109 protein-coding genes and 2 pseudogenes are annotated in these 100,615 nt (G+C 67.2%); 54 read left to right on the plus strand and 57 right to left on the minus strand.

Annotation, left to right across the window (positions count from 1 at the left end):
- Positions 1 to 168 precede the first annotated feature (168 nt).
- Both IRT45_RS19405 and IRT45_RS37035 read right to left on the minus strand, forming a co-directional pair.
- On the minus strand, positions 169 to 969 hold the full coding sequence (locus IRT45_RS19405) for a hypothetical protein (RefSeq protein WP_228534623.1): 801 nt from the start codon (positions 967 to 969) through the stop codon (positions 169 to 171).
- A complete protein-coding gene (locus IRT45_RS37035) occupies positions 954 to 1,346 on the minus strand; it encodes a helix-turn-helix domain-containing protein (RefSeq protein ID WP_228534624.1) in 393 nt (130 codons plus the stop codon). The genes IRT45_RS19405 and IRT45_RS37035 overlap by 16 nt, the downstream gene beginning before the upstream one ends.
- A gap of 106 nt (positions 1,347 to 1,452) precedes the next feature.
- Between IRT45_RS37035 and IRT45_RS19410 the strand changes: the two genes are divergently transcribed.
- The 5 genes from IRT45_RS19410 to IRT45_RS19430 all read left to right on the plus strand — a co-directional run bounded on the left by IRT45_RS19410 (position 1,453) and on the right by IRT45_RS19430 (position 5,862).
- The gene (locus tag IRT45_RS19410; protein WP_194807271.1) at positions 1,453 to 1,758 is read left to right on the plus strand and encodes a hypothetical protein; all 306 of its coding nucleotides are present in this window, start codon (positions 1,453 to 1,455) and stop codon (positions 1,756 to 1,758) included.
- Complete coding sequence (locus IRT45_RS19415; protein ID WP_194807272.1) at positions 1,755 to 1,967, plus strand: helix-turn-helix domain-containing protein; 213 nt, start codon at positions 1,755 to 1,757, stop codon at positions 1,965 to 1,967. Before IRT45_RS19410 ends, IRT45_RS19415 begins: the two co-directional genes overlap by 4 nt.
- Positions 1,968 to 3,099: 1,132 nt before the next feature.
- The gene (locus IRT45_RS19420) at positions 3,100 to 3,972 is read left to right on the plus strand and encodes a DNA-processing protein DprA (protein ID WP_228534625.1); all 873 of its coding nucleotides are present in this window, start codon (positions 3,100 to 3,102) and stop codon (positions 3,970 to 3,972) included.
- 191 nt (positions 3,973 to 4,163) lie between these two features.
- Entirely contained in the window at positions 4,164 to 4,793 is a 630-nt protein-coding gene (locus IRT45_RS19425; RefSeq protein WP_228534626.1) for a phosphoribosyltransferase, read from the plus strand.
- A gap of 589 nt (positions 4,794 to 5,382) precedes the next feature.
- Complete coding sequence (locus IRT45_RS19430; protein WP_194807275.1) at positions 5,383 to 5,862, plus strand: hypothetical protein; 480 nt, start codon at positions 5,383 to 5,385, stop codon at positions 5,860 to 5,862.
- A 229-nt stretch (positions 5,863 to 6,091) separates the two neighbouring features.
- On the opposite strand, the gene IRT45_RS19435 is transcribed toward IRT45_RS19430, so the two are convergent.
- Positions 6,092 to 6,265, minus strand: coding sequence for a hypothetical protein (locus IRT45_RS19435; protein ID WP_194807276.1), 174 nt, complete (start codon positions 6,263 to 6,265; stop codon positions 6,092 to 6,094).
- 577 nt (positions 6,266 to 6,842) lie between these two features.
- On the opposite strand from IRT45_RS19435, the gene IRT45_RS19440 reads away from it, so the two are divergent.
- The 3 genes from IRT45_RS19440 to IRT45_RS19450 all read left to right on the plus strand — a co-directional run bounded on the left by IRT45_RS19440 (position 6,843) and on the right by IRT45_RS19450 (position 10,364).
- Positions 6,843 to 7,595 (plus strand): hypothetical protein, encoded by a 753-nt coding sequence (locus IRT45_RS19440; RefSeq protein WP_194807277.1) that lies wholly within the window; start codon positions 6,843 to 6,845, stop codon positions 7,593 to 7,595.
- Positions 7,592 to 9,028 carry a hypothetical protein gene (locus IRT45_RS19445; protein WP_194807278.1) on the plus strand — a complete coding sequence of 479 codons (1,437 nt, stop codon included), beginning with the start codon at positions 7,592 to 7,594 and terminating at the stop codon, positions 9,026 to 9,028. The genes IRT45_RS19440 and IRT45_RS19445 overlap by 4 nt, the downstream gene beginning before the upstream one ends.
- Positions 9,029 to 9,527: 499 nt before the next feature.
- Positions 9,528 to 10,364 carry a hypothetical protein gene (locus IRT45_RS19450; RefSeq protein WP_194807279.1) on the plus strand — a complete coding sequence of 279 codons (837 nt, stop codon included), beginning with the start codon at positions 9,528 to 9,530 and terminating at the stop codon, positions 10,362 to 10,364.
- A 52-nt stretch (positions 10,365 to 10,416) separates the two neighbouring features.
- On the opposite strand, the gene IRT45_RS19455 is transcribed toward IRT45_RS19450, so the two are convergent.
- Together IRT45_RS19455 and IRT45_RS19460 are read right to left on the minus strand one after the other, a co-directional pair.
- The gene (locus tag IRT45_RS19455; RefSeq protein ID WP_194807280.1) at positions 10,417 to 11,109 is read right to left on the minus strand and encodes a GntR family transcriptional regulator; all 693 of its coding nucleotides are present in this window, start codon (positions 11,107 to 11,109) and stop codon (positions 10,417 to 10,419) included.
- A 269-nt stretch (positions 11,110 to 11,378) separates the two neighbouring features.
- Positions 11,379 to 11,690 (minus strand): hypothetical protein, encoded by a 312-nt coding sequence (locus IRT45_RS19460; RefSeq protein ID WP_194807281.1) that lies wholly within the window; start codon positions 11,688 to 11,690, stop codon positions 11,379 to 11,381.
- 271 nt (positions 11,691 to 11,961) lie between these two features.
- Between IRT45_RS19460 and IRT45_RS19465 the strand changes: the two genes are divergently transcribed.
- The 12 genes from IRT45_RS19465 (at position 11,962) to IRT45_RS19520 (ending at position 19,761) form a co-directional block, all read left to right on the plus strand.
- A complete protein-coding gene (locus tag IRT45_RS19465; RefSeq protein WP_104393816.1) occupies positions 11,962 to 12,417 on the plus strand; it encodes a hypothetical protein in 456 nt (151 codons plus the stop codon).
- Positions 12,414 to 12,674 carry a hypothetical protein gene (locus tag IRT45_RS19470; RefSeq protein ID WP_194807282.1) on the plus strand — a complete coding sequence of 87 codons (261 nt, stop codon included), beginning with the start codon at positions 12,414 to 12,416 and terminating at the stop codon, positions 12,672 to 12,674. The genes IRT45_RS19465 and IRT45_RS19470 overlap by 4 nt, the downstream gene beginning before the upstream one ends.
- Positions 12,674 to 13,288, plus strand: coding sequence for a DUF2637 domain-containing protein (locus IRT45_RS19475; RefSeq protein WP_228534627.1), 615 nt, complete (start codon positions 12,674 to 12,676; stop codon positions 13,286 to 13,288). The genes IRT45_RS19470 and IRT45_RS19475 overlap by 1 nt, the downstream gene beginning before the upstream one ends.
- 304 nt (positions 13,289 to 13,592) lie before the next feature.
- Positions 13,593 to 13,982 carry a hypothetical protein gene (locus tag IRT45_RS19480; RefSeq protein ID WP_194807283.1) on the plus strand — a complete coding sequence of 130 codons (390 nt, stop codon included), beginning with the start codon at positions 13,593 to 13,595 and terminating at the stop codon, positions 13,980 to 13,982.
- Complete coding sequence (locus IRT45_RS19485; protein ID WP_194807284.1) at positions 13,979 to 15,328, plus strand: FtsK/SpoIIIE domain-containing protein; 1,350 nt, start codon at positions 13,979 to 13,981, stop codon at positions 15,326 to 15,328. Before IRT45_RS19480 ends, IRT45_RS19485 begins: the two co-directional genes overlap by 4 nt.
- Positions 15,325 to 15,609 (plus strand): hypothetical protein, encoded by a 285-nt coding sequence (locus tag IRT45_RS19490; RefSeq protein WP_194807285.1) that lies wholly within the window; start codon positions 15,325 to 15,327, stop codon positions 15,607 to 15,609. The genes IRT45_RS19485 and IRT45_RS19490 overlap by 4 nt, the downstream gene beginning before the upstream one ends.
- Before the next feature lie 12 nt (positions 15,610 to 15,621).
- Positions 15,622 to 15,795, plus strand: a complete 174-nt coding sequence (locus tag IRT45_RS19495) for a hypothetical protein (protein WP_194807286.1) — start codon at positions 15,622 to 15,624, stop codon at positions 15,793 to 15,795.
- Positions 15,792 to 15,950 (plus strand): hypothetical protein, encoded by a 159-nt coding sequence (locus IRT45_RS19500; protein WP_194807356.1) that lies wholly within the window; start codon positions 15,792 to 15,794, stop codon positions 15,948 to 15,950. Before IRT45_RS19495 ends, IRT45_RS19500 begins: the two co-directional genes overlap by 4 nt.
- The gene (locus IRT45_RS19505; RefSeq protein ID WP_194807287.1) at positions 15,947 to 16,624 is read left to right on the plus strand and encodes a hypothetical protein; all 678 of its coding nucleotides are present in this window, start codon (positions 15,947 to 15,949) and stop codon (positions 16,622 to 16,624) included. Before IRT45_RS19500 ends, IRT45_RS19505 begins: the two co-directional genes overlap by 4 nt.
- 32 nt (positions 16,625 to 16,656) lie before the next feature.
- Positions 16,657 to 18,324, plus strand: a complete 1,668-nt coding sequence (locus tag IRT45_RS19510) for a replication initiator (RefSeq protein WP_194807288.1) — start codon at positions 16,657 to 16,659, stop codon at positions 18,322 to 18,324.
- 10 nt (positions 18,325 to 18,334) lie between these two features.
- Entirely contained in the window at positions 18,335 to 18,544 is a 210-nt protein-coding gene (locus IRT45_RS19515) for an AlpA family transcriptional regulator (protein ID WP_194807289.1), read from the plus strand.
- Complete coding sequence (locus IRT45_RS19520) at positions 18,541 to 19,761, plus strand: site-specific integrase (RefSeq protein WP_194807290.1); 1,221 nt, start codon at positions 18,541 to 18,543, stop codon at positions 19,759 to 19,761. The genes IRT45_RS19515 and IRT45_RS19520 overlap by 4 nt, the downstream gene beginning before the upstream one ends.
- Here IRT45_RS19520 and ccsB read toward each other — a convergent pair.
- From ccsB to hemL, 6 genes are all read right to left on the minus strand, one after another.
- Positions 19,758 to 20,750 carry a c-type cytochrome biogenesis protein CcsB gene (gene ccsB, locus IRT45_RS19525; RefSeq protein ID WP_194807291.1) on the minus strand — a complete coding sequence of 331 codons (993 nt, stop codon included), beginning with the start codon at positions 20,748 to 20,750 and terminating at the stop codon, positions 19,758 to 19,760. The genes IRT45_RS19520 and ccsB overlap by 4 nt on opposite strands.
- 2 nt (positions 20,751 to 20,752) lie before the next feature.
- Positions 20,753 to 22,456, minus strand: coding sequence for a cytochrome c biogenesis protein ResB (locus tag IRT45_RS19530; RefSeq protein ID WP_194807292.1), 1,704 nt, complete (start codon positions 22,454 to 22,456; stop codon positions 20,753 to 20,755).
- A 5-nt stretch (positions 22,457 to 22,461) separates the two neighbouring features.
- Positions 22,462 to 23,283 carry a cytochrome c biogenesis CcdA family protein gene (locus IRT45_RS19535; RefSeq protein ID WP_194807349.1) on the minus strand — a complete coding sequence of 274 codons (822 nt, stop codon included), beginning with the start codon at positions 23,281 to 23,283 and terminating at the stop codon, positions 22,462 to 22,464.
- A gap of 20 nt (positions 23,284 to 23,303) precedes the next feature.
- Entirely contained in the window at positions 23,304 to 23,882 is a 579-nt protein-coding gene (locus tag IRT45_RS19540; RefSeq protein ID WP_039781250.1) for a TlpA disulfide reductase family protein, read from the minus strand.
- A gap of 26 nt (positions 23,883 to 23,908) precedes the next feature.
- Positions 23,909 to 24,514 carry a histidine phosphatase family protein gene (locus IRT45_RS19545; RefSeq protein WP_051025203.1) on the minus strand — a complete coding sequence of 202 codons (606 nt, stop codon included), beginning with the start codon at positions 24,512 to 24,514 and terminating at the stop codon, positions 23,909 to 23,911.
- 200 nt (positions 24,515 to 24,714) lie between these two features.
- Positions 24,715 to 26,052, minus strand: a complete 1,338-nt coding sequence (gene hemL / locus IRT45_RS19550; RefSeq protein ID WP_194807293.1) for a glutamate-1-semialdehyde 2,1-aminomutase — start codon at positions 26,050 to 26,052, stop codon at positions 24,715 to 24,717.
- A 248-nt stretch (positions 26,053 to 26,300) separates the two neighbouring features.
- On the opposite strand from hemL, the gene IRT45_RS19555 reads away from it, so the two are divergent.
- The gene (locus IRT45_RS19555; protein ID WP_194807294.1) at positions 26,301 to 26,684 is read left to right on the plus strand and encodes a hypothetical protein; all 384 of its coding nucleotides are present in this window, start codon (positions 26,301 to 26,303) and stop codon (positions 26,682 to 26,684) included.
- A gap of 32 nt (positions 26,685 to 26,716) precedes the next feature.
- Here the strand turns inward: IRT45_RS19555 and IRT45_RS19560 are convergent, their stop codons facing one another.
- The 5 genes and pseudogenes from IRT45_RS19560 to hemB all read right to left on the minus strand — a co-directional run bounded on the left by IRT45_RS19560 (position 26,717) and on the right by hemB (position 29,877).
- Positions 26,717 to 27,052 carry a hypothetical protein gene (locus IRT45_RS19560; RefSeq protein WP_194807295.1) on the minus strand — a complete coding sequence of 112 codons (336 nt, stop codon included), beginning with the start codon at positions 27,050 to 27,052 and terminating at the stop codon, positions 26,717 to 26,719.
- A gap of 81 nt (positions 27,053 to 27,133) precedes the next feature.
- Complete coding sequence (locus IRT45_RS19565) at positions 27,134 to 27,373, minus strand: hypothetical protein (RefSeq protein ID WP_143860068.1); 240 nt, start codon at positions 27,371 to 27,373, stop codon at positions 27,134 to 27,136.
- 143 nt (positions 27,374 to 27,516) lie between these two features.
- Positions 27,517 to 27,999 (minus strand): annotated as a pseudogene (locus tag IRT45_RS19570) (hypothetical protein); the annotation flags it as partial.
- A gap of 385 nt (positions 28,000 to 28,384) precedes the next feature.
- The gene (locus IRT45_RS19575) at positions 28,385 to 28,903 is read right to left on the minus strand and encodes a hypothetical protein (RefSeq protein WP_194807296.1); all 519 of its coding nucleotides are present in this window, start codon (positions 28,901 to 28,903) and stop codon (positions 28,385 to 28,387) included.
- Entirely contained in the window at positions 28,900 to 29,877 is a 978-nt protein-coding gene (gene hemB / locus IRT45_RS19580) for a porphobilinogen synthase (RefSeq protein ID WP_194807297.1), read from the minus strand. Before hemB ends, IRT45_RS19575 begins: the two co-directional genes overlap by 4 nt.
- Before the next feature lie 328 nt (positions 29,878 to 30,205).
- Here hemB and IRT45_RS19585 point away from each other — a divergent pair, with 328 nt between their 5' ends.
- Positions 30,206 to 30,475 (plus strand): hypothetical protein, encoded by a 270-nt coding sequence (locus tag IRT45_RS19585; protein WP_039781183.1) that lies wholly within the window; start codon positions 30,206 to 30,208, stop codon positions 30,473 to 30,475.
- Positions 30,476 to 30,483: 8 nt separating this feature from the next.
- Here the strand turns inward: IRT45_RS19585 and IRT45_RS19590 are convergent, their stop codons facing one another.
- The 4 genes from IRT45_RS19590 to IRT45_RS19605 form a co-directional block, all read right to left on the minus strand.
- Positions 30,484 to 32,046 (minus strand): bifunctional uroporphyrinogen-III C-methyltransferase/uroporphyrinogen-III synthase, encoded by a 1,563-nt coding sequence (locus IRT45_RS19590; RefSeq protein ID WP_036505992.1) that lies wholly within the window; start codon positions 32,044 to 32,046, stop codon positions 30,484 to 30,486.
- Positions 32,043 to 33,047, minus strand: a complete 1,005-nt coding sequence (gene hemC / locus IRT45_RS19595; protein ID WP_194807298.1) for a hydroxymethylbilane synthase — start codon at positions 33,045 to 33,047, stop codon at positions 32,043 to 32,045. Before hemC ends, IRT45_RS19590 begins: the two co-directional genes overlap by 4 nt.
- 62 nt (positions 33,048 to 33,109) lie before the next feature.
- Positions 33,110 to 34,498 carry a glutamyl-tRNA reductase gene (locus IRT45_RS19600; protein WP_194807299.1) on the minus strand — a complete coding sequence of 463 codons (1,389 nt, stop codon included), beginning with the start codon at positions 34,496 to 34,498 and terminating at the stop codon, positions 33,110 to 33,112.
- Complete coding sequence (locus IRT45_RS19605) at positions 34,495 to 35,370, minus strand: redox-sensing transcriptional repressor Rex (RefSeq protein WP_194807300.1); 876 nt, start codon at positions 35,368 to 35,370, stop codon at positions 34,495 to 34,497. The genes IRT45_RS19600 and IRT45_RS19605 overlap by 4 nt, the downstream gene beginning before the upstream one ends.
- Before the next feature lie 353 nt (positions 35,371 to 35,723).
- Here IRT45_RS19605 and IRT45_RS19610 point away from each other — a divergent pair, with 353 nt between their 5' ends.
- Together IRT45_RS19610 and IRT45_RS19615 are read left to right on the plus strand one after the other, a co-directional pair.
- On the plus strand, positions 35,724 to 35,984 hold the full coding sequence (locus IRT45_RS19610; RefSeq protein WP_194807301.1) for a glutaredoxin family protein: 261 nt from the start codon (positions 35,724 to 35,726) through the stop codon (positions 35,982 to 35,984).
- Positions 35,985 to 36,065: 81 nt separating this feature from the next.
- Positions 36,066 to 37,103 (plus strand): HAD family hydrolase, encoded by a 1,038-nt coding sequence (locus IRT45_RS19615; protein WP_375540126.1) that lies wholly within the window; start codon positions 36,066 to 36,068, stop codon positions 37,101 to 37,103.
- Between the two features lie 65 nt (positions 37,104 to 37,168).
- Here the strand turns inward: IRT45_RS19615 and IRT45_RS19620 are convergent, their stop codons facing one another.
- The 9 genes from IRT45_RS19620 to IRT45_RS19660 form a co-directional block, all read right to left on the minus strand.
- Positions 37,169 to 38,179 carry a lysophospholipid acyltransferase family protein gene (locus tag IRT45_RS19620; RefSeq protein WP_063012611.1) on the minus strand — a complete coding sequence of 337 codons (1,011 nt, stop codon included), beginning with the start codon at positions 38,177 to 38,179 and terminating at the stop codon, positions 37,169 to 37,171.
- Entirely contained in the window at positions 38,176 to 39,258 is a 1,083-nt protein-coding gene (locus IRT45_RS19625) for an NAD-dependent epimerase/dehydratase family protein (RefSeq protein WP_194807350.1), read from the minus strand. Before IRT45_RS19625 ends, IRT45_RS19620 begins: the two co-directional genes overlap by 4 nt.
- A 192-nt stretch (positions 39,259 to 39,450) precedes the next feature.
- Positions 39,451 to 39,552 carry a 30S ribosomal protein bS22 gene (locus tag IRT45_RS19630; RefSeq protein ID WP_003402602.1) on the minus strand — a complete coding sequence of 34 codons (102 nt, stop codon included), beginning with the start codon at positions 39,550 to 39,552 and terminating at the stop codon, positions 39,451 to 39,453.
- Between the two features lie 230 nt (positions 39,553 to 39,782).
- Positions 39,783 to 40,010 (minus strand): helix-turn-helix domain-containing protein, encoded by a 228-nt coding sequence (locus IRT45_RS19635; protein ID WP_030516190.1) that lies wholly within the window; start codon positions 40,008 to 40,010, stop codon positions 39,783 to 39,785.
- 167 nt (positions 40,011 to 40,177) lie between these two features.
- On the minus strand, positions 40,178 to 40,996 hold the full coding sequence (gene proC, locus IRT45_RS19640; RefSeq protein WP_194807303.1) for a pyrroline-5-carboxylate reductase: 819 nt from the start codon (positions 40,994 to 40,996) through the stop codon (positions 40,178 to 40,180).
- 72 nt (positions 40,997 to 41,068) lie between these two features.
- A complete protein-coding gene (locus tag IRT45_RS19645; protein ID WP_375540127.1) occupies positions 41,069 to 41,899 on the minus strand; it encodes a thioesterase family protein in 831 nt (276 codons plus the stop codon).
- Between the two features lie 178 nt (positions 41,900 to 42,077).
- Positions 42,078 to 42,941, minus strand: a complete 864-nt coding sequence (locus tag IRT45_RS19650; RefSeq protein ID WP_194807352.1) for a sugar phosphate isomerase/epimerase — start codon at positions 42,939 to 42,941, stop codon at positions 42,078 to 42,080.
- A 50-nt stretch (positions 42,942 to 42,991) separates the two neighbouring features.
- Positions 42,992 to 44,638, minus strand: a complete 1,647-nt coding sequence (locus IRT45_RS37040; RefSeq protein ID WP_228534628.1) for a hypothetical protein — start codon at positions 44,636 to 44,638, stop codon at positions 42,992 to 42,994.
- A gap of 36 nt (positions 44,639 to 44,674) precedes the next feature.
- Positions 44,675 to 45,670: a Ppx/GppA phosphatase family protein gene (locus tag IRT45_RS19660; protein WP_194807304.1), complete on the minus strand. Its 996-nt coding sequence runs from the start codon at positions 45,668 to 45,670 to the stop codon at positions 44,675 to 44,677.
- Between the two features lie 167 nt (positions 45,671 to 45,837).
- Between IRT45_RS19660 and IRT45_RS19665 the strand changes: the two genes are divergently transcribed.
- The 3 genes from IRT45_RS19665 (at position 45,838) to IRT45_RS19675 (ending at position 47,730) form a co-directional block, all read left to right on the plus strand.
- Positions 45,838 to 46,677, plus strand: a complete 840-nt coding sequence (locus IRT45_RS19665) for a hypothetical protein (RefSeq protein ID WP_063014327.1) — start codon at positions 45,838 to 45,840, stop codon at positions 46,675 to 46,677.
- 126 nt (positions 46,678 to 46,803) lie between these two features.
- Positions 46,804 to 47,337, plus strand: coding sequence for an NADPH-dependent FMN reductase (locus IRT45_RS19670; protein WP_228534629.1), 534 nt, complete (start codon positions 46,804 to 46,806; stop codon positions 47,335 to 47,337).
- A 78-nt stretch (positions 47,338 to 47,415) separates the two neighbouring features.
- Positions 47,416 to 47,730 (plus strand): hypothetical protein, encoded by a 315-nt coding sequence (locus tag IRT45_RS19675; RefSeq protein ID WP_143860062.1) that lies wholly within the window; start codon positions 47,416 to 47,418, stop codon positions 47,728 to 47,730.
- 76 nt (positions 47,731 to 47,806) lie between these two features.
- On the opposite strand, the gene IRT45_RS19680 is transcribed toward IRT45_RS19675, so the two are convergent.
- The 6 genes from IRT45_RS19680 to IRT45_RS19705 form a co-directional block, all read right to left on the minus strand.
- Positions 47,807 to 48,496, minus strand: a complete 690-nt coding sequence (locus IRT45_RS19680) for a response regulator transcription factor (protein ID WP_030516181.1) — start codon at positions 48,494 to 48,496, stop codon at positions 47,807 to 47,809.
- Entirely contained in the window at positions 48,493 to 49,743 is a 1,251-nt protein-coding gene (locus IRT45_RS19685) for a cell wall metabolism sensor histidine kinase WalK (RefSeq protein ID WP_194807306.1), read from the minus strand. The genes IRT45_RS19680 and IRT45_RS19685 overlap by 4 nt, the downstream gene beginning before the upstream one ends.
- Positions 49,744 to 50,125: 382 nt before the next feature.
- Complete coding sequence (locus IRT45_RS19690) at positions 50,126 to 52,177, minus strand: CocE/NonD family hydrolase (protein WP_194807307.1); 2,052 nt, start codon at positions 52,175 to 52,177, stop codon at positions 50,126 to 50,128.
- Between the two features lie 422 nt (positions 52,178 to 52,599).
- The gene (locus IRT45_RS19695; protein ID WP_194807308.1) at positions 52,600 to 53,337 is read right to left on the minus strand and encodes a phosphoglyceromutase; all 738 of its coding nucleotides are present in this window, start codon (positions 53,335 to 53,337) and stop codon (positions 52,600 to 52,602) included.
- A 78-nt stretch (positions 53,338 to 53,415) separates the two neighbouring features.
- Positions 53,416 to 54,210, minus strand: coding sequence for a hypothetical protein (locus IRT45_RS19700; RefSeq protein ID WP_194807309.1), 795 nt, complete (start codon positions 54,208 to 54,210; stop codon positions 53,416 to 53,418).
- A gap of 85 nt (positions 54,211 to 54,295) precedes the next feature.
- Positions 54,296 to 54,679, minus strand: a complete 384-nt coding sequence (locus tag IRT45_RS19705; protein WP_194807310.1) for a hypothetical protein — start codon at positions 54,677 to 54,679, stop codon at positions 54,296 to 54,298.
- 149 nt (positions 54,680 to 54,828) lie between these two features.
- On the opposite strand from IRT45_RS19705, the gene IRT45_RS19710 reads away from it, so the two are divergent.
- The 6 genes from IRT45_RS19710 (at position 54,829) to IRT45_RS19735 (ending at position 59,290) form a co-directional block, all read left to right on the plus strand.
- A complete protein-coding gene (locus IRT45_RS19710) occupies positions 54,829 to 55,365 on the plus strand; it encodes an SLATT domain-containing protein (RefSeq protein ID WP_194807311.1) in 537 nt (178 codons plus the stop codon).
- 114 nt (positions 55,366 to 55,479) lie between these two features.
- The gene (locus tag IRT45_RS19715) at positions 55,480 to 55,641 is read left to right on the plus strand and encodes a hypothetical protein (protein ID WP_167669965.1); all 162 of its coding nucleotides are present in this window, start codon (positions 55,480 to 55,482) and stop codon (positions 55,639 to 55,641) included.
- A gap of 5 nt (positions 55,642 to 55,646) precedes the next feature.
- Positions 55,647 to 56,753, plus strand: a complete 1,107-nt coding sequence (locus tag IRT45_RS19720; protein WP_194807312.1) for a YeiH family protein — start codon at positions 55,647 to 55,649, stop codon at positions 56,751 to 56,753.
- A gap of 92 nt (positions 56,754 to 56,845) precedes the next feature.
- Complete coding sequence (locus IRT45_RS19725; protein WP_228534630.1) at positions 56,846 to 57,766, plus strand: alpha/beta fold hydrolase; 921 nt, start codon at positions 56,846 to 56,848, stop codon at positions 57,764 to 57,766.
- 22 nt (positions 57,767 to 57,788) lie between these two features.
- Complete coding sequence (locus tag IRT45_RS19730; protein ID WP_194807313.1) at positions 57,789 to 59,072, plus strand: FAD-dependent monooxygenase; 1,284 nt, start codon at positions 57,789 to 57,791, stop codon at positions 59,070 to 59,072.
- A complete protein-coding gene (locus IRT45_RS19735; protein WP_194807314.1) occupies positions 59,069 to 59,290 on the plus strand; it encodes a DUF4287 domain-containing protein in 222 nt (73 codons plus the stop codon). The genes IRT45_RS19730 and IRT45_RS19735 overlap by 4 nt, the downstream gene beginning before the upstream one ends.
- Positions 59,291 to 59,356: 66 nt before the next feature.
- Here IRT45_RS19735 and IRT45_RS19740 read toward each other — a convergent pair.
- From IRT45_RS19740 to IRT45_RS19760, 4 genes and pseudogenes are all read right to left on the minus strand, one after another.
- Positions 59,357 to 60,312 (minus strand): annotated as a pseudogene (locus IRT45_RS19740) (ROK family protein).
- Between the two features lie 79 nt (positions 60,313 to 60,391).
- On the minus strand, positions 60,392 to 60,895 hold the full coding sequence (locus tag IRT45_RS19750; protein ID WP_369974801.1) for a YbjN domain-containing protein: 504 nt from the start codon (positions 60,893 to 60,895) through the stop codon (positions 60,392 to 60,394).
- On the minus strand, positions 60,892 to 62,244 hold the full coding sequence (gene mshA, locus IRT45_RS19755; protein WP_194807316.1) for a D-inositol-3-phosphate glycosyltransferase: 1,353 nt from the start codon (positions 62,242 to 62,244) through the stop codon (positions 60,892 to 60,894). The genes IRT45_RS19750 and mshA overlap by 4 nt, the downstream gene beginning before the upstream one ends.
- Before the next feature lie 98 nt (positions 62,245 to 62,342).
- Positions 62,343 to 63,167, minus strand: a complete 825-nt coding sequence (locus IRT45_RS19760; protein WP_194807317.1) for an alpha/beta fold hydrolase — start codon at positions 63,165 to 63,167, stop codon at positions 62,343 to 62,345.
- Positions 63,168 to 63,224: 57 nt separating this feature from the next.
- On the opposite strand from IRT45_RS19760, the gene IRT45_RS19765 reads away from it, so the two are divergent.
- Positions 63,225 to 63,959 carry an SDR family NAD(P)-dependent oxidoreductase gene (locus IRT45_RS19765; RefSeq protein WP_194807318.1) on the plus strand — a complete coding sequence of 245 codons (735 nt, stop codon included), beginning with the start codon at positions 63,225 to 63,227 and terminating at the stop codon, positions 63,957 to 63,959.
- A 22-nt stretch (positions 63,960 to 63,981) separates the two neighbouring features.
- Here the strand turns inward: IRT45_RS19765 and IRT45_RS19770 are convergent, their stop codons facing one another.
- Both IRT45_RS19770 and IRT45_RS19775 read right to left on the minus strand, forming a co-directional pair.
- Positions 63,982 to 65,223, minus strand: a complete 1,242-nt coding sequence (locus tag IRT45_RS19770) for an Ig-like domain-containing protein (RefSeq protein ID WP_375540128.1) — start codon at positions 65,221 to 65,223, stop codon at positions 63,982 to 63,984.
- 69 nt (positions 65,224 to 65,292) lie between these two features.
- On the minus strand, positions 65,293 to 66,384 hold the full coding sequence (locus IRT45_RS19775) for a UDP-N-acetylmuramate dehydrogenase (protein WP_194807354.1): 1,092 nt from the start codon (positions 66,382 to 66,384) through the stop codon (positions 65,293 to 65,295).
- Between the two features lie 41 nt (positions 66,385 to 66,425).
- Between IRT45_RS19775 and IRT45_RS19780 the strand changes: the two genes are divergently transcribed.
- From IRT45_RS19780 to IRT45_RS19790, 3 genes are read left to right on the plus strand one after another with little or no spacing between them, the layout of a single operon-like run.
- Positions 66,426 to 66,911: a DUF2505 domain-containing protein gene (locus IRT45_RS19780; protein ID WP_194807320.1), complete on the plus strand. Its 486-nt coding sequence runs from the start codon at positions 66,426 to 66,428 to the stop codon at positions 66,909 to 66,911.
- A 37-nt stretch (positions 66,912 to 66,948) separates the two neighbouring features.
- Entirely contained in the window at positions 66,949 to 67,464 is a 516-nt protein-coding gene (locus IRT45_RS19785) for a DUF2505 domain-containing protein (protein ID WP_194807321.1), read from the plus strand.
- 34 nt (positions 67,465 to 67,498) lie between these two features.
- Positions 67,499 to 68,284 carry a class I SAM-dependent methyltransferase gene (locus IRT45_RS19790; RefSeq protein WP_194807322.1) on the plus strand — a complete coding sequence of 262 codons (786 nt, stop codon included), beginning with the start codon at positions 67,499 to 67,501 and terminating at the stop codon, positions 68,282 to 68,284.
- A gap of 29 nt (positions 68,285 to 68,313) precedes the next feature.
- Here IRT45_RS19790 and IRT45_RS19795 read toward each other — a convergent pair whose 3' ends face one another.
- Positions 68,314 to 68,955 carry a hypothetical protein gene (locus IRT45_RS19795; RefSeq protein ID WP_228534631.1) on the minus strand — a complete coding sequence of 214 codons (642 nt, stop codon included), beginning with the start codon at positions 68,953 to 68,955 and terminating at the stop codon, positions 68,314 to 68,316.
- Positions 68,956 to 69,070: 115 nt separating this feature from the next.
- Here IRT45_RS19795 and IRT45_RS19800 point away from each other — a divergent pair, with 115 nt between their 5' ends.
- Complete coding sequence (locus tag IRT45_RS19800; protein ID WP_084513395.1) at positions 69,071 to 69,826, plus strand: DUF2993 domain-containing protein; 756 nt, start codon at positions 69,071 to 69,073, stop codon at positions 69,824 to 69,826.
- A 61-nt stretch (positions 69,827 to 69,887) separates the two neighbouring features.
- On the opposite strand, the gene deoC is transcribed toward IRT45_RS19800, so the two are convergent.
- Positions 69,888 to 70,562 (minus strand): deoxyribose-phosphate aldolase, encoded by a 675-nt coding sequence (deoC, locus tag IRT45_RS19805; protein ID WP_194807323.1) that lies wholly within the window; start codon positions 70,560 to 70,562, stop codon positions 69,888 to 69,890.
- A gap of 109 nt (positions 70,563 to 70,671) precedes the next feature.
- On the opposite strand from deoC, the gene purU reads away from it, so the two are divergent.
- Positions 70,672 to 71,559, plus strand: a complete 888-nt coding sequence (gene purU / locus IRT45_RS19810; RefSeq protein ID WP_194807324.1) for a formyltetrahydrofolate deformylase — start codon at positions 70,672 to 70,674, stop codon at positions 71,557 to 71,559.
- 234 nt (positions 71,560 to 71,793) lie between these two features.
- Here purU and IRT45_RS19815 read toward each other — a convergent pair whose 3' ends face one another.
- From IRT45_RS19815 to IRT45_RS19840, 6 genes are all read right to left on the minus strand, one after another.
- Positions 71,794 to 72,810, minus strand: coding sequence for an alpha/beta fold hydrolase (locus tag IRT45_RS19815; protein WP_194807325.1), 1,017 nt, complete (start codon positions 72,808 to 72,810; stop codon positions 71,794 to 71,796).
- Positions 72,811 to 73,065: 255 nt separating this feature from the next.
- The gene (locus IRT45_RS19820; RefSeq protein ID WP_194807326.1) at positions 73,066 to 74,094 is read right to left on the minus strand and encodes an alpha/beta fold hydrolase; all 1,029 of its coding nucleotides are present in this window, start codon (positions 74,092 to 74,094) and stop codon (positions 73,066 to 73,068) included.
- Positions 74,095 to 74,178: 84 nt separating this feature from the next.
- The gene (locus tag IRT45_RS19825) at positions 74,179 to 74,475 is read right to left on the minus strand and encodes a DUF2516 family protein (protein WP_030516156.1); all 297 of its coding nucleotides are present in this window, start codon (positions 74,473 to 74,475) and stop codon (positions 74,179 to 74,181) included.
- A 120-nt stretch (positions 74,476 to 74,595) separates the two neighbouring features.
- Positions 74,596 to 75,270: a heparin-binding hemagglutinin gene (locus IRT45_RS19830; RefSeq protein WP_194807327.1), complete on the minus strand. Its 675-nt coding sequence runs from the start codon at positions 75,268 to 75,270 to the stop codon at positions 74,596 to 74,598.
- Positions 75,267 to 75,884 (minus strand): helix-turn-helix domain-containing protein, encoded by a 618-nt coding sequence (locus IRT45_RS37045; protein ID WP_051025211.1) that lies wholly within the window; start codon positions 75,882 to 75,884, stop codon positions 75,267 to 75,269. The genes IRT45_RS19830 and IRT45_RS37045 overlap by 4 nt, the downstream gene beginning before the upstream one ends.
- A gap of 118 nt (positions 75,885 to 76,002) precedes the next feature.
- Positions 76,003 to 77,259: a DUF445 domain-containing protein gene (locus tag IRT45_RS19840; protein WP_228534645.1), complete on the minus strand. Its 1,257-nt coding sequence runs from the start codon at positions 77,257 to 77,259 to the stop codon at positions 76,003 to 76,005.
- Between the two features lie 317 nt (positions 77,260 to 77,576).
- Between IRT45_RS19840 and IRT45_RS19845 the strand changes: the two genes are divergently transcribed.
- The 3 genes from IRT45_RS19845 (at position 77,577) to IRT45_RS19855 (ending at position 81,109) form a co-directional block, all read left to right on the plus strand.
- Positions 77,577 to 78,299: a TetR/AcrR family transcriptional regulator gene (locus IRT45_RS19845; protein ID WP_063002172.1), complete on the plus strand. Its 723-nt coding sequence runs from the start codon at positions 77,577 to 77,579 to the stop codon at positions 78,297 to 78,299.
- 99 nt (positions 78,300 to 78,398) lie between these two features.
- Positions 78,399 to 79,841, plus strand: a complete 1,443-nt coding sequence (locus tag IRT45_RS19850; RefSeq protein ID WP_194807329.1) for an AarF/ABC1/UbiB kinase family protein — start codon at positions 78,399 to 78,401, stop codon at positions 79,839 to 79,841.
- A 20-nt stretch (positions 79,842 to 79,861) separates the two neighbouring features.
- A complete protein-coding gene (locus IRT45_RS19855; protein ID WP_194807330.1) occupies positions 79,862 to 81,109 on the plus strand; it encodes a trans-acting enoyl reductase family protein in 1,248 nt (415 codons plus the stop codon).
- A gap of 30 nt (positions 81,110 to 81,139) precedes the next feature.
- Here IRT45_RS19855 and IRT45_RS19860 read toward each other — a convergent pair whose 3' ends face one another.
- Complete coding sequence (locus tag IRT45_RS19860) at positions 81,140 to 82,066, minus strand: diiron oxygenase (RefSeq protein ID WP_194807331.1); 927 nt, start codon at positions 82,064 to 82,066, stop codon at positions 81,140 to 81,142.
- 160 nt (positions 82,067 to 82,226) lie between these two features.
- Between IRT45_RS19860 and IRT45_RS19865 the strand changes: the two genes are divergently transcribed.
- The 8 genes from IRT45_RS19865 to IRT45_RS19900 all read left to right on the plus strand — a co-directional run bounded on the left by IRT45_RS19865 (position 82,227) and on the right by IRT45_RS19900 (position 87,473).
- On the plus strand, positions 82,227 to 82,550 hold the full coding sequence (locus IRT45_RS19865; protein WP_194807332.1) for a DUF4873 domain-containing protein: 324 nt from the start codon (positions 82,227 to 82,229) through the stop codon (positions 82,548 to 82,550).
- Positions 82,547 to 83,182 (plus strand): methyltransferase domain-containing protein, encoded by a 636-nt coding sequence (locus IRT45_RS19870; RefSeq protein WP_194807333.1) that lies wholly within the window; start codon positions 82,547 to 82,549, stop codon positions 83,180 to 83,182. The genes IRT45_RS19865 and IRT45_RS19870 overlap by 4 nt, the downstream gene beginning before the upstream one ends.
- Positions 83,183 to 83,321: 139 nt before the next feature.
- Complete coding sequence (locus IRT45_RS19875; RefSeq protein ID WP_194807334.1) at positions 83,322 to 83,708, plus strand: hypothetical protein; 387 nt, start codon at positions 83,322 to 83,324, stop codon at positions 83,706 to 83,708.
- A 1-nt stretch (position 83,709) separates the two neighbouring features.
- Positions 83,710 to 84,282, plus strand: coding sequence for a hypothetical protein (locus IRT45_RS19880; RefSeq protein WP_194807335.1), 573 nt, complete (start codon positions 83,710 to 83,712; stop codon positions 84,280 to 84,282).
- On the plus strand, positions 84,282 to 85,007 hold the full coding sequence (locus IRT45_RS19885) for an ESX secretion-associated protein EspG (RefSeq protein WP_194807336.1): 726 nt from the start codon (positions 84,282 to 84,284) through the stop codon (positions 85,005 to 85,007). The genes IRT45_RS19880 and IRT45_RS19885 overlap by 1 nt, the downstream gene beginning before the upstream one ends.
- A gap of 54 nt (positions 85,008 to 85,061) precedes the next feature.
- Positions 85,062 to 85,910: a PPK2 family polyphosphate kinase gene (locus tag IRT45_RS19890; RefSeq protein WP_194807337.1), complete on the plus strand. Its 849-nt coding sequence runs from the start codon at positions 85,062 to 85,064 to the stop codon at positions 85,908 to 85,910.
- Positions 85,911 to 86,124: 214 nt separating this feature from the next.
- Positions 86,125 to 86,910, plus strand: a complete 786-nt coding sequence (locus IRT45_RS19895; protein WP_309241061.1) for a thioredoxin domain-containing protein — start codon at positions 86,125 to 86,127, stop codon at positions 86,908 to 86,910.
- Complete coding sequence (locus IRT45_RS19900) at positions 86,907 to 87,473, plus strand: vitamin K epoxide reductase family protein (RefSeq protein WP_063002162.1); 567 nt, start codon at positions 86,907 to 86,909, stop codon at positions 87,471 to 87,473. The genes IRT45_RS19895 and IRT45_RS19900 overlap by 4 nt, the downstream gene beginning before the upstream one ends.
- Here IRT45_RS19900 and IRT45_RS19905 read toward each other — a convergent pair whose 3' ends face one another.
- Positions 87,474 to 88,586 (minus strand): S1C family serine protease, encoded by a 1,113-nt coding sequence (locus IRT45_RS19905; RefSeq protein WP_194807339.1) that lies wholly within the window; start codon positions 88,584 to 88,586, stop codon positions 87,474 to 87,476. It abuts the gene before it with no gap.
- A gap of 82 nt (positions 88,587 to 88,668) precedes the next feature.
- A complete protein-coding gene (locus IRT45_RS19910) occupies positions 88,669 to 89,400 on the minus strand; it encodes a ZIP family metal transporter (protein ID WP_194807340.1) in 732 nt (243 codons plus the stop codon).
- A 139-nt stretch (positions 89,401 to 89,539) separates the two neighbouring features.
- Here IRT45_RS19910 and IRT45_RS19915 point away from each other — a divergent pair, with 139 nt between their 5' ends.
- On the plus strand, positions 89,540 to 90,592 hold the full coding sequence (locus IRT45_RS19915; protein WP_194807341.1) for an NAD(P)-dependent alcohol dehydrogenase: 1,053 nt from the start codon (positions 89,540 to 89,542) through the stop codon (positions 90,590 to 90,592).
- On the opposite strand, the gene IRT45_RS19920 is transcribed toward IRT45_RS19915, so the two are convergent.
- Positions 90,570 to 92,063, minus strand: a complete 1,494-nt coding sequence (locus tag IRT45_RS19920; RefSeq protein ID WP_194807342.1) for a hypothetical protein — start codon at positions 92,061 to 92,063, stop codon at positions 90,570 to 90,572. The two genes, IRT45_RS19915 and IRT45_RS19920, sit on opposite strands and share 23 nt — an antisense overlap.
- Positions 92,064 to 92,148: 85 nt before the next feature.
- On the opposite strand from IRT45_RS19920, the gene IRT45_RS19925 reads away from it, so the two are divergent.
- Positions 92,149 to 92,712 (plus strand): TetR/AcrR family transcriptional regulator, encoded by a 564-nt coding sequence (locus IRT45_RS19925; RefSeq protein ID WP_194807343.1) that lies wholly within the window; start codon positions 92,149 to 92,151, stop codon positions 92,710 to 92,712.
- Positions 92,713 to 92,797: 85 nt separating this feature from the next.
- On the opposite strand, the gene IRT45_RS19930 is transcribed toward IRT45_RS19925, so the two are convergent.
- The gene (locus IRT45_RS19930) at positions 92,798 to 93,799 is read right to left on the minus strand and encodes an SMP-30/gluconolactonase/LRE family protein (protein ID WP_194807344.1); all 1,002 of its coding nucleotides are present in this window, start codon (positions 93,797 to 93,799) and stop codon (positions 92,798 to 92,800) included.
- Positions 93,800 to 94,253: 454 nt separating this feature from the next.
- Between IRT45_RS19930 and IRT45_RS19935 the strand changes: the two genes are divergently transcribed.
- Both IRT45_RS19935 and IRT45_RS19940 read left to right on the plus strand, forming a co-directional pair.
- Entirely contained in the window at positions 94,254 to 95,885 is a 1,632-nt protein-coding gene (locus IRT45_RS19935) for a GMC family oxidoreductase (RefSeq protein WP_194807345.1), read from the plus strand.
- Positions 95,882 to 97,381, plus strand: coding sequence for an aldehyde dehydrogenase family protein (locus tag IRT45_RS19940; protein ID WP_194807346.1), 1,500 nt, complete (start codon positions 95,882 to 95,884; stop codon positions 97,379 to 97,381). Before IRT45_RS19935 ends, IRT45_RS19940 begins: the two co-directional genes overlap by 4 nt.
- A 72-nt stretch (positions 97,382 to 97,453) precedes the next feature.
- Here IRT45_RS19940 and IRT45_RS19945 read toward each other — a convergent pair whose 3' ends face one another.
- From IRT45_RS19945 to IRT45_RS19955, 3 genes are all read right to left on the minus strand, one after another.
- Positions 97,454 to 97,651, minus strand: coding sequence for an Rv0909 family putative TA system antitoxin (locus IRT45_RS19945; RefSeq protein WP_036506129.1), 198 nt, complete (start codon positions 97,649 to 97,651; stop codon positions 97,454 to 97,456).
- A gap of 43 nt (positions 97,652 to 97,694) precedes the next feature.
- On the minus strand, positions 97,695 to 99,998 hold the full coding sequence (gene metE, locus IRT45_RS19950) for a 5-methyltetrahydropteroyltriglutamate--homocysteine S-methyltransferase (RefSeq protein WP_194807347.1): 2,304 nt from the start codon (positions 99,996 to 99,998) through the stop codon (positions 97,695 to 97,697).
- Positions 99,999 to 100,422: 424 nt separating this feature from the next.
- Positions 100,423 to 100,615 (minus strand): 3-hydroxyacyl-CoA dehydrogenase family protein (locus IRT45_RS19955; RefSeq protein ID WP_228534632.1); only part of this gene is annotated, 193 nt, incomplete at its 5' end.

Consider the following 100,615-nt stretch of genomic DNA (forward strand, 5'->3'; position numbering starts at 1 on the left):
TCACCAACCCCACACCCGTCAGCACAACCAACCAACATTTCAGGGTGAGCGGCGCTACGCGCCACCCACCCCAAAACGCAACAGCCCGTTTTCGGCGATTTTCGCGGAGGTTTGCACGAATAGTTCACCCACCACCGCACCACGAGGCACGAAAACGCCACGGTTTCGCTAGAGCCCCGCCCCGATCCACGCCGCGAACCCCAGTAACCCCTCGGATTGACGGCGCTGCGCCGCAGCGATGCCGTACACGGTTTCGCGCACCGAAGGATGCAGCCGCGTCTGCTGCGGTGCGGCGGCACGAGCCTTGTTCAGCGCCGCCAGAGCTCGATCCGGCTTACCCGACATCAACCACGCCCGCGCATTGTCCTGCCAGTGATGGCCGACGCGCGGCGCGGCGACGTCGGACGGGATGCGCAGTTCCGCTCCCTCACGGGCCGCTCTGCCCGGATCACCGGCTTCCAACTCCACGGCACAGGCATGGATTTCGACATTGCCCGGGCCGAAATCCGTTGTGTACAAGTGGCTCTCATGGCTCATCGGCCGCGCGATGTCACGCGCGGCGGCAATGTGGTCCTGCGCGAGTTCCAGACGACGCCCGCGCGCGGCCACGATCGCCGCCCGCAGGTGCCCGTAGCCGCGCAGAATCCGTTCTCCCTCGGCGGCACCGGGGACCAATGCCATCCCTCGTTCCACCAAATTCATTGCCACATCGGTTGAATCGTGCGCCATGAGAAGCCGTGAGCGCTTCATCACACTGCGAACCGCATAGCCGGGGTCGTCGACGCGCGACGCGACGGTATCGAGCCGATCGAGCACCAGCGCGGTCAGCGACGAGTATCCGAGGCGGCAGCATGCCCCCTCCGCTGCGATGTAGGCTCCGCACAGCATGCCGTAAACAGCGGCGCGGTCGGCGTCGTTTGAAGCCGCCTCGGCCGCACCGTGCAGTCGTCGAATCAGATTCGGCAACAACGCAAGAGCGCGGCGCGTCCGATCGTTGTGCAACGCAGCTTCGACAGAATCGAGTTCGCGCGCAACTCCACGGCGGTCGTCGGTTCCAGTGCCTGCACATACGAACCTTCTGCGAGCACGGCCCGCAGCTCGGGCAGGCCTTCGAGGGGACCGTCCTCTTCGAGCGTCTCGAGATAGGGCGTGCCCTGCAACCTGTCCGGGTCCAACCCCAACGCCCTGGACACCGCCGCGATGAATCCAGGTGAGGCAACCTCTCGCCCCTGCTCGACCGCCTTCACCATCGACAGCGAATAGTTCGCGCGCGCCGCCAACTGACGCTGCCCCAGTCCCGCGATCTTGCGCTCGGATGCGATCCGCCGCCCCACGTGTTCGCCCATGCTCCGAGAGTAGATCGATACCGCCGCCCTGTCCCCCTGTCCCTTCACTGGTCTTCGACGCGCCTACCTGCGCCGAATCTGACATACACAGACAGGAGGGGTAGGGATGAGAACACGTCCGACAGCGCTGGCCTGGATCGACCAGGAGGTCAGCACTGCGCCGAAGTGGGATGCGGCACAGGTGAAACGGCTCGCCCGCCACCTCGGTTACACGCTGCTCTGGCTGGCGCCGCATCGGACCATTCCGCTACTCGACCAGATCCGCACTGCCGACGTAGACGCGATCGTCATGCCCACACCCGCCCATCTCGACGCCCGCACTCTCGACCTGATCATGCACCTCGCTGATGTCGAAACCGCTTGCCCTCGACTGTCTTTCGCACGATGGCACGCCTCCGGAGCCCGCGCATGAATGCCAGCGAGCGCGCCGTCCTGCGCACACTCGCGCCGGGCGGTCTCCTCACCGCCGCCCAACTGCAACGAGCCACGGCGCACACCACGCGAAGCATCCGCAATGCCCTGGCCCGCCTGCACGCGCGCGGCCTGATCGTCCCGAGCCGGGACCGCTGCCGATGGCAACTGAGCCCGCGCGGTCGCGCCGCCGCGGCAACGATCCGGTGATCGGCCTGCTGATCGCCGCGGGAATTCCGACGACCGTATTGCTCTGGGCCGCATGCTGTCCGACTCGTACGGGCGAAACCTTGTTCCGGCCGAGGCGCCCGGCCCCCGGCAGACGATCTCCACACACCGGATCGTCATCGACGGTGACGCCATCGGGCGTCCCGCAGGCCGGTATGAACCCTGCCCCACCGCGCGGGGGCGGGGCCTCACCGAACACCCAGCGAGGCGACCATCACGTCCAGGACGATTCCACGATGCACTGACCCGCCCGCGCCCACCGGCGAATGTCGTCGGCGCGGCGCGACAGGAGGCCGCGGCGCGAGAGGAGGCAGTGCCCCACCCGCTGGGCGGCTCAGACCCACAGAAGTGGGGCACCGGTTCATCCCCTAGCAACGAAGGCCGACGTATCCGCTCCAGATGAAGGGCAACCTTCGCGCGATCACAGTAACCGGTTCCACCCCTCCGGTTGAATCGCATTAATGCGATTGCAATGTAACTTGCCGCATCCTTAACCAGGCATACCCGTCGGCGCAGGCAGTGCCGGTGCCGCGCGTTTACGCAGGTTGACGCGCTACCGACAAGCAGCGATACCTAACCGAGAACATCGCTGCACCACCACGCGCATCCAGGTCGCAATATTGCGCATCAGGCTCGCTACCGACCCACGCTGCCGGTGATCCCGCATGCGGAGTGGACACCCGAGAACCCGAGGGAGGCACTCGAGCCGCGGCCGAACAGCCGCCGAATCTCAGTTGAGTCCCGCGTAGCTGTGCAGACCGCTCACCACGATGTTGATGATGAACACCGGTCCTGGCGTTTGTGCTGGTGGACTGGTTATGGCTCGGTGGCCCTGATCTGGGTTTTCCGGATTGCAGCGTTGGGTGTATCGGGCGCTGGTGGGAACCGCTGCGTACTCACTGCGTACCGAAGCGATGTTCTACCCGCCTTGTCGCGAAACCACGTTTGCCCAGTGTAGATGGCGTGTTCCCGCTAGTCGCGACCTGCGACGTCACCGACGGGTCGTATGCTTGGCCCACCACCGGATAGGCCCGAGTCGAATGTTCGCCCGCCGGCCCCACAGCGACCGGAGAAAATTGTGGATAATTCAACTACCGCGACCGTTGTCGCACTCATGCGCGACCTACCCAACGGCCTCACGCAGAACACGCTCGGCGAGGTGCTGCTCGACTGCGGTTCGGCCGACGCCGTGTGGGATTCTTACATCGAGGCAACCTTGCTGCCAGTTCCAGGCAAGGGCCCTGACCGCGACACCGCAGGCGCCGACATCGAGCAGTGGAAGAGCCGCGGCTGGAAAATCCTCACGGTCCTCGATCCCGAATACCCTGACCGGGTCCGGGCCGCTCGACGCCCCCCAGCCCTGCTTATGGCAGCGGGGACGATTGCCGACGACACCCCAGCGGTTGCGATCGTTGGGTCCCGTAAGGCCTCGGCTCCGGCGCTTGACTTTGCGCGTACCGTCGCCCGCGGTCTTGTCAGCCTTGACGTCACTGTCGTCTCCGGTCTCGCGGAGGGCATCGACACCGCAGCGATGACCGCAGCCCTTGAGAACGATGGCCGCGTGGTTGGTGTGATCGGCACCGGTTTGGACGTTGCCTACCCAGCCCCCAACCGAGCACTGCAGGCCGCCGTCGCCGAACACGGCCTGGTACTGACCCAGTTCCTGCCGGGGTTCCGCGGCGCGAGGTGGGCATTCCCGGCGCGCAACCGGACAATGAGTGCATTCGCGCAGGTCACCGTGATCGCCGAGGCCACTGAGAAGTCGGGCACCAAGCATCAGGCCTCTGAGGCCGTGGCACATGGCCGTCGGTTGGTGCTGCACCGCAGCGTTGCTACGACGACGACCTGGGGCCGCGAGCTCGTTGACCGTCCGGATGTTTTCGTGGTCGACACCGCTCATGAGGCGATTGAACAGTTGGAGAGGATCGCTGCCGCAGACCAGTCACTGCGTGCGCGGCTGTCGGCACTGGCTGGCGGTGGATGGTGACGGACCAAAGCGAGGAGAGCCGCGACTCGATTCGCATCGGTCTCAGTCGGATTTCCTACTTCCACAACGTCGCGCCCGCGGGGCCGGGGATATGCACCGTATGCAGGCAACCATCGCGGTCCGAGATGTGCGATAGATGTACGTCCACAAGGGACGCACTGGATGGGTTGACCTGTGATTACACCTTCTTCATGTCGTATACCGACGGGTGGAACCCATCAGGGCGGTCACAAAGCGCGCAGACGATGCGCCTCTACAAGAGCAGCCAGCCGCCCGCCCGCAGCGTCACTGACGTTCACTTGCTGACGAACATCGTCACGTGGATTCACGACGGGTGCATCCGCGATACGGAACTCGGTAAAGAGTGGGATACTGCGACCTATGTTCCGTCACGGACACAGCGAGCGGGACATCATCCGGTTTCCAAAGTGACGACCAACGTGGCGCGGCTCGTCGGTGATGAGCCCAGTGAGAATAGTGCCCGTCGTATTAGTCGCAAGCGAATCCAGGTCGGCGGGTGTGACGCTCCGAGAATCGCCGCCGCTGATCGGTTCGCAGTACCCGACCGTGTGCGTCCGAGCATTGAGGGGAAGCGGGTTCTCCTGGTCGATGACATGTGGACCACGGGCACATCGATGCAGTCGGCAGCGGCCGCGTTGAAGCTCGCGGGTGCCACATCTGTCACCGGGCTCTGTGTTTCGCGATGGCTGGCGTGGAACTGGGAGCCGCACGTACCGCTACTCGAAAAGGTAACCAAGCAGGCCTACGACCCGTTCTCATGCATCGCGTTCGACCGATGCTGCGACGTACCGCGCGGCTGACCAATAGCGCAGGTTCTTTCTGCCCATGGGCGGACAGACCGGACTAAACCTCTCGGTTGCCTTCTGCTCCGGAGGCAGCCCCGGCCGATTTTTCGGGGTCTGACCTGGGGTGCTGGAGTACCGCGAGCATCCGGTTTTGTATCCCTCGGTCCGCTGGAATCGGCTCGACTTGTGACACTGTGGTGACACCGGCAGAGTGCCGCCGAAGCTTCCGACAGCGGTATATAGTCTCCTCGGACTTCGGCCGTGAGGAGGTGGTGCCGATGCTGAAGCTCCATTTGCGCACTGCACCGAGGGGCCACCACTTACTCGCCTTTTGAGGCGGGTCGAAGCCCTTCGGTTACTTCCTCTGAGCGCCCAGCGGGGTGATCGCGCCGCCGGCCACCGACTGCTCTTCTCCGCCTTTCTCATACTGGCCGCCCTCGGCGGAAGTCGGGCGTGTCAAGGATGCGCAGCACCGCGTAGCGGACGCCGTAGGTGGTTCTTGACTCGTTCGGCTGGAGCGAGACGATTGGGCTATGAGGAAGGTGCCTCCGCAATATCGCTGGGGGCCAGTGCCGTTAGTGGATAGATTCGAGCAGTGAGAGCAGTGAGCGTGCTGATCGATGACATCGATGCGGCGATCGAACGTGTACGGCGAGCCGCCACCCCTGAGGAGATGCGCCGAGCGGTGAAGAACGCGCTCGACGAGTTGTACTCGCTTCGGACCCACCGTGAAGGATCCACAAAGCCGCTGAACAAGGCGTACTACCGTCGTGCGGAGGTTGTGCGCGCGGGACAGGTCGCAGAGGGCCTCAGCCTGGTTCGAGGCACCAAGGCACACGACGCGTTGAAGGACGTCGATCCGTGCGTTCAGCTGCTGTATCCCGGAGGGAATTTGTTTCCGGGCGAGAACACCTTTCCCGGCCCGCAGCTAGTTTGGCTGAAGCCGGAAGACATGGTCGACCCGCTATCTGATTCGCAGCCGAGACGCGCGTTCTACGAGGACGTTGTGGCCGGACAGCCGGTGATGGAGACGCTGCTGGAGGCGCGCGACTTCTTGGCATCGGACCCAGGGCCGAGTATCTGACAGTTCGCCTCCTATCTACTAGATATAAGGCGAATTCGGCAGCTACCCAACACAAGTTGTGGCGGCGACCCGATGCGGACGGAAGGACCGTCGTCCGCACCGGGTGACCGGTGTCCCGATGTGACCAGCACCGGGGGATCGGCCGGAGTCGACGTCGGTGGCGACTCACTCACCGGCGGCGCTGCCGGTGGCCGAAGTAGTGGGGAAGGGGGCTGTAGCCCCCTCCGGGTCAGTCGTAGGCGGCTGCGGAGTCGTAGCTGTCGGCGGCTGCCTGGTTGGCGAGGTCCTGCGCGTGGTGCGGGTGGCAGCGGTAGGTGGTGCGTCCGAATCGGGGCATCGGGTGGATTTCGGTGGCGGGGGCGTCGCAACCGCGGATTCCGCAGACGGAAGTGGTGGTGCTCATCGGGAGGTCCTTCCTCGTTGCTGTGGTCGATCTGGGCTTGTCCAGACCACCGGTGTGGGGTGCGGAAAAGGGTGGGCGAATGCCCATCACGAAGTGACGCGTAGCGCCCTTTGCAGTGCCCTGCGCCGGTGGTATGCCTTCGGCAGATCGTCCATAGCAAATGGGAAAGGATCGGTGAGCGCCGAAACCTGCTGGTGCGGAACCGAACTGCGCCGACCCCGGCACCGAGATCCTGGTGAGCTTCCTCGGATATCCGGCTACCGAGGGCGACCACAGCCGGTCGACTGGGCTGGTGGCCGGCCGATTCGGTCCTCGGCTGCGGGAGGCCCGGCCGGGTACGGCAGGCGTCGCGCCCAGCACTGCCACGTCGTTGCATGAAGTGGTCAGAGAGGGAAAGTCGGCGTTCTACCACGTCGCCAGAGCGGCGCCGACGCGCCCGACGCGCCCGCTTGCCGCAGCTTGCGTAGGCGGGCGGTTGCGCGGCGCCGCGTGGCGGCGCCGCTCGGCGGCGCGAAGCGCCGCCCTTGATCCTCTATGGCCAAATTCGGCAACCAACGCGAGAGGTCTTCAGGGTGCTATGGCGCTGTCTTCGCACGAGGCGGCTGCATCGTGGCAGAGGCCGTCGGGCGAGGTGTCAGGCATCGTCCGGCGGCGGCTCAAGGAATCCCGTTGTGACGCTTGGATGTTCATGGGTGCGGTCTTGGATGTTCTGCGCGACCTGGGGCGGCAATGTGTGTACTTTGTTTGTATGCCGAGGGAAGCGTCGCAGGAGAAGGGTCGGGTCGGGGCCCGAACAGCCCAACGTTGGCTTGAGGCAACGACGTTCGTTGAACTGCCGTGGAACTCGTACCATCATGAGGCCTTATGCGAAATCGAGTGTCTTGACGACTCGACGAAGATGTTTGATCTAGCGGGATACTTCCTCACTGACGAACGCACTCCGATATCGGTCGAGGTGAAGAATGTCGATACTGATGCGCATCTCCGGGATAAGTTTCACGAGTTCCTAGCCGTAGCGTACAGCTCGACAGCGAAGAGAAAATTAAAGTCTAGACCCGATGATAAGCGGGAATTCATGTGGGTTTCATGGCACCCATTCGGGCCAATGAATCGATGGACGAAGTTGGCCTCGGTTGAGGAAATTGAAATCTCTCTGGGTGAGTACTCAGGTCTTCTGAATGGCCACGAAGTAGATCGGGAATTGCTTCAGGTCGTGTCAGAAAGAATTTGGGTGCTTACCTTCAATCCGAAACAAGAGATGCTTAGTCTCGATGCGGATGATCTGAGTAAGGTAATGGCGGCTCTGCCAAGAAAGAGGACGACGCTGTGACGTTCACTTCATCACTCCGCGAGGCGATGGACACCACAGATGGCCTCGCCTATATCGAACGCGTGAAGACTGTCGTACGAAACCAGATTCAACGACTCGACAATACCGCCAGGATTGAAGACACTCAATATTATAATCATAGTGCTATACCGGATTTCGTCGTCACTTGGCCCGGTGAGCGCGGCGAGCGGCGAATCTATTTGCGAGATTCCTATAGCTCAATTGCTGCGGGTGATGATGAGCGATACCTAGGAAAGTTCGAACCAGTTCTACTGGCTCTCGATAATGACGACTCCCGGCGCGGGATTGGCGATCCGGTAGGAAGTTCTGCGCGAACCGTGTCGCCCCGCACATTGGTAACTGATGCGGAAGCGGTGGAGATTATTTCCGGGGAGGATAACACTGCCTCGGCGGAGTCTCCCATTAATAGTCTTGTACGCGCCAATTTCGTCCGGGGAGGAAAGGGGCACATCGACCACGACCGTGCGGAGCTATTGGTAGACGGCCGCGCGGATAATTCCGCTGGGATCGACGCGATCGCGGATATAATTGCCGATAGCTTCGTTGAAGATGCGGCGTTACGCATAACTCGCACTGCACAGTTGATCGATTTCGCGATGAACGGCCCGGGGGCTGGCCGGGAGATCCAGTCCGTAGCGGCAGGAAAGTTGTCGTTGGCGGAAATTAGGCATCTGTTGCCGTGGCTATTGTCCCAACCTGCTGCGTCGGAGAACTATGTATTCTGGCGCTTCATCGGTAATCTAATGACCTTCGATGAACTCGAACTTATCCGTGAGGACATCGCCGGCATGGACATCTCACCGTTAATTTGGGCGAACTCTGACGTGTGGGAAGCGAAATGGGCGTACCTAGGCGTATCCCGTATCGTCGATGAGCAGTCAGGACCCAATCCGTCTTTATTCCGTTGGTCGTTCGACTCCGGCAGGCTGAGTGTTGATATCGGCGGCGATCAGCGAGTTCTGATAGCGAGAAACGGTAAGCTCATCCGTGCCCGCGAAGGGCGTTCCTCTGCGGCTTGGGACGATCTTCAGGCGCCGCTGTCAGCCTATCGCCTTGCTCGGGTTGTTCTCCGTGGGATTCGACGTTCTGTCTCGATAGACGCTGTCGAGAGCCCCGACGTGCGGAGCGACGTTGAGGACGTCGCCAACTCGCTGGAGGATCGATACTACGTCACTGAGGCTACCCTTAGGGTTCCGTCAAGTACCTCGGAAGATGGTCAGACGGACCTCGTAGTAGATTTTGGCGGAAGCATAATTCGAGCCAAAGATAGTGCTTCCATCCGGGATTTGATTACCGTCGCATCGCAAGTGTTGAATTACCGTTCGCCGGTTGATTCGGCAACGCTCAATCAAATACTTGGTGCATCGAATTCTGGTGTGAGTGAATCTGACGAGGATGGGGCACAAGATTGAGTAGAGGGGCCAAGTTCGTCCGGGACGGGGTGCGGCTGTCGATCTGAGGCAACCAGACAGGCTGGGCGTTCGTCTCACCTTGTATGGACAGTAGACAACGGCGCGCAGTAGCAGACCGATGGACTCAGGCGAGGATGCGTAACCTTTTGGCGCGGGTCTATGGGCAGCCGCAATTGGCTCGGCGAGATCGGTTGCGACAGAACAAAAACGGTCCGAACTAGCTGGCAACTGTATTGGGTCAGCTTCGTCGGGTCCTGTCGAGTGGTGCCTTACCGACCGGGCGTCGCATCGCCGAGGGTGGGGTGTTGTCGCAGTCGGCGAGCTGATAGGCGGCTCCTTACAGCCTCCGAACTGATGATGTGTGCTCACTCGTCTCTCGCATGGACGCCCGGATGCACCACAATGCAACAGCATCCGATGCTGCGCCGAGATGGCGACCAAGCGCTGCGTTCATCGGAACCGCTCGCGAAAACGGCCGTCTCCCGCGAGACTTGATGTCATGGCTGAGCTTGCGCTGACGGCGGACCGTCGTGAAGAACTGGCCGGATTGCTGGGAGACGAAGAGCGGTTGCGGTTCGAGTATCCGAGGGTGGCGGAGTACCTCGATACCGCTCCGATGCTGTCGGGTACGGGAGACGACCGGGCAGACGCCGCGTTCGACCTGCGGTTCGTCCACTACATGACGGGCGGGCCGTCGATCAGTGCGAATCCGTACTGGGACATCGTCGGGCCATCGGTGTCCGACCATGAGGGCCGACGTGTGGTGAACGGTGGCCGGCCTCAGGGGAGTGCGCGACTGGGGTTCGCGCAGACGATCTTGCAGGCGACCTACGCCTACGCGATTCCGTCCCCAGAAACCATCACTTGGCTGCGAGAATTCTGCGATGGGCGCCCGATGGCTGAGCTTGGTGCGGGCCGCGGCTACTGGGCGGCACAGTTGACGGACGCCGGTCTGAATGTTGCGGCGTACGACTCGGAACCGCCGGACCGGACGGAGAACCCATCGTTTGTGCAGGCGACGGGGCAAGCGGATGTGTGGCTGAGCGTCGGCGATCTCGGCGAATTCGCCGCTCGTGGTGTCGGCCGAGCCGATGAGGTCCTGTTCCTTTGCTGGCCACCTGGGTGGGGCAATGCGATGGCGTCGGACGCGCTGGCAGCCTTCGAAGCCAACGGAGGCCGACGGTTGGTCTACATTGGCGAGCCCAAAGGTGGAAAGACTGGCAATGACGCCTTCTTCGATGCGCTGAACTCTCGGTGGGAACTTGAATCGGAAGATTCGGAATTCGTGTCGTGGTGGAATCTCTCGGACCGGGCACAAGGCTGGGTCCGTCGATAAAAAGAAACCGCCGGTCACCCAGATTTCGGATGACCGGCGGTTTTCTAATGTCTCAGTTTTCGGCGGCGGCTTCCAATTCCGGCTTCAAGTTCATGCGGAAGACGAACGCATAATAGCGATCTCGGGGATAGGAAACATCCGACACCATGATTACTCGACCCGTCGCGGTTATATAGCGCTGATGGACGGTCTTCACGAGGTCGCCTGGAGTGGTCTTCAACCACTCTGCGTGCGACGGAACCGGAATGCTGTCGGCCACCGTTTCCTCTAGCGTGGCAGCGTCGGACGTGCCGGTGACGTCGGCGGGCTGATAGGTGTCCGACACGGAGATCGGCCGACCGTCCTCGCTGGCGCGGGTGACAATGTGGGTGATCTCCTCGCCAACTGACACGCCAAGTGCATCTGCCAGTGCTTCCGTGGCCGGAACCGTCTCCGTAAGCCGGTCGATCTCCACCGTGCTGTCGGTCTCGTTCGCGAACGTCACTTCCGGGTCCTCCATCTGACGTTCGGGGGAGATCCGGATCAGGTTCGGCCGATCCGATACGAACACACCCCGTCTGCGTACAGACCGAACAAGCCCCTGACTCTGGAGCAATTCAAGGGCTTTCCGGACAACGATGTCGGAGACGTTGTTGCGAGCAGCGATTTCCGAATAGCTTGGAAGCTGGGTTCCGGGCGGTAATTCACCGCCGCGAATTCGCCGAGCGTATTCGCCTGCGATGGAAACGTAGGCAGGTTCTGCCATCGGGATCATTCCCTTCAATTCGAAAAATCACTACGAGTAGGACTCGGGACTAGTGTAGCGCACTGCGTATACGTAAAGAAGTGTTTGGGTTAGTCGGCCGAGGGGAAACATTCATGTATTCGAATCAGTTTCCGAATTACTTCCGTCTCGGTTTAGCCGCTCGCGTTGGCGACGGGAGGGGCGCGGCTCCGGCCAGTACGTCACCACGAAATACACCGCCACCGACAGGGGAAGGACCACCAGGAGCAGTCCGAGTAGGCCCCACGCGCTCACCGCTGACCCCTGCTCTTTTGCTGCATCGGCCACCGAGCGAACGACAAGCGGGGTAGCGCGGCCTCGACGTCGACAACGTCCATGAGGTTGTTCAGGGTGAGCGGGTCGAGGTGGGCGACGGACGGTACGAGTACGGCGTCCACGTCGGCCGCGCGGACCTGATCGGGTAGTGGCAGCGGTGAGTAGGCCGGCCATATGAGGGCGTAGCCCAGTTGCCTTGCTAGGCGCTGCACTTGGGCGCGATCCCATTCCGGAGCGGCGCTGACGTCGGGGTCGATCCACGCGAGAGCTGTCGGGCGGGGTCTCATTGCGCACACCTTCTTGTCTCTATGTGCCGCCCGGATCGATGGTTGCGGACCTTCGGAGCGGCAGCGGTAGCGAACCTCTATGGCTCAGCGTATACGAAGATGCGTATACGAACAATGCCGTGTCGGCGCCCTGACCTGCGGATTCGATCTTTCTCAAGCTTCGTATACGCAAACTTCTTGTGCGTATACGAAACTACGTATACGATGAAGTCATCGCCGCTACCGAGTGAGGCGAGATTCGAAATCCCCCTAGAAACAAGGAGATTCAGTCATGGCGCTCAAGGATCTGCGTTTCAACGTCGCGTTCAACGAAGCCTTCGAGAAGGGCCTCGTCCTGGTTGGCGAGATCGAGCCCGACACCGAGTACAACCAGAACCGCAACGCTCCGGCTCGTCAGAAGGTCGACCCGGTGACGGGTCTGCGGCAGTGGAAGGCCACCGCCACGAATCCGGCGGAGACGAACCCGAAGAAGTCGAGCATTCAGGTGATCTTCCTGGCTGACGTGGCTCCGGTGCCCTCGACTCCCGAGGTGCTGCCCGGTATGCGCTCGATCGTGCTGGAGAACGTCACTCTTCAGCCGAAGGTGACCGGTCAGGGCGAGTTCAAGACGCTCGGTTGGACGGTGCGGGCTACCGGCATCGCGGGTGACAACTCCGGCGCCAAGGTCCCCGCGGCCGATCCGGGTGCGGCCCGTCCGGCTCGCGGTCAGTCCGATAAGGCTGCGTGATCGTCGTGTCCTTCATCAGCACTTTCAACAGCAACGTCGAAGAGAGCGGGCTGACGGTTCTCTACGATCCGGCCCGGGAGACGGATACGGGCCGTCGTCAGCCCGCTTACGTCCGTATCCAGGTCGCGGACTCGCCCGACCATCAGGTGTATGTCGCCATGAGGGTCGATGAGGCTCGGCAGCTGGTCGCGTCGCTGATGAGCGTCGTCATGCTGCACGATGCGGCGGAGCGTTTGGCGGCGGAGAAGGCCGCCTGATGTTCACGTCTGAGCGGGGAATGCGTGCGGCGCGGGTGTTCGCGGTCCTGGTGATCGTGGGCGTCGGCGCTGCCGCCTTCCGGCTGTCGTTCGCCACGTTGCGGGATCTGGCCAAGCTGGCGCATATTCCGGCGTCGGATGCGTGGCTGTTCCCGCTGATCATCGACGGCACGATCGTTCAGGCCACCGCCGGCGCCTTGGTCCTGGCCAAATCCGCCGAACGGAAGTTCTTCACCTGGGTTCTGATGGTCGGGGCGCTGGTGTCGGTGGCGGGCAACAGCATCCACGCCGTAGCCGCCGGTAAGGAACTCCCGGCGTGGCTGTGCGCGATCGTGGCGGCTATCGCCCCGATATCGCTGCTGGTGGACACGCACGGCCTGGCGGTGCTGTTCCGTGCCGCACAAAGCATTCCGGCCCCGGCCCCTGCTCCGACGGTGGCGGATGCCGAGGAGGACTCTCCGACCGCTGAGGAGGAGTTCGCCGAGCCTGCAGTCCCGGAACCTTCGGCCCCGGTGGTGCCTGCTGCGCCGGTGATTCCTGTGGCGCAATCGATTCCTGTTTCTCGACCTGTGCAGCCGCCGTTGCTGCCGGTCTCTGTCCCGATCGGGGGCTGATCTGCTTGGAAACCAGTCTCAATGGCGCTGTGGCCGTGGGCGCTACGGCTCTCGGTGCAACCGCGGTCGCGTTCGGTGTGGCCGGGCTTCTGGCCTTCGGTCCGCGTCACGACGTGGCTCCGGCCGCTGTCGAACACTCCACCGGCAAACCGGGGTGCGTCATGTTCTGCGACGAACCCGCACCCGCCGCCCCGGATTCCCACGGCTGCATCCTGTTCTGTTCCGAGCCGAGCTTGCCCTCGGCCAATGAGCAGGGCTGCCAACTGTTTTGCGAACTCGAAACCTCGAAAGGGGAGTACCCGCGATGAGCGACGACAACGTGAGTGAAGACATGGTGATGCAGCAGGCCCAGGGCTACTGGGTCTCCTACCGCGAATACGAATCGGTGCACTACCGGATGCCCGGTGCCCCGGACGGATACGGGCGTGCTGCGGTGAGGTACAACAGCCCGCTCGCTCAGGAAGGCTGGATCTTCATCACCTTCGGCGGCCCGGATGAGCACTTCTCCGGTGGTCCGTACCCGGATCTGTCGATGCCGCCCGAGGTCGCTGCCGCGTTGATCGGCCAACTGAGGGCTGCGGTCACCGAAGCGCAGATCGCCAACGGCGAAGACCTCGAACCGTTCCCGTACGTCGACGTGACAGCCGATCCGTGCCCGTGCGACATGTGCGTCTACTACCGGGAGCTGCCATGAGCGTCGTGAACATGGTCCCGGTCGCGGTGTCTGCGGCAAGTGCGCTGGTGTTCGCGGCGTACATCCTGCCGTGGGGCCGCCGCCCCGCCACCAGCACCGCGCAAGGTCTGGCACGGGATCTGGAAGAGTCGCCGGAAGCGCTGCGGCCTGCGGTGTTGTCGTTCGCTTCGACCACCCACGCACAGCTGATGTTCTCAGACCTCAAACTCGGCTCCCCGGAGATCGGCTATCCGCGGGTGGAGTGGTGGGACTTCTCCCGTCACGGACTGACCGTCGACCTGCTGATGCGGGGCGGACAAACCCTCTCGGACTGGTCCAACGACGAAATGCGTTCCCGCATAGCCGATTACGTCGGCGTAGACCGAGTCATCGCATCGTCACCGGCTCCGGGTTGGGTGCGTCTGGAACTGCGGGTGCGTGACACCCTCGCCGAAGCGGTCGTGACCAACATCGACACCGGCACCGTCACGGCTGCGGGTGTGGATCTGGAAGCGGTTCCGGCGGGTGTGCGTGAAGACGGCACTCCATGGCTGCTGCGGATCCTCTACTCGCACATCCTGATCGCCGGTGCCACCGGTTCCGGTAAGGGCTCGGTGCTCTGGTCGATTTTGGCCGGCCTCGGTCCCGCGATCAAAGCCGGGTTCGTGGACGTGTGGCTCGCTGACCCGAAAGGCGGTGTCGAGTTCGGCGTCGGCGAAAATAAGCTGTTCGTCCGCTTCGCCACCGACGCCCCGACCATCCTCGGGGTGCTGGAAGAGGCCGTGCAGGTGATGCAGGAGCGTCAGGCCCGGATGCGTGCTGCCGGTCTGCGCAAGCTGGTGCCGTCGAAGAATGAGCCGCTGATCCTGCTCATCATCGACGAAGCCGCGGCGCTGTCGTCGTACGCCGAACGCGAGGAACAGGAAACGTTCCGCCGCAAGACCGGCATGTTGCAGTCCCAGGGCCGCGCGGTCGGGGTCTCGGTGATCGCCGCTGTACAGGACCCCTCCAAGGAGGTCATGCCCAACCGGCAACTGTTCCCCACCCGCATCGGTCTGCGGCTGGAAGAACCGACACAGATCGCCATGATCCACGGCCAGGGCGCCAGGGATCGAGGCGCGCTGTGTGACGAGATTCCGGAGGAAACCCCGGGTGTCGGCTACGTCGGCGAAGACGGCAAGAAGGGCTTCGTTCGGGTCCGCGCGTTCTGGATCACCGATGAGCAGACCAAGGAGATTGTCGAACGCTATTCTCCGGCCGCCGAGGTCGACTTCGCCCCGACCCAGGACTACAGCGATTTCGACCCCGACGACCTGGGCGACGACGACATCCCCGGTGACGGCTACACGGGACCGGTGGCGGCATGAAACGCGGACTCGTCACTGAAAACCACGTGGTCATCTACTGCGATTCCTGCGGCGACCTCTACACCGATGCTGCCGGGGAAGCGGTCTGCTTCACCTCCACCCATCACGCCGCCTACTACCTCGCTGGCGGCCGTAACGGCTGGCTCTACGACGGTGACCGCATCACCTGCGACGGCTGCGCGATCACCGCCGAATGCGACCTAAACGGCCACGACTTCGTTCCGCCGGCCGAATCCGTAACCGCCCGCTGCGTCCGCTGCGGTGCACCCGACAACGAGTAGGAGACGCCCGAAATGAGCGAGCACACCGACGAATACGCCGACGTCATCGACCTGCACAGCCGTCGCCGCTGCCAGCTCGAAGCCCGCGGATTGGACCCGATCGGTATCGCGGTGAACATCCTCGCCGAGACCGGCACGGCGTTCGGGCACGGCTACGACCCTGACGGAGGGGACTGGGCAGCATGAGCACCAAACACGGGGCGCCACAGGTGAATCCGATTGTGCAGGCGGCAGCGGATCGAGTGCGCAAGTCCAAGCGCCGCAAGGCCAAAGACCTCCCCGCCAACTGGGAGCGCCCCGGACAGACGGGGTTGTTCGACGAATCCGAGGTGAAGCAGTGAGCACCACCTCCACCAGAACCACCACCACGATCAAGTCCCGACGTGACCCGGTAGAAGACGTCTTGACGCTGTTCCTGGCCGTGATCGGCTGGGCAGTGATCTCGGCGTTCCTCGCGGCCTGGTGGGCGGTGCTGTTCCCGATGGTCTCGCTGCCCATCGCTGCGGTGGCCGGCCTTTTCTGGTTCTACGGATGGATCCCGGCCCTCGGCATGGCATTGGCTTCGGCCGCTGGGCTGGTGCTGTGGCGAGTGAAGGCCCCGGAGTCGTTCTCGCGCTTCGTTTCTCGTCGCGCCCGCTCCCGGTTCCTGTCCTGGTTCCGGTACCGGCGGCAATGGTCGGCACGGTTGGACGACTGCAACCTATCGGCCCGCGACGACCTGGGCCAGACGGTGAAGATTCCGCGGCTTCTGGGTATCGAGATTGGGGAGGCCACCGACACCGTGCGGGCGGCGATGCTGCCGGGCCAGTGCCCCGACGACTGGGCCAACCGCACCGCCCATCTGGCCCATGCGTTTGGGGCCGAGGAATGCCGCGTCAGCATCACCGGCCCAGCTCGGGTGCAACTGGTGTTCCGGCGCGCTGATTCGCTCGCCAAGCCGATTCTGGCCCCGTTCCCACACATCCCCGGCGGCTTGGGAGGACCGCCCCGCCAGGAGGACGACAACGCCGCGTGACAACCACCACCACTGATGAGGGAGGCCAGACCATGACAGACCAACAGCCTGACACCGATCCGGCCTCCCTCGGCCCCGTTCGGGAGACGGCAGCGGATCGGCGTTCGATGCCGAGCATGTACGACATCGCTCAGGCGGCGGCCGACAAACACGGGGAGTGCCGCCGACCGATCCCGATGTACAGCTATGACCCCGATACGGGGGAATCGAAATACGTTGGCGCACCATGCAAATCGACGCTGGACAGTGTGTGCCCCTCGTGCGCGTCTCGGGCTCGCGCCCTGCGGATGCAGCAAGCCCACGAAGGCTGGCACATCGAACAAGAACCTGTCGACATCACCCGCGACCCCACCGAACGACAACTCGAACTGGTCGAGACTCGCGCGCGTTTGATGGACAACTACCAGGAAGCCAAGGCTCGCGACGACGACGAAGCAATGGCCGGTATCCGTGAGGTTGTTGCGGATCTGGATGCGGAGTTGCGGGAGACCGGTGTGCGCGGGCGTCTTCCGGCGCTGGACCCTGCACCGAAATCGGAGCGCAAACGATCGACCCGCCGCCGCCAGGACGTCCCGGATCTGCCTCGCAAGAAGATCGACAAGACAACGATCGGGCGGCAGTACGCGGGCAAATACCGGCCGTCAACGTTCGCTACGGTCACCTGCGACACCTACGGGCCGGTCAATCTGGACGGGTCGCCGGTCAACCCGGACTCCTACGACTACCGTCGCGCTGCGCGTGACATCGTCTTCTGGCCTGCACTATTCGACCGGTTCGTACAGAACTACCGGCGTGCGACCGGTCGCGATATCCAATACTTCGCCACCGTGGAACCCCAGCGCCGGGGCGCCCCACACATTCACATGGCCATCCGCGGCACCGACCCCAAATCGCTGATTCGGCAAATCGTCGCCGCGACCTATCACCAGGTGTGGTGGCCGCACTTCGACCCGGAAAACGAGCAGTACACCGATGGACACATGCCTGTCTGGGACTACGCCGCCGGCCGATTCGTCGACCCGGACACCGCCGAACCGCTTCCGCTGTGGGACGAAGCAATGGACATGCTCGACACCGTCGACGACCTCGAACCAGCGCACGTGGTGAAGTTCGGTCGACAGGTCGACGTGCAAGGTGTGCTCGGCGGCACCGAGGAAGCCTCCCGCCACGTCGGCTACCTGACCAAATACCTCACCAAGTCCATCGCTGAGGTCATCGAGCCTCGAACCGACCGTGCCGCAACGCATTACGACCGGCTACACGCAGAACTCCAGAAAACTCCGTGCTCGCCGAACTGTCCTATCTGGCTGCGCTACGGCATCGCACCCAAGGGCGCCAGCGAGAAGACACAGCCGGGCCGCTGCAAGGGCAAAGCCCACCGCCGCGAAACCCTCGGTCTGCGCGGTCGTCGCGTCCTGGTGTCGCGGCGATGGACCGGTAAGACGCTTCCCGACCACAAGGCCGACCGCGCCGAGTTTGTTCGGCAAATCCTCGCCTCGGTCGGCATTCAGAAACCGGATACGTCCCGGCTGATCGTGAAACCGGTCGAGCCCGGAGACAAGAACGTGCCACCGCGAGAGCACCTGATCATGGCCTCGATCGCGCAGCGGATCAAATGGCGCGCCCAATACGAAACCGCCCGCCTGGAATCCAGTCCACCAGGCGAGCAACAACATTCGGCAATCCAACCGGCAGCATAGGGAGGAACAGATGGATACCAACGGGCAGGAAACGTACCTGAGGGCCAAGGACTGCGAAGCTCTGACCGGCATCCCTGAGGCCACCTGGCGGTGGTGGGCGCACGTCGGTAAAGGACCGGCCAGCTTCAAGCTCGGGGCTCGTCGTCGCGTCTGGCGTAAGTCGGTGATCTTGGCGTGGATCGCGGAGCAGGAGGCCGAAAGCCTCGGTGATGCTGCGTGACCGTGAAGCGCAATCGCCGCGCGGGAGTTGAAGACCTGTGGACCAAGGAAGTCCTCGACGAGAACAAGAAGGCTCACCGGGTGCCCTCGAAGTTGCACGGGAAGGGCAAGCGTTGGCGAGCTCGCTACGTCGATGATGCCGGCAATGAGCACACGAAGCGCTTCGCTCGGAAAGCGGACGCGCAAGCCTGGCTCGATGCGCAGGTCGCGAGTTTGGTCCAGGGCATTCACGTTGCACCGCGCGACTCTCAAAAGACCGTAGAGCAGTGGGCAAACGAGTGGCTGAAGGGGTACGCAAACCACCGCGAAACGACAGTGGAGCTGGCAACCTGGCACGTCAAGAAGATCAACGAAGGGTTGGGGTCGCTGCAATTGTCGGCGGTGCGGCCGTCCACGGTGAAGAAGTGGATGGTGGCGCTCAAGGACGAGGGCCTGGCCGACAGCTACGTCTACAGCCTGCATTCTCGATTGGCTCAGATCCTCGGGGACGCAATGCACGACGGGCTGTTGGCACGCAATCCGTGTTCGCGCCGTACGTCGCCGAAGACTGGGCAGCAGAAGGTCTATGTAGCGACCTCCGAGCAGGTCTGGGCACTGCATGATGCGATGCCGGCACATCTTCGCGTGGCGGTACTGCTCGGCGCGTTCGTGGGTCTTCGAATCTCGGAGGCTGCTGGACTGCGGACCGCCGATGTCGATTTCGCCAACGGCATCGTGCAACCTCGCCAGCAGTGGCCCGCACGAGAGTTGAAGACGGAGTCAAGCACAAAGCCTGTGCCGATTCCGCCGGAACTCGTCGCGATGCTCGAAGAGTCGGCCAAGGTGTTCCCTGGTGATCATCTGGTCTGTGATGAATTCGGCAAGCCGGTCTCGCCGTGGGTGATCGGGTGGAATCTGCGGGCAGCGAAGGAGAAAGTTCACGACCTGCCCGAGGCGTTCAGCTTCCAGGACTTCCGGCACTTCTACGCATCTTTGCTCATCCGCCGAGGTGCCGATATTAAGGCCGTCCAGGCTCGCCTACGCCACGGCAGCGCCATCACGACTCTGCGGTACTACGCCCATCTCTGGCCCGATGCCGACGAGACAACGCGTACCGCGGTTGGTGCCACGATCAAGGATTGGCCCGGTTCCACTGCGTACTCACTGCGTACCGAGACGGAGGAGACGGACTCTACCGATGACCAAGACGGCGAGAATGCGCAGGCAGAAGCCGTTTAGTTGAGCCCCGCGTATGAGTGCAACCCGCTCACCACGATGTTGATGATGAACAAGTTGAACAGCATCGCGACGAAGCCGGCCACGTTGATCCAGGCGGCCTTGGTTTCACGCCAGCCGGAGGTGGCGCGGGCGTGCAGGTAGGCGGCGTAGATGACCCATGCGATGAAGGAGACGGTTTCCTTCGGGTCCCAGCCCCAGAAGCGGCCCCACGCGCTTTCGGCCCAGATGGCGCCGAGGATGATGCCGGTGCCGAAGAGGGGGAAGGCCACGACCGTCGTGCGGTAGGCGAGGCGGTCGAGGGTGCGGGCGTCGGGCAGGCGGCGGGCGAGGGCGCCGAGCGGGTTGCTCGATTCCTGACCGTCCGGCTGGTACATGCGCAGCAGGAACAACAGGCTCGCCACACCGGACAGCATGAAGATGCCGCTGCCGATGCTGACGATGGTGACGTGGATGGGCAGCCAGTACGACTTCAGCGCCGGAACCACGGGCGCGGCGTCGGCGTAGAGCACCTGGCCGGCCAGGAACATCAGGATCAGCACCGGGACCAGCAGGAAGACCCACATCGCGCGGTACCGGCGATCGTGGATGAACACCAGGCCGGTGACCATCGCGGCCGCGGTCGCCATGGTGATGAACTCGTACATGTTGCCGAGCGGGAAGCGATGGGTCGCGAAGCCGCGCAACACGATCGAGGCCAGATGCAGGCCGATCGCGACGAAGACGACCGCGAACGCCATATTGCCCAGCTGCTCGGCCAGCGAACGCTTCGGCGTGGGCTCCAGCTTGCCGGGGACGATCGGCCGGTCGGCGCGCACGCCACCGGAGGCGCCGACGCCGACCAGTTCGCGCTCACGCTCTTGGGCGCTGGTCACCTTCTTCTTCGCGGAGGCGTACTGCACGATCAGCATCGCCAGCACCAGCAGGTAGACGACGAACGCCGTCTTGAAGGCGAGATTGCTGTAACCGGCGAGTGTTTCGTCGATCGGCATGTTCACTCTCCCGTGCTCTCGGTCCGGGCGACCGGGCGCTGATCCGTGGGGCTGCCGGTGTCGGTGCGGTCGGAACCGAGCAGCCGCGTCCGCAAGCGGTCGAACTCGCCGCCCCAGCCCGCCTGGTCGGTGCGGGCCAGCCCACCCATTTCTACTACAGTACGTCGTTCACCGGAACCGCCCTCGTCCGGGCCTTCCGGATAGGCGCGCAACCAGATCCGCCGCCGCTTCACCACCAGCGAGACCAGCAGACCGGCCATCATCGTCACCGCGCACACCAGGACCCAGCTCTGCGCCGGATCGTAGGAGACCTGCAGATTCGCGTACTGCTGCGCGCCGTCGAAGGTGACCTTGGTGCCGTCGGCCAGCGTGGCCGATTCACCGGGTCGCAGATTGACGCGCTGCTGCTTCGTCAGCCGACCCTGTTTGATCATCTCCGGATCGAGCGAGAACAGCGACTGCGCGCGTCCGGTGTCGAGTCCGGTCTCGCCGCGGTAGATGTCGATCGCCACCGCCGGATCGGTCAGGCCCGGATACGAGGAGGTCAGCAGGCTGCCGTGCATCAGCGCGGTGGGGGCGAACAGGCCCTCGATCGCGATCTGGTTCTTGCGCCGCTCGTCCTCGCTGCCGTACATACCGCCCGGCGGATCGAACCGCATCACACCGCTGGACAGGAAGGTGGCGCCGTCGTCGGGCCGCCACTGGATGGTCTCGGTGCGCTTCTGCCCGTTCGGATAGGTGACGGTGAAGGTCGGCGCGTAGCCGTGTCCCTGCAGGTAGACGCGGTCACCGGCGACGCGCAGCGGATGGTTGACCTGGATGGTGGTGTCACGCCAGGTGTCGGTCGCCAGATCGTCGCCGGTCTGATACGAGATGTTCGCGGTGAACATCTCGGCCTGCCCGTTGGGAAGGTAGTCGGCCTTGAAATCCTTGACCCGCACGCAGACCGGGGTCAGCCCGGTGCCGTCGTTGACCCGCCCGGCCTTGAAGGAATCGAAGACCGCCGGCGAGGTGGTGCAGAATCCGGGTCCGCCGTCGGCGACGACGATCACGTTGCCCTCGTAGCCGAACAGCTTGCCCGCCGCGATCGCGACCAGCAGGCCGACCAGCGCCAGGTGGAAGACCAGATTGCCGAGCTCGCGCAGATACCCCTTCTCCGCGGAGAGCGTCACCTCACCGGGACGGCCGTTGCGCACATCGGATTCGTCCCGCACCACCGTGCGCCAGCCGCGCAGCCCGCGCCGCGCCTGCTCGATCGCCTCGGCGGGAGTGTCATCGGTGGTGGTCGCGGCGTGATGCGGCAGCCGGGACAGGTTGCGCGGCACCATGACCGGCGGTGTGCGCAGCGCCTTGTAGTGGTCGAAGACGCGCGGCACGATGCAGCCGACCAGCGAGACGAACAGCAGGGCGTAGATCGCGGTGAACCAGAAGCTGGAGAACACGTCGAACAGTTGTAGCCGGTCCATCCACGGCCCGAGGGTGCCACGATCGGCGATGTATTTGTCGACCTTCTGCGGGTTGAGACTGCGCTGCGGCAGCAACGCCCCCGGAATCGCCGCCAGCGCCAGCAAAAACAGCAGCATGAGCGCCGTACGCATACTGGTCAATCCGCGCCAGGCGTTGCGCAGCAGTGCGAACGCGCGGCGCGGCAGCGACTGGCGCGGCGGTTTCGCGGCGGTGGACGGGGGCGTCATCGTGGCAGTCATGGGGCTCAGATCGGCAGGGTTACCTGGGAGACGAATACGTTGCGGATCCATCCGACGAACTGATCCCACATCCCGGTGACCAGTGCGATGCCGACCACGACGAGCAGTACGCCGCCGATGATCTGGATGATGCGCGAATTGCGCCGGAGCCAGCCGACCCCGCGCAGCGCGGTGGCCGACCCGAACGCGAGAATCACGAACGGCAGGCCGAGACCGAGGCAGTACGCCACGATCAGCACGACACCCCGGGCGGCCGTCGCCCCCTCGGTGCCGGCGGATACGGCCATCACGCCGGACAGCGTCGGACCCAGACACGGCGTCCAACCGAGGGCGAACACCGCGCCCAGCAGTGGTGCGCCGACGATTCCGGTGAGCCGGCGCGGATGCATTCTGGTGTCACGCTGCAACATCGGCACCAGGCCGAGGAACACCAGGCCCATCACGATGGTCACCACACCGCCGATGCGTTGCAGCAGTTCACGATTGACGTTCAGGGTCTGGATGACCCCGAAGACCGTGGCCGAAGCCAGCACGAACACCACGGTGAAACCGGCGACGAAGAGTCCGGCCGCACCCGCGACACGCATCCGCCCGGTGCGCAGCGCGACGGCCGCGCTCTTGCCCTGCGCCTCGCCGACGGTGACCGGCGGCGCCTCGGCGCCGACGAGCCCGGCCAGATATGACAGATATCCCGGCACCAGCGGCACCACACACGGCGACGCGAACGAGACCAGTCCGGCGAGCAGGCAGGCGCCCAAGGCCAGCAGCAGCGGCCCGGTGGCCGCGGTCTGCTGGAACGATTCGCCGACCGAAGCCAATGCCGGCACCGCCGGGGAAGCCAGAGCCGTCACTGCCGGCCCTCCTGCGCGACCTGATTCACCACCGGCAGCAGATCCTCGGCCAGCAACGACCGCAGGAAGACCGCGGCGACGCGATGCTGCCGATCCAGCACCAGCGTGGTGGGGATGACGCTGGTGGGGAATTTGCCGCCGAGCGCCAGCAGGCTGCGCATCTCGGGGTCGTAGATGGAGGGATAGCCGACGTGATTGTCGGTCACGAAGTCGCGTGCCTTGTCCTGCTGCGGATCACGCACATTGATCCCCAGGAAGGCGACGCCCTTGTCCTTGGACTGTTCGTAGACCTGTTCCAGCGCGGGCGCTTCCGCCCGGCACGGTCCACACCACTGCCCCCAGAGGTTCAGCACGACGACCTGATTCGGGAAGTCGTCGACCGAGACGGTCTTGCCGGTCAGCAGGTTCGGACCCGAGAGGTGGCCGATCGTGCCGCGGGCCGCCGGTGGGTCGTACCGGATATCGGTCTTGCCGCCGGGTGAGACGAAATCGAAGGTGCCGCCCTGGGCGACCGCGTCGTTACCCGACGAACAACCGGCCAGCGCGGCGACGACCGCCACGCAGGCCAGCAGCATCGGCAGCAGACGCCGGACCGCCCCGCTCACGCCCCGGTCACCCTGGGATCCGAGCCGCCGGACGGCTCGGAGTAGACGATGTCGATCAACGTATCGCCTTGGTACACAAGCGAAGTCAGCGACGCCAGCGAGCACTGCCGCTGCCGCGGATCGTGCCACAGCCGCTTGCCCTCCAGGAAGCGCCGCAACGTCCACACCGGCAGCTGATGCGAGACCACCACGGCCTCGTGCCCGGCCGCCTCCACCCGCGCCTTGTTCACGGCGGCGAGCATGCGATGGGCGATCTGCAGATACGGCTCCCCCCACGACGGGGTGAACGGATCGCGCAGCTTCCACCAGTGCCGCGGCTTGCGCAGCGCACCGTCGCCCACCGACACCCGCAGACCCTCGAAGGTGTTGCCGGCCTCGATGAGGTTGTCGTCGGTGCGCACGATCAGCCCGTGCTGTCCGGCGATCGGCGCGGCGGTCTCCTGGGCGCGCTGCAGCGGCGAGGCGACGACCAGGGCGATGTCGTGGTCGGCGAGGGTGCGCGCGACCGTCGCCGCCTGGGAACGGCCAGTCACCGAGAGACTGAAGCCGGGCAGGCGGCCGTAGAGGATGCCCTTGGGGTTGTGCACCTCGCCGTGGCGCATCACGTGCACGATCGTCTCGGTATCCGAGGCGACGTCACCGGGGAGCGAGGGGACCTTGCCGGCATCGGCTCCCGAGGCGGGGACGGGCGCCTGCGACGATCCGGTGTCCGCGTTCGCCGCGGCCGCACCGGACGACGCCGATTCTTCGTGCGAGGGGGATTCTGTTGCGGCAGTGACGGATTCGAGCTGATCTGAGTCGCTCACGCGCGGGATCCTTCGGGTGTGGCGGCCGCGGCTGCCGCGGCGGCGGCGGGCAGTGCGGCAGCGATACGGTCGAATGCGTCCTCGTCGAGGGCGGCCGAGACGAACCAGGCCTCGAACGGGCTCGGCGGCGCGTAGACGCCACGTTCCAGCAGCGCGTGGAAGAAGGCCGGGAAACGCCAGGTGGCGGTGGCCTTGGCGGTGGCGTAGTCGGTAACCGGATCCTCGGCGAAGAACACGCTCACCATATTGCCCGCGAATTGCACGGTGTGCGGGACCCCCGCGGTGGTCAGAGCCTCGGCGATCAGGGATCCGAGTCGTTCGGCGTTGCGGTCGAGGGCCGCGTAGACGTCCGCGTCGGCGGCGCGCAGCGTGGCCAGCCCGGCTGCCACCGCCACCGGATTACCCGAGAGCGTGCCCGCCTGATACACCGGCCCGATCGGCGCGAGGTGATCCATGACCTCGGCGCGGCCACCGAAGGCCGCGGCCGGCAGCCCGCCGCTCATCACCTTGCCGAAGGTGTACAGGTCGCCCGCCACCGGATCGCGGCCGTACCAGCCCGCGGCGCTGACACGGAAGCCGGTCATCACCTCGTCCATGATCAGCAGGGCGCCGTGTTCGCTGGTCAGCTCGCGCAGGCCGGCGTTGAAACCGGGCAGCGGCGGGACCGCACCCATATTGCCGGCGGCCGCCTCGGTGATCACGGCGGCGATCTGGCCCGGATATTCGGCGAAGGCCGTGGCGACGGCTTCGAGGTCGTTGTAGGGCAGCACGAGGGTGTCGGAGGCCTGCGCCCCGGTCACGCCCGGCGAGGTGGGCAGGCCCAGGGTGGCGACGCCGGAGCCGGCATCGGCCAGCAGCGCGTCGACATGGCCGTGATAGCAGCCCGCGAACTTGACGATCTTGCTGCGCCCGGTGAATCCGCGCGCCAGCCGCACCGCGCTCATGGTGGCCTCGGTGCCGGAGTTCACCAGCCGCACCCGCTGCACCGGATCGACCCGCGCGGCGATCGCCTCGGCCAGCTCGATCTCGGCCTCGGTCGGCGCGCCGAAGGACAGCCCGCCGGTGGCGGCCCGCTGCACCGCGTCCACGACGGCCGGATGCGCATGTCCGAGGATCATCGGTCCCCAGGAACACACCAGGTCCACATAGTCGTTGCCGTCGGCGTCGGTGAGCGTGTACCCGCGCGCCGAAGCGATGAATCGGGGGGTGCCGCCGACCGAATTGAACGCCCGCACAGGCGAGTTCACACCGCCGGGGATGATCGCGGCGGCGCGTTCGAAGAGTCGGGCGGAGACCGGCACGTTTACCTGGGTCGCGCGCGGAGAAGAACTCACGACCACCAGTGTCGCAGCCCCCGCCGCAGCGGTCGACGACAGGGTGTAGTGGGGTGAGCCACCCCACAGGACGAGCCGGACATTGTACTCTCACTCGGCTGACCAGCGGTTTGCCGAGAATTTCCTCACACTCGCCCGTCAGCGCCCGCAGCGCAACACGCGGCGTAAATTTCACGCCATAAGGGTTGTGGTCAGGTTGCCCGTGCGTAACCTCGTACCCACCATCACGCTCACCGCCGGGAGGGTCCATGCGTAAAGCAGTATTCGGGATAGCCCTGTTGACAACCCTGGCCGGCTCCGTCGCGGCAGCGACCCAGGCCGCCGCCGTGACGCCCGTCGTCCAGCCCGAACAGCAGCGCGCCGGAGTGATCCTGACCCACGACGAGACCGCCGCACTCGGCGACGGGCCGATTCCCGCACTGGTCACGATGGTCGTTCCGGAGAGCCGGATCGGGGCGGGTCTCAAGCCGGACACCCAGCTCTATCACGATCAGAACGGCAACGTGCACGCCTCACTGCGGCAGGTGATCGAGGAGGCGGCGAGCCATCCGGACGGCAGCGTCGTGGTGATGGCCAACGTGCCCGGATCGCACGGCACGCGCCTGCTCGACGTCTTCCAGCAGTGGCACTGACCGAAGGTCGCCGGCCCTCGCGCGGCGGCGGTTCAGGGCACCGGAACGCCCAGGCACAGCAGGGCATAGCCGGTGGACAGCAGGCAATTCAGCGGCGTGGGAAGCAGATCCAGCAGTGAGGAAACCTGTCCCGCGCGCGGCGGCACCGGAGTGGCGGCCACCGAATCGGCGACAACCGCGGTGGCTCGGTTCCGCGCGCCGGATACCTGTGGGCCGGCCGGCTCCACAGTGATCGCCGAAGTGCCTGCGGCCGAAGGACTTTCCGGCGAAGCGGCGGCCAGGGCCACCGGGGCCATACCGATCGCTGCGGCCGCGAGAATCGTGAACGAGGATTTCCGCACTGCTCGGGTGCGCGTCGTGGTGCTCATTTTCCGGCAATACCCACAACACGCGATCCGCTATCGGGCAACGCGCCGCGAAAACGGGTGCGGCTGTGGGAAACAGGCGTTTCAGCGCGGACGCACCGCGCACCGCACCACCAAGTCGATGGCCGCGAGCCCCGCGGCGGCGACCAGCACGGTGGCCAGCGCCAGCCACGGACCGGCGTAGTGAGTGGATTCGAAGGCAGGCTGATCGCCCACCGCCGCGAACCAGGTCCGGTGCACACCGTGCCGCCAGATGGGCACGGCGGCCACCGCGCAGGCCACGACCAGCACCAGATCGAGCAGGATCCACAGCCGGCGCATCACGCGACATCCTCCTTGCCCTCGGAACCCACGTCGCCCTCGCTGTCCGAACCGGACGCAACCACCGAATTCTCCGCGTCGTCGGCGCTCGCTGCGAGTACGGCCGCGGACTCCTTCGCCGGAGAATCCGCGGACTTCTTCGCCGCGGGAGCCGATTCCGCGGCGAGCCGATCGAGCGCGGCGCTCAACTCGGCGCGCAACTGCTGATGATCGCGCGCCCAGGCCTGCACCATGGCGCCGTCGCGCAGTTTGAGGCCGATGCCGCGGCGGCGGCGCGGCACCCCGGTCAGCTCACCGAGTGCGCGGGCCGACTCCCAAGGCTCGTCGTCCCACGATTCCTCGTCGAGTTCGGGAAAGACGCGCGCGATCGACTCCAGCGGCAGCGTTTCGGTGCCCTCGCGCAGCGCGGAGTCGGTGAGTTCGACGCTGACATGGCGTTTTCCCGCCACGACCTGCAGAGTCACGAATCCGGCGAGCAGAATCGCGCAGAAGGCGAGACCGAACCAGTGCACCGGCCCGCGCCGCAGTGCCAGTTCCAGGATCAGCACCAGCAGGCAGAGCAACGGGCCGTAGGCGACCGTTCGCCAGCGGGCGCCGGGCTCGCTGAACAGCACGGAATCCGTCCGCACCGCGGCGGTGGGTTGGGCGTCGCTCACGCAAGACCTCCGAATACGACGCGCGTGCCGGACCGAGCGGGTGGCAGCGGAGTCAGCCGACCTTTCCCGGGAGCAGCAGTCCGGCGAGGGTGAGCAGTGCCAGAAGCAACAGCAGTCCCATCACCAGAACATCGCGTCGAATGCTCTGTCGCTGCTGAATCACCACGCGCATCGATGTCTCCGATCCACCGAAGCCATCCGTGCTGCGCTCTCATCGCGGTGACCGATCGATGCGACCACCGACCGAAAAACCACATCCGAAGAACAACGCACAACCAACGACTTTCAGTTCCCGAGCTCTCTGTGACAACCCTCACCATACATCCCGGTCGGCACGCGACAAATTCGGCCTCGCGTCTCAATTGCCGTTCGCTCGGAAGAAAGCCTCGGATTCCTTTCTGCGGCAGAGGAATACGGCTCCGCAGGCCAGGACCGCCTGTAATATCGCCGCGGCCCCGATCAGGACCGCCGGGCCGCCCGCCACCGCGCCGAGTCCGAACATCGACCCGACGGCGCCGAGCACCAGCACCACGGTCGCCACATCGGCAACCGTGCGCGCCCACAGTCGCCCTCGACCGAGCTCGTGCACCACGGCCACCGCGCCGATCCCCACGGCCAGGCCGTAGGTGAGGACCAGCACCTCGAGAATCGAGACCACGAGCTCCATCTGCGCCACGCTGAAGTCGGGCCGCTCGCCGTGCAGCTGGTCGTAGAAGTCCTGGGCGACCTGGCGGCGATTGCCGAGACGGTCGACCGCGCCGAGGATCAGCCGCAAGACCCCGAGCGCGACCACGGCCCACCACAGCTGGCAGGCGGTGCGCACATCTTCGGGTCTGGTTCGGATACCGGGCTCGGCCGGCATTGTCGCCGGATTCACGACAGCCAGTGCGCGGCCTCGGTGGCCCAGTAGGTCAGCACGATATCCGCGCCCGCCCGGCGGATGCCGAGAAGCGATTCGAGGATGGCGCCGCGGCGGTCGATCCAGCCGCGTTCGGCGGCGGCCGTGATCATCGCGTACTCCCCGGAGATCTGATACGCCGCGACCGGAACCGGCGAATGATCGGCGACGTCGCGCAGGATGTCGAGATACGACATGGCCGGTTTGACCATCACGATGTCGGCGCCCTCGGCCAGGTCCAGCTCGAGTTCGCGCAGCGATTCGCGCCGATTCGCCGCATCCTGCTGATAGGTGCGGCGATCGCCCTGCAGCGACGAGCCGACGGCCTCCCGGAACGGGCCGTAGAACGCCGAGGCGTATTTGGCCGCGTAGGCGAGGATCCCGGTATCGATGTGACCGGCGGCATCCAGACCCGCGCGGATCGCGCCGACCTGGCCGTCCATCATGCCGCTGGTGCCCAGCAGTTCGGCGCCGGCCTCGGCCTGGGCCAGCGCCATCTCGACGTAGCGGTCCAGGGTCGCGTCGTTGTCGACGGAGCCGTCGCCGGCCAGCACTCCGCAGTGCCCGTGATCGGTGAATTCGTCCAGACAGGTATCGGCCATCACGACGGTGTCGCCGCCGACCTCCTCGGTCAGCGCGCGCAGGCCGCGGTTGAGAATGCCGTCCGGGGCACTGGCCTGGCTGCCCACCGCGTCCTTGTCCTCCGGACGCGGGACGCCGAACAGCATGAGCCCGCCGACGCCCGCGCCGACCGCCTCCGCCGCGGCCTTGCGCAGCGAATCCATCGAATGCTGGTACACGCCGGGCATCGAGCTGATCTCGCGCGGTTCGGCCAGTCCGTCGGCGATGAACATCGGCAGTACCAATTGCCTTGGTTCCAAGGTGGTTTCGGCGACGAGGCGACGCATCGCGGGGGTACGACGCAACCGCCGCGGGCGGTCCATTCCGGTCATAACCGCACGATACGCCGCGCGAAAGCCCGGCTCCCAGGCGCCTCCCGGCCGGTTGGCGCGGATCACAGCCGGCAAATTCCGGGCGACGCGCGGGCGAGCCGGCCGTGCGCCGAAACCCGTTGCGGGGCCCGGTTTTTGTCGGTGCCCTCCGGTAGAATCGAAGATGTGTTCGAGGGGATTCGTCAACAGTCGAACCGGCCTCGGTAGCGCGCTACTGCCCACGGCGCACGACCGATCGATCGGCGGTGGGACGGACTGCCCATATCCGTCCCGCCTTCGATTCACCCACCGACGACCCGGCGAATCTCCATCCGAGGGGAGGATTCTCATGCCCACCGCACCGACGATCATCGATCCCTACGCGCCGCTGCTGAAACAGCCCCTACCGGCCGGACGGCCGCGCTCCTGGTACGTCATGCACAACCGCAGGCTGAAGGCCATGCGACTGGCCATCGCCCTGCTCGACTCCGGCGTCTACCGCGCCAACCTCGCCGACAACCAGACCATCCGGCACACCGCCGAGGTCGTCGGCATCCGCCCGCCTTCGAACAAGACGTGCAGCCTCGTCCGAGACCTCATGCGCGTACGCCGGGTGTGAGGGCTTGCTCAGCGGCTGCGGCGGCTCTTCTTGCGCGGCGGGGGCAGCAGGCCCTCGGCGCGCAAGTGGGCGGCGTGTTCGGCCAGGGCGTCGACCAGTGGGCCGACCTGGGCGATCTCGGGCTGCACATCCACGCGCAAGCCGAATTCGATGGCTGTTTCGGCGGTTTTGGGGCCGATGCAGGCAACGATGGTGCGCGCGTGCGGCTTTCCGGCGATGCCGACCAGATTCCGGACCGTGGACGAGGAGGTGAACAGCACGGCGTCGAAACCGCCGGTCTTGATCATCTCCCGCGTTTCGGCCGGCGGCGGCGAGGCCCGCACGGTGCGGTACGCGGTGACATCGTCGATCTCCCAGCCGCGGTCGCGCAGACCCTCGGCCAGCGTTTCGGTGGCGATGTCGGCGCGCGGCAGCAGCACGCGGTTGACCGGGTCGAAAACATCGTCGTAGGGCGGGAAGTCGGCCAGCAGACCCTCCGAGGACTGCTCACCGCTGGGCACCAGTTCGGGGTTGATGCCGAACGAGCGCACCTTATCGGCGGTCGCCTCACCGACGCAGGCGATCTTCACACCGGAGAAAGCCCGTGCGTCCAAACCGAATTCGCCGAACTTCTCCCACACCGCGCGCACGGCATTGGTGGAGGTGAAGACCACCCACTGGTAGCGCCCGTCGACCAGGCCCTTGACCGCGCGCTCCATCTGCGCGGGGCTGCGCGGCGGCTCGACGGCGATGGTCGGCACCTCCATCGGGATGGCGCCGTGCATGACGAGCTTCTCGCTCATCTCACCGGCCTGCTCCTTGGTGCGCGGCACCAGCACGGTCCAGCCGTACAGCGCCCGCGACTCCCACCACGACATCTTGGACCGCTTCTCGACCTCCTTGCCGACCGTGACCACGAGCGGTCCGACCAGCTCCGAGGCGGCGGAGTTCAGGGTGGCCAGCGTGGCCTCGATGGTGCGCTGCTGCCGGGTGGTGCCACGCACGGTCACCGCGACCGGGGTCTGCGGGGCGAGGCCGTGCTCGACCAGCGCGCTCGCGGTCTCGGCCAGGTGGCCGGAGGTGGCGTGCAGCACCAGCGGGCCGGGAGCGGCGGCGACGGAGGCCCAGTCGACCTCACCGCGCACGTCGACCTCGGTGTGCGAGGAGCCGAGCGCGATACCGGCATACGCCGGCACCGTGGTCGCCGACGGCAGCCCCGGCAGCACCTCGAAGTTCATATGCGACCGGGTGACGGCGTTGACCTCGGAGATCACCGAATCGGTGGTCATCGGATCGCCGGAAACCAGCCGCACCACATCGTGTCCGGCGCGGGCCTCGTGGACCAGCGTCTTCGCGACCTCGGCCGGCTCGCCCAGCGCGGGGCGCACGTCGACGGCGGATTCCCCGTCGGGCCCCGGCTCGACGGCGGTGCCGATCATGGCCAGCACGCCCTTGTCGACATCGGGATCGGTGAACGCCAGGCGCGCTCGTCCCAGCACCTCGCGGGCGCGGACCGTGAGCAGCGCCGGGTCCCCAGGACCCGACCCGACGAACAGAATCCGACCGGGATGCTTCTTGGTGGCTCGGCTCATGGCTTGTTCTCCATCGGGCTGGGATTGGTGAAGTCGGACGCGCCGGCGGATACCTCGCCGGCCAGCAGGTCGCGCGCCCCCAGCTCCAGGAGCTCACGCGCCAGATCGCGGCCCAGCTGCTCTGCGTTCGCGAGCGAGCCGACCGCCGAGGCCCGGATGACATCCGAGCCGTCGATCGCCGCCGCGCCGCCGCGCAGCGACAGTTCCTCCACCACGCGGCCCTCGTCGTCGAGCGATTCGACGACTTCGGCGAGCGCACCGACCGGGGCCGTGCAACCGGCTTCGAGTTCGGCGAGCAGCGCGCGTTCGGCGACGACCGTGGCGCGACTGCCCGGATCGTCGAGGGTGGACAGGATGCTGACGAGATCGCTCTCCTCGCTGCGGCATTCGACCGCGAGCGCGCCCTGAGCCGGTGCCGGCAACATCTGCACGGGCTCCAGGGCCTCGGTGACCGAGCCGAGCCGGTCCACGCGGGACAGCCCGGCCCGCGCGACGACCACGGCGTCGAGTTCACCCTCGGCGACCTTGCGAAGTCTGGTGTCGATATTGCCGCGCAACGGCACGATCTCGAGACCGAGTCCGAGTGCGCGCAACTGAGCCGCACGCCGCGGCGCGGAGGTGCCGACCCGGGATCCGGCGGGTAGTTCGCCCAGCACCAGGCCGTCCCGGGCGACCAGGACGTCACGCGGATCCTCGCGCGGCGGAATCGCGGCGATGGTGAAGCGCGGGTCCGGCGCGGTGGGCAGATCCTTGTAGGAGTGCACCGCGATGTCGACGGTCCCGGCGGCCAGTTCCTCGCGCAGCGCGGCGGTGAACACCCCGACACCGATCTTCTCGACCGGGTCGGAGGACTGGTCGCCCGCCGTCTTCACGATCACCAATTCGGCGTGCTGCCCGGTGGCGATCAGCGCGTCGCGCACGGTGCCGGCCTGGGTCAGTGCCAGCACGCTGCCGCGGCTGCCGATCCGCCACGGGGCGTCCGTGGTACCACGTCGCGTCATGTTGTGCTCCTGCGTGTCGACCCCGGTGGCCGCGCCCCCGAATGCGGTGGCCGTATCAGCGCTCACTGCGGATGCCCCTGTTCGTCTCCGAGATGGCTCGTGGTGAAGTCGTCGGCCAGTTCGCCGCCGAGGGTGGCGACTTCCATCGGCGCCGCAACAGCTTGTGCCGCACCGGGTTTCAGTTCGAACAATTCGCGCAGCGCCTCGGCGTAGCTGCCGCCGCCGGGCGCCGAAGCCAGCTGCTTGACCCGCACCGTGGGCGCGTGCAGCAGTTTGTCGACCACGCGGCGCACCGTGCGGGCGACCTCTTCGCGCTGCGGATCACCGAGATCGGGCAGTTTGGATTCCAGCCGCATCAGTTCCGCCTCGACCACCTCGGCCGCGCGCTGGCGCAGGGCCGCGACGGTCGGGGTCACCTCGGCCATCCGCTGGCCGGACAGATATTTGGCGAGCTCCTCGGCGACCAGGGCGCGCGCGGCACTGGTGTCGTCGGCCGCCGCACCCGCCGCGGGGTCGCGCTGCAGCGTCTCCATGTCGATGACGGTGACATCGGGCAGGCCGGCCACCGCGGGATCCACATCGCGCGGCAGTCCCAGATCGCAGATCACCATCTGATGTCCGGCGCGGGACACGTTGAGTGCGCGGTGGGCGTCGGCCAGGCTCACCACCGAACCGACCGCGCCGGTGCTGGTGATCACGATGTCGGCATCGGCCATGGCGTTCACCAGGTTCGACAGCTCCATCGCGGTCGCCGGTGCGCCGTGCATGGTGGTCGCGGTGTGGGCGAGCCGCTGGGCACGCTCGAGGGTGCGGTTGACCACGATGATCCTGCCGATTCCGGCGCGCGCCAGATGGGCCACCGACAGCCCGCCCATCGCGCCCGCGCCGACCACGACCGCGGTGCGCCCGGCGAGATCACCAAGCACGTTCGCGGCGCGCTCCAGGGCGACCGACACCACCGAGGCGCCCGCGCGGTCGATCCCGGTCTCCGAATGCACCCGCTTGCCGACGCGCAGGGCGTGCTGGGCCAATTCGTGCAGGGTGCGCCCGGCGGCCTGCTGGGCATCGGCGGCGGCGTAGGCCGAGCGGATCTGGCTGAGCACCTGCTGCTCGCCGACAACCATCGAATCCAGGCCGCTGGCCACCGCGAACAGATGTTCGGCCGCCGCCTCGCTGTAGCGCACGTAGGCGTGTTTGGTCAGTTCGGGAAGCGGCAGATCGGAATGCCTGGCCAGCAGATCGCCGACCTCGGCGAGCCCGCCGTGGAAGGCGTCGACCACGGCGTAGATCTCGACGCGGTTGCAGGTGGAGACGATCATCGCCTCGGAGATGTGCTGGGAGGCCAGCATGCGATCCGTCAGCTTGGGCCGGTCCTCCTCGGTGACCGCGACCTTCTCCAGCACCGCCACGGGAGCGCTGCGATGCGAAATTCCGACGAGAAGCACACTCATGGTGCGACCACCGATCCCTTGCTGGTTGGCTCCGTTGCCGAATGCGAGGTTGTCTTGCGGGGTGCGGGCTGGTGGGCCGCGCGTCCGGCCATCCGCCGCCCGATCGGAGTGGACACCGCGTGCACGGTCTCCCCCGCGGCGACGCGCTCGGCCGCGGCCGGTTCGGCGGCCTCGAGTTCCGCACTGCGAGCGCGCTCGAACGACAGCATCTGCAGTTCGACGGCGAGATCGACGCGGCGGACCTCCACGGTGGCCGGAACCGCGAGGCTCACCGGCGAGAAGCTGAGGATGCACTGCACCCCGGCGGCGACGAGTTCGTCGCAGACGCCCTGGGCCGCGGAATCGGGAACGGTGACGACCGCGATCGTGGGGGCGAGTTCGGCGACCGCGGCCCGCAGCCGGGCGGTGTCGAGCACCCGCAGCCCGGCGACCGAGGCGCCGATCACCGCGGGATCGTTGTCGAAGATGCCGACCATGGTGAATCCGCGCCGCGAGAATCCGCCGTAACCGGCCAGGGCCCGGCCCAGATTTCCGGCGCCGACCAGGATCACGCGATGGCCGTCGGCCAGGCCGAGAACGTCTTCGATGCGGTTGCGCAACTTGGCCACGTCGTAGCCGACGCCGCGAACCCCGTTGGGGCCGAGGAAGGATAGATCCTTGCGAAGCTTGGCCGAACCGACACCCGCCGCGACAGCCAGTTCTTCACTGGATACGATGAGCACACCCTCGTCGGCCAGGACGGCGAGCACTCGGAGGTAGGTGGCCAAACGGGTCACCGTCGCCTGCGGGATGTCCTTGTTGATGGATTTGCCGGAAACGCTGTTCAGAGCTCTGCCGGAGACGCCACCTGGCGTCTCATGCTGCTCTGTCACGTCGTTCGGCTCCTCGTCCGGCCGGGGGGTAGTGTCCGGGTTTTCGCTTGGTCCGCCGCCGATACCGGGCACAGGCATCGGTATCGGATCGGTATTGATACACGGGGGTGCGGTTGCGTCCGCCGCCAGAAGCAGGCGGGTCGCGTGTCACCACCGTAACCGCTTGTGAAGCCCTGCACAAAGTCGGTGAATTCAGTCACTCTCCACTCGTCGGCCTCACGAATGCCTGCTCACATTCAACCGCCGTGGCACGGGCTTCGGTGCAGGCACGCCGGACCGGCGATTTCGTCGCGCGAATCCGGCGATTCGCGGCTAATCGCGGGTCTGTCGGCACCGTGGCATTTAATGGCGATATGAGTACTGCCACGCATTCGGTGACTTTGCTGACCCGCCAGGGCTGCGGTATGTGCACGGTCGCACTGACGCAACTGCGCGCCATCTGCGCGGACTTCGGGTTGGAACCGGCGACCGTCGACGTGGACGCGGCGGCGGCCACCGACCCGTCGCTGCGAGCCGAGTTCGGCGACCGGCTGCCGGTGGTGCTGCTCGACGGCCGTGAGCACAGCTACTTCGACGTCGACGAACCGCGATTGCGGGCCGATCTGAGTCACTGAGCACACATCGCCGAGCAGCCGTCGAGACAACGCTGTGCTCGGCTAATGTTGGAGTGTTCGCGCGAACAGGCGGAGGTACTGGTGCCGGAACGATCGAAAGATGCGAGGACGGGCTTCATCGCGGGCAGGTTCGGCGAATTCCCGGCGCGCTGGGGGCAGGGTCTGTCGGACCAGCTCACGCGGATCGCGCGCAGCCCGTTCGGGCCCAGCGAGGAAGAGGTGCGCGCCAACCTGGCCGGTGAGGCCAGCGCCGACGCGGCCCTCGCACTGCACGACGCGGAATTGGCGGAAACCTTTGGCGCCGAATCCGATTCGGAATTACCGCCACATGCGCGCCCGCCCCGCGACCTGACCGCGGCGGCATTTTTCGACGTGGACAACACGATGGTGCAGGGCGCCTCGATCGTGCACTTCGCGCGCGGCCTGGCGGCGCGGAAATATTTCAAGACTTCCGACCTCGTCGATATGGCCTGGAAGCAGGTGAAATTCCGGGTCACCGGCAAGGAAAGCCAGGGCGATATGGCCAGCGGTAAGGAAAAAGCGCTGTCATTCATCGCCGGCCGCTCGACCGCCGAACTCGCCGCACTCGGCGAGGAAATCTACGACGAAATCATCGCCGACAAGATCTGGCCCGGCACCCGCGCGCTGGCGCAAATGCATCTGGACGCCGGGCAGCAGGTGTGGCTGGTCACCGCGACGCCGGTGGAACTCGCACAGGTCATCGCGAAACGCCTCGGGCTGACCGGCGCACTGGGCACGGTCGCCGAAAGTGTGGACGGCGTCTTCACCGGACGGCTGGTCGGCGATATCCTGCACGGCCTCGGTAAAGCACATGCGGTGCGCACTTTGGCCATTCGCGAGGGTCTCAATCTCAAACGTTGCACGGCCTATTCCGACAGCCACAACGACGTGCCGATGCTCTCGCTGGCCGGTACCGCGGTGGCGATCAACCCGGATTCGGACCTGCGCGAGGTCGCCAAGAACCGCGGCTGGGAGATTCGCGATTTCCGCACCGGCCGCAAGGCCGCCAAGATCGGCGTGCCCACCGCATTGGCGCTGGGTGCGGCCGGTGGCGCCGCGGCCGCCGTGCTCACCCGCAGGCGCGAACAACACGGCTGAGCCTCCCGGCCGAACAACACGGCTGAGCCTCCCCGCCGGGGCGAGGAGGCTCGGTTCGTTCTCGGTCAGCCGGTGAAGGGGTTGCGCCGTTTGGTGAGCAGCTTGTACAGCGTCTGCTGGATGGTTTCGCGAACCTGATCGGTGACCTCGAACATCGTCATCGGATCGTCGGCCGCCTCGGCCGCGTAATCCTCGGTCGCGATGGGCTTGCCGAATTCGATGGTCCACTTCGACGGCAAGGGGATCGCACCCAGCGGTCCCAGATGCGGAAATGTCGGGGTCACCGGGAAATACGGCAATCCGAGCAGCCGCGCCAACGGCTTGATATCGGCGAGTTTCGGATAGATCTCCTCGGACCCGACGATCGAGCACGGAATGATCGGCACACCGGTTTTCACCGCCGCCGAAACGAATCCGCCGCGGCCGAAGCGCTGCAACTTGTAGCGCTCCGCATACGGCTTGCCGATGCCCTTGAAGCCCTCGGGGAACACACCCGCGACCTCGCCCGACCGCAGCAGCCGCTCGGCGTCGGCCGGGCAGGCCAGGGTGTGGCCGGCCTTGCGGGCCAGCCCGCCCACCACCGGCATCTCGAACACCAGATCGGCGGCCAGCAATCGCAGCGACCGATGGGCGGGATGCCGATCGTGTACGGCCAGCTGCAGCATCAGCGCGTCCAGTGCCACCACGCCGGCGTGATTGGAGACGACCAGCGCACCACCGGAGGACGGAATGTTCTCGATGCCGTTCACGTCCACCCGGAACCACAGATCCGACAGCGGTCGCAGCGTCGGCAGGATGACCGATTGGAGCAGATGTTCGTCACGACCGAACTCGTCGACCTGGTAGTCCCCGGTGAGACGGCGGCGGGCGAAATCGGCGGTATTGCGAATACCGTCGGCCACCGCACCCCGCACCAGATCACCCAGCGAGCGCGGCGGCGCCGATTCGGCCAGCCGTTCGGTCAACGAGGTCACCGGCTGCAGGGCCGACTCCCCGGGCCAGCGCCGCGATGCCGGGCGCTGCCGGGCCTCGAAATCCGTCTCGTGCAGGTGAATGACTTTGGCCACGTCGTTCATCGATGTGCTCCCGTCCCGGCCCCGACGAGGCCGAGGAGTCTGTTTTCTGCAGCGTCGATCCAGCGCGGATCGATGACGGGCCGCAACGCTGCGCCCCCGATGAAGTCGTCGAACGCCTGCACCGTCGTCCAACGCGGTGCGAAGCCGAGTTCGGTACGCATTCTCGTGGTGTCCAATCCACAGCCGAAGTGGAAGTAATCGATCTGCTCGGTGGTGAACTCACGCATCACCGGGCCCATGAACGACCGGCCGACCGTCTGGAAAACACTCATCGGCACCGGTAGTTCGACGCGACCCGCGCGGCGGATGGCTTGCGACAATGCCAGCGCTCCGTCACCGGCGACATTGAAGGTGCCGCCGGTTGCGGAATGCGCGGCATGCGCCAGCGCCGCGATCGCGTCCTCTTCGTGCAACAGCTGCATACGGGGGTCGCGGCCGAAGATCGTCGGCGTGATCGGGGAACGGAAATACTGCACGCCCCGGCCCGCCAGACGCGGCCCCACTATCGGTGCGAATCGCAGGATCGCCGCGGCGATATCCGGGCGCCGGCGCGCCATTCCGCGGACGAATCCCTCGACCTCGATCATGTCGCGCGCGAACCAGCCCTTCGGTGGCGTGCGCGCACTCATCTCCTCGGTGAATTTCGCCGGATCCTTCGGACCGCAGCCGTAGACCGCCGAGGAGGAGCGGATCACGACACGGCGCACACTCGGCGCCTTCTGACAGACCGCCATCAGCTGCATGGCGCCGAAGACGTTGTAGTCCTTCATCGCCGCCCGGCCGCCACCGGCGGGCGGGCGGGAGAGTACGGCCGGATGCACGACGGTGTCGACCTTGTTTCCATCGATCACCTTGCGGATCAACGGATTTCGAATGTCGGCGCGGACGAACTCGGCGCGCCCCATCCGGCGTAGCAGATCGCGGCTGGGCATGCGGGCATCGACGGCGATGACGCGTTCGATCGCGGGATCGGCCGCCAGCCGAGTGACGACGTTGCCGCCGAAGAAGCGGCTCGCGCCGGTGACGAGAACGACTGTTGGCGGCTGGTCGTCGCGGCCAGCCGTACGCCCGTCCCGCATATCCGAACCCACGCCGAATCCCACCTGTGCACCCCTGCTTTGGCTAGTTCCGTTAACCAGAGTAGCGGCTGTTACGGAGGTGGCCGACAGTATTTACCAGGATCTAACGATGACTTCAGTCACCGGAAACAAATGCTGAAGCCCGCCACCTGAACGGTGGCGGGCTTTCAGCAAAATTCCAGCGTGTAAGACTTACTTGCCGAGTTTGCGACGCTGCACGCGCGTACGGCGAAGCAGCTTGCGGTGCTTCTTCTTCGACATCCGCTTACGGCGCTTCTTGATCACAGAACCCATAGGGTTGTTCCTCGCGTTCTCTCTCTACCCTCGGCACGCACGCCGGTTACGTACGTCCATCTTCCGGTTCGCTCGGCGGCCGCCTGGCAACCAGTGTTCAGCTCCCGACCTGACCCAGATCGGCAGCGGGTAACACAACGGTGGTTCATCGTACCGGGCCAACCCACGGCGAACGAAACGGGCACCGATGTGCCCGGTCGCCGACACCGCCGTTCGGCGTTCACACCTGTCTACCCGGCGTCGAAGTACGACGTCTGCAGGTAGTCGTGTACCGCCTTGGCGTGTACCCGGAACGATCGACCGACTCTGACAGCGGGTAGTTCTCCCGAGTGAACCAGCCGATACACCGTCATCTTGGAAACCCGCATCAGATTCGCCACCTCGGCAACGGTGAGGAACTGTGTTCCTCCACCGCCGATGACAGGACCGGAACTCGCAGAGCTGTTTCCAGACATCATTGCGCCACTGACCTCCGGCACGTCCGCGCCGCCGGCTTCCCCACCGGCGGAACAGACACGCACGTGCTCCCTCGAGCTTAGCGTGACCAGTGGGATTGCTGCGACGGGTGGGAGAAATAGCAGTGTCACCAGCGGATGTCACGTCACACCCGGCGGCCACCGCGCGGTTACTCGCCGGTCGCCCCCTGTTCGACCGAGCGGCGCTTGGCCGCGTGCAGCGCCTCCCAGAACGCCGAGCGCACGCCGCCGCGCTCGAGCTCGCGCACGGCCGCCGCGGTCGTCCCCGCGGGCGAGGTCACCGCGGCACGCAACTCCACGGCATCCTGACCGGATTCCTCCAGCAGCGCCGCCGAGCCGAGCATGGTCTGCACCACCAGTTCGGTGGCCACGTCCCGGGTCAGGCCGAGGCCGACACCGGCCTCCACCATGGCCTCGACCACCAGGAAGAAGTACGCGGGCCCGGAGCCGGACACCGCGGTCACCGCGTCCATCTGCCCCTCGGCGACGGTGACGACCTTGCCGACCGCGCCCAGCAGTTCCGAAACCGTATCCAGCTCGGCGGATTTGGCGTAGCGTCCGGCCGCGATCGCGCTCATGCCCTGACCGACCAGCATCGGGGTGTTGGGCATGACCCGCACCACCGGGAATCCGGCGGGCAACTTCGACTCCACCCGGGCGGTGGTCACGCCGGCGGCCAGCGACACCAGGATCTGATCGCGATCGTTGTCGAGTTCGAGTTTGCCGAGTTCGGTCAGCACGGCGTCGACATCGTGCGGCTTCACCGCGACCACCAGTACATCCGCACCCGCCGCGGCCTCGGCCAGGCTGTCGGTGACCCGGATGCCGAACCGCTCGCTCAACACCTTCGCGCGGGCCGTCACCGTCTCGACCACGACCAGATCCTTACCCGGTCGTCCGGCCTCGAGCAGCCCGGCGATCAACGCCTCGCCGATCCGTCCGCCACCGATCACCGCAATTCTCGTCATGAGGCCCAAGGCTATCCGTGCGCGGCGAGCGACGCGGGGCAGGGGCGATCAGGGGGCCGGCGAGACAGCGAATCAGCGAGACAGGGGAATCAACGCGAGCTGGCGGGTCTGCGCCACCACCGCGCCGGTGCTGTCGAGCACCAGTTGATCCTCGTCGAACATGCGCTCACCGATCTCGTGGGCGGTCGCGATCACCCGCAGCCAGCCCGATGCGGGACGACGCCGCAGGTAGGTGGTGAGCTGCACGGTCGGGGCCCAGCCGAGCCGGCCCATATTCATCGGCACCGGCGGACTCATATCACCCGCCATCATGGCGAAATAGGCGGCGACGTCCGGATCGCTGCCGTCGCCGGCGCGCGGACGGATCCACAGGCGCAGCCGCGGCTCGCCCTGCTCGCCGGACAGGAACCGCGCCCAGGACGGATCGATCGCCACCGACGCGCCCCGTGCGACGTTGACCAACCGGCCCATCGGAGAATCCGGCGCGTCGTAGCTCAGGGCGTCGGCGGGCGGCTCCGGCGGCATATCCGCCACGGTCTCGCGCCGATAGGCCGGTTCCGCGTCGTCGAGGTGACCGAAGGTGAACGCCGAATGCACCAGAGTGCGGCCACCCTGGACCAGATCGGCGTCGACCAGGCAGATCTGGCGGCCGGTCTTGCGGATACGGACCTCGTACCCGACCTCGCCCGGATCCGGGGCGCCGAGGAAATCGGTGCTCGCCGCGATCGGGAACATCTCGGCCAGATCGCGGTGCGTGGTGCGCAACCGGGTCGTGGCGGCGGCCGCCGACGAGGCGATCATGGTCCCGCCGTGCAGTTTCTCGCCGATCGTCCACACCGGGTCGATGACGCCGCGATAGCGCGCGAGCTCCGCGGAAGCCTCCACTTCGGTCACCGCGCACACCCGGCTGAACGGTGCGTCGTCCACCTCCGGTCGTACCGTCTCGACCGCCAGTTCCGTCACCCGCCGCTCCTCTCCGTGGGCCCAGCCGGTTCCGACCCGGCTCGTACACCGTATAAGTCTGCCGGAAGGTCGCTGGATTCCCTACCGGGGGTGACCAAGCTGCACGGGCGCAGGCCGATCACCGCTGCCGGGTCGGTTCCCGCCCCGGCGCCGGCTGCAGATTGTTCAGATGGGTGCGGGCGAACCGCAGCGACAGCCCCAGCATCGCCGCGCGGTCGGCGGTCGTCCGCGCGTTCTGGGTGTTCACCTCGATCACGGCATGACCGCGAAAACCGTTGCGCACCAACGCTTCACACACTTCCACACAGGGCTGGCCGCCCTCGCCGGGGATCAGGTGTTCGTCGTGCGCGGCGCCGCGGCCGTCGGCCAGGTGCAAGTGCGCCAGACCGCCGCCCATGCGGTCGGCCAATGCCCGCGCGTCCATTCCGGCGGTCGCGGTGTGCGACAGATCCAGGGTGTAGTGCCGGAAGCCGGTGTCGGTCGGATCGTAGGACGGACTGAACGCGGTCACGGAAAGACCCGGTCCACCACGGCGTTCCAGCCTGCGCGCCGAGCCGGAGCGGCGCCCGAACAGCGTATCGGCGCGCATGGGGAACATGTTCTCCACCGCGACCACCACCGGACTGCTGTCCTCGAGTTCGCCCACCTGCTGCGCGAAGCCCTCCGCATAGCGCCGCTGCCAGCGGAAGGGCGGATGCACCACCACGGTCGCCGCCCCCAGCGCCTCCGCGGCCCGCACACTGCGTTCGAGCTTGGCCACCGGATCGGCGCCCCACACCCGCTGCGAGATGAGCAGGCAGGGCGCGTGCACCGCCAGCACGGGCACCGAGTACCGGCGCACATACGACTGGACGGTGGCGATGTTCTGGCTGGCCGGTTCGGCCCAGACCATCAGTTCCACGCCGTCGTAACCCAATTCGGCGGCGTACCGGAACGCCGCCTCGGTGTTCTCCGGATAGACCGACGCCGTCGACAATCCCACCTGAACGGTGGTCCCCACCTGACCGCTGTACCCCACTTGCTGCTCCCTGCTCAGTTCGTGCTGAGAAGAAAGGCTAGCGGTCCGAGCGTCACGAAGATGCCCACAACGACCGCGATCACCGTGCTGAGGATGTCGTCGGTGCGGCGCAGCACCCGAACCAGCGCGACCAGACCAAGGATCACGACCATCGCCAGCACCAGGGCCACGAACGGCATGATGTCCCACATCTGCTCGAAGCCCTTGAACAGCAACATTCCCGCGACCGCCGCGCCGACGGCCTGGCCACCGAGGATCATCCACTGCCGGCGGTTGAGATCCTCAACCGAGCCCCGGCGGGGAGCCGGCCGGCTCAACTGCGGCAGTTTGTCGCGCAGCGAGAATCCGCGCGGCGCGGCCCGGCGCCGGCGCGGGGTGGCCTCGATCTCCTCGTCGTCGAGCAGGTCGTCGTCGTAGTCGTCCTCGGGTTCGTCGAGTTCGACCGGTGCGTAGAACTCGGTGCGCGCCTCCGCCGGATCGAGTAGATCGATGACCCCGCGGCGCGGCCCGCGATCCCGGCGCGCCGCGGCTTCGCGCCGCTCCTCACGGGCTCCGGCATCACGCAGCAGATCTCCGGCAACGGTCTGCCCGGACAGCAGCGGCTGCTCACGCGCGGCCAGCGACCATCCCGGCGACCGATCCTCGGCCGGCTCGTCCTCGTGGCCGCCCGGTCCGGGTTCGTCGAAATCACGCGGAGCCGAAACGGGAGCACCCGGCCGCCGGCGGGCCGACCACGCGGGGAGACCCTGGCCCGCGTCGGCACCGTTGCGACCGCCCGCGGGACCGCCGGGCGCATCGGCCCCGTCGCGTCCCGGTGTCGCACCGTTGCGGCGCGGCAGATCCGCCCGGCCCGGTGTGGGGAACTCGGGGGCACCGAACTCGCGGCCTGCCGGAGCACCGAATTCGCGGTGCGGCGAAGGAGTTTCGGGCGGACGCGGCGGCGCCCAGGCAGTAGTCGGGGGCGTGGCGTCGGTTCCCATTCCGCCCCGGAACGGCGGCACCATCACGGTGTTGCGCTCGTCGGGCTCCGGCCGATGCCGGCGCCCGGTCCGGCCCGAATCCACCGGCGCCTCCGGCGCCGCGAACGACCCCGCCGCCTCCCGCTCGGCCAGCGCCTCCCGCAGTTCGCGGCGAGCGCGGCGGCCGGTGGGCGCCGGCGCGGAATCCACGCCGTACGGGGCGGACGCGCCCTCCGGCGCGGCGTGCCGGGTGGAATCGGGCTGGGCACCGTATCCGGGAGCGTCGAATCCGGGGGCCGCACCGAACTCGGGCGACGAGCCGTATCCGCCCGGCGAATCGAACGAGGCGGGCGGTAAGCCGGTCGCCTCGTATCCCGCCGGCTCCCAGGAGTTCGGCGCGCTCGGCGCCTCCGGTGCGGCGGCCAGGGGATCGTAGAAGCTGATCGGACCGGACAGCGGTGATTCGGCTTCGTACCCGGGTACCGAGAGCTGGAAGTCGGGCATCGGCTCCGGATCCGGCCCGGCCTCCGGGGCGGCGTGCGAGGAGGAACCCTCCCGGACCGCCGGCAGGTCGCCGGTCAGGTCGGTGACCGCGATGCCGCGTCCGCCTCTGCGGCGCCGTCCGCCGCCCGACGCCGGAACTCCCTGGCCGTTGCGCGCCAGCAGTTCGGCGACCGACAGCTGGGTCGAATCCTCACTCATGCCGGCTCCTTTCCGATAGACCGCTGCCCGAATCGATCATCCCGATACGGCCTCGGTCGGGCCCGGCACTCCGATGGGCCGAGTACTACCCGCACCCGGGTCGGTACCCGGGTCGGTATCCAGTTTGCGCAGGATCAGTCCTTCGCGCAGCGCCCACGGACAGATTTCGAGCGTATCGAGGGACAATGCCCGCATACTCGCCTCCGCCACGAGTGCGCCGGCCACCAATTGCTGAGACCGGTCGGAACTGACACCTTCCAATTCTGCGCGATCGGCGGCGGTCATCCGAGAAATGAATGCGATCAACTGCCGCAGACCGGAACTGGTGAGACTACGCCGCACGCGCGGTCCCGCGGCCGAAGGGGCGGCTCCCGTCAGCCGAGCCAGCGATCGGAAGGTTTTCGAGGTGCCCACCGCCAGATCCGGGCGCCCGACCTCCAGCAGTTGTTTGGCCGGGATCACCAACTCGGCGTCGAGCCAGTCCCGCAGCACCGCCACCCGCCGCTTACCCGGCGGATCGCCGTTCAGCCAGTCTCTGGTCAGCCGGCCCGCGCCCAACTGCAACGACAGCGCCGCATCGGGCGCCTCGTCGCAGCCGTTGCTCATCTCGAGCGATCCGCCGCCGATGTCGAGATTCAGGATGCGCCCGGCACTCCACCCGTACCAGCGCCGCACCGCCAGGAACGTCAGCCGGGCCTCGTCGACACCCGACAGCACCCGCAGATCGACACCCGCACGCGCGCGGATCTGCGCCAGCACGGCATCGGAGTTGGCCGCCTCCCGCAGCGCCGAGGTCGCGAAGGGCATCAGCTCCACGCAGCCGGAAGTCTTTGCGATACTGGCGAATTCGGTGATCGTCTTGGTGAGCTTGGCCGCACCCTCGGGCGTGATGCAGCCCGCGTCGTCCATATTCTCCGACAGCCGCAGGGTGGCCTTCGTCGAGCTCATCGGCATCGGGTGCCCACCCCGATGCGCGTCCACCACGAGCAGGTGGACGGTATTACTTCCCACATCGAGAACACCGAGCCGCACATGAATACGGTACCGGGGTCGGTGCGAGCACCGGAGGACGAATCCGAACTCCCCCGCCCCACCAGCCCGGGAGTGGGCCGCGAGCGGGGAAGCTGTTAGCGTCTGGCGATGTGACCGCAGGAGCATCCGCGCCCACCCCCCTCTCGCCGGAGACGGCGCCGACCGGGCTGCGACCAGCTGCGAAGATCGATCCGGCACCGGAGGTCGATCTCGACTTCCCGCGGGAATGGATCGAATTCGTCGATCCGGCAAATGCCGAGCATCTGATCGCGGCCGACCTCACCTGGCTGCTGTCGCGCTGGACCTGTGTCTTCGGCACGCCCGCCTGCCAGGGCATCATCGAGGGCCGCCCGGACGACGGCTGCTGTTCGCACGGCGCCTTCCTCAGCGACGACGACGATCGCAAGAAGCTGGCCAAGGCCGTGAAGATGCTCACGCCGCAGGACTGGCAGCTGATGGACGAGGCGCGCGACCGCGACGGCAAGGTCCGCAAGAAGCTGTATCTGGAAGAGGACGAACTCGACGACGAGCCGGCCATTCGCACTCGCCGCTACGAGGGCGCCTGCATCTTCCTCAACCGTCCGGGGTTCGCCGGCGGAATCGGATGCGCCCTGCACACCATGGCCCTGCGCAAGGGCATCGAGCCGCTGACGGTGAAGCCCGAGGTGTGCTGGCAGCTGCCGATCCGGCGCACCCAGGACTGGGTCGACCGGCCCGACGGCGAACAGATCCTGCGCACCACCATCACCGAATACGACCGGCGCGGCTGGGGCCCGGGCGGCCTGGATCTGCACTGGTACTGCTCGGGTTCGCCCGACGCGCATGTCGGCAGCCGCCCGGTCTGGCAGTCCTACGCGCCCGAACTGATCGAATTGATCGGGCAGCCGGCCTACGACGAACTCGCCCGGCACTGCCGCCGGCGCGAAGGGCTGGGACTGATCGCGGTGCATCCGGCCACGACCGCCGCCCGCGAGAAAGCCGAAACCGACCCGGCCGGGAATATCTGATCCGCCAACCCATTTCGTACGGATATGGGTATCGCGCCGGGTACGCCGGCATCAGAGTCCTCCGCCGCCGATGTCGCAAGATCCGATTCCGCGGCCGCATCACACCCCGGGGCGCCTCGAATCCTGTTGATTTCCGGAAGTACCCGGCCGGGATCCACCAACACCGCCGCGTTGCGCACCTTCGCCGATATCGCCGCACCGCACTGCACCGCGGAATTGTTCACCGGATTGGTCGATATTCCGGCCTTCGTTCCCGGCGATCAACCCGCCCCACCGGCGGTACACGCGTTGCGTGAGCGACTCGCGGCCGCCGATGCCGTGGTGTTCTGCGCACCCGAATACGCCGGCTTCATTCCCGGCAGTCTGAAGAATCTACTGGAGTGGACCGTCGGGGCCGCGGATCTGCACGAGAAACCGGTGGCCTGGATTTCGGTGGCCGCCCCGGGTCGCGGTGACGGTGCGATCACATCGCTGCGCACGGTGCTCGGATATGTCGGCGCGGTGGAAATCGAATCCGCGTGCCGGCGAATGCCGGTGCTGGGCAGCATGGTCGGCGCCGACGGAACGATCGCGGACGCGACGGTGCGACAGGCTCTGGCCGAATCCGTCGCCGCGATCGGCGCCTATCTTTCGGCCGCGGCGGCGTCACGGGAATTGTGAAGTACCTCTGTACGGTCATCGCCTCGCCATGCGCGCTTCACGTACCCGTGATAGGCATAACCCATGATGAGGAAATTCTTGGCTACTGCAGCACTCGCCGCCGGTGCGGCCCTGACGCTGGCTCCCGCCGCGCACGCCGACCCCGCCACCGATCCGGCGCACTACTCGCTGCAGAACGACAACTTCGTCGTCTACAACGACCCGGCGGTGCTGTCCGCGAAGGAGAACGGCAAGCAGGTCATCGTGAGCCCCTACGGCACCTCCCGCCCGATCGCGTGCCACGACGACACCGCGCCGCTGGACGACTGCTGGCAGCGTGACGACTTCGGCTGGTTCCAGCTGCAGAAGCAGGAGCTGCCGCAGATCGGCACCGCGTGGGTGCACGTCGTCTAGCCCACACGGGAAAGCCGTGAGGCCCGACGGGTCTCGCGGCTTTCCCGTTTCCGCGGCTTTCTCGATCGCGGGAGAATCAGGCCTCGAGCTTGTACCCGAGCCCGCGCACGGTCACCAGATGTTCGGGCTTGGCCGGATCGGCCTCGATCTTCGATCGCAGCCGCTTGACGTGGACGTCCAGGGTCTTGGTGTCGCCGACGTAATCGGCGCCCCAGACGCGGTCGATCAGCTGGCCGCGGGTCAGCACCCGGCCGGAATTGCGCAGCAGGTATTCGAGCAGATCGAATTCCTTCAGCGGCAACGTCACCGATTTGCCGTTGACCTGCACGGTGTGGCGATCCACATCCATGCGCACCGGGCCGGCCTCGAGCACGCCGCTCTCGCCGGACCCGTCCATCTCCTCGCCGGCGCCGCGGCGCAGCACGGCCCGGATGCGGGCGATCAGTTCCCGTGAGGAGTACGGCTTGGTGACGTAGTCGTCGGCGCCCAGTTCCAGGCCGACCACCTTGTCGATCTCGCTGTCGCGCGCGGTCACCATGATCACCGGCACACTGCTGCGGGTGCGCAGCTGCTTGCAGACATCGGTGCCGCTCATCCCGGGCAGCATCAGATCCAGCAGCACGATATCGGCGCCGGAGCGGTCGAATTCCGACAGCGCGGATGGCCCGTCGCCCACGACCGTGACCTCGAAGCCCTCCTTGCGCAGCAGGAACGCGAGCGGATCGGCCAGCGACTCCTCGTCCTCGACGATCAACACACTGGTCATCGGGTTGCCTCCACACCGTTTTGTCCGGTCCGCCGGCGCGGACCGTCGTCGTTCTTGCCCACCCCGATTGCGGTGGGGCTCTTCCTCTCCGCCGGGGCGGCGGAATTCTGGTTGCCGGATTCGACCGCGGGAATACGCAGCGTGAACGTGGAACCGGTACCCAATTTGCTCCACAACGTGATTTCCCCATTGTGATTGGCGGCCACGTGCTTGACGATAGCCAGCCCGAGTCCGGTTCCGCCGGTGGCGCGCGAACGCGCCTTGTCCGCGCGGAAGAAGCGTTCGAAGACCCGTTCCTGGTCTTCCTTGGCGATGCCGATACCGCGGTCGGTGACGGCGATATTGACGTGGCCGTTGCGCAGGGACCGGCTCACCGACACGTGCGAACCCTTCGGCGAATAGTTGATCGCGTTCTCGACCAGATTCGACAGCGCCGTCACCAGCAGGGTTTCGTCGCCGAGTATCTCGAGCCCGCTGTTGGCATCGGTGCTGACGGTGATTCCGGCGGCCTCGGCGGCGGTGCGGGACCGTTCGATCGCGGCATTGACCACGGTGTCGACGTCGACCGCCTCGAGCTGCGGCAGCTTCTCGGCCCCCTGCAGCCGCGACAGCGCGATCAGCTCGGTGACCATCTTGCCCATCCGGTTCGATTCGGTGACCAGTCGCTGTCCGAAATGCCGCACCGAATCCGGGTCGTCGGCCGACTCCAGCATGGCCTCGGCGAGCAGACTCATCGCACCGACCGGGGTCTTGAGCTCATGGCTGACATTGGCGACGAAATCGCGGCGGGTGGCCTCCATACGGGCCTGTTCGGAGTCGTCGTCGGCGAACAGTACGACGAAGTTGGAATCGCCGCGCGAGAGCGGCCGGGCCACACCGCGCACGGCGATGCTGTTGCGGCCGGGCAGCGGATTCTTCAGCGTCTGGTCGAACTCGACGTCCTCGCCGGTCGCGATCACCTTCTCCACCGCCGCCCAGGCGCGTTCGTCCAGCAACCGGTTGCGGACCAGGCCCAGTTCCTCGGCGCGCGGGTTCACCAGCACCACGTCGCGATATTCGTCGACCACGGCGATGCCGCTCTCCGAGGCCAGCACGATCAGATCCAGCACCTGCGACATGGTCAGGCCGGATTCGGCCGCGCGGCGCTCGGCTTGCCGGGCGTTCATGTACGGGATGACCAGGCCACCGACGGCCAGACCGACTACGGCCGCGAGGACTGCAAGCAGCACGGCCTGGGGAACGCTCACATAGAGAATCGTACGGTCGCGGACACGTACTCCAAACCCGGGTTGACGAAGTTTCGCGCAGGTCACGGCTGATTCCGCGATCGTTGGCCGGGTGTTCACACAAAGTTGGCCGAGCCCCGGATCCGCCTCGACCGGCGGTTTTCGGCCGCGTGGCAATGGTCGCGCGGACAGTTTGCCTTGCGGCACCGCACATCTCGAGGCCGCGCGAATCGCGCGTGAACACCTCCGGCGTGTCGGTCGGCCCGGCGTCACCCGGCCGACGGCATGCGCCGGTTGTGACGTGCACCTCAGTGCCGCGCGGTACGTTCCGGCGGAAAACGAAAAGTCCCGGGTACGTACGCCGTTGTACGTTCCCGGGACCGTCGGGGAGCCCCCTACCGGATTACCAGCCGGAGTCTCCCTTGACCGGGATGTTCACGAAACTCGGGGCATTCGGATCCAGTTGCAGATGCTCGGGTTTCAGGCCGGTGTCGGCGAGCATCGGCGCGATCGGCAGGCCCTTGGGGAAGTTGCCGGCGAAGACGTCCACCCGCAGCCGATGGCCCGGCGCGAGCACGGCCCGGGTGGCGGGCAGGGCGATGTTCAGCTCGGTGACCTCACCGGGAACCGTGGGCAGGCGCTTGTCCAGCGAGGTGTAGGCCCGCGGATCGGTGTAGTCGCCGTTCTCGGAACGGGTGCTGTTCGCCTCGTCGACCTCACGCAGCGAGGCCATCAACTGCCCCGAGGACAGCACCGTCGACTGCCCGTCGGGCGCGACGTCGTTCACCGTCACCGTCCAGTAGCCGTCGGCGGCGTCCTGAACCGTGTTGAGCCGCACCGCGATCGGGCCCGAGATCGTGGTCTCGCCCACGACCGGCGCACTGGTGAAGGTGAGCGCGTTGGTTTCCGCGATCCGCGAGTCCGCGGCGCAGCCGTTGATGATCGCGAGCACGCCGGCGGTGGCCTGCGCGGCGTCGTTGGAGCACACTGTGGTCAGACCGGGCGCCACCGTCAGACGCGTCGGCGCACCGGTGAATTCACCGGTCAGCGAGCCGTCGTAGACGCTGTTCGCGGTGCCGCTGCGGTCACCGGACAGGTACATGCGGCGATACTTCGCCGCCTCCTCGGCCGGCGCCGACGGCCCGAAACCGCCCTGGGTGACCCAGCCGCCGCCCTGTTCGCGCAGCGTCACCGGACCGTAGGTGTCGATGCCGTTGTCGATTCCCTTGAGCCACTTGTCGAACCACGCGCGCTGCAGGACGTCCAGCCGCGGCGGCAGACCCGGTTTGCCGTACTCGTTGCCCGAGCTGAGGTGGTAGGTGTTGCCCATGAACAGCTGCTTCTGCCCGGGTGGCAACGGGATCTGGTTGTAGATCTTGGATTCGGAGTAGGTGAACAGATCGTGCCAGCCGCCGGTGACGAAGGTCGGCACCTGGATTCGGCCCGGGTCACCGATCCACGCCTGCCGTTGCGCGGACATGTCGGTCAACATGTCCTTCACCCGCGGATCGAGGGTGTTCATATCGGTGTTGGTGTAGGCGTTCAGCAGGACATCCATATAGGTGTACGGATCGCTGATCCGGTCGTTCAGCCACGTGGTGTCGAATTTGCCGGTCACGATCGACTGCACGTCCGGAACCCACTTGAGGGTGTTGATCGCGGTGAGCCACAACGGAATGAAGTTGAAGCCGAAGCCGCCGCCCGGGGCGAGCACATCGTCGACCAGATCGCTGCCGGGCACCACCGGGAAGATCGCCTTCAGCGCGGGTGGCTGCTTCTCCGCGACCTGGACCTGATTGATGCCCGAATAGGAAATGCCGGTCATCCCGACCTTGCCGTCCGACCACGGCTGCCGCGAGGCCCAGTCGATCACCTCGACGGTGTCCTGCTGCTCGCGCTGCCGCAACATATCCCATTCGCCCTGCGAGAAGCCGGTGCCGCGGACATCGACGACGACCTGGGTGTAACCGCTCTTGATCAGCTGCCGGTCGACGGAGAAGTTGCGGAGCTCGCCCCCGCCGAAGGCCTTGGTCAGATCGGTGACCCCGGACAGGGGGGTGCCACTCATATCGATCTGGCGGAACAGTCCCAGCAGCGCGTCGGACAGACCCGGAATCGAGCCCGCGTGGTCGGCAAGATTCGATACCAGCTTGGTGTACGGCGTCATGTTCACGACGACCGGGGTACGGGTGTCGACCGGACGGCTGGCGGCATCGGCGGGGCGGTACACATTGCCCTTCAGCACCGTGCCGTCGCTCATGGTGATCGGCACATCCCAGTCGATGTGGATGTTCGGATACTGCTGCGGGCCGTCCTCGGTGGCGGTCCACGCGGCGCCGGCGGCGCCACCGTCCGGGCCGGTCGCGACGGGTCCGGCCTGGGCCCCGGTGGCGAAGAACGGGACGGTCACCGCGGCGGCGACGGCGGCGACTGTGGCGCGTAACGCGTACTTCATCGAACGTGATCCGCCTCTCGAAATGGTCGAACGACCGAGAGTGTATCTACTGCGGAGTAAGTTGCAAACCAGCGGTTACAACTTCCGGAAGGAAAATCTCTCAACTTCTCAGCCCCTCATCCACGTCGATGACCAGCGGAAAGCCCGGCGGTTCAGCTACCGGAAGTTATCCACACCACTCCCTACCGGCCCGGACGCCACTACCGGTCGCGCACATCGGGCACCAACCGCCGCAGGGGCAATTCGATAGCTACGAATCGGCAGGAGAGATGCAGCTCACAAAACGCTGAGTATTGCATATTCGCACGCGCCACCGAGGGAACTTCGGCATTCGGAAACCATTCGCACGCAGCGGGTTCGAGATATACGACAACGCGCCGCGGTCGATGACCGCGGCGCGTCGGAAAATGCGGGAGCCCGGTTTATTTACCGCCCTGGCTCGCGACCGCGGCCGCGCCCGCGGCTGCCGCCTCGGGGTCCAGATACTCGGCCGGACCGATCGGACGCAGATTTTCGTCCAGTTCGTAGCGCAGCGGAATACCCGTGGGAATGTTGAGGCCTGCGATATCCTCGTCGGAAATTCCGTCCAGATGCTTCACCAGCGCGCGCAGTGAATTTCCGTGCGCGGCAACCAGAACGGTTTTTCCGGCCACCAGTTCGCGGGAAATCGTGGACTCCCAATACGGGACCATGCGGGCGACGACATCCTTCAGGCATTCGGTCGCCGGCACGTCGGTGCCGGCGTAGCGCGCGTCGCCGTTCTGGCTGTATTCGCTGTCGGCCTCGATCGGCGGGGGCGGGGTGTCGTAGCTGCGACGCCACATCATGAACTGGTCGTCGCCGTACTGATCACGGATCTGGGCCTTGTTCTTCCCCTGCAGCGCGCCGTAGTGCCGCTCGTTGAGCCGCCAGTCCCGCACCACCGGAATCCAGTGCCGATCCGCGGCGTCCAACGCGATATTCGCGGTGCTGATCGCCCGGCGCAGCAGCGAGGTGTAGACGATATCGGGCAGAATGCCATGCTCGGCCAGCAGTTCACCGGCCCGCTTGCCCTCGGCGACACCCTTGTCGGTCAGGTGCACATCCACCCAGCCGGTGAACAGATTGAGAGCATTCCATTCGCTTTCGCCGTGGCGCAGCAACACGAGGGTGTACGTCATGCAGGTCATGCTAGCGGTGCCGTGTCGGCGAATTTCAGCTGCGCCGGATCGCACGCTTCCGACCGCCGCAGACGCGACCTACCAGCTCACGGTGAGATCGTAGGCGGTCAGTATCGCCTGCAGAGCGGGGTTGATCGGCGGGGGCAACACCTCGGCGCCCGGATCCGCCGATGTGACGAGTCCGTTCGAGGTATGCGCGAGACCGGTCCGGCGCAGCCAGATGGCCCAGCAGTCCCATTCGCTCCCGTGCCGCGAACCGTAGGCGATGCCGTGTGCGAGGCTGTCGTCGTCGAGAGTGATCTGCCAGATCCGCGTGGAGATCGCCGTGGTGAGCCAGCGCTCGCCGCCGCGCAGTTCGGCGACCGTGACCTCCCGCAGACCGCGCTCCACGAGTGCGAGCGGGGCAAACCGCGCGATCGCCGACAGGCTGGAGGCCGCCTCGATATCGATGAACCATCCGTGCGTCGGCAGCGTCAGGTGGTAGAGCCGGTATTCGCTGAGCCACAACATGTTCAGCTCGCGGGGCGGTCGATATCCCGAGCTCTGCCATTCCTCTTTGATCAGCGATTCGAGCTCGTCGTCGGAGGCGACATCATCGAAATAGCGGGACGCGCGCCGGGGAAGTTTGGGTTTGAGCGGCGCGAGAAGCTCACCGTACGCGCCCTGTTCGGTGCTGGCAGCGTACACGGTCTGCTGGCCTTCGACGTCGTAGCGGTTCCAGTCCGCCCGTGATTCGTCGCTCGAGATCCCGCGCTGGAGCGGATTGAGCGGCCCGTAGGACGGTTTCGCCAGTCGATAGACCTCACGAGAGGCGGCGGGCAGAAGCGCGAATCCGGTCTTGGCGCAGCGCCGAGCATTTCGGGTTTCGCGCACAGACACCGGTCTCCCTCTTCCGATAGCTTCCCAAAGAGAAAAGTTTATCGAAAGAGGGCTTCACCGCGCGCCTCGGTCGACCCGCTCAGTTGTCCGAGCCGTCGACGAATGCCACTGCGGCAGCGATGGTCTCGCGAAATCGGTCCGCACGGATGGCCAAGGCGGGCGACTCCTCACCCAGTCGCGGGTTGGCTCCGATGAACCACGACCGCGCCACATCACTGTCCTCGGCGGTCGCCACGATGATCCAGCAACGATGCGCGACCTGCAGGCGAGCCAAGGCGGCATCCCTGGGCGTCGGACCTTCGGCATGGGACCACTTGTGCGGCAGCTTGCGGTCTCGGACCCCGGCGATCAGCGCCACCAGGGTCGGGCCCAGATGCTGCACGAGCTGCCGCGCGAGCTCCGCCGGACGCAGCTTGGCCGTATCGACATGACTGGTGATGGCGAGAGCGTTCGCAACGGTCATCGGTCTCAACCCTCCAGTGCACGAGCCGGCCGCAACACGGGCGGTCAGATCAGTGTAGCCGAAAATGCCACCCAAATGCAACCACTTCTGCTACCTTACCTACCTCCGTATCTACCCATCACGCACTCCCGCTAGGACCTCCCTGTTCCATGCGACTGTCGAGAAATACGCGCGGAAGTCACTCCTCGGGGCTGCACAGCCCCCCGTCGCCGCCCAGCGATGCCGACGCCCTGACCGTGAGCCTGCACTACCTGATCTATTACCGGAACGAGTACGAACGCTCCCGCCTGGTCGTCAAGACCCGAGCGAAACGAGTGGTCGTCTGGACTGCCGTCGCCAACGGTGTCATCGCCGTGCTCGGCACGGCGGTGGCGGTCTTCCAGGCGCCGTGGATCGGCCTGCTCAGCACGGGACTCGCGGCCTCGATCGGCGTGGTCACCGCATGGGACGGTCTGTATCGCCATCGGGAGATGTGGATTCAGCGCAGCGTCATCATCGGCCAGCTTCAGACATTGCTGCGCGGCGTCGAACTCCGGCGAGCCCAGCACGAGGACCGTGACGTGCTCGCCCGCGAGGCGATGATCGAACTCAACGCGATCCTCGCGGAAGATCTGGAAGCGTGGACCTCCATGCGCCGCACCCAGCCGCTCGCGCGCGAAGTCGCCGACCCGGGCAAGGACCGCTAGCCGCGCCCTCCTCGAATCTTGTTGATTCGATTACTTTCCCGCCGTCCCGACGCCGCCCATGATGACGCCTGATCGCAGGAGTCACGGCGATCGACGGCTATGAGGGAGTCGGCCATGAGTGAACCGGGTGTGGTACCCGACCGGGAAGGTTCGGGGGCATCCGCCCCGGAACCTTCTGTCTTCCGGCGGATCGGCGTCGACTGGTGGGCGGTGATCGTCGCGGGCGCCTTCGTGCTGCTCGCCGTCGCCGACGCCCTGCCGAAGATTCCGTGGTGATCGCCGTGGCTACCGAAACGACCACCGCGACAGCGGAATCGGTGAATCCGCGGGGGGCTCTGGCCTATCTGCCGGGCATAGCGCTGCTGGTGGCGGTCGGCTTGCTCGGCAAGTACACCCAGATCCGGGTGAACGAGTTCGTCCATGATCACCACTGGCGCTTTCCCGATATCGAATATGTCCTGTGGGCCATCGTCTTCGGGTTGATCATCGCCAATACCGTTGGGGTGCACCGTATTTTCAAGCCCGGTATCGGCACCTACGAATTCTGGTTGAAGGCCGGCATCGTGGCGCTGGGATCTCGTTTCGTCCTCGGGGACGTCGCCAAGTTGGGCGGCACCAGCTTCGTGCTGATCCTCATCGATATGACGGTGGCGGGCGCGATCATTCTCACCGTGGCACGGCTGCTCGGCCTGTCCGGCAAGCTGGGATCGCTGCTGGCCGTGGGCACCTCGATCTGCGGCGTCTCGGCGATCGTGGCCGCGCGCGGAGCCATCCGGGCCCGCAACGCGGACGTCGGCTATGCCATCGCGGCGATTCTGACGCTGGGCGCGGTATCGCTGTTCACACTTCCCGCGATCGGCCACGGCCTGGGGCTGACCGATCACGAATTCGGCCTCTGGTCGGGTCTGGCCGTGGACAACACCGCCGAAACCACCGCGACCGGCTACGCCTACTCCGACGCCGCCGGCAAACTGGCGGTGCTGGTGAAATCGACCCGCAACGCGCTCATCGGATTCGTGGTCCTGGGCTTCGGCCTGTACTGGGCCTCCCGCGGTGAGGCCGACACCATCGCGCCCGGTCTGCGCGCGAAGGCGGCCTTCGTGTGGGCGAAGTTCCCGAAGTTCGTCCTCGGCTTCCTGGCGGTCTCCGCGCTGGCGACAGCCCACTGGATCGACAAGGCGCAACTGGCCAACCTGGCCAACCTGTCGAAATGGGCCTTCCTGCTCACCTTCGCGGGCGTCGGTCTCAACACCGATTTCCGGGAACTGGGGCGCAGCGGATGGCGGCCCTTGGCGGTGGCGGTGGTCGGCCTGGTCGTGGTCGCGACGGTCTCGCTCGGGCTGGTGCTGTTCACCGTCCGGGTGTTGCACTGGGGCGTGGTCGACTGACGGACAGCCGGTAGCGGCCGACATTTCTACAAGACGCGCACCCGCGTCCTCCCGGACAGTCATGGCATCCGCCATCGTCCTCAGGAGGAGATATGGGAACTGCCGCTGCCGGCCGAGGCACACGCGCGATGCTGCTGCTGGTCACCGCGCTCACCGCACTGCTCGTCGGAAACATCGCAGGGGTCGCGACGGCCGCACCGGACGATTCCGTGGACCGGATGGTGCGGCTACCGGACGGCGATATCCACGTCGTCACCAGCGGGGCGCCGAGCGCACAGGCGGTGGTGCTGATCCACGGGACCGGCGGCTCGGTCTCGTGGTGGGATCCGGTCCTGCCCGCGCTGGCGGACTTCTACGTGGTGCGCGTCGACCTGCTCGGCCACGGCCGGTCGGCCAAACCGGACAGCGGTTACGGTATGGCCGAGCAGGGACATCGCGTCGGAGCGGTCCTCGACCGGCTCGGCGTGCGCCGCGCGATCGTCGTCGGGCACTCCACCGGCGGGTACGTGGCGACCGAGCTGGCCGCCCAGCGCCGTGACCTGATCACCGCGATCGGACTGATCAGCACCGGGTCGCGCCTGGACGCCTTCACCGACAACGGCCCGCTCGGCAACCTGCTGTTCGTCCCGCAGATCGGGCAACCGCTGTGGCCCCTGCTCCCGGATGCCGCCATTCGATACGCCATGAGCAGCGCGTTCACTCGCGACGTCGCGATTCCACAGCAGCTCGTGGACGACTTCCACGGCATGACCTACCGCAGTGTCACCGCGACCTCCGACGCGTCGGACGTCTATCTGCGGGAACGCCGGGAACCCGAGCGCCTCGCCGACCTCGGGCTGCCGAGCCTGGTGCTCTACGGCTCCCGGGACCACCGCTGGCCGGCGGCATCGTTCCAGGACTACCGGAGCCTGCCGGGGGTGCGGATCGAATCGCTCGACTGCGGGCACAGCCCGATGATCGAGGAGCCCGGCCGCACCGGAGAACTCCTGCGCGACTTCGCCGAGCAGCACTGACGCCACACGATCGGACGATTCGATGCGAATTCTCATCTCCGGCGCCAGTATCGCCGGTCCGGTGCTCGCGTATTGGCTCACTCGGCACGGTTACTCCGTCACCGTCGTCGAACGCGCGCCGGCACTGCGCAGCACCGGTGGTCATGCGGTCGACCTGTTCCGGCCCGCGATGGACATCTCGGAAAAGATGGGCGTCTTGCCGCGGATCACGGAGCGCGCCACCGGGACGAGCCGGATGGTCCTGCACCCTGAGGGCGGACGCCGGTCCGTGCGGGTCGAGCTCGCCACGATCTTCGGCGCCACGTCGGACCGGCACGCGGAAATCATGCGCGACGATCTGAGCGAGATCTATTACGACGCCACCCGCGACGACGTCGAATACCTTTTCGGAGATTCGGTCAGCGCGATCTCGCCCGACGGCGAGGTGCGATTCGAGAACGGCGCGCCGCGTCGCTTCGACCTCGTCGTCGGCGCGGACGGATTGCACTCCACCGTGCGCCGCCTGGTCTTCGGAGACGAATCCGGCTTCAGCGCCCGCACGGGGGCCTACCTCGGGGTGCTGACGCTGCCAGAAACCTTCGGTGTGGATCGCGAACTCCATATCCACGTGGGCGTCGGCCGCACCGCCGGCATGTACGGCGAGCGCCACCGTGGCGAGGCGCGGGCTCTGTTCCTGTTCCGCAGCGACCGCGAGCTCGAGTATCACCACCGCGATATCGCGCACCAGAAAGACCTGCTGCGCACCGCCTTTCGCGGATTCGACAGCGAGGTACAGGGATGGCTGGCCGAACTCGACCGCACCCCGGCGTTCTACTTCGACTCGATCACCCAACTGCGCATGGATACCTGGTCGCGCGGGCGAGTGACACTCGTCGGCGATGCGGGCTACTGCCCGGGCCCGGCAGTCGGCGGGAGTACCACGCTGGCCGTGATCGGAGCGTACGTTCTCGCCGGCGAGCTGGCACGGGCCGGCGGCGACCACGAACGCGCCTTCCCCGCGTACGAACGAGCGATGGCCGCACACGTCCGCGACAGCCACGCGGTCGCGGCGAGTGCGGCGAAAACGTTGATCCCCACCTCCCGGCTGGGCGTCACCGGCCTGGTTCAGGCCACGCGTCTGCTCTCGGTACTGCCCGCGAGCGCGGGCCGCGCCTTTCTCCGTCTCACCACCACGAGCGCCCGCGTGTACAACTCGATGACCGTCGCCGCTTACGCGGCGAGTGACCATGCCGTCGACAGCGGGTGGCTCACATCACAGTCGCCCGGCGATGAGTTGTCTCGACCGCGGCCGTCTACACGACCATGAGCGCACAGAGCACCACCGCGGTGAAGGGTCCCGCCTCCTACTTTCCCGCCATCGAGAAGAAGTACGGGCGGCCCGTCGAGGACTGGTTCGCGATCATTCGCGGCTCCGAGCTGACCAAGCATATGGAGCTGGTCGCCTGGTTGAAGAGCGAACACGGTCTCGGACACGGGCATGCGAATGCGCTTGTGGCGCATGTGCGCAGTATCGACAACGGATAGCAGCGCAAGACCGCCCCGGCAGCGCGGGGCGGGAGTGGCGACGGCCCGGCGAACGGTTGCCGGTCCTCACTCGCTCGCGAGAGCCGCCGCGCCCACCAGCGTGGCGCCGTCCGTGATGGGGGATTCCAGGACCCGGAGCTCGCGGATGAAGCCGAGGCGGGCATGTCTCGCCACCGCCGCGCGCAGTGGTTCCCAGAGCGGGCCGCCGGATTTCGCGAAACCGCCGCCGATCACCACGCGGTCGATGTCGAGCGTCGCGGCGGCGGACGACACTGCTTGTCCCAGTGCGGTTCCCGCGCGCGACAGCGCCGCGAGGGCGATCGGGTCGCCGGCTTCGGCGGCGCGCGCCAATTCCGCCCCGGAGGTTCCGGGCCAGCCTTGTTCGCGCGCCCAGCGGACCGACGACATCCCACTCGCGACGGCCTCCACACATCCGACCCCGCCGCAGGCGCACGGCACATCCCAGCCGGGCACCACGATATGCCCGACGTGCCCGGCATTTCCGGTGCGGCCGAACACCACTCGGCCGTCGCTGACGATGCCGCCACCGATGCCGGAGGAGACCGTCATCGCCAATCCGGAACGAACACCGCGTAATCCGCCGACCCGATACTCCGCCAACGCCAATGCCGCGCCGTCGATCGCGAATCGAATATCGGCCTCCGGGAACAGTTCTCGCACGGCGGCGACGATCGGGAAACCGTCGCGCCATTCGGGAATGTTCAGCGGTGCGGTGCTGCCGGTACGGACATCCACCGGTCCGGCGGCGGCGATACCGACCACCGTCACCTCGAAATCCGCACCACCACACGCCTCGTCGGCCGATGCGGCGCCGACCACCCGGCGCAGCAACGCACGGCAGGTCTGCCACAGTCGCGCGCGGGGACGCCGACCTGGTGGATATGCCGCAATGCGACCGACCGCGCGGCGGCGGACTCGTCGCCCGGCACCGCGCCGATCGGCGATACCGCGACGGCGGCCGCGAATTTGGTCGCGCCGATATCCACAGCCAGCACAGCCACGTCGCCACCGCCTCCTCAGCGCATCACCCGATCGGATGCACGGTACCCGGCGCCGGACATCGGGCGGGGCGGACGGTCCTCAGGATTCCTCGGTGTCGACCAGATGCTCGAACGCCCGCAGGTTCTTCAACGATTCACCGCGCGAGACACGCCATTTCCATTCGCGCCGAATGGATTCCGCGAAACCGAGCTCCAGCAGCACGTTGAAGTCGCCGTCGACCGCCTCGAGGATCTGGCCGAAGACGCGGTCCAGTTCGTCCGGGGTCACGGCATGGGTCGCGATGCGGCCGACCAGATAGATGTCGCCGACCCGGTCCAGGGTGTAGGCGACACCGTAGAGGCGGCGGTTGCGGCGCAGCAGATATTTGTAGACACCCTCGAAGTTCTCGTCGGGCTTGCGGCAGACGAAGCATTCGACGCGCACACCGTGCTTGCCGACCGTCAGCATGACCGTCGTCTTCAGCTTGCGCTCACCGGGCAGCACCACGACGAAGGTGTCCCGGCCCTCGCGGGTGTAGTCGATCTCACGCTCACGCACGGTGTCGTCGATCAGCTGCGCGGTCTGCGCGATGGTGTCACTCACCGGCGTACCACTCCCATCCGGCGCCGCCACAGCGCCCGCGACCTGGCTTGACTGCCCTCTGTCAGCAACGTACCCGGCATTCGCGAACGCACACCCCGATGTCCGGCCAATGCCTCGCCGTAGCAGTCGAGCAAACCGTCGGCCGTATGTTCCCAGGAGAAGCCGGCCGCATGATCCACCGCGGCCGCGCCCATCCGCCGCAGCCGTTCCGGATCATCGAGCAGTCCGCGCAGGGCCGCCGCCCACTCGTCGGCCTGGTGGCCCGACACCAACATGCCCGAAACACCGTCTCGCACAGCCGTACTCAACCCGCCGACGTCGGCGGCCAGCACCGGCGTGCCACTGGCCTGCGCCTCGATGGCGACCAGGCCGAACGACTCGTTGTAACTCGGCACCGCGACCATATCCGCGGCCCGGTACACCTGCACCAGACGATGCGGCGGCTGCGGCGGCAGGAACGTCACCCGATCCGAGATGCCGAGCGTGGCGGCCAACTCGATCAACGCGTCCGGACGATCCAGCCCCGTTCCCGAGGGCCCGCCCACGATGAGCACGCGCAGCTTGCGCTCGGGTTCGGCGCGCAGCACCTCGGCCGCGGCGAACACGAGCACATCGGGGGCCTTGAGCGGCTGGATCCGGCCGACGAAGGCCACCACCTGCTCGTCCTGCTCGATACCGAATTCGGCGCGCGCGGCCGCCCGGTCACCGGGCCGGTAGCGGGACAGATCCGCACCCGGCGGCACCACGTCGATACGTCCGGATTCGGCGCCGTACAGCTCGACGAGCTGGCGGGCCTCCTCCGCGGTATTGGCGACCAGCCGATCCGATTCGGCGATGATCTGCTTCTCGCCCACCACCCGCGACAGCGGTTCCGGCGCATCACCCTCGGCCAGGAATGCGTTCTTCACCGCGGCCAGCGTGTGCGCGGTATGCACCAGCGGCACCCGCCACCGATCCCGGGCCAGCCAGCCCACCTGCCCTGACAGCCAGTAGTGCGAATGAATCAGGTCGTAGTAGCCGGGCAGCTGCCGGGCCTCCTGACGCAACACCTCCGCCGCGAACGGACACAGCTGAGTCGGCAGATCGTGCTTGTCCAGCCCCTCGAACGGTCCCGCCACCACGTGCCGCACCAGCACCCCCGGCGCGGCCTCGACCACCGGCTCGTCGTTGGAGGACGTCGCCCGCGTGAAGATCTCCACCTCCACACCGCGGCGAGCCAGCTGGAGCGCCGACTGCAGCACGTAGACGTTCATCCCGCCCGCATCGCCGGTACCCGGCTGCGCGAGTGGAGAGGTGTGCACCGACAACACCGCGATCCGATGCGGACGTTGATCCGGGCGATAACTCACACACTCCAGTGTGCACGCCGCGGCGCGTCAACCGTTATGCGCGCGCGGCTCGAGTGAGCGTAGTCACACCCAAGGCTGGGAGGTGGGTGTGCGCGGGATCACCGTAGCGACGCAACGAATTCGGTCAGTTCATCGGCGAAGCGCTGGGGATCCTCGACGAACAGGCCGTGCTGGGCGTCGTCCCAGAACGAGGTGCGTGCCTGCGGCGCGTGTTCGGCGATGTAGCGGCCGTTCTCGACGGGCACCACCGGGTCAGCGGTGCCGTGCATGACGAAGACCGGAACGTCGAGGTTGCGCAGCGTCTCGGTGTTGTCGACGGTGCGGTAGAACAGCGCCTTGCGGACCCGGGGCGGGGTCGCGAGGCTGCCGCCGAACAGGCGCTGGGCGTCTTCGCCCTTGTCCCGGCCGGGCCCGGTGTTGGCGTTGCCGAAGGCGGCGAAGCCCCGCATCGCCCGGCCGGCGCTCTCCTCGAATACGTCGGGAATGGCCTTCTGCATCGCCGGCCCGGGCTGGGCACCCTCGACGCCCCGGCCGATACCGGCCTGCGATCCGCAGTACACGACCCCGGCCAGGGCGCCGGTGCCGTACGCGGTCAGATAGTCGCTGAGCACGATGCCGCCGTAGGACCAGCCCAGCAGCACCGCACCGGCCGTGATGTCCTCGGCGGCCAGCACCGCGGCGACATCGGCCGCCCAGTTCTTCGGATCGTCGTATCCGGCCTCGGGCGCACCGGAGTAACCGTGCCCGCGCAGATCGACGGCGACCACCCGGAACGTCTCGGCCAGAATCTCCGCCGTACGACCCCAGCACCGCAACGTGCCGGCCCACCCGTGCAGCAACACCAGCGGACGTCCCTGTTCGGGCCCGGAGACCTGATACACGATATTGGTTCCGTCCGCGCTGACCACTTCCCGAATCGCCATGCTCGCCAGGCTAACGGGCCGGAATTGCGGCAATGCCCGCACGCTAGGCTCGGTTCCATGAGCACCCGTCATGCCGTCGTCACCGGAGCGAGTTCGGGAATCGGTGAGGCTACCGCCCGTGAGCTCGCCAAACAGGGCTATCACGTCTACGTGGGAGCGCGCCGGATGGATCGGCTGCAGGCGCTGGCCGACGAAATCGGCGGTACCGCAATCGAATTGGATGTCACCGACGAGTCGTCGGTGCGCCTGTTCACCGATGCGGTCGAACGCGCCGACGTGCTGGTCAACAACGCCGGCGGAGCGAAAGGTCTGGCGCCGGTCACCGAGGCCGACCTCGACGACTGGCGGTGGATGTGGGAGACCAACGTGCTGGGCACGCTGCGGGTGACCAAGGCGTTGCTGCCGAAACTGATCGACTCGGGTGACGGACTGATCGTCACCGTCACCTCGGTCGCCGCCCTGCAGCCCTACGACAACGGCTCCGGCTACACCTCGGCCAAGCACGCGCAGGCCGTCCTGCACCGCACGCTGCGCGGGGAACTGCTGGGTAAGCCGGTGCGGCTCACCGAGATCGCGCCGGGCGCGGTCGAAACCGAATTCTCGGTGGTCCGGTTCGGCGGCGACACCGAGCGCGCTGCCAAGGTCTACGAGGGCATCGACCCGCTGTTCGCCACCGACATCGCCGAAATCATCGGCTTCGTGGCGAGCCGCCCACCGCACGTCAACCTCGACACCATCGTGGTGAAGCCGCGCGACCAAGCCGACGCCGGCCGATTCGCCCGCCGCAGCTGAGCCGGGGTGGTGAGCGAGTTCGCTAGCTCCCGCCGCGAACAGGCCCCGGCGCCACCGGGGTCGCCGACACCACCGGCGCCGGCTCGCCCTGGATCGCCGACATGGTCTTCCACGCGTCCCAGTCGATGGTCCAGTCGTAGAGGTCGCCGTCGGCGGCGGACAGGGCGATCGAGGTGCCGGTGACCTCGACCGGGTCGCCGTACATCGCCGTCGGGAAGTACTGCTGGGCGTCGCTGGTGCTCAGGTTGATGCAGCCGTTGGTGACGTTGGTATTACCCTGCGCGGACGCCGATTCCGGGTTCGCGTGGATGAATTCGCCGTTGTTGGAGATGCGTACCGCCCAGCGTTCGCGAACGTTGGTGTAGAACGGCGGATTCGACATCAGGAAGTCTTCGTACTTCTCGGTCACCACGTGGATACCCGAACGCGTCACATTGCGCGCCTCGTTGCCCTCGCCGTAGCTGCACGCGAAGTCGAACAGCGTGGACCCGTCGCGGATCACCTGCACCCGATGGCTGGGTGCGTACCCCTTCACGATCTGGCTGCGGCCGATGGTGAACTGGGAGGACAGATCCGAGTTGCCGTAGGCGCCGCCGCCCAGGTCCAGGCCGTACAGCTTGGCCGCGAAGGTCACCGCCGTGCCGGGCGACCAGTAGTTGCGCGGGCGCCAGTGCGCGCGGGAGCCGCCGTTCTCGTCCGGCAGCCAGGCCCAGCCGCCCTCGGCTGCCGGGGTGGTCGTGACGGTCAGCGCCTTCTCGACCGCTTCCTTGTTCTCGACGTGCTTCTTGAACTGCAGGATGATCGGCGCGGCGATGCCGACCTCCTGACCGTCGCCGATATTGATGGTGGCCGGCACGGTCTGCTTGGGGGCGAGGGTGGTGAATTTCGACGCGATCGACACGGGCTTGTTGTCGGTACCGACCGCCGTGCCCGACCAGGTGTAGGTGACGCCGTAACCGAGCGGCTCGGTGACCTTGAAACTGCTCTTGTCGGGCGACAGGGTGCCGGTGACCTGCTTACCGTCCGGATTGGTCAGCGCGACCTGGTCGATGCGGCCGCTGGTGACCGTCACCGAGACGGGTGCGACCGGGTTGACGTCGTCGGCTCCGCTGCCGGGCTCGAATGTCAGCTTCGCGACCGGGCCGGACTCCTTCGGCGCGGACGAACCGCTCCCGCCACTGCCCGAACATCCGGCCACCAGCGCGGCCACCGCCAGCTGGCCGGCCCCGACCAGTACGGCCCGGCGGCCGGCAATTCCTCGAATGTTCACTTCCGCGAATTTACCGCGCCCCTCCGACAGCCCGGCCCGATCGCGACGTGGCGCACGCCACCCCTAGAGCTCCAGGCCGACGGTCACCGGTTCGGGTTCCAGCCTGATTCCGAAGCGCTGTTCGACGCCCGCCCGCACGGTGCGCGCCAGGTCCACCAGGTCCGCGGCGCGGGCAGAACCCCTGTTGGTCAGGGCGAGCGTATGTTTCGTCGACAACCGGACGGGAGCCTCCGGACCTGGGAAACCCTTACCGAAACCCGCTCGTTCGATCAGCCAGCCCGCGGAGAATTTCACCCCGCCCTCGGCGGCATAGGTCGGAATAGTGATATCTCCCACATGTGCCCGGATCGTGTCGAGGACGGCCGGTGCCCGATCCTGCGCCACGACGGGGTTGGTGAAGAACGATCCCGCACTCCAGGTGTCGTGGTCGGCCGGATCGAGCACCATGCCCTTGCCGGCCCGCAGCGCCAGCACCGCCTCGCGCACCGCCGCGGCGGGACGGGATTCGCCGGCGGTGGCGTCGAAGGCGCGGGCCAGTTCGCCGTATCGCAGCGGGGCGCTGGCACCGTCCGGATTCACCGCGAACTCCACCGCCAGCACCACCGCGCGATCGGAATGCTTGAGCACGGAGGTGCGGTAACCGAAGCCGAGTTCCTGCGGTGCGGCCCAGCGGATCTCGCCGCTGACACGATCCAGCAGCCGAATCCGGCGCAGCACCTGGGCCACCTCGACGCCGTAGGCGCCGACGTTCTGCACCGGCGTCGCGCCGGCCGAACCCGGAATTCCGGACAGGCACTCGAGTCCGCCGAATCCGGCCGCGACCGTCGCCGCGACCACACCGTCCCAGTCCGCGCCCGCCTCGGCCGTCACGCTGCCGGATCCGAGTTCGACGGCGTCGGTGGCGATACGGACGACCACCCCGGCGAACCCGCTGTCGGCGATCAGCAGATTGGAACCACCGGCCACCAGCAACACCGGAACGCCCGCGGCGTCGAGGGTGCGCACCGTCTCGACGAGTGCCTCCGTGGTGCGACATTCGGCGACCGTCGCGGGTCCGCCGACCCGCAGCGTGGTCAGCTGCGCCAGCGGCACCGATTCGCGCACCCGCGCGCCGGTCGCGCTCAGCAACTCACGCACGTTGTCGAATGCCACCACTCGAGATGTCTGCACATCGAAAGACGGTAGCGTGTCCCACCATGGCGACACCCCTGGCGTACACAGCTCACTACGCGCACCCCGCCGCGGCGGTGCGTGCTGCGCTCGCCGACGAGCAGTACTGGAAGGACCGCATCGAGGAGGTCGGCGGGCCCGGTGCGCGGCTGGACTCCTTCGCGGCCGACGGTGACCGGCTCCGCGTGGAGATGGTGCAGACCATCCCCGCCTCCGAACTTCCCCCCGCCGTCACCTCGGTGCGCCCGGGCGATCTGATCATCCCGCGTACCGAGAACTACGAGGGCCTGTCCGGCGTTTTCGAAGCCCATGTCGAGGGTGCGCCCGCGAAGGTGCGCGGCACGGTCACCCTGACCGGTTCCGATACCGCCTCCGAGGCCGTCGTCGACGGCTCGGTCGAGGTGACGATCCCGTTGTTCGGCAAGAAGATCGAGGCCGTGGTGGCCGAGAAACTGCTGGAACTGCTGGCCTCGGAGACCGACTTCACCAACACCTGGATCACCAACCACTGATCCGGGCGCGCGTCCGGGACCAGTACCCTGGTCCCCCATGGCCCGCCGACTGGACTATTCCGCTCGCTATCCGCTGCACACCACCGAAGAGGTGTACGCGGCGCTGTCCAACCGCGCCTACTGGGATGCGCGGATGGAGGAGATGCGCAAGCACTCGCCGAACGAGGTGGTCAACCTGCAGGCCGACGGGGACGGTATCGAACTCGAACTCCGGCACATCCTGCCGCGCGACATGCTGCCCGAGATCGCGCAGACCGTGATGCGCAAGGATCTCGTGATCACCCGCAAGGAGAGCTACGGACCGTTCGGCCCCGAGGTGGAGGGCGATTTCAGCGCCTCGATTCCGGCCGGTCCGGGCACGCTGACCGGCACCGTGCGGTTGTTTCCCACCGAGACCGGCTGCACCCTGCGCACCTCACCCGTCGCGAAGGTCTTCATTCCGATGCTGGGCCCCAAACTCGAGCAGATGATGCTGGTCAACCTCGTCGACCTGTTCCGCGCCGAAGCCGAATTCACCCAGCAGTGGCTGGAAGAGCAGCGCCCGACGGCTTGAGTTCGTTGTTCCACCGCACGCCCGCGTCACCGCAATGAGATCGCAAGCCCGGACCGCGCCGGTGGGCGCCGTCACCCGCGGAACCACCGGAATCAATCGGCTGCGCCGCAGCGACCGCTGGCTGATCCACGACCCGCTGGTGGCGCAGCGGCTGCAGTCGGCCGCCGATCCGCTGGTGGTTGATCTGGGCTACGGGGCGAGTCCGGTGACCACGCTGGAGTTGGCGGCCCGGTTACACCGGGTTCGTGACGACATCCGCGTGGTCGGTCTGGAGATCGATCCCGCACGCGTCGTTCCCGATCGTGACGGCGTGCGCTTCGCCCGGGGCGGATTCGAACTCGCGGGCCTGCGACCGGTGCTGGTGCGGGCGTTCAACGTGCTGCGGCAATACGACGAGAGCGAGGTCGCGCAGGCGTGGGCGACCATTCTCGGCGGATCGGCGCCCGAGGGGCTCCTGCTCGAAGGCACCTGCGACGAACGGGGCCGCCGCTGCGCGTGGATTCTGCTCGACCGTGCGGGCCCGATCTCGCTGACGCTGGCCTGGGATCCGTTCACCGTCGACAAACCCTCCGATATCGCCGAACGCCTGCCGAAGGCGCTGATCCACCGCAATATCCCCGGCGAACGGGTGCACACGCTGCTGACCGCGGCCGACCGGGCGTGGTCGCATGCCGCGCCGATGGCGGTGTACGGTCCGCGCGTGCGCTGGCGGACGGCGGCGGAACTGTTGCGGGAGCAGGGTTTTCCGGTGCGGAACTATCGCCGCCGGATGCGTGACTGTGTGCTCTCGGTGCCGTGGGAGTGCGTGCGGCCCGGCTGAATCGGAAGGGCTTCGGGGAACGGTGCGCTCTATGCCGCGGCGAGGGCCCGGCGCACCCGCGCGGCCGCGTGCGGGGCCAAATCCGCACTCGCCGAGGCGATTTCGTGTGGAATGCAGCGATGGATGGCGACCGCGTCGGCGACCACCTCGTCCAGCGCCCCCTGACCGATCCCGGTCTCGGCGAGATCGAGTACGGTCCGCACGGGCGTGGTCACCAGGAACGCACCGGCCGATTCCACATCATCGCGATGCAGATCGCGGCGCAGGACCACCAGTCGGGGCGCCGCGGGCGGGCGGCCCGCGCTCGCCGACAGGTGCAGGAAGCGCGGGCGCAACCGGCCCAGGCCGTGCAGTTCGGCGGCACTGTGGTGGGAGACGGCGGCGGCGCCGTCGAACCAGGCCGCCCACATGGCGTATTCGTCGAGCGGGCCGTCCGGCCAGTCGGCCATCCGCAGGAGGCCGAGGCCGACGCGGATCACCGAACCGTCGGAGAGGGCGCCGCGGATCCGGTGCTCGCATCCGGCCCGCAACACGATGCGGGTGGTGAAGTATCCGGCGTGCCGGTCGGCGAGCTGGCGCAGCACCCACCACCCTTGCTCGGAATCTCGGAGCGGGTCGGAATCCCCCGGTCGGCGCGCAGCCGCGGCATCTCCTGCATCGTGCGCGGGCATGGGACCAGGTTACGCCGGACCGATGTGCCTCATGTCACAATCGGCGTGCCTCTGCATGACAAGCCTCACAGGCTCCACAGAGCGGGCTCAGAAAGCTCGGGAAGAATCGGTTGCCATGACCACTCCGGACACCGCGGTACCCGCTCCCGCACCGGCGGGTGAACCCCGACGCCGCAACGGGCGGCGCATAGCACTGATCATCGGACTCGTCGTGCTGCTCGCATTGGTCGGCACCGCGGCGGGCGCCGAAACCTATCTGCGGCACAAGAACCAGCAGTGCATGGCCTCCCAGGTCGAGAAGGAGCTGGGGTCGAAGGTCGATGTGGGATTCGGGCCGAAGCCGTTACTGCTCACCGCTGTCGACCACAAGGTCCAATACATCACCGTCGACAGCGACGATGCGAAGTTCGGCCCGGCCGTGGACATGAAGGTGCACGCCAAGCTCAACGACATCACCCTGCTCGACGGCGGGCGCGGCGGCGCGAAGGTCGGCAGCAGCTCCGCCGATGCGACCTGGAGCAACGAAGGCATCGCCCAGACCCTGACCGGACTCGTCTCCGGCGTGGAATCGGATCCGGCCGGCGGCACGCTGGACGTCAAGGTGCTCGGCGGGATCGCCGATCTGAAGGTTCAGCCGCACATCGTGGACGGCAAGATCGAGGTCAGCACGCAGTCGGCGTCACTGCTCGGTCTGGGGCTGCCCACCGATCTGGTCGACAGCATCGTCGGTTCGATGACGCAGAGCCTGCAGAACTACCCCCTGGGTATGCAGCCGACCAGCGTGAAGGTCACCGACAACGGGATCTCGGTGTCGCTGCGCGGCGGGCCGACCACCCTGCAGGGCGGTGGCGACACGGAGATCCGCTGCTGATCGAACCGCGAGGTGCCGGGGTCCGGCGGGCCCGGCACCTCTTCGGCACCGCTCGCGGGCTCTACTCCGGGAAGCCGGCGAGAACATCGGCCGAGCGGGACAACCCCAGCCGGGTCGCACCGGCGGCGATCAGTTCGGCGGCCGCCGAAGCGGTGCGAATTCCGCCGCTGGCCTTGATACCGAGCCGCCCGCCGACGGTCTCGTGCATCAACCGCACGGCCCGCACCTCGGCTCCGCCCGCGGGGTGGAATCCGGTGGAGGTCTTCACGAAGTCGGCGCCGGCGCGTTCGGCGGCGCGGCACACCTCGACGATCGCCGCGTCGGACAGCGCCGCAGACTCCATGATCACCTTGAGCAGCGCCCGGTCCTCGACCGCCTCGCGCACGGTGACGATATCGGCGAGCACCGCGTTGTAGTCCCCCGCGATCGCCGCGCCGACGTCGATCACCATGTCGACCTCGGCCGCGCCCTGCTCTACCGCGAATCGCGCCTCGGTCCCCTTCACCAGCGAGTGATGTTTGCCGGAGGGAAAGCCCGCGACCGTGGCGACGGCCAGCCCGGGCGCGGTCACCGGCAGCATCGACGGTGACAGACATACCGCGTAGACGCCCAGTTCACGCGCCTCGGCGATGGTGTTCGCGACATCGGCGGCGGTCGCCTCGGGGGCCAGCAGCGTGTGATCGATCATCGCGGCGACCTGGGCGCGGGTGTAGGCGGTGGGAACGGTGTCCGACATGAGGACCAAGTCTGGCACAGCACACGAATTCGATTACCCCGGACCGGCTTTGCGGCTCGCTGCCCGGGCGGCGTGATCGAACTGCGCGCGACCTGCGAGGATCGTGCGCATGAGTGGCACCGTGTCAGCCGATGATCGGCGTTTCGTCCTGAGCCTGGGCTGTCCCGACCGACCGGGCATCATCGCCCGCATCACCTCGTTCATCGCCGAATTCGGCGGGTCGATCGTGGAGGCCGGTTATCACTCCGACCCCGACACCGGGTGGTTCTTCACCCGCCAGGCCATCGCGGCCGCGACGGTGCCGTTCGGCATCGACGAGTTGCGCGAGCGGTTCACCGTCGTGGCCGCCGAACTGGGCCCGCAGACCGACTGGCAACTGCTGGATTCCGGGCGCCGCCGCCGCGCCGTGCTGCTGGTCAGCCGCGACGGGCACTGCCTGCACGATCTGCTCGGGCGGGCCGCCAGTGGCGAATTGCCCGCCACCATCGAGGCGGTGATCGGCAACCATCCGGATCTGGGCGAGATGACCCGCGCGCACGGTATTCCGTTCCACCACGTGCCCTTTCCCGCCGATCCGGCCGAACGCGGCCCCGCCTTCGAGCGGGTACGCGAGCTCACCGACGCCCACGATCCGCACGCGGTGGTGCTGGCGCGGTTCATGCAGGTGCTGCCGGCCGACCTGTGTGAGCACTGGGCCGGGCGGGCGCTGAACATCCATCACAGCTTCCTGCCCTCGTTCGTGGGGGCGCGGCCGTACCATCAGGCCTTCGCGCGCGGTGTGAAGCTGATCGGCGCGACCTGTCATTACGTCACCGCCGATCTGGATGCGGGGCCGATCATCGAACAGGACGTCAGCCGCATCGACCATGCCGACACCGTGCGCGACATGGTCCGGCAGGGCCGCGACATCGAACGGGTGGTGCTGGCGCGCGGACTGCGCTGGCATCTGGAGGGGCGAGTGCTGGTGCACGGGCGGCGCACCGTGGTCTTTTCCTAGCGGTGCCTTCTCCTAGCGGGGGCTTCTCGTAACGCGGCGGGCCAAGACCGGGCGCCCTTGACCGGCCTTGGCGGACAACACGATTCAGCATCGTGTTGCCGTCCTCGCCGCGCGGAGCCGGCAGCGCGGCTCCGCTACGACAGGTCTCGTGGCGACTTCCCGATCCGAACGTGGGTCACCAGGATGCACCCGCGCCGCGGGTACGTCCAGCCCCGGCGGGCCGTCGCGGCGCGCTCAGCCCGCCACCGCACGGCGGCCGAAGCGGGTGACCCCGATCAATCGGCGGAGTTCGGCGTTGAATTCCGCGCTCGCTTCGATATTCGCCAGATGTCCGGTGGCGAGGACCGAGTAGCGATCGAGATTTCCCGCCGCGGCGAGTTCGTCGGCGATCTTGCGCGACATACTCTCCGGCAGCAGATTGTCGTAGGCGCCGGCCATGACGCTGGTGGGGATGCACAGATTCGCTGCGGCGCCGTGGATTTCGAGTTCCATCAGCGCCAGGGCGTATTTCGCCCGCACCAGCGGACGGCAGGAGCGCACGATCGACAGGCCGAAATCCACCTGGTCCGCCGTGGCGTATCGATTCATGATGCGCGCCTTGAAGATTCCGCGCACCGGGGCGCCGGCCGGGAACGGCACGGGCTGACCGAACAGGGCACGTCCCAGCCAGTTGGGGGCCGGGACGATGTCGTTGAAGATGGGGAGCACTCGCGTCTCGGCGGCGATATCGCCCGCCGTCGTGGTGAGCAGCAGGGCCGCGCTCGCGCGCTGCGCCACCTGGTCCGGGTGGAATTTGGCCCAGGCCTGAATCGTGATGCCGCCCATGCTGTGTCCCACCAGCACGGCCTTACGTCCCGCGGGCACCGCCGCGTCCAGGACGGCGCACAGATCGTCGGCGAGTTGTTCGGCGTCGAACCGGCCCGTTCCCAGGGTGCTGGCGCCGTGACCGCGCTGGTCGAACGCGATGACGCGGTGGTCGCGGGCGAAGGCGTTGATCTGCGGGTTCCAGTACTCGAGGCAGCAGGACCAGCCGTGCACGAAGACGATCACATCGCCGTCGGCCGGGCCGTACGCGTGGACGCGCAGCCGGGCACCGTCTGTGGTCGTGACCGAGAGAACCTCGGCGTCGGGTGCGCAGTTCAACTCGGCCGTGCGGTAGGTGCGCGAACGCATTTTCGCGCGATATCCGCCGGTCAGCGCGCCGATGCCGGTCCGTAGATCGGCAACGTTCTCGGGCAGGTTCACCAGCATGAGCACTCCTTTGTGTCCTACCGCACGTTACCGCGCTAGCAACGATGCTTGCTAGTGCAAGCAGCGAAGAATTTCCGGTTTCGCACTTTTGTCCGGCAAAGCCGCACCTCAGCGCTGCTCGTACCCCCGCATAGACCGAATACCCATTCCGCCCAACGGCATTCACGACCGTCGGCGCAACGTCCCACTACCCGCATCTATCGCCCGGCGGCACGGAAGCGCTACGCCGAATTCGCTATGTGATTGCCGAACCGGCTAAGCGATCGCCTCGCGCATGCGCCGCGCGGCGTAGGTTTCGACCAGCACCTCGGCGAGTTCGTCGTTGAACGCCTCGTATGCCTCGACGTTGCCGAGGTGGCCCGTCGGCAGTTCGACCAGCTTGCGGAACGCGCCGACCGAGCGCAACTCCTCGGCCAGGCGCTCGGAGTGCACCGGCGGCGTCATATCGTCCGCGGAACCGGCGATCACCGTGGTCGGGACGGTCACGCAGCGAGTACAGCTCTGCAGGGCCAGTTCGGCCAGCAGGAAACCGAATCGCGAACGCACCATCGCCGGGCACGAGCGCACGATCGCCAGCGCGAAGTCGACCACCTCACCGGTCGACGCCAGACTCATGATCTGGCGGCGGAAGATCCACTTCACCGGCCCGATCGGCGGGAATACCACCGGCAGGCCGAGCCCGAGGCGCCCGACCGGGAACGGCAGCGCGAGCGGGCCCCGGTTGAACCGCGGGACCACGGTGGTCTCGGCGATCAAGTCGCCGGAGGCGGTATTGGCCAGCACCACCGCATCGGCCCGCGCGGCGACCTGGCGCGGATACCGGCCGGCCCAGGCCTGAATGGTCATCCCGCCGAGACTGTGCCCCACCAGGACCGCACGCTGACCGGGACGCAGGGTGGCGTCCAGCACGGCCGCGAGATCGTCGGCCAGCAGGTCGGTGGACAGCGGCGCGGTGCCGGATTCGCTCTCGCCGTGACCGCGCTGGTCGTAGGCGATCACGCGGTATTCACCGGCGAAGGCGTTGATCTGCGGGTTCCAGTATTCGATGCAGCAGGTCCAGCCGTGCGCCAGCACGATCGCCTCGCCGTCGGCGGGACCATAGCTGTGCACGCGCAGCCGGGCGCCGTCGGAGGCGGTCACCGTGGTCACCTCACACGGCACCGCGGGCGAATTCAGTGCGGGCAGGTCGTAGGACCGGGTGCGCAGGGCGGCGCGATGGGCGGACAGCAGCCCGCGGAGACGCTGCGCGATCCCCGCCGCCGTGCTGGGCAACGTTGCCTGCATGAGAACACTCCTTTGTGTGTTACTGATCGATACAGTAACCCGAAGGAGTGAGTGCTTGCTAGTGCAAGCGCGGAGACGGCGGGTTCACCAGCGCGGACCGCGCTGAATTTCGTCGACCTTAGGCCGCACATCGGCCAGATAGATGCCCGTGGCGATCACCGCGGCGATCCCCAGCAACCCGACCGGCGTGCGGGCGAGCAGGAGGAATCCGAGGGCGACCGCGAGGATCGAGACCCAGATGGGTTTGGTGAGCTTGTCCACGGCCGTGAACGCGTCGGCACGCTGCCGAATCGCATGCACCAGCGCGAAGATGGTCGCGGCCATCGCGGCGAGCCAGAGCAGCCACAGGATTGCACTAGTCAGCTGGTACACAGCACCCATGATAGGAGCAACGCCCGCATGCGGCAGTGCGCATGCGGGCGTTGCGGGATCCGGTACCACCCGGATCCGCGTGGCGGTTCCGGATTACCCCTCGGCCGGTTCTCTCCTGCGGCCGAATTACTACTTGGCCGGAGGGGTCTTCTTCGCGGCCGGGGCGGCGGTCTTGGCCGGCGCCTTCTTGGCGGGGGCCTTCTTCGCCGGGGCCTTCTTCGCCGGGGCGGGCTCCTCGGCGGCGGCCTCGGTGGTCACCGCGACGACCTCGGCGTCGACGACCGCGGCGGCCTCGTCGGCCTCCTCGGCCGCTTTGCCCAGAAACCCGCGGGCCTGATCGGACACCTTGTTCAGGACGTCCTCGGCGCGAGTGACGACATCGGTGTAGATGCCCTCGACCTTGTCGAAACGCTCGTCGAAGCCGGGGTTGGAACGCAGCCGGTCGACGGTCTCCTCACCGCGCACGACCAGATCCGAGTACAGATCCACCAGCTGGCGGTAGTACTGGTCGACCAGCTTGCGCAGCTCCTCCGGGGTGAACTTCTCGCGCAGTTCGGCGAGGTCGTCCGGCAGCTCGGAGGGCAGTCCGGTCAGGCGGCCGCGCAGCGTCTCGATCTGGTCCTGCACATCGGCGGGCAGATTCGACAGGCGCTCGCGAGCCTCCTCGACGCGGGAGTTCACATCGACGGTGGCGGCGCGGTCGCGAACACGGTCGACGATGTCGTTGACCGCCGCGTAGAGCGCGTCACCGGCTCCGACGGTCGCGTAGATCGGCTTGGTGACAGTGACGTTGGGCTGGGTCATGGTTGTTCGTTCTCCTGGCGTGGCGAGATTTCGGTAGTACTGCCATCGGTGGCATGGTGCGGAACCTCGTTGTCCCTTGGGCTTTCGGGTGCACCGCCCCTCGGGCTCTCGGGCACACCGCCCCTGCTCCCCCCTGGAACGCCCCCCTCGGATTCCCCCTGAACGGATTCCGAGACGTTCCCTCCGTCGTCGTTGCCCCCGTTTTCGCGGCGGAACGACTCGTAGATGTCCAGGAGCACCTGCTTCTGCCGCTCCGTGATGTCGGTATCGGCCAGCAGTGCGTCCCGCACCGGGCTGTGCTCCCTCTGTTCGAGGTAGCCGGCCCGGACGTACAAGACCTCCGAAGACACGCGCAGACCCTTGGCGATCTGCGTGAGTACCTCGGCGGACGGGTTGCGCAATCCACGCTCGATCTGACTCAGGTACGGATTGCTCACCCCCGCCAGCTGTGCGAGCTGACGCAACGAGACCTGAGCGGCCTCCCGCTGCGCCCGGATGAAGCCTCCGATGTCGTGCGCCGCGTTGGCTACGCGACCCACCCGGTCTCCGGGAACCGCAGACGTCTCTGCGGTTTCCCCCGTGTTCCGATCAGAAACCTCTGGTTCCTGTGCCATCACACTGCTCACCTTCCGGCGGTTGTACGGTCGATTCTAAATGAGGGTGCTAACTCTTGCAAGCACCCTTGTTAGCACTATTTCGGCAAACTTCCGGCGGTGGTTGCCGGAGAGGTTGTCAGAAGCCTGGGAACAGTAAATGCGATACGGCGTAAATCGCCAGGCCGGCAAGTGATCCGACCACGGTGCCGTTGATCCGGATGAATTGCAGATCGCGTCCCGCCTGCAATTCGATCTTGCGACTCGCCTCATCGGCATCCCACCGGGCAACCGTGTCGCTGATCAGGGCGGCGATCTCGGAACCGTAGTTGGCGACGAGATACCTCACCCCGCGCTCAACCCAAGCGTCCACTTGTTTTGTCAGTTCCGGTTCGTCGACCAGACGCTGACCCAACTGCTGCACATTCTCCGAAATCTTGCGGCGCAAGGTGCTGCCCGGATCGTCGGCCGATTCCAGGATCATCCGTTTGGCCGCACGCCAGGTCGCGCGCGCCATTCCGGTAATTTCCTCGCGGCCCATGATCTCGGTCTTCACCCGCTCGGCCTTGGCGATCATCGCCTCGTCGTACTGCAGATCGCGGGCGAAATCCTCGAGAAATCGGTTCGCCGCCAATCGCACCTCGTGATCGGGTTGCGAGCGAATCTTCCAGGTGAATTCCACCAATTCCCGGTAGATCTTCTCCGACAACAGGATATTGGCGAATTTCGGCGCCCAGGACGGGGCATCGCGCATGACGATCCGGTCCAGGGTCTCCTGACTCGCCAGAGCCCACTGGTGGGCGCGTTCGGCCAGCAGATCCAGCAGCGGCTCCTGCCGGTTCTCGGCCAGCAGCTCGGCGAGTACCCGCCCGATCGGCGGCCCCCACTGCGGTTCGGCGATGCGCTTGACGATGGTCTGGTCGATCACCTGCTCGACATCGGAGTCGCGCAGCGCGCCGATCACCGCTCGCAGAATGGTCGACGACTCCTCCGACACCCGCGCGGCATGCCGGGGATCGGCCATCCAGGTCCCCAACCGCAACGAGATCTGCGCCGAGTTCACCTTCGTCGCCACGGTGTCGGGCGAGAGGAAATTGGTGCGCACGAAATCGCCCAGGCTGGTGCCGAGTTGATCTTTCTTCTTGCGGATGATCGCCGTGTGCGGAATGGGCAGGCCGAGCGGATGCCGGAACAGCGCGGTGACCGCGAACCAGTCCGCCAGCGCGCCGACCATGCCGGCCTCCGAGGCCGCGCGCACATAGCCGACCCAGCTGCCGCCGATATCGCGTGAACCGAGCCAGCAACAGACCAGATAGACGACCGTGGCCGCGGCCAGGAATCCGGTCGCGACCATCTTCATCTTGCGCAGATCGCGTTTCTTCCCGGATTCGTCCATCAGGTCGGCGAACGACGACGGTGGTTCGGGCGCGCCCCGGCTCCCGGACCGTGTGGCATTTCCCACTCCCGCCCGGGTCTCGGGGTGCGCGTTCGCTTCCGCCAGGACGGGGGCGCTGCCGGCAGATTGCTCCATATCCCCATTCTGGCTGGAATATCGGCGCCGCCGACGTGCGCCCGCTCACCCCGCGTCCCTCGCCGCCTCGGCCGAACGGCACGCGCCGGGGGCGGGCCCGCTCGGCGAACCGGGAACATCACCTCGGCGGAGGACTTAAGCTGGTGGTGCCCATATCCCCGGATCCAGGAGTCCCCTCGAGCATGACCACACATCGTGCCGCGAGCGCTGCCGTCGACACCCCCGCGGTGCGCCCCGGCCGGGTGGACGGTCGCAAGCGGCGCTGGCACCAGCACAAGATCGACCGCCGGGAAGAACTCGTCGACGGCACCCTCGCGGCTATCCGCAACCGCGGCGGCGATGTCGGAATGGACGAGATCGCCGCGGAGATCGGCGTATCCAAAACCGTCCTGTACCGCTACTTCTCGGACAAGTCCGACCTGACCCGCGCCACCATGGAGCGGTTCATCGAGACCACGCTGATGCCGCGGATCTACGAGGCGATCAGCGACGACGCCGACGAATATCAGCTCGTCCGCAACACCCTGGCCGCCTATGTGCACACCGTCGAGGCCGATATCGACGTCTACCGCTTCATCATGGGCAACGGCTCCACCACCGACAAGTCCAGCCTCGCCGATTTCGAGAAGCTGTTCGCCGACGTGGTGTCGGTCGTGGTGCAGACCAAGGCCTTCGATCGCGGCGTCGACACCGAGGGTGTGCTGCTGTATTCCTACGTCATCGTCGGCGGTGTGCAGCTGGCCACCGACTGGTGGATCAGCAATCGCTCGATGTCGGCCGATCGCATGCTCGACCACCTGGCGATGATGGTGTGGAGCGCCATCGAGGGCATGGTCCGCGCGGGTGGTTCGCCGGAGAAGTTCAACGCCGTGCCGCACGAACTTCCCGAGGCCGACCTGGGCTGATTCGCCCGCGAAGGAATCCGTGCTCGCCGTCTCTGGGCCGACGGCTCACGCTTGGTTACGCTGAACACCGGCCAGGCGGGGCATCAACGGAGGTCATCAATGGCGAAAGAGCTGCCGACGTCGCGGCTGGCGCGGGGGACGAAACTGGGTGTGGCCGTCGCCGGCAACGTCTTACGTGCGCAGAAGACCCGCCGTTCCATGCGCGGACGCTCCGAAGCGGTGCGCGAGCGGATGGCCGAGGAATCGATGATCCGCGCCACCGAGCAGATGGTCATGGTGCTGGGCACCATGAAGGGCGTGGCCATGAAGCTCGGCCAGATGCTCTCGGTGCTGGATCTGGATCTGGTTCCGCCGGAACATCGCGAGCGATTCCAGCGCCGGCTCGCCGTGCTGCGCGACAGCGCGCCGAAGGTCTCCTTCGACACCATGCGCGGTGTCATCGAGAAGGATTTCGGCCGCACTCTCGAGGAGTTGTTCGCCGAATTCGACGCCGAACCGATCGCGGCGGCCTCGATCGGCCAGGTCTATCGGGCGCGGTTGCACGACGGTCGCGCGGTCGCGGTGAAGGTGCAGTATCCGGGCATCGATACCGCCGTGCGTGCCGATCTGAAGAACCTGGCGATGTTCCGCCGCGTCCTGCAGTCGGCGATGCCGTGGGTGACGCCGGCGGTCCTCGACGAACTGCGCTTGAATCTCGAGAGCGAACTGGACTACGTGGCCGAGGCGCATACCCAGCGCGAGGTCGCGGAACTGTTCGCCGACCATCCGTTCATCGTGGTACCGGCCACCATGCCCGAACTGTCGAGTACGCACGTGCTGGTCAGCGAGTATTTTCCCGGTCGCGGTTTCGAGGAGATCCGCCGGTTGCCGGAGGCCGAACGCGACCGGGTCGGCGAGATCATCTACCGCTTCTACGTGGGTTCGCTGTTCACCTTCCACGAGTTCTGCGGTGACCCGCATCCGGGCAATCTGCTGCTCGGCGAGGACGGCCGGGTGGCCTTCCTGGATTTCGGGCTGTTCAACCGGATGGACCCCGAACATGTCCGATTCGAGGCTACCTGTATTCGCGCGGCGGCCGAGGAACGCGCGGAGGATCTGCGCCAGTTGATGATCGACCACGGCATCATCGATTCGCCGGAGGAGATCACCCCCGAGGACTGTCTGGAGTACGTGCTCGCGGCATGTGAGTGGGCGCTGATCGACCAGGATCTGACCATCACCCCCGAATTGGCCAGCGGCGCCTTCGTGCTGGCGGTCGATCCGCGCGCCAGTGAATACGCCGGGATGAAACAGCAGAATCTGCCGCCGGAGCATCTGTTCTCGCGGCGTGCGGATTTCCTGACGTTCGGGGTACTCGGCCAGTTGGAAGCGACCGCGAACTGGCATCGCATCGCCCGCGAATGGCTCTACGGCGACGACCCGGTGACCGAGCTCGGTAAACAGCATCACGCCTGGCTGGCCCGGCGCGGCCTGCCGCGTAAACCGGCGAAGCGCTCGGCGCCACGCAAGGCCGCCAGCGGAAAACGTACCAGCACAAAGTAATCGGGCACTACGAGAATGGGATGGGCATGACCGACAGGGAATTCGACCTCGTACTGTTCGGCGCGACGGGGTTCGTCGGCCGGCTGACCGCGCAGTATCTGGCCGAGACCGCGCCCGAGAACGCGCGCATCGCCCTCGCGGGCCGCTCGCCGGAGAAGCTCACCGCGGTGCGCGACGAACTCGGCGGCGCCGCGGCGATCTGGCCGCTGCTGGTCGCCGATTCCTCTGACCAGGCGGCGCTGGACGCGCTGGCGGCCCGGACCAAGGTCGTGGTCACCACCGTGGGGCCGTACCTGCGTTACGGCCTGCCGCTGGCCCAGGCCTGCGCGAACGCCGGCACCCATTACGCGGATCTGACCGGCGAGCCGCTGTTCATCCGCGAATGTATCGATCGGTTCGGTGAGCGGGCCGCCGAAACCGGCGCGAAGATCGTGAATTCCTGTGGGTACGACTCGATTCCGTCGGACCTGAGCGTGTATCGGCTCTTCCGGCGGTCCGTCGAGGACAACACCGGGGAACTCACCGACACCACGCTGGTGGCGTGGCTCAAGGGCGGCGCCAGCGGCGGCACCATCGATTCCGGGCGGGCGATGATGGAGGCCATCGCCACCGATCCGGCCAAGGGTTCGGTGCTCTCGCACCCGTATTCGCTGAGCCCGGACAAGTCGATGGAACCCGATGTGGGCCGGCAGTCCGATCAGGCTCTCTCGCGCGCCTCGGCCATCGACCCCAGCCTCGACGGCTGGGTCGCCACCTTCGTGATGGCCGCGCACAACACCAAGGTGGTGCGGCGCAGCAACGGCCTGCTGGGCTGGGTGTACGGCAAGAACTTCCGCTACCGCGAGGTGATGAGCGCCGGGAGCTCGCCGGCGGCCCCGCTGGTCGCCGCCGGAATGGCCGGCGGCATCGTCGCCGGTATGACCGCCGGTGCGCTGCTCTCCCGCGTGTCGGTGGGGCGCCGGCTCCTGGACCGGATCCTGCCGAAGCCGGGGACCGGTCCCGGCGAGGACGCCCGCCGCAGCGGCTGGTTCACCATGAAGACCTTCGCCGACACCACCTCCGGCGCGCGCTACGTCTGCACCTTCGCCGGGCAGGGCGATCCGGGCTATCAGGCCACCTCGGTCATGCTCGGTGAGGCCGGACTGTGCCTGGCCTTCGACGAACTGCCCGAGCTGGCGGGCATCCTCACCCCCGCCTCCGCCATGGGCGATCCGCTCACCGATCGTCTGCGGCGGGCCGGGCTGACCATCGAGGTCGATCGGGCCTGAACGACGGATTCGCTTGCGGCGCAGACCCGTTCACAGGTCCTCGGGCAGTGAACGGGTCAGCCGCCACAGCGTGTGCACCGCCGCGCCGTCGAGCATGCCGACCTCGTCGAAATAGCGCAGCATCGGCTCGGACAGAAAACTCATCGTCCGCCGGTACTGCGGTCCGGTGAAGGCCGCGGCGAATCCACGCCGGGGGTCGATGCCCACCGCGCGATAGACCTGTGGATTGACGAGCATCGGATACAGCACCAGCGCGAAGTAGGCCAGCAGGAGTTGATGCGGCAGCCGCTGCCACCGCGAACGCCGGGCCATCCCGCGGGCCAGCGCATCGCGGGCGAAGCCGATGTGCCGCGCCTCCTCGAGCACGTGGATACGCATCAACTGCCGCACATGCGGCTGAACAGCGCTGTCGGCCATGGCTTCTCGTTGGCCACGATCGAGAATTTCCTCGATCAGCAGCGTGCCGGCGTATACGACCGGGCCGATCGGGAAGTGTTCGGCGACGCGCAACTGCATCCGGTTCAGCGCCACCGGCCGATACGGCGGTATGCCGGTCTTGTCGATGAGCCGCGCGAACATGATCGAGTGGCGCGCCTCCTCACTCAGTTCGGTGAGCGCGTACATCGCGTGCTGCGAGGTCGGATCGCGCGCGACGATGCGCAGCAGATATTTGCTGAGCAGCCCCTCGGCGACGATCCCGAACGACAGCAGGCTCACCAATTCGTGTTTGCCGAGTTCAATGCGCTGCTCTGGGGTGAGGCGATCCCACAGCGGGGTGCCGTAGAGGGAGATCCGGTGTTCGGGCAGCCAGGCCTTGTCCGGCTGCCACGGCTGCTCCCAATCGATATCGATATCGGCGTCGTAGAAGTGTTCCGCCGACGAGCGAAGCAGCCGCTGGGCCACGCGCTCGCGCCCGTCGGAACCGTCCCCCGCGAAATTCTCGATGTGCTGTGCCATCGGCTTCACCGTCCTGCCGCCCGACCGCGGCCCGCGCATTGTGCTCACGTCGGCGCGTTTGCCGACCGATGTGAGCGGTGGCACACTCGATATTACCTATTACTCATTGTCACGGCTATAGTCCGGGCAGGGCACTCTCGCGCAGCTCAGGAAGGCGACCATGCGGCAACCCGAAGCGGATTACCAGGGGCCGGCCGTTGTCGTGCTCGGCGATCGGGAATTCGCCGTCCGGGTGCGGCTGCGCGGCCATCGCCAGCCGATCGACGGCATCTACCGCTGGTACGGACGCCTCGATCCGGATGCCGCGCTGGATGCGGCGGCCGGCAACCGGAAACAGCGCGTCGAAGTGCGCACCGCCGAAGGCACCGCGGCGGCGATCCTGGGTGATCGCGACTTCTGGGGGCGACTGCGGCTGCTCGGGCACAGCGCACCGCCGTATCGGATCTCGACAGTGGACGACCTCGACGCGAGGATGACCCGGTGAATCTCGCACGCCGCACCATGAACAACCCGGTTTTCGCCCTGCTCTACGAGCGGGCGTGGCGGCCGACCAGTTTTCTGCTCGCCACCGGGCGGACCATGCACGCCGATCGCCGTGACGCGGTGCGCACCCTGCGCCTCGGCGCGGGCGATCGGGTGCTCGACATCGCCTGCGGGCCGGGCAATTTCACCCACTATCTGAGTGAGCACGTCGGCGCCGGATATGCGGTGGGCATCGATTTCTCGGTGCCGATGCTGCGGCAGGCCGTCGCCGACAACGCCGGCCCGCGAGCCGGTTACGTCCGCGGCGACGCACGCCGGCTGCCGTTCCCCGACAACAGCTTCGACGCGGTCTGCTGTTTCGGTGCGCTGTATCTGATTCCGGATCCGCTGACCGCCGCCGCCGAGATGATCCGGGTGCTCGCGCCCGGCGGCCGCATCGCGATCAGCACCAGTCATCGCCCGCGGGGCTGGGTGGGGCAGGTGTCGAGCGCGGTCGGCGGCGCGGGCGGGCTGCGCGTATTCGACCTCGACACCTTCCCGAAGCTGTTCGCCGAATGCGGATTGGTGGATATCGAACAGGAAGTGCACGGCCTGTTGCAGTACGTCAGCGCCCGGGCGGCCGAGGCGGCGTGAAACTGGCAGCGACACAGTGATTTACACATTTGTCTCGCACATCGATGTGCGCATTCACAATGCGCCGCCGCGCGCCGGGCACCGGTCGCTCCGGTAAGCTCGCCGAGGAAAAGTCTCGGGGCGGAAGGGGATCATCGCGGTGCCGATTCCGGAGACCGGTCAGCATCTGGCGCGCGAGTTGTACGCCGCGGCAACAGGTTCCGGACCCGAGGTGTTCGAGATCGCCGAGGACACCGCCCGCAATCTCGCGGCGGCCTGCGACCGGCTCGTCGAGGATCTCCACGCCGCCCGCAGCGGCGGTGCGGTCCCGGCCGCGGTGCGCGGCTTCGGCGAACTCGCTTCCGGGCGCGCCCTGGCACGCGGATTCTCCCGCAAGAGCGGCGAATACCTCGACACCATGCTCTCGTTCCAGCAGACGGCGCTGCTGTTCAAGGCCGCCTATCTGGCCGCGGGGAAGCATTTCGACGAGGCCGAAGCCGCCAATCGCGCGGCGCTGGCGCTGATCCGGCCCGAGCCGGGAGCCTGACATGGCCGACGCGTCCCGCTTCGATCCGCCCTTCGTCGCGGATCGGGAGGTCTACGGCTCCTACAGCCACCGGCAACTCTGGGAACTGGTGCACGAGGCACTGGCCCCGGCCGCACTGGGCGAGGCGGCGGCGGCCTGGCAACGGCAGGCGGCCGCCGTCGCCGCGGCGTTCCGGACCTTCGCCGACACCACCCACGCCGAATTCGAGCGCTGGTCCGGGCATGCGCGCGCGGCGGCCGAACCCGCGACGGCGGCATTCGTCGAACGGGGCGCCGCCGCCGCCGAGGTCTGCACCCGGCTGCGACACCTGCTGGAGGCCGATGCCGAAGCGGCGCAATCCATTCGAGACGCGCTTCCCGCGCCGGCGAACTATGTCCCGCTGCCCGACCCGGTCGCCGAGGTGGTGCACGGCGGCGCCCGGCGGATGACACACGACATCGCCGCCGCCGCGGCCCTGGCCGACGCCCGCGACATCATGACCTTCCGCTACAACAGCACCCTGGCCGCCTCCGGCGATCGGGTGCCGCGCTTCGTTCCCGCACCCGGGCCGGATTCGGGTGGGGGTCACCCGTAGTGAAGTGGGTGCTGACGCCGGACGAATTCGCCCACGTCTGGGCCACCGAAACCGATCTCGACCGCCGCCCCTATCCGGTGAACATGATCCCGGAATCCGCGGTGCGCACCGAAACCGAATATGCCGCACTGGGATTGCGCGCCCGCTACGCGCGCAACACCGATCCGGATCTCACCGCCGCACTGCTGCTGTGCACCCGGCCGGACGCCACCACCATCACCGTCTCCGGCCGGCGCTCCACACCGCCGGACGAGCCGGAACTGATCCTCGCCTTCGCCGCCGTCGTCCACCGGCACGCGGGATTGCTGATCGCGCGGCCCGACGCCGTCACGGTCGCCGTCTGCCATGCGCGCGGGCTGGGCGAACGGCTCGTGGACGCGATCGGCTCGGCGCCGGCGGGCAGATGCGGGCCGATGCGCGAACCGCAGCAGGCGGTGCTCGACACCGGGACCGACGCCCGGCCCGGCGGTGATATCGGCACACCGCGGGATCCGGGCGCCGCCCGCTTCCGCCGCACCCTACGCGCGCCGGTCGACGCGCGCGGGTTCATCACCGTCACCGTCGCACCGGACAATCCCATGTCGCCGCCGACGCGGCACCGCACCTGGCTCGATATCACCGGCGACGGCCGCTATCTGCTCACCACGGCCGCCGAGCTGGTGCTGACCCCGGTCGACGACGCCGAATTCGCCGCACAGTTGACGAGACTGGCCGGAATCGGCTGATTCGCGGCACGATCACCGCCCAGCTGTCGGGGCCGCCGACCATACTCGACGGTTATGGCGAAATCTCCGTGGACCGAACCTGCCACCACCGCGTTGCGAGCCGCCGGGGTCCGGCTCGATTCCTACGATCTCTCCGCTACCCCCGGATTCACCGGCGACAAGAAACTCGGCGAGCAATTGCTGCCCGAACGCGGCGAGGTGCTGTCGGATCTGCAGGAGATGCTGTTCGCGAACGGCCGTTCCGGTGACGACCGCAATCTGCTGCTCATTTTGCAGGGGATGGACACCGCGGGAAAGGGCGGTGTGGTGCGGCACGTGATCGGCATGGTCGACCCGCAGGGCGTGCGGCATGCCGCCTTCGGCGTGCCCACCGACGAGGAACGCCGCCACCACTATCTGTGGCGAATCCGCCATCGACTGCCGGCCGGTGGGCAGATCGGCGTCTTCGACCGGTCGCATTACGAGGACGTCCTCGTGGTGCGGGTGCAGAACCTGGTGTCGCGCGAGGTGTGGGAGCCGCGCTACGACGAGATCAACGAGTTCGAACGGGAGATCACCGAGTCGGGCACGACGATCGTCAAGGTCGCGATGTTCGTCTCGCTGGACGAACAGAAACGCCGGCTCGGCGAGCGGCTGGAACGCTCGGACAAATACTGGAAGTACGACCCGAGCGATATCGACGACCGCGCCCTCTGGCCCGAATATCAGCAGGCGTATCAGGACGTGCTGGACCGCACCGATACCGAGCACGCACCGTGGTACGTCGTCCCGGCCGACCGGAAATGGTTCGCCCGGCTGGCGGTCACCGAATTGCTCGTCGACGCCCTGGGCGGCCTGAAGCTGACCTGGCCCGCGCCGCATTTCGACATCGAGACCGAGAAGGCGCGGCTCGCCGCCGGCTGATCCGCGCGGAGACACCGGTCACCGCTGGGCAGATTTCGGCCGGAATCTCGGGGATCTCTCAGGTTGAGCGGGAATCATGTGGTGCCGAGTGTGCCCGGTGCGGCGGCCCGCTGATCATGCGGCACCGCGACGGCGCGGCGGACGGCCCGTACGATCGCAGGCGGCGCCCGGCCGCACGATGTCGCACACATACACGTAACACAGGAAAGGCGTGGTGAACTCCGAGGTGAGCAAGAATCCGCGTGGGAAGAACTCGCTGACGGCGGTGCGAGGCGGAGATCGCACGCGCACGATCCTGATTCAGGTGGGCGTCGCGGCCGTGCTGATCGCGCTCATCGCGGCCATCGGCATCAGCATCGCCGTCAAACAGTCCAACAAGAACGACACCGGGCCGGTGCCCTCGGTCGCCGCGCAGCCGGCCTCACCCGACGCGGTCACCGGATCCATCACCGATCAGGGCGAGATCAAGATCGGCAAGCCCGGTGCCAAGGTCGACATCCGCGTCGTCGCCGACCTGCAGTGCCCGGCCTGCAAGATGTTCGAGACCGCCAACGCCAAGGCCATCGAGGATGCTGTGAACGCGGGCACGGCCAGCGTGCGCTACAACATCATCGCCTTCCTGGACCAGTCCTCGGGCGGCACCCGCTACTCTTCGCGCGCGGCCAACGCCGCCTACTGCGTCGCCGGATCCGACCCCACCAAATTCCTGCCGTGGCTGACCACCATGTACGAGCAGCAGCCCCCGGAGGGCGGCACCGGCCTGCCCGACGAGAAGCTGGTGCAGATCGCCCAGGCCGCCGGATACACCGATCCGGCCGTGGCCGAGTGCATCACGTCGGACAAGTACGACAAGTACGTGCAGAAGACCACCAAGGACGTGCTCAACAGCGGCATCAAGTCCACGCCGACGGTGTACGTCGACGGTAAGCAGATCACCAGCTCGCAGCAGCTGATGCAGCCCGACGGTCTGCGCCCGGTGATCGAGGCCGCGGCCAAGTGATCACCGTCCGGCCCCGCCCCGCGTGGCTGCTCCTGCTCGGCACCCTGCTGGGCTGGCTGGCCGCGGTGACGTTGACGATCGAAGATTTCAAGCTGCTGAAGGATCCGTCCTATCGGCCGTCGTGCAGTATCAATCCGATCCTGTCCTGCGGTTCGGTGATGGCGACCCATCAGGCGTCGGTGTTCGGATTCCCGAATCCAATCATCGGCGTGACGGGATTCTCGGTGGCGGTCACCATCGCGGTGCTCGCGGTCGCCGGCGTCGCCCTGCCGCGCTGGTTCTGGGGCGGACTGTGGATCGGCCTGATCGCCGGCATGGGCTTCGTCTTCTGGCTGATCTTCCAGAGCCTCTACCGCATCGGCGCGCTGTGCCCGTACTGCATGGTGGTGTGGACGTTCACGCCGGTCTGCCTGGCGGTGGTCACCGATCAACTGTGGGGCGGGGCCCGCGGGATCATGGGCATCATCGCGCAGTGGCGGTGGACGATCGTGGTGGTCTACTACGCGATCGTGCTGCTGCTGGTCTTCCTGCGCTTCCAGGATTACTGGCTCTCGCTGTTCTGATCAGTTGGGCGGGCCGGCGGCCAGCGTCACCGCGAGCGCGCGGTGGGTGCCGTCCGGCTCGACCAGATCCAGCCGGATCATCTCGTCCGGCCGGCGCACATTGAGTGCGGCCTTGAGGCTCTGCGCCGAAGTGACCGGAGTGTCGTCGACCGCGACGATCACCTCGCCGGAATTCAGCCCGGCCGCGAAGGCCGGCAGCCCGTAGATCGCCACGTCCACCCGGGCGCCGGTGGGTTTGGCATCGGAGGTCAGCACACCGAGAGTCGCGGTCGGGCCGACATGGACGGTGTCGGTGGGAATGCCGGTGCGGATCTGGCGCACCACGCTCAACGCCCGATCGATCGGCACCGCGTATCCGCTGGCCTGCCCCTGCTGCCGGGACAGTTCTCCCGAGGCGGCGGTCACCACCCCGATCACCGCCCCGGACCGGTCGACCAGGGCGCCACCGGACTGTCCGGAGACCACCGGCGCGGCCACCTCGATCATCCCGATCAACGCCTTGCGCGACAGATCGGCGGTGTCCCGCGCGACGATCGAGGCGTCCAGTGCGGTGACCGTGCCCGGTGTCGCGGTCGGCGAACCGGTTCCGCCCGCATTGCCGATCGCCAGCGCCTGATCGCCGACCCGGACCCCGGCGGAGCTGCCGATGCGGGCCACCGCCAGTGCCGCCGCGCCGGTCAGCGACAGCAGGGCGATATCAGCGTCGGAGTCGTAGCCGAGCACCCTCGCCGGATAGTGCCCGCCGTTGCCGAGATCGCCGACGGTGATGGTCTCCGCCCCCTTCACCACATGGTGGCTGGTCAGGATCTCCCCGTCGGGGCTGAGCACGATGCCCGAACCGGCCGCGCCCATCCCGCTGGGCCGGATCGACACGTTGATGTTCACCAGTTCGGGTTCGACGGCCGAGGCCACCGCCGCGGGATCCATCGGCGGCACGGGCGGGCCGAACAGCGCCGAGGTGGAGTGGCCGGCGGGTACCGCCCAGCGCGGCAGATCGCCGCGGTAGCCCAGAAACGCCGCGCCGACCAGGGCCATGACGAGCACGAAGACGACCGTCGACAGCCACCCGCCGCGAGCCGGACGCGATTGCCGGCCCGAATGCTGCTCGTCCATCGCCGCTCCCGATTCTGCATGCCCGGGGTGGGCTGGCGGAGTTTGTGCTTTCATGTGTACCAAATCGGCGCGGCGCCCGGTATCACTCCTGCAATGCCGCCACCGCGAACATCAGCGCGGCGCCCGCGATCGTGCAGAACAGCACGGCCCGCGACGGCCGGCCCGAATGCGCTTCCGGCAGAATGTCACTCGTTGCCAGATACAGCAGGAATCCGGCGAAATATCCCAGATACAGGCCCGCGACGTCGGCGGGCACCCGGATCACCGTGCCGATGACCGCGCCCGCCACCGGCGCCAGCGCGTCCAGGACCAGCAGGGTCAGCGCCCGCCGCCGCGCGTTGCCGTACAGCGTGGGAATGGTGAAGGCGTTGAATCCGTCGGCGAAATCGTGCGAGATCACCGCGATCGCGACCGAGACGCCCAGCGCCGTCCCGGTCTGGAACCCGACGCCGATACTCAGGCCGTCGAGCATGCTGTGGAAGATCAACCCTCCGGTGGCGACCAGGCCGACCGAGGGAAAGTCGTGGGTGTGGCGGCCGAAATCCTGTTCGTGACCGACGTGGATCGCCATCTCGCGTTCGATGATGTGAATGGTGAAGAAGCCGATCACCGCGGCCACGAGCACTCCTGGCACCCCCGCGACGAGCTGACCGGATTCGGCCAGCGCATCGGGAATCAGGTCGAAGGCGACCACACCGAGCATGATTCCGGCGGCCAGCCCGAGGATCAGCCGCTTGCGCTCACCGATGCGCGCGGCCACCAATCCGCCTGCCAGCGTCGAACACATCGAGAGCAGGGCCAGCAGGATCGCCACCGGACCAGCATCCGATATCGGCGCGAGCCCGCCGAGCACATCCGACCGGCGGGTCGCCCGGGTGCTGTGTTCAATGGCACCCTGCGCAGCTTCGCGGGATAGTTTGCATAGGCAACCATGCGGGGGTAGGCATGAACGCATGACGACAGCTGCCGCGTATTCCGTGTCCGCGCCCGACGGCCGGTTCACCAAGACCACCATCGAACGCCGCGCACTCGGCCCGCACGACGTGCTGATCGATATCAAGTACGCCGGCATCTGCCACTCCGACATCCACACCGCGCGCAACGAGTGGCACGGCACCAAGTACCCCTGCGTCCCGGGTCACGAGATCGCGGGTCTGGTGGCCGCGGTCGGCTCGGAGGTGACCAAGTTCGCGGTCGGCGACCGGGTCGGCGTGGGCTGCATGGTCGATTCGTGCGGACAGTGCGAGCCCTGCCTGGCCGGTGAGCAGCAGTACTGCGTGCGCGGCGCCACCATGACCTACAACGGCACCGTCCCGGAGGAAATCCAGGCCGGCGGCTACACCCTGGGCGGGTATTCGACCCAGGTGGTGGTGACCGACGGCTTCGTGGTGGGCATTCCGGAGGGCATCGGACTCGACGAGGCCGCGCCGCTGCTGTGCGCGGGAATCACGCTGTATTCGCCGCTGCGGCACTGGAACGCCGGCCCCGGCAAGCAGGTGGCCATCATCGGCATGGGTGGCCTGGGCCATGTCGGGGTGAAGATCGCGGCCGCGATGGGCGCCGAGGTGACGGTGCTGAGCCATTCGCTGAACAAGGAGGACGACGGCCGGCGGTTCGGCGCGCACCACTACTACGCCACCACCGACCGCCAGATCTTCCGCGATCTGCGCAACCGATTCGACCTGATCGTCAACACCGTCTCGGCCGATCTGCCGATCGACACCTATATGCGCCTGCTGAACCTCGACGGCACCATGGTGATCCTCGGCCTGCCCGATCAGCCGCTCGCGGTGCGGCCGTTCACCCTCACCGGCAACCGCCGGTCGCTGGCCGGCTCGAATATCGGCGGCATCCCGCAAACCCAGGAGATGCTGAACTTCTGCGCCGAACACGGCATCGGCGCCGAGATCGAGGTCATCTCCGCCGATCGCATCGACGAGGCCTACGAGCGCGTGGTCGCCAGCGACGTGCGGTACCGGTTCGTCATCGACGCCGCCACCATGTGAATTTCGGGGCGACGCCGTCGTCCGCGCGCCCGGCGTCGTCACCGGACCGGAAGACCGTGCCGTCCCCGGACGCCGGAACCGAACCGGCGCCGGATCGCGCTGCCCCGCCGTAGCCGGACGACGCTCCCGTGCTGTCGCCCGATGACGCCCCCGCGCTGTCGCCCGATGACGCTCCCGCGCCGCCGCCCGATGAGGCCCCCGCGCCGATGGCGGTGCGGTGCAACAACTCCGCGAGATTGCGGCGCACCCGGCCCATCTGGGCGCGGCTGTGATCGTTGGTGTCGTATTCGACCTGCACCGTCAGCCGCTCCCCCAGGGTGAAGGCGGTCAGCTTGGGCGGCATCCCGGGCCCCATGGCCAGCAGGTTGTCGCGCACCAGCCGCACCCCGTCGGGGACGATGTGGTCCGGCACCCGGCCGATGTTCGACAGCGCGATACTGGGCTGTTCCGCGAGCATCCGGGCGGTGGCCTCGTCGCGAATGTATCGGCCCGCCAACGCCATTCGCGCGGGGTCGCGACGCTCGAGCGCCGCGCGGACGTCGGCGTGCACCACCTGTCCCAGTTCGAACGGATCGGCGGATTCGGCCACCGCCAGGAGCGTGCCCCAGCCGGAGGCGCAGTTGAGCACCGTCTCGTCGGGCAGCCACGGATCCAGCGCCGCACGCATATCGGCGGCATAGCCGCAGACCATCGGCAGTGCGCCGACGCCGCCCAGTTCGGCGCGCACCGCGGCCAGCGCACACCCGCTCAGCAGGGCGTTCACCCCGATTCCGGCCGCGCGCGCCGCCGCGGCGAAGGCCGCGGTCACCTCCGGTTCCAGTTCGATCCGCTCGGCGACGAAGAGTCCCCGTCCCGATCCGGCCGTGCCGTCGCGCGGCAGGCGGGCGGGCGCCTCACCGATGATCGTGCGCATCGCCGCGAGCAGTTCGGTGACCTCCGCCTCGGAGACGACGGCGGTGAGGCGCTCGTCGACCGCTTGCGGCAGTTCGTGATTCGCGCGCACGGGCATCGGCGCGCCACGACGGTGGGCGGTATAGCGCCGCCACATCTCATCCAGCAGCGCGAAAGCCGAACGGCCGTCGGTGATTCCGTGATGGATGACGAGCACGATGCGGGCGCGGTCGTCCTCGCGGAACACCCGCGCGAAGAACAACCCGTCGTCCCACGGTTGCGGCTGGTTGACGAAATCGACGTATTCGATGTCACCACCGGCGCTTTCGGTGACCGGGGGCCGGTAGCCCTCGACATGGCGGAGCACGAGCATCCCGCCGTCGTCGACTCGGCGGCAGCTGAGCAGCGGATTGTCGGCGGCCAGTTCGGCCAGCACCGTGCGCAGCAGTTCGGTGTCGAATTCCCCCTCGACGGTCGATCCGATGAACAGCGCCATTCCGCCGACCGGCACGGAACCGAAGGTGGCGTGTTCCTGGAAGTAACCCGACTCGAAGGGCGATATCGGACGTTGCGTGACCATACGGAGAACCATACATCCGTTTCAAACAAATGTCACAAACATTTGTTTGAAACATGCGTCAGCGAGCACTTGCTACCCTGCCGACGTGGGAACTCGTGAGGATCTGCTCTCAGCGGCCAAACACTGCCTGGCCGAACGCGGCTACGCCCGCACGACGGTGCGCGATATCGTCGCCGCCTCGGGCAGCAACCTCGCCGCGATCAACTACCACTTCGGCACCCGAGACGCCCTGCTCACCCAGGCCATGATCGAATCGTCCGCCGAGGCGGTGCAGCAGATCCTCGACGCGCTCGCCGAGAGCAGCGAACCGCAGCCGGCCGAGCGGCTGCTCACATTTCTGCGGCGTCTCATCGCCACCTTCACCGACCAGCGGGCGCTGTGGGCGGCCAATATCGAAAGTCTCGCCCAGGCATTGCATTCCGGTGAGGTCAAGGCCGACATCGCGGCCAAACAGCGCGAGGGAAAAGCCGCACTGACTCGAATGTTGTTGCCCGCCAGAGATATCGAGGACGACGACGGCGGCCCGATCGGCGCGCTGCTCTGGACGCTGCTCGACGGCCTGCTCGTCCAGTGGTTACTGGACCCGAAGTCCGCGCCCTCGGCGGAGCAGCTCGTCGCCGGTCTGCGCACCCTCGCCCCGATGCTGTAATCGACGGGAAGGACGCGGCCGTCGACGAATCGCGCCGGTCACGCGGGCCGGCATCCGGTCGTCGGCGCACCGGCACCGACCAACCTCACCCGCCGAGGACCACGCGGAGCACACTCCCCGTCCCCGTGGTGACCAGCAGCGCACGATCGTCGGTGGGGATTCTCGAGACCGAGGTGGCCGGCACACCCAGGTCGGCGACCGTGCAGACTCCGCCGGTGGCCGGGTCGACGCGGACCACGCGAGCGGTCGTGGTCGCGACGTAGAGCATGCCCTCCGGGCCCACGGTGAGATCGTCGGGCAGAGCGGTCAGCGGGAGCGCGCCGACGGTGACCGAGGCGACGGTCGTCTGCGCCTGCGGAGCGTCGACGGGGATGCGGACGATGCGGCCGTCGAGACTCTGGTAGAGCGTCGCGTAGAGCGAATCACCCTGCCACACAATGCCGTTGACACCGGTCGCCGCCGCGCGTGCGGTCCAGTCCGCGTCGACGGAGCCGCCGGGGCGCACCTTCACCACGCCGTGCGCGGTGTCGGCGACATACAGATTGCCCGCCCCGTCGAAGGTCGCGCCGTTGGCCATGCCGAGACCGGAGACGTAGACCTGTGGCACCGGATGGTCGGCGCCGGGATCGAACCGCACCACGCCGGAGTTGTGCGCGCCGGGCAGCAGTCCGGCCGACGAGTCGCCGAAGACGACGTACAGCGCACCGTCGGGGCCGAGCCGGATCGCACCGGGCGCGTCCACCGGCACCTCCGCGGTGACGTGGCCCGCGGAATCGTAGCGCTGCACCACATTTCGGAACACCCGCGAAACCCACAGGTTGCCGCGAGCGTCGTAGCCGAGGTTCTCGGCGAAATCCAGCAGCGGAGCCGAGGCGGGCAGCACCTGCTCCACCGAGGCGGCCGGGCAGCCGGGCGCCTCGGCGTGCACCGGGGCGAGCGCGGCCGGAAGTACGGCCGCGGCGCTCACCCACACTGTCGCGAGGGCGCCCACCGCTACGACGTGGCCGACGCCGTGCGTACCGCCCGGGCCGAGCCGAGAGATCCGTCGCCGGCCGCGGCGTGCACCCCACGGGAACGAACCACCCATCACGGCCCTCCTGCCGTTCGCCTGCATACCCGTGCGACCGTCTGCACGCCGGGCGTCGACGCCACCCGGGAACCGGGCGGCGGGTCCGGCCGAATCCTACGTGCCGCGGTCCGGATACGCCCGGGCTCACGCACACCGGCAACACCCCGCTCGGCAGCCCGCCGCAGACGGCGGTACGGGCCGCGGTCGACCGCCGCCCGGCCCGAATACGTCGCGTGACCTGTAATCGTCTGCGTACCTTGATATTCGGAGGCGCTACGACCCCGCGCCGGCGCCGCGCACGACGCCGCCGGCCGCCACCCCGATTCGCCGGTACCGAACTCCGCTCCCGACCGCCCCGCACAGCGTAAGGTCGACCCTGGAACCGGGTCCGGGACTGTCTCTACGGCTATCACCGCAGGTCCGCCCGCCCGGATCCGTGTCGGTGTTCGGCAACCGTGCTGGAGGTCCTCGCGTGCCCGACCGTGAATCGTTCGACTACGTCATCATCGGAGCGGGGAGCGCGGGCTGCGTCCTCGCCCATCGCCTCACCGAGGATCCCCAGGTCTCGGTCCTGCTGCTGGAGGCCGGTCCCGACGACCGGGCCGACGAGATCAAGATACCGGCGGCATGGGGGAAATTGATTCGCACCCAATGGGATTGGCGATACGAGACCACACCACAGAAACATCTCGGCGGCCAGCGCGCGTACTGGCCGCGGATGAAGGCGCTGGGCGGCTGCTCGTCGATGAACGCGATGATCTTCATCCGCGGCAATCGCGCCGACTACGACGGCTGGCGGCGTGACTTCGGCGCGGTCGGCTGGAGCTACGAGGACGTCCTACCCTATTTCGTGCGGTCGGAGACCAACACCGGCCTGCGTTCGCCCTATCACGGCACCGACGGCCCGTTGCACGTCGAGAACCGCCGCTTCACCCACGAACTGACCGATGCCTGGATCGCCGCCGCCGCGGCCGCGGGCCTGCCCCGCACCGACGATTTCAACGGCGCGGCGCAGGAGGGTGTGGGCCGCTACCAGGTCACCCATCGCAACGGCCGCCGCTGGTCCACCGCCGACGGCTATCTGCGCCCGGCGCTGGACCGGCCGAATCTGACGGTGCGGACCGAGGCGCACGCCACCGGGCTGGTACTCGACGGCGCCCGCGCGGTCGGCGTCACCTATCGCCGCCACGGCAGCGAGCACACGGTGCACGCCGAGGCCGAGGTGCTGCTGTCCGGCGGTGCGGTCAATTCGCCGCAGTTGCTGATGCTCTCCGGGATCGGGCCCGCGGCGCATCTGCGTGACCTGGGCATCGAGGTGGTGGTGGATCTGCCCGGCGTCGGCGAGAACCTGCACGACCACCCGGTGACACCGATTCTGTGGCGCACCCGCGGCGTCTCCGATCTCGCCGATTTCGAGACCCCGTTGCGGCTCGCGCAGTGGCAGGCACTCGGTCGTGGGCCGCTGACCTCCAATGTCGGCGAGGGCGGCGGATTCGTGCGCACCCGCGAGGGCCTCGAAGGCCCCGACATCCAGTACCACGTCGCGCCGACAGCGTTCTACGACAACGGTTTTCACGAGAACATCGCTCCGATGTTCACGGCCGGGCCGACGCTGGTCGAGGTGCACAGCCGCGGCCGGTTGCGCTTGCGGTCGGCCGATCCGCTGTGGAAGCCGGAGATCGATCCGGCCTACTTCTCCGACCCGCGCGACGCGGATGCCCTGCTCGCCGGCTGCCGGCAACTGCTCGAGATCGCGCGGCAGCAGCCGCTGTCCGCCCACCTCGACCGCTCCTACCTGCCCGAAGACGCCGACCGCATCGACGAGGACGGCTGGCGGGCCCATATCGCCCGTTGGACGCAGACACTGTTCCACCCCGTCGGCACATGCGCCATGGGCACTGGCGAGACCGCGGTGGTGGACCCCGAACTGCGCGTCCACGGCGTGAGCGGACTGCGCGTGGTCGACGCCTCGGTCATGCCCCGCATCGTCCGCGGCAATACCAACGCGCCGACCGTCATGATCGGCGAGAAGGCGGCCGATCTGATCCGCGGCCGCACCCCGTCGTCCACCACCGGCACCGCGACGAAGGAGGCCACCCGATGACGACCGTGAACGAGATCGGTGGGATCGACACGCACACCACCTTCGATGTGCACGATCCCGGTACCGGCGAGGTGGTGGGCACCTACCCGGTCCACACCGAGGCCGATATCGAGGCGGCGGTGGCCCGGGCCCGCACGGCATTCGACTGGTGGTCCGGCCTCGACTACGCCGAACGGGCCCGGCGGCTGGCCGGATTCGCCGGACTGCTGGCCCGGCGGATGCGCCAGCTGGCCGCGGTGATGCACGACGAGACCGGCAAGCCGTATTCCGATGCCGCGCTCGAGGTGGCGCTGAGTCTCGACCATCTGAAGTGGGCGGGCCGCAACGCCCCGAAGGTGTTGGGCCGCAAGAGCGCCCGGGTGGGACTGCTCACGATCAACCAGGCGGCATCGGTGGAGTACAAGCCGCTCGGCGTCATCGGCGTGATCGGCCCCTGGAACTATCCGGTGTTCACGCCGCTGGGTTCGATCGTGTACGCGCTGGCAGCGGGTAACGCCGTGGTGTTCAAACCCAGCGAATATTCCCCCGGCGTCGGCCGCTGGCTGGTCGACATGTTCGCCGAGGTCGTCCCGGAACAGCCCGTGCTGCAACTGATCACGGGCGAGGGGCCGACCGGTGCCGCGCTGTGCCGATCGGGTGTGGACAAGATCGCCTTCACCGGCTCCACGGCGACGGCCAAGAAGGTGATGTCCGCTTGCGCCGAGAGCCTTACACCGCTGGTCGCCGAATGCGGTGGCAAGGATGTGCTGCTCGTCGACGCCGACGCCGATCTGGACGCCGCGGCCGGCGCCGCGCTGTGGGCCGGGATGGCCAATGCCGGCCAGTCCTGTATCGGCACCGAACGGGTCTACGTGCACGAGCGCGTCTACGACAGCTTCGTCGAGACCTTGGTGGCGAAGGCGAAACAACAACGCGCGGGCGTTGATTCGGGCGCCAAGATCGGGCCCATCACGATGCCGAAGCAGCTCCAGGTGATCCGGCGCCACATCGAGGACGCCGTCGCGCGGGGCGGGCGGGCGCTGACCGGCGGCGCCGACTCCATCGTCGGGCAGGTGGTGCAGCCGACCGTGCTGGTCGACGTGCCCGAGGACGCCCCGGCCGTCACCGAGGAAACCTTCGGGCCCACCCTGACCGTCGCGAAGGTGCCCGATATGGATACCGCGATCGCCAGCGCCAACGACAGCCGCTACGGACTGTCCGCGGCCGTGTTCTCGAGGGCGCGCGGGCGCGAGCTGGCCGACCGGCTGCGCACCGGGATGGTCAGCGTCAACGCGGTTTTCACCTTCCCGCAGATTCCGTCGCTGCCCTTCGGCGGTGTCGGCGACTCGGGCTTCGGCCGCATCCACGGCCCCGACGGCTTGCGTGAATTCACCTACGCCCACGCCGTCGCGCGGCAGCGTTTTCCCTCGCTGCTCGCCCTGACGACCTTCGATCGCACCCAGAAGGCCGACGACACCATGGCGACCCTGATGGCGTTGCTGTTCGGCCGGCACTGATCCGCACAGCACGAAGGCCACGTCCGGCGCGGAGCCGGGCGTGGCCTTCGCCCCGTGTACGACCGGTGTGGACTACTTCCCGGTCTGCTCGTGCAGTGCCTTCTTCGCGGCCTGCTGTGCGGCGTCGACCTGCTTTTCGAACTTGCCGCTGGTCTGCTTGTCGACCAGATCGCCGACCTTGTCGATCACCGGGTCGAGTTTGTCGGCATTCTTGGCCGCCAGGTCGGCTGCCTTACCGGCGGCATCCTTGAGCTGGTCGAACATACCCATGAGCGGTTCTCCTGATCTCGAAACAGTAGTCGTAGGCTAACGCCTATTCAGCCGCTTCGGCACGGCGCCGCACCCGGCGAGCCGCGGCGACCATATTGCGCAGCGACGGGTCCAGCTGCCAATAATGGCGGGTCTTCAATCCGCCGTCCGGATTCGCCCACAGCCGCTGCGGTGTCACGGCTTCGGCTGCGGCGGTGAGCAATTCGTCGATCTCGTCGATGTCGGGAATGCGCGCCGAACGGCTCTCGTACACACCGGGACCCACGCCGTGGCTCAGGCCGTGCCCCTCCTCGACATCCTCGGTCAGCGCCTTGAGCACCCATTCCAGCGAGCGGGTCGCGACGATGGCGGTGACGTCGGCGTCGAGTTCCTCGATGGCACGCACGATTTCGGAGCGGGCCGAGTAGGCGATGTGGGTGTGGATCTGAGTGTCGGGCCGCACCCCGGAGGTCGCCAGCCGGAACGCGTTGACCGCCCAGCGCAGATATTCGGTGCGCCCGTCCGGACGCAGCGGCAGCAGTTCCCGCACCGCCGGTTCGTCGACCTGGATGATCGCCACACCGGCCTTCTCGAGATCGGCCAGTTCGTCGCGGATCGCGAGCGCCACCTGATCGGCGGTCTCGTACAGCGGCTGGTCCTGGCGCACGAACGAGCGGGCCACCATCGTCACCGGACCGGTCACGATGCCCTTCACCGGTTTGTCGGTGAGCGACTGCGCGTAGGTGATCCACTCCACCGACATCGGCTTCGGCCGCGACACGTCGCCGTAGATGATCGGCGGCCGCACACACCGCGAACCGTAGACCTGCACCCAGCCGAAGTGGGTGGTGGCGAAACCGTCGAGCAGTTCGGCGAAGTACTGGATCATGTCGTTGCGTTCGTGCTCGCCGTGCACGAACACGTCGAGGCCGATGTCCTCCTGCAGGCGGATGGTCGACTCGATCTCGGCCTCGATCCGCTTGCGGTACTCCTCGTAGGACAGCCGGCCTTCGCCCAGGTCGTAGCGGGCCTGGCGCACCGCGGCGGTCTGCGGGAAGGAACCGAGCGTGGTCGCCGGAACCAGCGGCAGATTCAGGCGCTCCCGCTGCGCCTTGGCCCGCACCTCGTACGGTTCGCGCTCGCGCATCTGCGGGGTCACCGCGTAAACCCGTTGCCGCACAGCGTGTTTCTGCTTGAAATGCACCGAGGTCGGCCGCTTCGCCCACTTCTCGGACGGTCCTTCGGTCAGTGCCTTCGCCAGCGAAACGACTTCGAGCACTTTCTGTTTCGCGAAAGCGAGGCGGTCGGCGACGTTGCCCTCGATATCGTATTCGACCAGCAGGTCGTAGGGCACGTGCAGCAACGTGGTCCCGGTGGACACGACGAGGTCCGGGCACACCTTCGACAGCGCGTTCAGGTATTCCAGGGTGACCAGCCGGTCGGCACGCCACACGTTGGTGCCGCTGATCACGCCGGCGTAGAGCCGCTTGCGCCGGATGCCGGGAATCTCGGCGAGTTCCTCGGGCCGGGTGCGGTGGCTGGCCAGGTCCAGGCCGATCGCCTCCACCGCGGTACCCGCCAGAATCCGCACGGCCTCACCGAAATCGCCGTACTGGCCGGTGACGAGGATGCGCGGACGCAGCGCGGACGTCGACAGTCGCTGATAGGCCCGCTCGAACGCGGCCAGTTCCTCCGGGGTGCGCTCACTGGTGAAGCAGGGCTCATCGAACTGCACACAGGTGGAACCGCGCTTGGCCAGGATCTCGAGCAGCTGTTCGTAGACCGGCAGCAGCTCGTCCAGCAGGGTCAGCTTGTCGAATTCGGTCTCACCCGGCACCTGCCCGGCCTTCGACAGCAGCAGCAGCGACAACGGGCCCAGCACGACCGGCCGCAGTTCGATCCCGCGGTCCATCGCCCGATCCCACTCCTCCAGCAACGCCTCGGGATGCAACGAGAATTCGGTGTCGGCGTCGAGTTCGGGCTGCCGGTAGTGGTAGTTGGTGCCGAACAGCCGGACCAGCTCCAGCGGCGGCAGATCGGGCCGGCCGCGCGCCATCAGGAAGTAGAAGTCGAGCGGGTGCAGCTCCTCGCGATACGGCTCGAACCGCTTCGGGACCGCGCCGAACAGCAGCGCGTTGTCGAGGATGTGGTCGTAGAAGGAGAAGGTGTTACCGGGTACCTGCGTCAGTCCGGTCGCGGCCAGCTCGGAGAACTGGGTGTCCTGGATGTCGCGCCCGACCGCGAGCAACTCCTCGCGGGACAGGGCGCCGTGCCAGTAGGACTCCAGTGCGCGCTTGAGCTCCCGGTGCGGACCGATCCGCGGGTAACCCAGGATGCTCGATCCGAAACCGTCGGTGACGTTGACCATGAGCGGGACTCCCTTTCGAGCTGCGGTCGAGGACCTTACTGCAGCTTATGCCCGGTAACGGTGATACCCGCCGCACGAGGCGGAGGGTACAGCTGGTGTGGATGAAGTTGTGGACGAGATATCGGATCCGCGCTACTCGCGTACTCCGACCAGCGATGGAAACCGGAGGTCACCTCCCTCGCACCCCGCACGGATCGAGTCTTACGAGCGACCGTTCGCGGCCGGCTCGCCGTTCGGGTGCCGCTGCGTAGGCGAGGAAGAAGCAAGCAGCGGTGCCCGAACGGCGAGCCCTAGGGGCCGCGAACACGCCGAGCCGAGCGAGGCCGAAAAACACAGCGCGAACATTTCCGAGACGGTAGACGCGAAGGGCCTCCCGGAACGGGCGATGTCCATGCCGCGGCTTCCGAGCCGACGGTCCCTGCGCTTACCCCCGGTTGTACTGGTAGAAGCCGGCTCCCGTCTTCTTACCGAGCAGCCCGGCCTCCACCATGCGCATCAGCAGCGGCGGCGCCGAGTAGAGCGGCTCCTTGAATTCGGCGTACATGGAGTCGGCGATCGACTTGACCGTGTCGAGGCCCACCAGGTCGGTCAGGGCGAGCGGGCCCATTGGGTGGGCG

Origin of the sequence: Nocardia sp. BSTN01 (assembly GCF_015354405.1) — a bacterium.
In the GTDB taxonomy this organism is placed as follows: Bacteria; Actinomycetota; Actinomycetes; order Mycobacteriales; family Mycobacteriaceae; genus Nocardia.

Excerpts from the sequence above, each read along its gene's own strand:
- IRT45_RS37035 (WP_228534624.1), bottom strand. The coding sequence starts at position 1,346 with ATGGGCGAACACGTGGGGCGGCGGATCGCATCCGAGCGCAAGATCGCG.
- IRT45_RS19410 (WP_194807271.1), top strand. The coding sequence starts at position 1,453 with ATGAGAACACGTCCGACAGCGCTGGCCTGGATCGACCAGGAGGTCAGC.
- IRT45_RS19415 (WP_194807272.1), top strand. The coding sequence starts at position 1,755 with ATGAATGCCAGCGAGCGCGCCGTCCTGCGCACACTCGCGCCGGGCGGT.
- IRT45_RS19420 (WP_228534625.1), top strand. The coding sequence starts at position 3,100 with ATGCGCGACCTACCCAACGGCCTCACGCAGAACACGCTCGGCGAGGTG.
- IRT45_RS19425 (WP_228534626.1), top strand. The coding sequence starts at position 4,164 with ATGTCGTATACCGACGGGTGGAACCCATCAGGGCGGTCACAAAGCGCG.
- IRT45_RS19435 (WP_194807276.1), bottom strand. The coding sequence starts at position 6,265 with ATGAGCACCACCACTTCCGTCTGCGGAATCCGCGGTTGCGACGCCCCC.
- IRT45_RS19440 (WP_194807277.1), top strand. The coding sequence starts at position 6,843 with ATGGCGCTGTCTTCGCACGAGGCGGCTGCATCGTGGCAGAGGCCGTCG.
- IRT45_RS19450 (WP_194807279.1), top strand. The coding sequence starts at position 9,528 with ATGGCTGAGCTTGCGCTGACGGCGGACCGTCGTGAAGAACTGGCCGGA.
- IRT45_RS19455 (WP_194807280.1), bottom strand. The coding sequence starts at position 11,109 with ATGGCAGAACCTGCCTACGTTTCCATCGCAGGCGAATACGCTCGGCGA.
- IRT45_RS19460 (WP_194807281.1), bottom strand. The coding sequence starts at position 11,690 with ATGAGACCCCGCCCGACAGCTCTCGCGTGGATCGACCCCGACGTCAGC.
- IRT45_RS19465 (WP_104393816.1), top strand. The coding sequence starts at position 11,962 with ATGGCGCTCAAGGATCTGCGTTTCAACGTCGCGTTCAACGAAGCCTTC.
- IRT45_RS19475 (WP_228534627.1), top strand. The coding sequence starts at position 12,674 with ATGTTCACGTCTGAGCGGGGAATGCGTGCGGCGCGGGTGTTCGCGGTC.
- IRT45_RS19480 (WP_194807283.1), top strand. The coding sequence starts at position 13,593 with ATGAGCGACGACAACGTGAGTGAAGACATGGTGATGCAGCAGGCCCAG.
- IRT45_RS19485 (WP_194807284.1), top strand. The coding sequence starts at position 13,979 with ATGAGCGTCGTGAACATGGTCCCGGTCGCGGTGTCTGCGGCAAGTGCG.
- IRT45_RS19490 (WP_194807285.1), top strand. The coding sequence starts at position 15,325 with ATGAAACGCGGACTCGTCACTGAAAACCACGTGGTCATCTACTGCGAT.
- IRT45_RS19495 (WP_194807286.1), top strand. The coding sequence starts at position 15,622 with ATGAGCGAGCACACCGACGAATACGCCGACGTCATCGACCTGCACAGC.
- IRT45_RS19500 (WP_194807356.1), top strand. The coding sequence starts at position 15,792 with ATGAGCACCAAACACGGGGCGCCACAGGTGAATCCGATTGTGCAGGCG.
- IRT45_RS19510 (WP_194807288.1), top strand. The coding sequence starts at position 16,657 with ATGACAGACCAACAGCCTGACACCGATCCGGCCTCCCTCGGCCCCGTT.
- IRT45_RS19515 (WP_194807289.1), top strand. The coding sequence starts at position 18,335 with ATGGATACCAACGGGCAGGAAACGTACCTGAGGGCCAAGGACTGCGAA.
- ccsB (WP_194807291.1), bottom strand. The coding sequence starts at position 20,750 with ATGCCGATCGACGAAACACTCGCCGGTTACAGCAATCTCGCCTTCAAG.
- IRT45_RS19530 (WP_194807292.1), bottom strand. The coding sequence starts at position 22,456 with ATGACTGCCACGATGACGCCCCCGTCCACCGCCGCGAAACCGCCGCGC.
- IRT45_RS19540 (WP_039781250.1), bottom strand. The coding sequence starts at position 23,882 with ATGCTGCTGGCCTGCGTGGCGGTCGTCGCCGCGCTGGCCGGTTGTTCG.
- IRT45_RS19545 (WP_051025203.1), bottom strand. The coding sequence starts at position 24,514 with ATGCGCCACGGCGAGGTGCACAACCCCAAGGGCATCCTCTACGGCCGC.
- IRT45_RS19555 (WP_194807294.1), top strand. The coding sequence starts at position 26,301 with ATGCGTAAAGCAGTATTCGGGATAGCCCTGTTGACAACCCTGGCCGGC.
- IRT45_RS19560 (WP_194807295.1), bottom strand. The coding sequence starts at position 27,052 with ATGAGCACCACGACGCGCACCCGAGCAGTGCGGAAATCCTCGTTCACG.
- hemB (WP_194807297.1), bottom strand. The coding sequence starts at position 29,877 with ATGACCGGAATGGACCGCCCGCGGCGGTTGCGTCGTACCCCCGCGATG.
- IRT45_RS19585 (WP_039781183.1), top strand. The coding sequence starts at position 30,206 with ATGCCCACCGCACCGACGATCATCGATCCCTACGCGCCGCTGCTGAAA.
- IRT45_RS19590 (WP_036505992.1), bottom strand. The coding sequence starts at position 32,046 with ATGAGCCGAGCCACCAAGAAGCATCCCGGTCGGATTCTGTTCGTCGGG.
- hemC (WP_194807298.1), bottom strand. The coding sequence starts at position 33,047 with ATGACGCGACGTGGTACCACGGACGCCCCGTGGCGGATCGGCAGCCGC.
- IRT45_RS19600 (WP_194807299.1), bottom strand. The coding sequence starts at position 34,498 with ATGAGTGTGCTTCTCGTCGGAATTTCGCATCGCAGCGCTCCCGTGGCG.
- IRT45_RS19610 (WP_194807301.1), top strand. The coding sequence starts at position 35,724 with ATGAGTACTGCCACGCATTCGGTGACTTTGCTGACCCGCCAGGGCTGC.
- IRT45_RS19620 (WP_063012611.1), bottom strand. The coding sequence starts at position 38,179 with ATGAACGACGTGGCCAAAGTCATTCACCTGCACGAGACGGATTTCGAG.
- IRT45_RS19625 (WP_194807350.1), bottom strand. The coding sequence starts at position 39,258 with ATGCGGGACGGGCGTACGGCTGGCCGCGACGACCAGCCGCCAACAGTC.
- IRT45_RS19630 (WP_003402602.1), bottom strand. The coding sequence starts at position 39,552 with ATGGGTTCTGTGATCAAGAAGCGCCGTAAGCGGATGTCGAAGAAGAAG.
- IRT45_RS19635 (WP_030516190.1), bottom strand. The coding sequence starts at position 40,010 with ATGATGTCTGGAAACAGCTCTGCGAGTTCCGGTCCTGTCATCGGCGGT.
- proC (WP_194807303.1), bottom strand. The coding sequence starts at position 40,996 with ATGACGAGAATTGCGGTGATCGGTGGCGGACGGATCGGCGAGGCGTTG.
- IRT45_RS37040 (WP_228534628.1), bottom strand. The coding sequence starts at position 44,638 with ATGAGTGAGGATTCGACCCAGCTGTCGGTCGCCGAACTGCTGGCGCGC.
- IRT45_RS19680 (WP_030516181.1), bottom strand. The coding sequence starts at position 48,496 with ATGACCAGTGTGTTGATCGTCGAGGACGAGGAGTCGCTGGCCGATCCG.
- IRT45_RS19690 (WP_194807307.1), bottom strand. The coding sequence starts at position 52,177 with ATGAAGTACGCGTTACGCGCCACAGTCGCCGCCGTCGCCGCCGCGGTG.
- IRT45_RS19695 (WP_194807308.1), bottom strand. The coding sequence starts at position 53,337 with ATGACGTACACCCTCGTGTTGCTGCGCCACGGCGAAAGCGAATGGAAT.
- IRT45_RS19705 (WP_194807310.1), bottom strand. The coding sequence starts at position 54,679 with ATGACCGTTGCGAACGCTCTCGCCATCACCAGTCATGTCGATACGGCC.
- IRT45_RS19710 (WP_194807311.1), top strand. The coding sequence starts at position 54,829 with ATGCGACTGTCGAGAAATACGCGCGGAAGTCACTCCTCGGGGCTGCAC.
- IRT45_RS19715 (WP_167669965.1), top strand. The coding sequence starts at position 55,480 with ATGAGTGAACCGGGTGTGGTACCCGACCGGGAAGGTTCGGGGGCATCC.
- IRT45_RS19725 (WP_228534630.1), top strand. The coding sequence starts at position 56,846 with ATGGGAACTGCCGCTGCCGGCCGAGGCACACGCGCGATGCTGCTGCTG.
- IRT45_RS19730 (WP_194807313.1), top strand. The coding sequence starts at position 57,789 with ATGCGAATTCTCATCTCCGGCGCCAGTATCGCCGGTCCGGTGCTCGCG.
- IRT45_RS19735 (WP_194807314.1), top strand. The coding sequence starts at position 59,069 with ATGAGCGCACAGAGCACCACCGCGGTGAAGGGTCCCGCCTCCTACTTT.
- IRT45_RS19760 (WP_194807317.1), bottom strand. The coding sequence starts at position 63,167 with ATGGCGATTCGGGAAGTGGTCAGCGCGGACGGAACCAATATCGTGTAT.
- IRT45_RS19765 (WP_194807318.1), top strand. The coding sequence starts at position 63,225 with ATGAGCACCCGTCATGCCGTCGTCACCGGAGCGAGTTCGGGAATCGGT.
- IRT45_RS19780 (WP_194807320.1), top strand. The coding sequence starts at position 66,426 with ATGGCGACACCCCTGGCGTACACAGCTCACTACGCGCACCCCGCCGCG.
- IRT45_RS19785 (WP_194807321.1), top strand. The coding sequence starts at position 66,949 with ATGGCCCGCCGACTGGACTATTCCGCTCGCTATCCGCTGCACACCACC.
- IRT45_RS19790 (WP_194807322.1), top strand. The coding sequence starts at position 67,499 with ATGAGATCGCAAGCCCGGACCGCGCCGGTGGGCGCCGTCACCCGCGGA.
- IRT45_RS19795 (WP_228534631.1), bottom strand. The coding sequence starts at position 68,955 with ATGCCCGCGCACGATGCAGGAGATGCCGCGGCTGCGCGCCGACCGGGG.
- IRT45_RS19800 (WP_084513395.1), top strand. The coding sequence starts at position 69,071 with ATGACCACTCCGGACACCGCGGTACCCGCTCCCGCACCGGCGGGTGAA.
- deoC (WP_194807323.1), bottom strand. The coding sequence starts at position 70,562 with ATGTCGGACACCGTTCCCACCGCCTACACCCGCGCCCAGGTCGCCGCG.
- purU (WP_194807324.1), top strand. The coding sequence starts at position 70,672 with ATGAGTGGCACCGTGTCAGCCGATGATCGGCGTTTCGTCCTGAGCCTG.
- IRT45_RS19815 (WP_194807325.1), bottom strand. The coding sequence starts at position 72,810 with ATGCTGGTGAACCTGCCCGAGAACGTTGCCGATCTACGGACCGGCATC.
- IRT45_RS19820 (WP_194807326.1), bottom strand. The coding sequence starts at position 74,094 with ATGCAGGCAACGTTGCCCAGCACGGCGGCGGGGATCGCGCAGCGTCTC.
- IRT45_RS19825 (WP_030516156.1), bottom strand. The coding sequence starts at position 74,475 with ATGGGTGCTGTGTACCAGCTGACTAGTGCAATCCTGTGGCTGCTCTGG.
- IRT45_RS19830 (WP_194807327.1), bottom strand. The coding sequence starts at position 75,270 with ATGACCCAGCCCAACGTCACTGTCACCAAGCCGATCTACGCGACCGTC.
- IRT45_RS37045 (WP_051025211.1), bottom strand. The coding sequence starts at position 75,884 with ATGGCACAGGAACCAGAGGTTTCTGATCGGAACACGGGGGAAACCGCA.
- IRT45_RS19840 (WP_228534645.1), bottom strand. The coding sequence starts at position 77,259 with ATGGACGAATCCGGGAAGAAACGCGATCTGCGCAAGATGAAGATGGTC.
- IRT45_RS19845 (WP_063002172.1), top strand. The coding sequence starts at position 77,577 with ATGACCACACATCGTGCCGCGAGCGCTGCCGTCGACACCCCCGCGGTG.
- IRT45_RS19850 (WP_194807329.1), top strand. The coding sequence starts at position 78,399 with ATGGCGAAAGAGCTGCCGACGTCGCGGCTGGCGCGGGGGACGAAACTG.
- IRT45_RS19855 (WP_194807330.1), top strand. The coding sequence starts at position 79,862 with ATGGGCATGACCGACAGGGAATTCGACCTCGTACTGTTCGGCGCGACG.
- IRT45_RS19860 (WP_194807331.1), bottom strand. The coding sequence starts at position 82,066 with ATGGCACAGCACATCGAGAATTTCGCGGGGGACGGTTCCGACGGGCGC.
- IRT45_RS19865 (WP_194807332.1), top strand. The coding sequence starts at position 82,227 with ATGCGGCAACCCGAAGCGGATTACCAGGGGCCGGCCGTTGTCGTGCTC.
- IRT45_RS19880 (WP_194807335.1), top strand. The coding sequence starts at position 83,710 with ATGGCCGACGCGTCCCGCTTCGATCCGCCCTTCGTCGCGGATCGGGAG.
- IRT45_RS19890 (WP_194807337.1), top strand. The coding sequence starts at position 85,062 with ATGGCGAAATCTCCGTGGACCGAACCTGCCACCACCGCGTTGCGAGCC.
- IRT45_RS19905 (WP_194807339.1), bottom strand. The coding sequence starts at position 88,586 with ATGGACGAGCAGCATTCGGGCCGGCAATCGCGTCCGGCTCGCGGCGGG.
- IRT45_RS19915 (WP_194807341.1), top strand. The coding sequence starts at position 89,540 with ATGACGACAGCTGCCGCGTATTCCGTGTCCGCGCCCGACGGCCGGTTC.
- IRT45_RS19920 (WP_194807342.1), bottom strand. The coding sequence starts at position 92,063 with ATGGTCACGCAACGTCCGATATCGCCCTTCGAGTCGGGTTACTTCCAG.
- IRT45_RS19930 (WP_194807344.1), bottom strand. The coding sequence starts at position 93,799 with ATGGGTGGTTCGTTCCCGTGGGGTGCACGCCGCGGCCGGCGACGGATC.
- IRT45_RS19940 (WP_194807346.1), top strand. The coding sequence starts at position 95,882 with ATGACGACCGTGAACGAGATCGGTGGGATCGACACGCACACCACCTTC.
- IRT45_RS19945 (WP_036506129.1), bottom strand. The coding sequence starts at position 97,651 with ATGGGTATGTTCGACCAGCTCAAGGATGCCGCCGGTAAGGCAGCCGAC.
- metE (WP_194807347.1), bottom strand. The coding sequence starts at position 99,998 with ATGGTCAACGTCACCGACGGTTTCGGATCGAGCATCCTGGGTTACCCG.